At 35.9% G+C, this 115,343-nt stretch carries 105 protein-coding genes, 5 pseudogenes and 1 other annotated feature (1 of these 111 cut by a window edge); of the genes and pseudogenes, 84 read left to right on the top strand and 26 right to left on the bottom strand.

What is annotated here, in order from left to right; all coding sequences use genetic code 11:
• The 3 genes from RK02_RS08605 to RK02_RS08595 all read right to left on the bottom strand — a co-directional run.
• Window positions 1-1,031, bottom strand: partial view of an MFS transporter gene (locus RK02_RS08605; protein WP_016183846.1) — the 5' portion only. Its footprint begins 205 nt before the window's first position; only the first 1,031 of its 1,236 coding nucleotides appear in the window; it begins with the start codon at window positions 1,029-1,031; its stop codon lies beyond the left edge, outside the window.
• A gap of 8 nt (window positions 1,032-1,039) precedes the next feature.
• Window positions 1,040-1,843 carry a zinc dependent phospholipase C family protein gene (locus RK02_RS08600; RefSeq protein ID WP_016183845.1) on the bottom strand — a complete coding sequence of 268 codons (804 nt, stop codon included), beginning with the start codon at window positions 1,841-1,843 and terminating at the stop codon, window positions 1,040-1,042.
• 301 nt (window positions 1,844-2,144) lie between these two features.
• Entirely contained in the window at window positions 2,145-3,149 is a 1,005-nt protein-coding gene (locus tag RK02_RS08595) for a YeiH family protein (RefSeq protein ID WP_016183844.1), read from the bottom strand.
• 116 nt (window positions 3,150-3,265) lie between these two features.
• On the opposite strand from RK02_RS08595, the gene RK02_RS08590 reads away from it, so the two are divergent.
• The gene (locus RK02_RS08590) at window positions 3,266-4,087 is read left to right on the top strand and encodes a LysR family transcriptional regulator (RefSeq protein WP_016183843.1); all 822 of its coding nucleotides are present in this window, start codon (window positions 3,266-3,268) and stop codon (window positions 4,085-4,087) included.
• 151 nt (window positions 4,088-4,238) lie between these two features.
• Window positions 4,239-5,513, top strand: coding sequence for a D-alanyl-lipoteichoic acid biosynthesis protein DltD (gene dltD, locus RK02_RS08585; protein WP_016183842.1), 1,275 nt, complete (start codon window positions 4,239-4,241; stop codon window positions 5,511-5,513).
• Window positions 5,514-5,612: 99 nt separating this feature from the next.
• Here the strand turns inward: dltD and RK02_RS08580 are convergent, their stop codons facing one another.
• Window positions 5,613-6,056, bottom strand: a complete 444-nt coding sequence (locus RK02_RS08580) for an Lrp/AsnC family transcriptional regulator (protein ID WP_016183841.1) — start codon at window positions 6,054-6,056, stop codon at window positions 5,613-5,615.
• 717 nt (window positions 6,057-6,773) lie between these two features.
• Here RK02_RS08580 and RK02_RS08575 point away from each other — a divergent pair.
• The 15 genes from RK02_RS08575 (at window position 6,774) to RK02_RS08505 (ending at window position 22,671) form a co-directional block, all read left to right on the top strand.
• A complete protein-coding gene (locus RK02_RS08575; protein WP_016183840.1) occupies window positions 6,774-7,097 on the top strand; it encodes a hypothetical protein in 324 nt (107 codons plus the stop codon).
• Window positions 7,084-9,075: a V-type ATP synthase subunit I gene (locus tag RK02_RS08570; RefSeq protein WP_016183839.1), complete on the top strand. Its 1,992-nt coding sequence runs from the start codon at window positions 7,084-7,086 to the stop codon at window positions 9,073-9,075. The genes RK02_RS08575 and RK02_RS08570 overlap by 14 nt, the downstream gene beginning before the upstream one ends.
• Entirely contained in the window at window positions 9,072-9,539 is a 468-nt protein-coding gene (locus RK02_RS08565; protein WP_016183838.1) for a V-type ATP synthase subunit K, read from the top strand. Before RK02_RS08570 ends, RK02_RS08565 begins: the two co-directional genes overlap by 4 nt.
• Window positions 9,540-9,561: 22 nt before the next feature.
• Window positions 9,562-10,146 carry a hypothetical protein gene (locus RK02_RS08560; RefSeq protein WP_016183837.1) on the top strand — a complete coding sequence of 195 codons (585 nt, stop codon included), beginning with the start codon at window positions 9,562-9,564 and terminating at the stop codon, window positions 10,144-10,146.
• Between the two features lie 9 nt (window positions 10,147-10,155).
• Entirely contained in the window at window positions 10,156-11,148 is a 993-nt protein-coding gene (locus RK02_RS08555; protein WP_016183836.1) for a V-type ATPase subunit, read from the top strand.
• Window positions 11,138-11,449: a V-type ATP synthase subunit F gene (locus tag RK02_RS08550; RefSeq protein ID WP_016183835.1), complete on the top strand. Its 312-nt coding sequence runs from the start codon at window positions 11,138-11,140 to the stop codon at window positions 11,447-11,449. The genes RK02_RS08555 and RK02_RS08550 overlap by 11 nt, the downstream gene beginning before the upstream one ends.
• Window positions 11,450-11,880: 431 nt before the next feature.
• The gene (locus RK02_RS08545) at window positions 11,881-13,662 is read left to right on the top strand and encodes a V-type ATP synthase subunit A (protein WP_016183834.1); all 1,782 of its coding nucleotides are present in this window, start codon (window positions 11,881-11,883) and stop codon (window positions 13,660-13,662) included.
• Entirely contained in the window at window positions 13,655-15,031 is a 1,377-nt protein-coding gene (locus RK02_RS08540; protein WP_016183833.1) for a V-type ATP synthase subunit B, read from the top strand. The genes RK02_RS08545 and RK02_RS08540 overlap by 8 nt, the downstream gene beginning before the upstream one ends.
• Before the next feature lie 5 nt (window positions 15,032-15,036).
• A complete protein-coding gene (locus tag RK02_RS08535) occupies window positions 15,037-15,669 on the top strand; it encodes a V-type ATP synthase subunit D (protein WP_016183832.1) in 633 nt (210 codons plus the stop codon).
• Window positions 15,670-16,030: 361 nt separating this feature from the next.
• Window positions 16,031-16,447, top strand: a complete 417-nt coding sequence (locus tag RK02_RS08530; RefSeq protein ID WP_016183831.1) for a PTS sugar transporter subunit IIA domain-containing protein — start codon at window positions 16,031-16,033, stop codon at window positions 16,445-16,447.
• A 12-nt stretch (window positions 16,448-16,459) separates the two neighbouring features.
• A complete protein-coding gene (locus tag RK02_RS08525; protein WP_016183830.1) occupies window positions 16,460-16,951 on the top strand; it encodes a PTS sugar transporter subunit IIB in 492 nt (163 codons plus the stop codon).
• A 13-nt stretch (window positions 16,952-16,964) separates the two neighbouring features.
• A complete protein-coding gene (locus tag RK02_RS08520) occupies window positions 16,965-17,780 on the top strand; it encodes a PTS mannose/fructose/sorbose/N-acetylgalactosamine transporter subunit IIC (protein WP_016183829.1) in 816 nt (271 codons plus the stop codon).
• Window positions 17,777-18,604 carry a PTS system mannose/fructose/sorbose family transporter subunit IID gene (locus RK02_RS08515; RefSeq protein ID WP_016183828.1) on the top strand — a complete coding sequence of 276 codons (828 nt, stop codon included), beginning with the start codon at window positions 17,777-17,779 and terminating at the stop codon, window positions 18,602-18,604. The genes RK02_RS08520 and RK02_RS08515 overlap by 4 nt, the downstream gene beginning before the upstream one ends.
• Window positions 18,605-18,659: 55 nt before the next feature.
• Window positions 18,660-21,164 carry a sigma 54-interacting transcriptional regulator gene (locus RK02_RS08510; RefSeq protein ID WP_016183827.1) on the top strand — a complete coding sequence of 835 codons (2,505 nt, stop codon included), beginning with the start codon at window positions 18,660-18,662 and terminating at the stop codon, window positions 21,162-21,164.
• Between the two features lie 124 nt (window positions 21,165-21,288).
• Window positions 21,289-22,671: a TrkH family potassium uptake protein gene (locus RK02_RS08505; RefSeq protein ID WP_016183826.1), complete on the top strand. Its 1,383-nt coding sequence runs from the start codon at window positions 21,289-21,291 to the stop codon at window positions 22,669-22,671.
• Window positions 22,672-22,761: 90 nt separating this feature from the next.
• Here RK02_RS08505 and RK02_RS08500 read toward each other — a convergent pair whose 3' ends face one another.
• Window positions 22,762-23,943 carry an ROK family transcriptional regulator gene (locus RK02_RS08500; RefSeq protein ID WP_016183825.1) on the bottom strand — a complete coding sequence of 394 codons (1,182 nt, stop codon included), beginning with the start codon at window positions 23,941-23,943 and terminating at the stop codon, window positions 22,762-22,764.
• A 266-nt stretch (window positions 23,944-24,209) separates the two neighbouring features.
• On the opposite strand from RK02_RS08500, the gene RK02_RS08495 reads away from it, so the two are divergent.
• From RK02_RS08495 to RK02_RS08480, 4 genes are read left to right on the top strand one after another with little or no spacing between them, the layout of a single operon-like run.
• Entirely contained in the window at window positions 24,210-25,484 is a 1,275-nt protein-coding gene (locus tag RK02_RS08495) for a PTS sugar transporter subunit IIC (RefSeq protein ID WP_016183824.1), read from the top strand.
• A gap of 18 nt (window positions 25,485-25,502) precedes the next feature.
• Window positions 25,503-26,402, top strand: coding sequence for a DUF7916 family protein (locus tag RK02_RS08490; protein WP_016183823.1), 900 nt, complete (start codon window positions 25,503-25,505; stop codon window positions 26,400-26,402).
• A 51-nt stretch (window positions 26,403-26,453) separates the two neighbouring features.
• Window positions 26,454-26,786: a PTS sugar transporter subunit IIB gene (locus tag RK02_RS08485; protein ID WP_016183822.1), complete on the top strand. Its 333-nt coding sequence runs from the start codon at window positions 26,454-26,456 to the stop codon at window positions 26,784-26,786.
• A gap of 11 nt (window positions 26,787-26,797) precedes the next feature.
• On the top strand, window positions 26,798-27,166 hold the full coding sequence (locus RK02_RS08480) for a PTS sugar transporter subunit IIA (RefSeq protein ID WP_016183821.1): 369 nt from the start codon (window positions 26,798-26,800) through the stop codon (window positions 27,164-27,166).
• Between the two features lie 143 nt (window positions 27,167-27,309).
• Here the strand turns inward: RK02_RS08480 and treR are convergent, their stop codons facing one another.
• Window positions 27,310-28,026, bottom strand: coding sequence for a trehalose operon repressor (gene treR, locus RK02_RS08475; protein WP_016183820.1), 717 nt, complete (start codon window positions 28,024-28,026; stop codon window positions 27,310-27,312).
• Between the two features lie 334 nt (window positions 28,027-28,360).
• Here treR and treP point away from each other — a divergent pair, with 334 nt between their 5' ends.
• The 4 genes from treP to tnpB (RK02_RS08455) all read left to right on the top strand — a co-directional run bounded on the left by treP (window position 28,361) and on the right by tnpB (RK02_RS08455) (window position 33,668).
• On the top strand, window positions 28,361-30,370 hold the full coding sequence (gene treP / locus RK02_RS08470) for a PTS system trehalose-specific EIIBC component (protein WP_016183819.1): 2,010 nt from the start codon (window positions 28,361-28,363) through the stop codon (window positions 30,368-30,370).
• Between the two features lie 255 nt (window positions 30,371-30,625).
• Window positions 30,626-31,807 carry a NupC/NupG family nucleoside CNT transporter gene (locus tag RK02_RS08465; RefSeq protein ID WP_016183818.1) on the top strand — a complete coding sequence of 394 codons (1,182 nt, stop codon included), beginning with the start codon at window positions 30,626-30,628 and terminating at the stop codon, window positions 31,805-31,807.
• A 297-nt stretch (window positions 31,808-32,104) separates the two neighbouring features.
• Window positions 32,105-32,509, top strand: coding sequence for an IS200/IS605 family transposase (tnpA, locus tag RK02_RS08460; protein ID WP_016183817.1), 405 nt, complete (start codon window positions 32,105-32,107; stop codon window positions 32,507-32,509).
• 16 nt (window positions 32,510-32,525) lie between these two features.
• Window positions 32,526-33,668 (top strand): IS200/IS605 family element RNA-guided endonuclease TnpB, encoded by a 1,143-nt coding sequence (gene tnpB / locus RK02_RS08455; RefSeq protein WP_016183816.1) that lies wholly within the window; start codon window positions 32,526-32,528, stop codon window positions 33,666-33,668.
• Window positions 33,669-34,000: 332 nt separating this feature from the next.
• Here tnpB (RK02_RS08455) and RK02_RS08450 read toward each other — a convergent pair whose 3' ends face one another.
• Window positions 34,001-35,377: an amino acid permease gene (locus tag RK02_RS08450; RefSeq protein ID WP_016183815.1), complete on the bottom strand. Its 1,377-nt coding sequence runs from the start codon at window positions 35,375-35,377 to the stop codon at window positions 34,001-34,003.
• Window positions 35,378-35,713: 336 nt separating this feature from the next.
• On the opposite strand from RK02_RS08450, the gene RK02_RS08445 reads away from it, so the two are divergent.
• Window positions 35,714-37,093 carry an amino acid permease gene (locus RK02_RS08445; protein ID WP_016183814.1) on the top strand — a complete coding sequence of 460 codons (1,380 nt, stop codon included), beginning with the start codon at window positions 35,714-35,716 and terminating at the stop codon, window positions 37,091-37,093.
• A 100-nt stretch (window positions 37,094-37,193) separates the two neighbouring features.
• Here RK02_RS08445 and RK02_RS08440 read toward each other — a convergent pair whose 3' ends face one another.
• The 3 genes from RK02_RS08440 to RK02_RS08430 all read right to left on the bottom strand — a co-directional run bounded on the left by RK02_RS08440 (window position 37,194) and on the right by RK02_RS08430 (window position 39,873).
• Entirely contained in the window at window positions 37,194-37,706 is a 513-nt protein-coding gene (locus RK02_RS08440; protein WP_016183813.1) for a dihydrofolate reductase family protein, read from the bottom strand.
• 98 nt (window positions 37,707-37,804) lie between these two features.
• The gene (locus tag RK02_RS08435; protein WP_016183812.1) at window positions 37,805-38,983 is read right to left on the bottom strand and encodes a toxic anion resistance protein; all 1,179 of its coding nucleotides are present in this window, start codon (window positions 38,981-38,983) and stop codon (window positions 37,805-37,807) included.
• Between the two features lie 29 nt (window positions 38,984-39,012).
• Window positions 39,013-39,873, bottom strand: a complete 861-nt coding sequence (locus tag RK02_RS08430; protein ID WP_016183811.1) for a 5-bromo-4-chloroindolyl phosphate hydrolysis family protein — start codon at window positions 39,871-39,873, stop codon at window positions 39,013-39,015.
• Between the two features lie 211 nt (window positions 39,874-40,084).
• On the opposite strand from RK02_RS08430, the gene RK02_RS08425 reads away from it, so the two are divergent.
• The 8 genes from RK02_RS08425 (at window position 40,085) to RK02_RS08390 (ending at window position 45,534) form a co-directional block, all read left to right on the top strand.
• Window positions 40,085-40,657, top strand: a complete 573-nt coding sequence (locus RK02_RS08425; RefSeq protein WP_016183810.1) for an NUDIX hydrolase — start codon at window positions 40,085-40,087, stop codon at window positions 40,655-40,657.
• 2 nt (window positions 40,658-40,659) lie between these two features.
• The gene (macP, locus tag RK02_RS08420) at window positions 40,660-40,956 is read left to right on the top strand and encodes a cell wall synthase accessory phosphoprotein MacP (RefSeq protein WP_016183809.1); all 297 of its coding nucleotides are present in this window, start codon (window positions 40,660-40,662) and stop codon (window positions 40,954-40,956) included.
• Between the two features lie 39 nt (window positions 40,957-40,995).
• The gene (locus RK02_RS08415; RefSeq protein ID WP_016183808.1) at window positions 40,996-41,691 is read left to right on the top strand and encodes a 5'-methylthioadenosine/adenosylhomocysteine nucleosidase; all 696 of its coding nucleotides are present in this window, start codon (window positions 40,996-40,998) and stop codon (window positions 41,689-41,691) included.
• A 29-nt stretch (window positions 41,692-41,720) separates the two neighbouring features.
• Entirely contained in the window at window positions 41,721-42,266 is a 546-nt protein-coding gene (locus tag RK02_RS08410; RefSeq protein WP_016183807.1) for a cysteine hydrolase family protein, read from the top strand.
• 11 nt (window positions 42,267-42,277) lie between these two features.
• Entirely contained in the window at window positions 42,278-42,820 is a 543-nt protein-coding gene (locus RK02_RS08405) for a hypothetical protein (protein ID WP_016183806.1), read from the top strand.
• 79 nt (window positions 42,821-42,899) lie between these two features.
• Entirely contained in the window at window positions 42,900-43,868 is a 969-nt protein-coding gene (locus RK02_RS08400; RefSeq protein ID WP_016183805.1) for a ribose-phosphate diphosphokinase, read from the top strand.
• A 113-nt stretch (window positions 43,869-43,981) separates the two neighbouring features.
• The gene (locus tag RK02_RS08395) at window positions 43,982-45,118 is read left to right on the top strand and encodes a cysteine desulfurase family protein (RefSeq protein WP_016183804.1); all 1,137 of its coding nucleotides are present in this window, start codon (window positions 43,982-43,984) and stop codon (window positions 45,116-45,118) included.
• A gap of 71 nt (window positions 45,119-45,189) precedes the next feature.
• A complete protein-coding gene (locus tag RK02_RS08390; protein WP_016183803.1) occupies window positions 45,190-45,534 on the top strand; it encodes a DUF1831 domain-containing protein in 345 nt (114 codons plus the stop codon).
• A 167-nt stretch (window positions 45,535-45,701) separates the two neighbouring features.
• Here RK02_RS08390 and RK02_RS08385 read toward each other — a convergent pair.
• Window positions 45,702-46,996: pseudogene (locus RK02_RS08385) on the bottom strand (ISL3 family transposase).
• Window positions 46,997-47,130: 134 nt separating this feature from the next.
• On the opposite strand from RK02_RS08385, the pseudogene RK02_RS08380 reads away from it, so the two are divergent.
• From RK02_RS08380 to RK02_RS08330, 11 genes and pseudogenes are all read left to right on the top strand, one after another.
• Window positions 47,131-47,553 (top strand): annotated as a pseudogene (locus RK02_RS08380) (topoisomerase C-terminal repeat-containing protein); the annotation flags it as partial.
• A gap of 119 nt (window positions 47,554-47,672) precedes the next feature.
• Window positions 47,673-47,873 (top strand): annotated as a pseudogene (locus RK02_RS08375) (peptide-binding protein); the annotation flags it as partial.
• 89 nt (window positions 47,874-47,962) lie between these two features.
• Window positions 47,963-48,046 (top strand): 23S rRNA methyltransferase attenuation leader peptide, encoded by an 84-nt coding sequence (locus RK02_RS08370; protein ID WP_018451764.1) that lies wholly within the window; start codon window positions 47,963-47,965, stop codon window positions 48,044-48,046.
• 124 nt (window positions 48,047-48,170) lie between these two features.
• Window positions 48,171-48,908, top strand: a complete 738-nt coding sequence (gene erm(B), locus RK02_RS08365; protein WP_002292226.1) for a 23S rRNA (adenine(2058)-N(6))-methyltransferase Erm(B) — start codon at window positions 48,171-48,173, stop codon at window positions 48,906-48,908.
• Between the two features lie 169 nt (window positions 48,909-49,077).
• Window positions 49,078-49,338: pseudogene (locus tag RK02_RS08360) on the top strand (topoisomerase DNA-binding C4 zinc finger domain-containing protein); the annotation flags it as partial.
• A gap of 88 nt (window positions 49,339-49,426) precedes the next feature.
• On the top strand, window positions 49,427-49,675 hold the full coding sequence (locus RK02_RS08355) for a hypothetical protein (RefSeq protein WP_016183799.1): 249 nt from the start codon (window positions 49,427-49,429) through the stop codon (window positions 49,673-49,675).
• A gap of 107 nt (window positions 49,676-49,782) precedes the next feature.
• Window positions 49,783-50,004 (top strand): DUF6075 family protein, encoded by a 222-nt coding sequence (locus tag RK02_RS08350; RefSeq protein WP_018451762.1) that lies wholly within the window; start codon window positions 49,783-49,785, stop codon window positions 50,002-50,004.
• Entirely contained in the window at window positions 49,974-50,183 is a 210-nt protein-coding gene (locus tag RK02_RS12250) for a DUF6075 family protein (RefSeq protein ID WP_425387166.1), read from the top strand. Before RK02_RS08350 ends, RK02_RS12250 begins: the two co-directional genes overlap by 31 nt.
• Before the next feature lie 251 nt (window positions 50,184-50,434).
• Window positions 50,435-50,710, top strand: a complete 276-nt coding sequence (locus RK02_RS08345) for a hypothetical protein (RefSeq protein ID WP_016183798.1) — start codon at window positions 50,435-50,437, stop codon at window positions 50,708-50,710.
• Window positions 50,711-51,297: 587 nt separating this feature from the next.
• Window positions 51,298-51,906, top strand: a complete 609-nt coding sequence (locus RK02_RS08340) for a hypothetical protein (RefSeq protein WP_016183797.1) — start codon at window positions 51,298-51,300, stop codon at window positions 51,904-51,906.
• 619 nt (window positions 51,907-52,525) lie between these two features.
• On the top strand, window positions 52,526-52,957 hold the full coding sequence (locus tag RK02_RS08330; protein WP_016183795.1) for a hypothetical protein: 432 nt from the start codon (window positions 52,526-52,528) through the stop codon (window positions 52,955-52,957).
• 246 nt (window positions 52,958-53,203) lie between these two features.
• On the opposite strand, the gene tnpB (RK02_RS08325) is transcribed toward RK02_RS08330, so the two are convergent.
• Together tnpB (RK02_RS08325) and tnpA (RK02_RS08320) are read right to left on the bottom strand one after the other, a co-directional pair.
• Window positions 53,204-54,346, bottom strand: coding sequence for an IS200/IS605 family element RNA-guided endonuclease TnpB (tnpB, locus tag RK02_RS08325; protein ID WP_016183794.1), 1,143 nt, complete (start codon window positions 54,344-54,346; stop codon window positions 53,204-53,206).
• A gap of 16 nt (window positions 54,347-54,362) precedes the next feature.
• A complete protein-coding gene (gene tnpA / locus RK02_RS08320) occupies window positions 54,363-54,767 on the bottom strand; it encodes an IS200/IS605 family transposase (protein WP_016183100.1) in 405 nt (134 codons plus the stop codon).
• Window positions 54,768-55,061: 294 nt separating this feature from the next.
• On the opposite strand from tnpA (RK02_RS08320), the gene mnmA reads away from it, so the two are divergent.
• The 3 genes from mnmA to RK02_RS08305 all read left to right on the top strand — a co-directional run bounded on the left by mnmA (window position 55,062) and on the right by RK02_RS08305 (window position 58,804).
• On the top strand, window positions 55,062-56,183 hold the full coding sequence (mnmA, locus tag RK02_RS08315) for a tRNA 2-thiouridine(34) synthase MnmA (protein ID WP_016183793.1): 1,122 nt from the start codon (window positions 55,062-55,064) through the stop codon (window positions 56,181-56,183).
• Window positions 56,184-56,406: 223 nt separating this feature from the next.
• Window positions 56,407-56,784, top strand: a complete 378-nt coding sequence (locus tag RK02_RS08310; protein ID WP_018451792.1) for a DUF1033 family protein — start codon at window positions 56,407-56,409, stop codon at window positions 56,782-56,784.
• Window positions 56,717-58,804 (top strand): DNA topoisomerase 3, encoded by a 2,088-nt coding sequence (locus RK02_RS08305; protein ID WP_016183792.1) that lies wholly within the window; start codon window positions 56,717-56,719, stop codon window positions 58,802-58,804. The genes RK02_RS08310 and RK02_RS08305 overlap by 68 nt, the downstream gene beginning before the upstream one ends.
• A 96-nt stretch (window positions 58,805-58,900) precedes the next feature.
• On the opposite strand, the gene RK02_RS08300 is transcribed toward RK02_RS08305, so the two are convergent.
• The gene (locus tag RK02_RS08300) at window positions 58,901-60,004 is read right to left on the bottom strand and encodes an ABC transporter ATP-binding protein (RefSeq protein ID WP_016183791.1); all 1,104 of its coding nucleotides are present in this window, start codon (window positions 60,002-60,004) and stop codon (window positions 58,901-58,903) included.
• 193 nt (window positions 60,005-60,197) lie between these two features.
• On the opposite strand from RK02_RS08300, the gene RK02_RS08295 reads away from it, so the two are divergent.
• The 14 genes from RK02_RS08295 (at window position 60,198) to RK02_RS08230 (ending at window position 76,633) form a co-directional block, all read left to right on the top strand.
• A complete protein-coding gene (locus tag RK02_RS08295) occupies window positions 60,198-61,079 on the top strand; it encodes a helix-turn-helix domain-containing protein (RefSeq protein WP_016183790.1) in 882 nt (293 codons plus the stop codon).
• Between the two features lie 50 nt (window positions 61,080-61,129).
• Window positions 61,130-61,358: a binding site (T-box leader), on the top strand.
• A 165-nt stretch (window positions 61,359-61,523) separates the two neighbouring features.
• Window positions 61,524-62,168 (top strand): amino acid ABC transporter permease, encoded by a 645-nt coding sequence (locus RK02_RS08290; protein WP_425387165.1) that lies wholly within the window; start codon window positions 61,524-61,526, stop codon window positions 62,166-62,168.
• A gap of 10 nt (window positions 62,169-62,178) precedes the next feature.
• On the top strand, window positions 62,179-62,814 hold the full coding sequence (locus RK02_RS08285) for an amino acid ABC transporter ATP-binding protein (protein ID WP_016183788.1): 636 nt from the start codon (window positions 62,179-62,181) through the stop codon (window positions 62,812-62,814).
• 25 nt (window positions 62,815-62,839) lie between these two features.
• The gene (locus RK02_RS08280; protein ID WP_016183787.1) at window positions 62,840-63,649 is read left to right on the top strand and encodes an amino acid ABC transporter substrate-binding protein; all 810 of its coding nucleotides are present in this window, start codon (window positions 62,840-62,842) and stop codon (window positions 63,647-63,649) included.
• 149 nt (window positions 63,650-63,798) lie between these two features.
• A complete protein-coding gene (locus RK02_RS08275) occupies window positions 63,799-64,518 on the top strand; it encodes a LytR/AlgR family response regulator transcription factor (protein ID WP_016183786.1) in 720 nt (239 codons plus the stop codon).
• Window positions 64,519-64,523: 5 nt separating this feature from the next.
• Complete coding sequence (locus tag RK02_RS08270; protein ID WP_016183785.1) at window positions 64,524-65,816, top strand: sensor histidine kinase; 1,293 nt, start codon at window positions 64,524-64,526, stop codon at window positions 65,814-65,816.
• 603 nt (window positions 65,817-66,419) lie between these two features.
• Window positions 66,420-66,743, top strand: coding sequence for a hypothetical protein (locus tag RK02_RS08265; protein ID WP_245555707.1), 324 nt, complete (start codon window positions 66,420-66,422; stop codon window positions 66,741-66,743).
• A gap of 100 nt (window positions 66,744-66,843) precedes the next feature.
• Window positions 66,844-67,005 carry a hypothetical protein gene (locus RK02_RS12375; protein ID WP_016183783.1) on the top strand — a complete coding sequence of 54 codons (162 nt, stop codon included), beginning with the start codon at window positions 66,844-66,846 and terminating at the stop codon, window positions 67,003-67,005.
• 273 nt (window positions 67,006-67,278) lie between these two features.
• Window positions 67,279-67,539, top strand: coding sequence for a hypothetical protein (locus RK02_RS08255; protein ID WP_016183781.1), 261 nt, complete (start codon window positions 67,279-67,281; stop codon window positions 67,537-67,539).
• Window positions 67,540-67,807: 268 nt separating this feature from the next.
• Window positions 67,808-70,225, top strand: coding sequence for a DNA translocase FtsK (locus tag RK02_RS08250; protein ID WP_016183780.1), 2,418 nt, complete (start codon window positions 67,808-67,810; stop codon window positions 70,223-70,225).
• Between the two features lie 115 nt (window positions 70,226-70,340).
• The gene (locus tag RK02_RS08245; protein WP_016183779.1) at window positions 70,341-71,600 is read left to right on the top strand and encodes an MATE family efflux transporter; all 1,260 of its coding nucleotides are present in this window, start codon (window positions 70,341-70,343) and stop codon (window positions 71,598-71,600) included.
• 68 nt (window positions 71,601-71,668) lie between these two features.
• On the top strand, window positions 71,669-72,736 hold the full coding sequence (rlmN, locus tag RK02_RS08240) for a dual-specificity RNA methyltransferase RlmN (RefSeq protein WP_016183778.1): 1,068 nt from the start codon (window positions 71,669-71,671) through the stop codon (window positions 72,734-72,736).
• 266 nt (window positions 72,737-73,002) lie between these two features.
• Window positions 73,003-74,655, top strand: a complete 1,653-nt coding sequence (locus tag RK02_RS08235) for a peptide ABC transporter substrate-binding protein (RefSeq protein ID WP_016183777.1) — start codon at window positions 73,003-73,005, stop codon at window positions 74,653-74,655.
• A gap of 313 nt (window positions 74,656-74,968) precedes the next feature.
• Window positions 74,969-76,633, top strand: a complete 1,665-nt coding sequence (locus RK02_RS08230) for a peptide ABC transporter substrate-binding protein (RefSeq protein WP_018451793.1) — start codon at window positions 74,969-74,971, stop codon at window positions 76,631-76,633.
• 53 nt (window positions 76,634-76,686) lie between these two features.
• Here the strand turns inward: RK02_RS08230 and RK02_RS08225 are convergent, their stop codons facing one another.
• Window positions 76,687-77,025 carry a DUF3899 domain-containing protein gene (locus tag RK02_RS08225; protein WP_016183775.1) on the bottom strand — a complete coding sequence of 113 codons (339 nt, stop codon included), beginning with the start codon at window positions 77,023-77,025 and terminating at the stop codon, window positions 76,687-76,689.
• 87 nt (window positions 77,026-77,112) lie between these two features.
• Between RK02_RS08225 and opp3b the strand changes: the two genes are divergently transcribed.
• Genes opp3b through RK02_RS08200 form a run of 5 tightly spaced genes read left to right on the top strand, consistent with a single transcriptional unit; the run spans window position 77,113 to window position 82,084 of the window.
• A complete protein-coding gene (gene opp3b / locus RK02_RS08220) occupies window positions 77,113-78,054 on the top strand; it encodes an oligopeptide ABC transporter permease (protein ID WP_016183774.1) in 942 nt (313 codons plus the stop codon).
• 2 nt (window positions 78,055-78,056) lie between these two features.
• Entirely contained in the window at window positions 78,057-79,097 is a 1,041-nt protein-coding gene (locus tag RK02_RS08215; protein WP_016183773.1) for an ABC transporter permease, read from the top strand.
• A gap of 7 nt (window positions 79,098-79,104) precedes the next feature.
• Window positions 79,105-80,151, top strand: a complete 1,047-nt coding sequence (locus RK02_RS08210) for an ABC transporter ATP-binding protein (protein ID WP_016183772.1) — start codon at window positions 79,105-79,107, stop codon at window positions 80,149-80,151.
• A 14-nt stretch (window positions 80,152-80,165) separates the two neighbouring features.
• Window positions 80,166-81,113, top strand: a complete 948-nt coding sequence (locus RK02_RS08205; protein WP_016183771.1) for an ABC transporter ATP-binding protein — start codon at window positions 80,166-80,168, stop codon at window positions 81,111-81,113.
• An 8-nt stretch (window positions 81,114-81,121) separates the two neighbouring features.
• A complete protein-coding gene (locus RK02_RS08200; protein ID WP_016183770.1) occupies window positions 81,122-82,084 on the top strand; it encodes an RNA-guided endonuclease TnpB family protein in 963 nt (320 codons plus the stop codon).
• Window positions 82,085-82,297: 213 nt separating this feature from the next.
• Here the strand turns inward: RK02_RS08200 and RK02_RS08195 are convergent, their stop codons facing one another.
• Together RK02_RS08195 and RK02_RS08190 are read right to left on the bottom strand one after the other, a co-directional pair.
• Window positions 82,298-83,116, bottom strand: coding sequence for an NUDIX domain-containing protein (locus RK02_RS08195; RefSeq protein WP_033415411.1), 819 nt, complete (start codon window positions 83,114-83,116; stop codon window positions 82,298-82,300).
• A 17-nt stretch (window positions 83,117-83,133) separates the two neighbouring features.
• Complete coding sequence (locus RK02_RS08190) at window positions 83,134-83,406, bottom strand: hypothetical protein (RefSeq protein ID WP_016183768.1); 273 nt, start codon at window positions 83,404-83,406, stop codon at window positions 83,134-83,136.
• A gap of 241 nt (window positions 83,407-83,647) precedes the next feature.
• On the opposite strand from RK02_RS08190, the gene metG reads away from it, so the two are divergent.
• Both metG and RK02_RS08180 read left to right on the top strand, forming a co-directional pair.
• Window positions 83,648-85,657 carry a methionine--tRNA ligase gene (gene metG / locus RK02_RS08185; protein WP_016183767.1) on the top strand — a complete coding sequence of 670 codons (2,010 nt, stop codon included), beginning with the start codon at window positions 83,648-83,650 and terminating at the stop codon, window positions 85,655-85,657.
• An 838-nt stretch (window positions 85,658-86,495) separates the two neighbouring features.
• Window positions 86,496-89,201 carry a cation-translocating P-type ATPase gene (locus RK02_RS08180; protein ID WP_016183766.1) on the top strand — a complete coding sequence of 902 codons (2,706 nt, stop codon included), beginning with the start codon at window positions 86,496-86,498 and terminating at the stop codon, window positions 89,199-89,201.
• A gap of 131 nt (window positions 89,202-89,332) precedes the next feature.
• On the opposite strand, the gene RK02_RS08175 is transcribed toward RK02_RS08180, so the two are convergent.
• Together RK02_RS08175 and RK02_RS08170 are read right to left on the bottom strand one after the other, a co-directional pair.
• On the bottom strand, window positions 89,333-90,301 hold the full coding sequence (locus RK02_RS08175) for a sugar ABC transporter substrate-binding protein (protein WP_016183765.1): 969 nt from the start codon (window positions 90,299-90,301) through the stop codon (window positions 89,333-89,335).
• 16 nt (window positions 90,302-90,317) lie between these two features.
• Entirely contained in the window at window positions 90,318-92,309 is a 1,992-nt protein-coding gene (locus tag RK02_RS08170; protein WP_016183764.1) for a methyl-accepting chemotaxis protein, read from the bottom strand.
• 280 nt (window positions 92,310-92,589) lie between these two features.
• Here RK02_RS08170 and RK02_RS08165 point away from each other — a divergent pair, with 280 nt between their 5' ends.
• A complete protein-coding gene (locus RK02_RS08165; protein ID WP_016183763.1) occupies window positions 92,590-93,021 on the top strand; it encodes a hypothetical protein in 432 nt (143 codons plus the stop codon).
• Between the two features lie 245 nt (window positions 93,022-93,266).
• Here RK02_RS08165 and sstT read toward each other — a convergent pair whose 3' ends face one another.
• The 4 genes from sstT to RK02_RS08150 all read right to left on the bottom strand — a co-directional run bounded on the left by sstT (window position 93,267) and on the right by RK02_RS08150 (window position 96,457).
• The gene (sstT, locus tag RK02_RS08160) at window positions 93,267-94,499 is read right to left on the bottom strand and encodes a serine/threonine transporter SstT (protein ID WP_016183762.1); all 1,233 of its coding nucleotides are present in this window, start codon (window positions 94,497-94,499) and stop codon (window positions 93,267-93,269) included.
• Between the two features lie 321 nt (window positions 94,500-94,820).
• Entirely contained in the window at window positions 94,821-94,982 is a 162-nt protein-coding gene (locus RK02_RS12370; RefSeq protein WP_016183761.1) for a hypothetical protein, read from the bottom strand.
• Window positions 94,983-94,995: 13 nt separating this feature from the next.
• Complete coding sequence (locus RK02_RS08155) at window positions 94,996-95,346, bottom strand: hypothetical protein (RefSeq protein ID WP_016183760.1); 351 nt, start codon at window positions 95,344-95,346, stop codon at window positions 94,996-94,998.
• Window positions 95,347-95,437: 91 nt separating this feature from the next.
• Window positions 95,438-96,457, bottom strand: coding sequence for a lactonase family protein (locus RK02_RS08150; protein WP_016183759.1), 1,020 nt, complete (start codon window positions 96,455-96,457; stop codon window positions 95,438-95,440).
• A 193-nt stretch (window positions 96,458-96,650) separates the two neighbouring features.
• On the opposite strand from RK02_RS08150, the gene RK02_RS08145 reads away from it, so the two are divergent.
• Both RK02_RS08145 and RK02_RS08140 read left to right on the top strand, forming a co-directional pair.
• Window positions 96,651-97,004: a PTS glucitol/sorbitol transporter subunit IIA gene (locus tag RK02_RS08145; RefSeq protein WP_016183758.1), complete on the top strand. Its 354-nt coding sequence runs from the start codon at window positions 96,651-96,653 to the stop codon at window positions 97,002-97,004.
• 12 nt (window positions 97,005-97,016) lie between these two features.
• Window positions 97,017-98,195 carry an AI-2E family transporter gene (locus tag RK02_RS08140; protein ID WP_016183757.1) on the top strand — a complete coding sequence of 393 codons (1,179 nt, stop codon included), beginning with the start codon at window positions 97,017-97,019 and terminating at the stop codon, window positions 98,193-98,195.
• 42 nt (window positions 98,196-98,237) lie between these two features.
• Here the strand turns inward: RK02_RS08140 and RK02_RS08135 are convergent, their stop codons facing one another.
• Window positions 98,238-98,531: a rhodanese-like domain-containing protein gene (locus RK02_RS08135; protein ID WP_016183756.1), complete on the bottom strand. Its 294-nt coding sequence runs from the start codon at window positions 98,529-98,531 to the stop codon at window positions 98,238-98,240.
• Window positions 98,532-98,914: 383 nt separating this feature from the next.
• On the opposite strand from RK02_RS08135, the gene rpsO reads away from it, so the two are divergent.
• The 7 genes from rpsO (at window position 98,915) to sufB (ending at window position 107,290) form a co-directional block, all read left to right on the top strand.
• Window positions 98,915-99,184 carry a 30S ribosomal protein S15 gene (gene rpsO / locus RK02_RS08130; protein WP_016183755.1) on the top strand — a complete coding sequence of 90 codons (270 nt, stop codon included), beginning with the start codon at window positions 98,915-98,917 and terminating at the stop codon, window positions 99,182-99,184.
• A 452-nt stretch (window positions 99,185-99,636) separates the two neighbouring features.
• Window positions 99,637-101,748 (top strand): polyribonucleotide nucleotidyltransferase, encoded by a 2,112-nt coding sequence (gene pnp / locus RK02_RS08125; protein ID WP_016183754.1) that lies wholly within the window; start codon window positions 99,637-99,639, stop codon window positions 101,746-101,748.
• A gap of 347 nt (window positions 101,749-102,095) precedes the next feature.
• Complete coding sequence (gene sufC, locus RK02_RS08120) at window positions 102,096-102,869, top strand: Fe-S cluster assembly ATPase SufC (protein WP_016183753.1); 774 nt, start codon at window positions 102,096-102,098, stop codon at window positions 102,867-102,869.
• Window positions 102,870-102,881: 12 nt separating this feature from the next.
• The gene (sufD, locus tag RK02_RS08115; RefSeq protein WP_016183752.1) at window positions 102,882-104,174 is read left to right on the top strand and encodes a Fe-S cluster assembly protein SufD; all 1,293 of its coding nucleotides are present in this window, start codon (window positions 102,882-102,884) and stop codon (window positions 104,172-104,174) included.
• Window positions 104,174-105,433 carry a cysteine desulfurase gene (locus RK02_RS08110; protein ID WP_016183751.1) on the top strand — a complete coding sequence of 420 codons (1,260 nt, stop codon included), beginning with the start codon at window positions 104,174-104,176 and terminating at the stop codon, window positions 105,431-105,433. The genes sufD and RK02_RS08110 overlap by 1 nt, the downstream gene beginning before the upstream one ends.
• Window positions 105,420-105,893, top strand: a complete 474-nt coding sequence (gene sufU / locus RK02_RS08105) for a Fe-S cluster assembly sulfur transfer protein SufU (RefSeq protein WP_016183750.1) — start codon at window positions 105,420-105,422, stop codon at window positions 105,891-105,893. The genes RK02_RS08110 and sufU overlap by 14 nt, the downstream gene beginning before the upstream one ends.
• A gap of 5 nt (window positions 105,894-105,898) precedes the next feature.
• Window positions 105,899-107,290: a Fe-S cluster assembly protein SufB gene (gene sufB / locus RK02_RS08100; RefSeq protein WP_016183749.1), complete on the top strand. Its 1,392-nt coding sequence runs from the start codon at window positions 105,899-105,901 to the stop codon at window positions 107,288-107,290.
• A gap of 190 nt (window positions 107,291-107,480) precedes the next feature.
• Here sufB and RK02_RS08095 read toward each other — a convergent pair whose 3' ends face one another.
• Window positions 107,481-107,816: a type II toxin-antitoxin system HicB family antitoxin gene (locus RK02_RS08095; RefSeq protein ID WP_071856405.1), complete on the bottom strand. Its 336-nt coding sequence runs from the start codon at window positions 107,814-107,816 to the stop codon at window positions 107,481-107,483.
• 163 nt (window positions 107,817-107,979) lie between these two features.
• Window positions 107,980-108,426, bottom strand: a pseudogene (locus RK02_RS12600) (IS1634 family transposase); the annotation flags it as partial.
• A gap of 404 nt (window positions 108,427-108,830) precedes the next feature.
• Between RK02_RS12600 and RK02_RS08090 the strand changes: the two are divergent.
• The 5 genes from RK02_RS08090 to csn2 all read left to right on the top strand — a co-directional run bounded on the left by RK02_RS08090 (window position 108,831) and on the right by csn2 (window position 115,245).
• Window positions 108,831-109,037 carry a CPCC family cysteine-rich protein gene (locus RK02_RS08090; RefSeq protein ID WP_016183747.1) on the top strand — a complete coding sequence of 69 codons (207 nt, stop codon included), beginning with the start codon at window positions 108,831-108,833 and terminating at the stop codon, window positions 109,035-109,037.
• Between the two features lie 302 nt (window positions 109,038-109,339).
• Window positions 109,340-113,392 (top strand): type II CRISPR RNA-guided endonuclease Cas9, encoded by a 4,053-nt coding sequence (cas9, locus tag RK02_RS08085; RefSeq protein WP_016183746.1) that lies wholly within the window; start codon window positions 109,340-109,342, stop codon window positions 113,390-113,392.
• Window positions 113,389-114,264 (top strand): type II CRISPR-associated endonuclease Cas1, encoded by an 876-nt coding sequence (cas1, locus tag RK02_RS08080; RefSeq protein ID WP_016183745.1) that lies wholly within the window; start codon window positions 113,389-113,391, stop codon window positions 114,262-114,264. Before cas9 ends, cas1 begins: the two co-directional genes overlap by 4 nt.
• Window positions 114,265-114,268: 4 nt before the next feature.
• Window positions 114,269-114,574: a CRISPR-associated endonuclease Cas2 gene (cas2, locus tag RK02_RS08075; RefSeq protein WP_016183744.1), complete on the top strand. Its 306-nt coding sequence runs from the start codon at window positions 114,269-114,271 to the stop codon at window positions 114,572-114,574.
• Window positions 114,571-115,245 (top strand): type II-A CRISPR-associated protein Csn2, encoded by a 675-nt coding sequence (gene csn2 / locus RK02_RS08070; protein ID WP_016183743.1) that lies wholly within the window; start codon window positions 114,571-114,573, stop codon window positions 115,243-115,245. The genes cas2 and csn2 overlap by 4 nt, the downstream gene beginning before the upstream one ends.
• The last annotated feature ends 98 nt before the right edge of the window (window positions 115,246-115,343 follow it).

Here is a 115,343-nt window from a genome sequence, read left to right as displayed (position 1 = left end):
AAATAAGAACGGGATAAACCTTGAATACCACCTTGAAATAGTCCTACTAAAATAGCTAAAATCCAAAATTGAATGGCATAAACCAAGCTCACCGCAAATAAAGTAATACCGATATAAGCAAAAATACATAGGCGAATCACTTTTTCCGTCGCAAAACGCTTAGAAAAATGCGCAAAGGCAATCGTTGCTGGAAATGCGACAAACTGGGTAACCAAAAGGGCTAAAAGTAAGTCATTATTGTCTAAACCCAGTGCCTTACCATAAGCAGTGGCCATACCAATAATGGTATTCACCCCATCGATATATAGACAGTAAGCGATTAAATAATAAAAAATTTGCTTTTGATGATAGATTTTCCCTAGCGTTTGCTGTAAGCGTTGAAAGGTTGTTTGGATAATTTTTTCTTGTTTAGGAATAAAATATTTTTGCTGATAGGTTTTTAATAAAGGCAGGCTTGATAACAACCACCAGCTAGCGGTAATGATAAAAGCACCAATCATCGCTTGATTAAGACTTAAATGCAAAGAATCTTTAAATAAAATCAAGGCAATACTTAATACAAAAGGAATCACACTACCGATATAACCATAAGCATAGCCTAAAGCAGAGACGCGATCATAACGTTCTTTAGTAGTAATATCGGTAAGCATGGCATCATAAAACACTAGACTAGATGAATAACCGACTTTAGCGATAATGTAAATGACTAGCAGCCATAACCAATGATTGGCTAAGCTTAAGGCATAACAGCCTAAAACACCCATCAATAAAAAAAGGATAAAGAGCTTCTTTTTCATCCCCTTAAAGTCAGCAATACTACCAAAAATTGGCCCAATCACGCCTACTATTAAAGTGATGAAGGAAGTAGCATAGCCCCAGTAAGCCAGATATTGTGCCGAAGAGAGCTGCGCATTTTGGGCCAAATGATTAAAATACAAAGGCAAGATGGCGGCTAGCATCAAGCTAAAACCGGAATTACCAATATCATAAAAAATCCAATACCACTCGAAACGATTCAGTTTTTCTTTCATCTGCTCACCTAATCTCTTTCAAAGGTTGGATAATAGTCATCAGAAAAGGTCATATTTTCTTCTTTCAGCTGTTGGTTAAAATCATTAATCATCCAAACCGCATTATGAATCGCCATTTTATATCGACGGTAAAGCTCTTCGTTGACTGGCTGACAAGTAGGATTGGCTTGACGATTAATCACGAGCTTATTTAAAGAAGGATAGTTTCCGCTTAGTAAAAACATCCCCTTAACTAAGCTACGTTTCATTTTACCTGGTGCAACTAGCAAATCGAGAAAATGTCGCATCGTAACCAAAGCTTCCTTTATCTGACTCACCTTAAATTGTGGGAAACATTTTTGGATGACACCTGCTTCAAAATCAGTGGTGCAGATATGGCTACTGATATGATGACGCAATGGATCAAAGCCGTCTTTGATCAAAAGCATCCGATCAAATTCCGCTTCGATTTCTGAATGGGAAAGCCCCGTTTCATCTTGAATTTGATAGACATAAGGATGACAATACTTATCCAAAGCATAGTGGCACAAAAAGCCTAAAATATACACTTTCAGAGCGGTCTGGTCCACTTTTTCTAGCTTTAGATATTGACGAAAGCGCCGAAAAACTTGCCGTCCACGTTCATTATGTAACTCACTACCATAGAGTGTTAAGGCATTTTTGTGATAGGGACGATAATAAAATAAGATATCCGGACCGTGCTGTCCTGTTTGATAAAGTCGAATATACGACTTTATTTCTTTTTGTAAGTCAGCGGGCAATTGGCGCAACACTTCTTGCCCAAAGCGAAGATGTGCATAGGTTGTTGGCATGAGACAAGCCTCCTTTAATGTTTATTTCATCAGTTCACAGCAAAACTGGATGGTCTAATAGTTAAGAATAAATCTGATTAAAGTATATGCTTAAAAAATGAATTTTTCAAACGTTCTAGTTATCAAATGTAAAGGAAAAATAATGCTTCGTGTCCTTTTTAGGTATACAAGCGGATAGATTCTGGCTGTGTTTTATAAAAAAATGACAGTTTTTTATATTTAAATCGAGAAAATAGCGAGGAATAGTTTGTAAATTGTCATAAAAAAACTCCGCAAAGGTTGCGGAGTAATCAAGTAGTTGTTAAAATTTGAGTAGATAAATTAGGCCAACTGCAAATACGGTTTGGATGGCGCCAACGCCTAATCCATATAGTAAAAAGCGTGGCCCTTCTTTTAAGAATTTTTTGAAATCTAAACGCAAACCAATCGCGGCTAGAGCGGTCGTTTCAAACCAAGTGCTGAAAAAATGCGCCCCTTGATCGAAAATAGCTGGTAGCTGGATAAAACTATTTAAAATACAGGCAATCAAAAAGCCTAAAACATACCAAGGAATAGGTAATTTTTTCTTTTTGGAAGCTACTAGCATTTGGCTATTTTGACGTTTGTTGGCGATGATTTTTTCAAAAATAATCACAACTAAAACTAATAAGACGATACGCAAAATTTTAAAAAGCATGGCAAATTGAACGACATCTGGATTGTCTAAAGAAGCGCCGGCGACTACTTGGCCGACAGATTGCAAGGTACCACCGATTAAGGCACTTTTGGCTAATAAATGATCCCCAAATAAAGCCATCCCTAAAAATGGTAAGGTGAGCATCATAACGGTACCTAGTAAGTTAACTAAGGTGATAATTTGTCCTTTTTCCTCGTCTTTTGCCCCGATGGCTGGCGCAATCGCCCCAATAGCAGATGAACCACACACTGCATTACCACCACTCATCATCAACGACATTTCATCATTAAAACCTAATTTTTTTCCTAAAAAATAGGTGCCAACAATAGTAATTGTCATGATACATACAATGTAAAGCATTCCTTTTAGGCCCATTTGTCCAATCGTTTGAAAGGTCACCGTAAAACCTAAAAGTACGACAGAGTATTCTAAAAGGCGACTTTCTGAAAATTTAGTCCCTTGTGATAAAGATTTTTGACGAAAAACGGTATTTCCTAGTACAATACCTAATAGAATTGCAATGGTTGCCCCACCTATCTCTGGGAAGAAGATAGCCAACCCCTTACTCACGGCTGCAACGATTACGGATAATATTAATCCTGGTAGGATAGGTTTAATCTTTGTATACATTTTATTCCTTCTTTCTATTTAAATTCCTCTTACCTATTTATTATAAATGATTTTTATGTATAAAGATAAACAACGTTATTATAGTTACAATAAGAAAAATTTATGGAAGTGATTGCATGTTTAAATTATTAGAAACCTTTAAAACCGTCTATGAAACAAGAAATTTTTCCAAAGCAAGTGAACGGCTGTTTATCTCACAGCCTGCTGTGTCCAATCAAATTAAACAACTTGAGGCTGATTTAAAAGTAAAACTGTTTGTAAGAAATGGTCGTCAAGAGATTTATGCGACTGCACAAGCGGATATTTTATATCACAATGTGCTTATTTTATTAGAAGATTGGGAGTCAATCAAGCATAAAATGTTAACCTTAGAAACACGAAAAATCAAATGTCGTCTGGCGGCCTCGCATACATTTGCTATTTATATTTTACCTAATCTATTGGAGGATTTATTCCGGACTTTTCCAACGATTGATTTTTCGATTCAAATGTTGAATTCTTATGAAGTATTTAGTGCGATTCAAAGCCATGAATTGGAGTTTGGTTTTATTGAAAAACCATTGGCTACTGGCTCTGTGCAACGTACGCCATTGATGGATGATCAGCTTGTACATGTCGGGTATAAAAGCCAACCCTGGCTGATTCGAGAGGCGACTTCTGGAGTTTATTATTATCAAAAACGTTATATGGAAGAGCACAATGTTAATCTACCAACCATTGAAGTACAAAATAATGAGTTAATTGTGGCACTATTAAAACGCGGCATTGGCCAAACCGTCATCTCTAAAAGAGCAGCTAAAGATTTGCCTTATGAATTACTTACCGAGGAATATTTGCGCCAATTTTATCTGATTCAGCGGGATCATCTGGTTCATCCTTTATTAAACGAGTGTGTTACGTATATTCAAGAGTGGGCCAAATCTCAACCTTTAGACTGATTTTTCTGTAAATTGTTTTAAAAATGCAAAAAAGACTTGCTATTTTTAGGTATTTCAAGGTATGTTTTGAGTAAGAAGGGAGGCTAACTGGTGATATTGAACCTTTGACAACAATGATAAGTAAATAGGTTGAGGTTCAGTACTTAGTCATATGTTAAAAAAGAAATTATTTACAATTTTCGGTCCACTAGTTGCTGCCGTTATTTTAGTTAGTGCCTTATTTATTTTGCCGATTCAAACGAACCACGTCCGCCCTGAAGTTTGGAAAAAAGCCTCAACTGCGATGTCAGGTAATATTTTGGGTGGGAATATGATTAAAAATCAGGCAATCGCCTCAGGAGAATATGTACCGTTTTTTGGTTCATCAGAATTGAGCCGATTCAGTCCATTTCATCCAAGCGTATTAGCAACCAAATACCATCGCAATTATCGTCCATTTTTATTAGGGGCACCTGGTACGCAATCCTTAAATCAATTTGCTGTTGCGCAGTCTTTAAGAAATGAAATAACGAATGGCAAAGCCATTTTTGTTATCTCTCCTCAATGGTTTGTCGAAAAAGGGGTCTCTGATTTAGAATTTAATGCTTATTTTTCAGAATTGCAATTATACGATTGGCTTTTATCACTGCATAAGACGGACCAAGCCACGCAATTTTATGCCCAACGCTTATTACACTTTTCAAGAATCAATCAGAATAAAAAAATGAGTACGATTTTAACTGCAATTGCCAATGGAAAAACGATTGATGAGCTACCCATGGCACAATTGGCGACACTAAAAAGCAATTATCAACTCTTACAGCGCGAAGATCAATTATTCAGTCAAATTGGAATGTTTACGAAGAATAAAAAGGTGAATAAGTTTGAAAAGCAATTGCCAGAAATTTATAATTACCAACAATTAGATGCGCTGGCATATAAAATTGGGGAGCATCGTACCAAGAACAATCAATTTTTAATTGATAATCAATTCTATCAAACACGCCTGCAATTTGGCTTGAAGGATTTAAAAAATTCCCAAACCACTTGGAGTTATTGTCAATCGCCAGAGTTTGCGGATTTTCAACTTGTATTGAATCAGTTTGCTAAATCACATACGGATGTCTTGTTTATCATTCCACCGGTGAATAAGCGATGGAGTGACTATACCGGTTTATCACAAGAAATGCTGCAAAACTTTGCCGCTAAAATCAAATATCAGTTGACTAGTCAAGGCTTTAATCAAGTAGTGGATTTTTCAAAAGAAGATACTGTACCATATTTTATGGCAGATACCATTCATTTAGGCTGGCGAGGCTGGTTAAAAGCAGATGCCTATATCGCCCCGTTTTTAGTCAATCCACAGCCGAAAGTAAACTATCAATTAAACAACGAACGCTTTTTCTCAAAGCAATGGCAAGAACAAGTAAGTGAAGTTTACCATTAATATTTTTAACAACTAAAAAAGAGGGAGTAGCTATTAAAATAGCTGCTTCCTCTTTTTAGTTGGCGGTAAAAAATTACCGAACCTGTTGTTTACTGTTTTTTAAGCATTTGTTTCAAATTGAACACCGCGCGGACCAACATTGGTTGAAAAGACAATATGGGTTTTGGTGTCGCCAAATCGTTGTAAGGCATTGATGAATTCATCCAAATCAACGGTATTTGGGAAATAGACCTTTAAAAGCATTGAGTAATCACCGGTGATGCAATCACATTCAACGACATTTGGAATTGCATCAATGTATTGATAAAATGCTTCCTTATCTTTGGCATTGACCGCACAATTAATATAGGCCTTTATTGAAAAGCCTAATTTTTGATAGTTGACCATTGCTTGGTAATTCTGAATATATCCTTGATTTTCTAGGTTTTGTAGCCGAACAGATACCGATGGAGAGGAAATAAAGCACTCTTCAGCGATTTGTTTCACTGTGATACGACCATTTCTTTGAAGGATATTCAGAATCTTGTAATCTAGATCATCCATGTAATCCCCTCCTTCTAATTCATATTGTAGCGATAGCACTAAAAACTTGCAAGCGTTATTCAAGTGTAAACAGGATTAGTAAACAAAAAAATAAATTAGTTTAAAAGCTTTTAAATTAAACTAAATAAAAACTAAATAAAGTAAAGATAATTTTAAAAAATAGTGTGAATTTTTATTAAATACAAAGATAATTCTTTTTTACAGGAGATTTCATAACAAAAAATTACAAAATATAATAAAGTTAACATCGAGTTGTTTACCCGTGAATAAATTTTCTTTTATCAGCGTATTTAAAAGCAAAGATTCTTAGTTTATAGGTGTTTTATCATCGATTAAAACGAAACGATTTATAAATAAATAAAAAAACTGTATATTTTATCTATTTAATAAAAATTTAATATAAATCCATCTTTTATAAATAACGATAGTTTCTAAAAATGGTTGAATAGATTTTATAGATAAGTAGAAAGTAAAAAAACAATGGTGATTATTTGACATTTTTTGTACAAATAAATCGCATACATTAAAAAAAGGCAAGTTTTTCAGCAAGGATTTACCTTTTCAATTTTCTAAATTTTTGCTATACTAACGATTGTAAAATTTGAATAGAGAAAAATGGTTGAGCATGTGCTTCAAGGATTGCGTTCTTCAAGGGGTGAGAAGGACTTGTTTCTTGTTAGTCATGTTCATTTTTTTTTACGGAAGGATGTGAGTCAGATGCAAGAGGCACTTGAGAAAATTCAGCAGGCTGAAAATCATAATCAAGAATTACTCGCTTTAGCTAAGCAGAAGGTTCATGATTACCATCAGCAACAGCAAGCGACATTAGCACGTTTGCAAAAGGAATATAAAGCTGAAGTCGCTCGTTTTATTCAGGAAAAAGAAGCTGAAGAAACAAACAAATTAGCCGCTCGTAAAGAATCCTTAGCTAGCGAGGTTGCTACCATGAAAAAGCATCTTGCGGATAGCTATGAAAAGAATGCTCAAGCAGCGATTGCACAAGTGATTGAGAAGGTGTTGAAGACCTATGGCAGTCACTAAAATGAAAAAATTAACGGTAATCGCACCGAAAAATCATCAAGCGAGTCTACTGAAAACCATTCAGGGATTGCAACAATTACAAATTAGAGATGTATTTGTTCAAAATGTTTCTAATCAATGGGTTAAAACTTACTTTAAAGAAGTACAGCCAGTTGATTATCAAAACGAAATTGCCAACAATCAACAAATGGTTAGCAAAATCAATGAGGCGATTCAATTCATTTTACATTATGGTAATTTAAAGCAACCTAAAAATGTCTTGAAACGTCAAAATCTATCCCTAGCTGAATTAGAGGGGCTACATGAGCATTTTGATTTAGAAGCTGAATTAGCAAATATCCAACAATTGCAAGAAAAGTGGCAAAGCATTGAACAAAATTTACGCAAGCTCAATGAAAAAGAACAGGACTTATTCGCTTGGCAAAAGCTGGATATTATCCCAAACCAGTTTGCCTCTAAACAGGTTCGATTGCAATTAGCTACGGTGGCTAGTGAGAATTGGTTAGCTTTCGAGCAAGCAAGTCAACAATTGCCAGAATTATATCTTGAGCTGATTTATGATGATACCAAAGAAGCCCACTTTGCAATGGTTTATTTAGAAAGTCTAGCTGAACAAGTGAAACATTTCGCTAGTCAGTTTAGCGCAGTGGAAGTGCATTTAGCAATTGAGCAAACACCAAGCCAGGCAATCAAGCAAATTGACCAGCAAGTGAAGGCTTTGGTTCAACAGCAAAAGGAACTGGCACTTGAAATTGGTCAAAAGCGTCAGTTAATCGCTCAATTACAGCTTTCTGAAGAATACTTATTGGCCAAAATTGAACGCTATCAAGCGCTTAGTCAATTTGTTCAAACAGAGCATTTATTTGTTTTACAAGGCTGGGTTGGGCAGACGGATTGTCAAGAGCTCACCCAAGCGCTACAAAACAGTGTCCCTTATGAAGAAGTGTATCTTTCTTTTGAAGAGCCAACTGCTGCAGAAATTCAAGAAGAAGTACCGACGAAATTAAACAATCATCCAATCGTTCGTCCATTTGAAATGTTAATTGAAATGTATAGCTTACCAAAATATGACGAAATTGATCCAACCCCTTGGATGTTTCCGTTTTTCTTGGTCTTTTTCGGCATGATGGTAGCAGATATCGGTTATGGCGTATTGATGTTAGTGGCCACCACGGTTGCTTTACATACGCAGGTCTTTAAAAAAGGGACGGAGCGCTTCTTACGCTTTTTCCAAGTGGTGAGTATTCCAACGATTCTTTGGGGCTTTATCTATAATTCTTGCTTTGGAGAAAGCCTACCTTATAAACCGTTGCTATCCACCCAAGAGGATGTAATCCAAATTCTCTTATTAACCGTTAGCTTTGGTTTTATCCAAATCATGGTTGGTCTTGCTTTAGCCGGCTATCAAAATGTCAAACGCAACGATTATCTAGGCGCTATTACCAATGGCTTTGCTTGGCAAGCGATTTTGGTTGGTTTAGCAATATACGCTGCAGGAACCTTTTTAAATCTAGGGACTTTAGTCGGACAATTAGGCATTGTCATTGCTTTAATTGGCGTGGCTTCAATTATCTTTATTCCGACCTTTACGAATAAATCAAAGGTATTAGGCTTTGTCGGTGGTCTATATCAGCTTTATGGTATCAGTAGTTACATCGGTGATTTGGTCAGCTATACCCGTTTAATGGCCTTAGGAATTTCCGGTGGGGCGATTGCGGCGGCTTTTAACTTAATTGTTGGTTTTATGCCACCTGTTTTCCGCTTTACCATTGGTTTAGTTTTATTGGTTGCCTTACATGCATTAAATATTTTCCTATCTTTATTAGGCGCTTATGTGCATGGGGCACGTTTACAATATGTTGAATTTTTCGGTAAATTCTACGAAGGCGGCGGAAAAGTCTTTCAACCGCTAAAATCTGCTGAAAAGCATGTAAATATTCGTTGGAAAAAACAAAATAATGGAGGAAATGAATCATGAAAGAATTCTTTATGACAAACGGAGGATTAATTTGCGCTGTGTTCGGCATGGCCATTGCAACAATTTTTTCAGGAATTGGGTCAGCTAAAGGGGTTGGCTTCACTGGTGAGGCAGCCGCTGCTTTAACCACTTCACAACCAGAAAAATTCGGTCAATCTTTAGTGCTACAATTATTACCAGGTACCCAAGGGTTATATGGTTTCGTTATTGCAGTAATGATTTTCTTACAAGTGAGTGCGGACATGCCTTTAGCTAAAGGAATTGCTTTACTAGCAGCTTCATTACCAGTGGCTTTTGCTGGTCTAGGATCAGGGATTGCTCAAGGGAAAGTAGCTGCCGCAAGTATTCAAATCTTAGCGAAAAAACCTGAACATATGATTAAAGGGGTTATCTATGCCGCAATGGTTGAAACCTATGCCATTTTAGGTTTCGTTATCTCAATTATGATTTTAACTAAGAGCTAATCGTCAATAAGGGGGCAATGGCATGAGTGCTATCGATAAGATTATTGCCAAAATTGACGAACAAGCAGCCTTAGAGCTTCAAAATTATGAAAATACTGAATTGGCCCAAATCAATCAGTCTTATGAGCAACAGCTTGCCCAATTAGAGCAAGATAAGGCCCGTCAATTGGCAAAACAAACGGAAACAATCGAAAAAAAATATAAACAATTGCATAATCGCCAAGAAGTTGAAGCGCGCCAAGCAGTTCTAAATGAAAAGCAATACTATCTTGAAAAGCTTTTCGTTGCCGCCAGCAATCAGATGAGTCAATGGTCTAAAGCAGAGATGACTCAATTTGCAAGTGATGCCTTAGCGACACTTTCTCTAAGTGGCAAGGTGCAATTCATTCCTGGTGAATTATCTAAAGCGGCCTTAGATCAAGAGTGGCTAGCAAAAATGAATCAACAATTACCTTTTGAATTAGTTTATAGTTCTACGACAATTGCTAATCAAGCTGGTTTTATTGTTGATGATCAAGGGGTCCAATATAATTTTATTTTTGAAAACTTAATTAAAGATATACAAGCGAGCATGAGTTTTGAATTAGCGAATCGTTTGTTTGGATAGGAGGATACAATGCAAAAACCAACCTATCATGAAGTGAATCCACTCGTACGGATACGCGAATTAAGCTTACTTTCATCAGAAACCTTTCAACGTTTAATTCAAGCGAGTGATTTAGAGCAAGTCGCGCAAATCTTACAAAACACGGTCTATCAAAATTATCTAGAAGAAGATTTTGCCTATCATTTTGAGCAAAATTTAAATCATGAATTAGAAGAGACGATACGAGATTTGATTGACTTGGCACCTGAAAAAGAAGTGATTTGGATATATACTATGCGTTACACCTTTCATAATTTAAAGGTACTGACCAAAGCCGAAGTACTCGGTAAGGATTATGACTATCTTTGCATTAATGATGGCTTTTTTGAAATAGATACCCTAAAAAGTGCGATTCGTACAGGCATCTCTCAATTGCCTGAAACACTCATGGCAAGCATTAATGAAGCCAGAGAATATCTCAACGAATCGAAAGTCATTCAAGGAATTGACGTAATCTATGACCGTGCCTTTTTACGAATGCAACGGGAAATTGGTGAACGTTTAGGCTATCCGGAATTACTAGATGAAATCATCGGTTTTATTGATTTAACCAATATCGTTACAGCCGGTAGAGGAATTATTCAAAAACGTAGCCAAGCCTTTATGACCGGGGTATTGTCCAGTGCAGGTAGTCTGGACAAACATGAGCTATTACGCTTTTGTAAAGAAGACGAAGCGACCTATGTCCAATATCTACTCTCTTCGCCTTATGGAGAATTACTCCAACCAGCTTTGGTGAATCAAACGATTAATTTCCATCTACTAGAAAAGATTAAAGACAACTATTTAACAGAGCACTTTGTTCGGGCAAATAGCTTAGCCTTTGGTCCAATCCCGCTTTTAGCTTATCTAAATGCCAAAGAAGTGGAAATTAAGAACTTACGTACAATTATTGTAGGCAAACGCAGTGGCTTTACAATAGAAGAAATTCAAGAAAGGATGCGATTAACTTATGACCTATAAAATTGGTGTTGTAGGCGATAAGGATTCCGTCCTACCTTTTAAATTATTTGGTTTTGACGTACGCTTTGCCACCCATGCCATTGAAATTCGCCAAGCGATTGAAGAAATGGCCAAAGCATCATATGGCGTCATCTATGTCACTGAAGAATGTGCCAAAGAAGTACCCGAAACCATCCATCGCTACGATGACCAAATGACACCGGCAATCGTCTTAATTCCAAGCCATGCCGGCAGCCTTGGCATCGGTCAAAAAAACATCCAAGAACGTGTCGAAAAAGCTGTCGGCCAAAATATATTATAACAAGGATGTGAGATGGATTGCTCAACTACAAGCAGCTAAGTTTTCCGTCTTGGCGAAAAAGTCCAAGAAGGAAAAAGACTTTCCGCCAAGACGGCTTAGATGCGCAGTAGTTATCCATCGAACACAGATTAAACAAGGATGTGAAGCGACTCGTTTAGCTTCGAGTGGATAAGTTTACCAGCCTGACAAGGAAGTCAAATAGATTCAAAGACTTACTTGTCAGACTGGCTTATCCACCGAGAAGCTAGTCGCTGAACACAGATTAGTAAGGATGCTTACAAACTGGTTAGATACGAGTAAATTCGAGTTTACCTACCAACTTGTAAAATGGGTAAGGAAAGCATTTTGTAATTGGTAGGGCGAATGGATGAAGTAGTAAAGATTTAGAAGAACTATCAAAAATAATGAATGAGAAAAAGGAGGTAGCGACTTTGCAAGAAGGAAAAATCATCAAAGTTTCAGGTCCGCTAGTAATGGCTGAAAATATGGCTCATGCCAGTATCCAAGACATCTGTTATGTAGGGGATTTAGGAGTTATTGGCGAGATTATTGAAATGCGTGGCGATGTCGCTTCTATTCAAGTATATGAAGAAACTTCAGGAATTGGTCCTGGAGAAGTAGTAAAAAGTACCGGAGAGGCGCTTTCCGTTGAATTAGCGCCAGGGATCGTTTCTCAAATGTTTGATGGCATTCAACGTCCATTAGATACCTTTATGGAAGTAACTAAGAGTAATTTCTTAGGTCGTGGGGTGCAACTCCCTGCTTTGGACCATGAGAAAAAATGGTTATTTGAACCAACTGTTGCAGTAGGGGATACCGTCGTTGAAGGCGATGTCGTTGGAACTGTTGCCGAAACAAAAATTGTCGTGCATAAAATCATGGTACCTAAAGGTGTTAAAGGAACGATTACCGAAATCAAGTCTGGTGAATTTACCATTGATGAAGTCGTCTATGTAGTAGAAACGGAGCAAGGTGCTCGTGAATTAACCATGCTTCAAAAATGGCCGGTTCGTCGTGCACGCCCAGTTAAAGAAAAATTGAATCCAGATGCACCAATGATTACCGGTCAACGCGTCATTGATACGTTCTTCCCAGTAACCAAAGGAGGAGCGGCCGCTGTTCCGGGACCTTTTGGCGCAGGGAAAACCGTCGTTCAACACCAAATTGCTAAATGGGCTGATGTAGATATCGTAGTCTATGTTGGTTGTGGTGAACGTGGAAATGAAATGACTGACGTATTAAATGAATTTCCGGAATTGATTGACCCAAATACGGGCGAATCCTTGATGGAACGAACCATCTTAATTGCGAATACTTCCAATATGCCGGTAGCTGCTCGGGAAGCCTCTATTTATACCGGAATTACGATTGCGGAATATTTCCGTGACATGGGCTATAATGTAGCGATTATGGCTGACTCCACTTCACGTTGGGCCGAAGCGCTGCGTGAAATGAGTGGTCGTTTAGAAGAAATGCCTGGGGATGAAGGCTATCCAGCTTATCTTGGTTCACGTTTGGCTGAATATTACGAAAGAGCTGGTCGAGTGATTGCTTTAGGTAGTGACCAACGTGAAGGCAGTATCACCGCCATTTCTGCCGTATCGCCATCTGGTGGGGATATCTCTGAGCCAGTTACTCAAAATACTTTGCGTGTAGTAAAAGTGTTCTGGGGCTTGGATTCGCAATTAGCGCAACAACGTCATTTCCCATCGATTAACTGGCTACAAAGTTACTCACTGTATTCAAGTGAAGTTGGCAAATATTTAGATAATCAACTCCAAGAAGACTGGTCACAATTAGTCACAGATGGCATGCGCTTATTACAAGAAGAATCACAACTTCAAGAAATTGTTCGCTTAGTCGGAATTGATTCTCTTTCTGACAAAGACCGGCTTACTTTACAAGTAGCCAAATCGATTCGTGAAGACTATCTACAACAAAATGCGTTTGATGGCGTAGATACCTTTACCTCTAGAGAAAAACAATTCAAGATGTTAAATAATATTTTAACCTTTAATCATGAAGGGCAGCGTGCGTTAGAGCTAGGCGCTTACCTAAGTGAAATTATGGACGGCACGGTTGAATTGCGAGATCGAATCGCTCGGAGTAAATATGTGCCGGAAGATGAATTGGCAAAACTAGATGTCATTCATGCAGAGATTCAAACCACCATGAAAGCTATCGTGGCTAAAGGAGGCATGACCCATGATTAAAGAATATCGTACCATTGGCGAGGTTGTCGGTCCTTTGATGGCTGTCGATCGCGTTGAAGGGGTAAAATACGAAGAACTAATCGAAGTTCGATTGCAAAATGGTGAATTACGTCGAGGCCAAGTCCTTGAGGTGCAGCAAGATAAGGCTTTAGTCCAAATCTTTGAAGGAACCAGTGGGATTAACTTACGTGATTCAGCCGTGCGCTTTTTAGGCCATCCCTTAGAATTAGGGGTTTCTGAAGATATGATTGGCCGGGTTTTTGATGGCTTAGGTCGTCCAAAAGACAATGGTCCAGCCATCTTGCCAGAAAAAATGATGGATATTAATGGAGAAGTGATTAATCCGGTTGCCCGTGATTATCCTGATGAATTTATTCAAACGGGAATTTCTGCTATCGACCATTTAAACACACTGGTTCGTGGCCAAAAATTACCTGTATTCTCTGCTTCTGGGCTACCTCATAAAGAATTAGCGGCTCAAATTGCACGCCAAGCCAATGTATTAAATACTGATGATGATTTTGCGGTCGTCTTTGCAGGAATTGGGATTACCTTTGAAGAAGCGGAGTTTTTCATGGAAGACTTCCGTCAAACTGGCGCGATTGATCGTTCAGTGATCTTTATGAATTTGGCTAATGATCCAGCGATTGAACGGATTGCGACCCCACGCATGGCTTTAACAGCAGCTGAATACCTAGCTTATGAAAAAGGTATGCACGTTTTAGTCATTATGACCGATATGACAAACTACTGTGAAGCGCTGCGTGAAATCTCAGCAGCCCGCCGAGAAGTTCCAGGTCGTCGGGGTTATCCAGGGTACCTATACACAAACTTAGCTACCCTATACGAACGCGCTGGCCGGATTCGTGGCTTAAAAGGCTCGGTTACCCAAATTCCAATCTTAACCATGCCTGAAGAAGATAAGACCCATCCAATTCCTGACTTAACAGGTTATATCACAGAAGGTCAAATTATTCTTTCTCGTGATTTATACAAACGTGGAATCCAACCACCGATTGATGTTTTACCGTCCCTTTCTCGTCTAAAAGATAAGGGTACCGGTGAAGGCAAAACGCGTAAAGACCATGCGGCAACGATGAACCAATTATTCTCCGCTTATGCGCAAGGAAAACAAGCCAAAGAACTAGCGGTGGTGTTAGGGGATTCTGCTTTATCAGATGTAGATAAGATTTATGCGAAATTTGCCGATCGTTTTGAACGAGAATATGTCAACCAAGGCTTTGACACTAACCGTTCGATTATTGAAACGTTAGAATTAGGCTGGGAATTACTCGCTATGTTACCAAGAACCGAATTAAAACGAATCAAAGACGATATGTTAGATGAGTACTTGCCTGAAAGGGTGTGACCTAAATGCCTGAGTTAAATGTCAATCCAACTCGTATGGAGCTGACACGTTTGAAAAAACAACTAGCTACGGCCACTAGAGGACATAAACTATTAAAAGATAAGCAAGATGAATTGATGAGACAGTTTATCCTGTTGATTCGCAAAAATAACCGTTTGCGCCAAGAGGTCGAGGAATTGATGCAAAATGCCATGCATCAATTTATGTTAGCCGATGCTGCCATCAATGAAAACTTTATCGAAGAATTATTTATGTTACCGGCAAGTGAGGTCAGCTTAGATGTAGTTGAAAAAAATATTATGAGCGTGAAGGTTCCGGTCATGAATTTTAATTATGACTCTGACTTATTAGCCGCCCCATTAGAATATGGCTATCTAAATTCTAATGCGGAGCTTGATACAACGATTGATCAATTCACTCAAGTCTTGCCAAAGCTACTCGAATTAACCGAAATTGAAAAGACTTGCCAACTCATGTCTAGTGAAATTGAAAAAACGCGTCGTCGTGTAAATGCGTTGGAATACATGACGATTCCTCAACTAGAACAAACGATTTATCGTATTCGCATGAAGCTTGAAGAAAACGAACGTGCCGAAATCACTCGTTTAATCAAGATTAAGAATATGAATCAAAAATAAAAAGCAAACAAGCGCACGATCCTAAGAGAAAGGAAATCGTGCGCTTGTTTTACGCATGCAAGCTGTTTTTTCAAAAATTTAAGCTTTTCACGCAAAACCACTGCATAAATTTAAAAATTTGTGCAGTGGTTACACATAAAGTTGCTAAAATTTGTAAAAAGCCTTCTCTACTACCGCAATCATCGAAAAATGAATCGTCCATAAGATGATTCATACCGGCTCTCTCCTAGCAATAGGAGAGAGTTTTTTTCTGTTTAAGGATAAACTAAAGTGTTTAAACAGATAAATTAGCGGTAATTAGCTGTTTTAGATATCTTTTTTTGGCATGATACTTGCTTTTAATATAGTGAGGTGAACATTTATGGAAAGAAAATATTTAATCGCAACACATGGCTATTTTGCTAATGGACTACAGAGCTCGTTAGATATTTTAGCTGACAAAGGAAAAGAAGTAACAGTAATTAATGCATATGTTGATGATCAGGACTATCTTCCACAAATAGAGCGTTTTTTTGACACTGTTGCAGAAAATCAGCAGGCATTCATTTTTACTGATTTATTTGGTGGAAGTGTAAATCAAAATATTGTTCGTTTACTTGCAGAGCGGCAACAAGCAAATATCACACTTATTTCTAATGTTAATTTAGCTATTATATTATCTATTATGTTTAGCTCTCAGGATTATCTCGATAAGGATTGTATTCAAGCAATGATTAATGAATCAGCGGTGAATATGGTGAATTTAGCAGCAAATAATCAAGAAGAAGATTTTTTTTAGGAGGTATATAAAATGATAACACAAATTAGAGTAGATGATCGTTTAATTCACGGACAAGTAGCAGTAGTTTGGACCAAAGAGCTTAATTCTCCTTTATTGGTGGTGGCAAATGATGAGGCTGCTAAGAATGATATTATGCAAATGACCTTAAAAATGGCCGTACCAAACGGAATGAAATTATTAATTCGTAGTGTAGAGGATGCTATTAAAGTATTTAACGATCCTCGAGGAAAAGATAAACGAATTTTTGTGATCGTAAATAGTGTAAGTGATGCGACGAAGATTGCTGAAAACGTTCAAGATATTGAGTCAGTTAATGTAGCCAATGTTGGTCGTTTTGATAAGTCAGATCCAAAATCGAAGAAAATGATTTTTCCAAGTGTACAGTTAAATCCATCTGAATTAGAAGCAGCACATCGTCTAGCCAATTTAACACATGTAAAAAGTTATAATCAGGTTTTACCAACAAATGCCAAATTAGATTTAAAACAAGCAATTCAGTAAAGGGGGAGTTTACATGATAGGATACGCATTATTAGCTGCCTTAGCAGTATTTATCTGCTTTGGAGGGAATTATTTAACAGGACAAAGTATGATGGAGCGCCCATTAGTAGTGGGACTAGTTACCGGTTTATTAATGGGGGATTTGAAGGTTGGCGTATTAATGGGTGCTTCTTTAGAGGCAATCTTCTTAGGTAATGTAAATATTGGAGGGGTAATTGCAGCGGAACCAGTTACAGCGACAACCTTGGCTACTACATTTGCAATTATTTCAAATATTGAACAAAAAGCTGCCTTAACTTTAGCAGTGCCAATTGGTATGCTAGCTGCTTTTGTAGTGATGTTTTTAAAAAATGTATTTATGAATATTTTTGCGCCTATGTTAGACAAGGCTGCTAGAGATAATAATCAAAAGATGATTGTAACTTTGCATTATGGTACTTGGGTTATTTACTATTTGATTATTGCATCAATTTCTTTTGTAGGGATTTTAGTTGGAAGTGGACCAGTAAAGCTTTTTGTAGAAAATATTCCGCAAAATGTAATGAATGGGCTGAGCGCAGCAGGAGGTTTGCTACCAGCAGTCGGTTTTGCGATGCTGATGAAATTATTGTGGGATAATAAACTAGCAGTATTTTATCTACTAGGCTTTATTCTAACTGCTTATTTACAATTACCAGCAGTCGCCGTTGCAGTGCTTGGTGTTGTTATTTGCGTAATTAGTGCTCAAAGAGATTTAGAATTTAAAAATTTAATGGTGGTTCGTTCTAATGTATCACAATCAAATGATTTGACTACAAAAGAAGCAGAAGAGGAGGACTTTTTCGCATGAAATTACAAGAAAATTTAACCAAAGAAGATAAAAAGATGCTACGCTCAGTTTTTTGGCGCTCTTGGACGATGAATGCAAGTAGAACGGGTGCAACCCAATATCATGCAGTAGGGGTTATTTATACTTTACTTCCAGTAATTAATCGTTTTTATAAAACAAAATCAGAACAAGCGGAAGCTGTGGTAAGACATACTACTTGGTTTAATGCAACTATGCATATTAATAACTTTATTATGGGCTTGGTTGCTTCAATGGAAAAACGTAATAGTGAAGATGATACATTTGATGCTAGCTCAATCACAGCTGTTAAAGCATCCTTAATGGGGCCTATTTCTGGTATTGGTGATTCCTTCTTTTGGGGAATTTTACGAGTCATTGCGGCAGGTATTGGTATTTCTATTGCAAACACAGGCTCGATAATGGGCGCAATCGTTTTTCTATTATTGTATAATATTCCGGCATTTTTAATTCATTATTATGCACTTTACAGTGGTTATTCAGTGGGGGCTAATTTTATTCAACGGATGTATGAATCTGGAGGAATGAAGATACTAACCAAATCCTCTAGCATGCTAGGTTTAATGATGATGGGAAGTATGACAGCATCTAATGTTAAATTTAAAACAATACTTGAAGTTTCAGTTAAAGGTAGCGATCAAGTAATGAAAATCCAAGATTATTTAAATCAATTATTTATTGGAATTGTGCCTTTAACAGTAACCTTTTTAGCATTTTGGTTACTTAGAAAGAAAGTAAATGTAAATATCGTGATGTTAGGTATCATGGTTTTGGGTATCTTGCTTGGTCTGCTAGGTATCTGTTAGAATATAGTTAGAAAGCGTGGATAGTTGTTCACGCTTTTTTAGAATAGGAGAAAAAATGAGACAAGAAACCTATTATCAGCTAATTGATGTGTTAAAGAAATGTGCTAATCCAGTAACGACGATAGAGGTAGCTAAAGCAGTAAATCTTAGTCGTTCAGTGACTAGTTTATATTTAAATGAATTGTTAGAACGTGGAGATGTAGTACAAACAGGAAGTAAACCAGTGTATTGGCAACTAGCTAAACAAGATGAGCCTACTGAAATTTTTGATCAGTATATTGGTTATCGAGGAAGTGCTAGAAGTGCGATTGAGCGCTGTGTGTCTGCAGTCATGTATCCACCTAATGGACTACCAATTTTACTTAATGGTGAAAGTGGAGTAGGAAAAAGCTATTTAGCACGATTGATTTATGATTTTTTAAAACAAAAGAGATTACCTGGAGCTAATCAATTTTTTACATTTAACTGTGCAGATTATGCCAATAACCCAGAGCTGTTGTCCTCTATTTTATTTGGTTATACTAAAGGTGCTTTCACAGGTGCTGAGCATGATAAGAAAGGTTTGTTAGAACAGGCCAACCACTCTGTTTTATTTTTAGATGAGGTTCATCGTCTATCCTATGAAAATCAGGAGAAATTGTTTCAATTTATGGATACGGGTTATTTCAGACCGATGGGAGAAGAAAAGCAAATTCATTCACAAGTACGATTATTGTTTGCAACAACGGAAAAACCGGATAAGGTTCTATTACCTACATTTTATCGAAGGATTGCAGCAATCGTAGAATTACCGTCTTATAAAACACGTCCAATTGGTGAACGGATTGAATTAGTTGCACATTTATTAGCTAAAGAATCAGCTAAAATTCAACACCCAATAAAAATAAATAAGGTAGTTTATGATGAATTGATTAATTTGGACGAAGAAGGCAATGTAGGTAGCCTGTCTAACCGTATTTTACTATTGTGCGCTGATGCATTGCGAGAAAATTTGATAGAAGATACTTTATGGATTGGTCAGCCCTCAACTAGTGCAATCACTATTACTGGTGATAATCAACAGATTTTTAAGCAAAGATCAGATGAGTTAACTCAAAATTTTCAGCAAATTCTTGAAGTTAGCGATGATGTACCAAGCATGAAAGAAAATTTATTACAATATTGTTATCATTTTCTACCAGAGCTTGATATACAGTACTCTTTTGTGTACCAAGATATTGTTAATCAACTAAAATCTAAGAGAAAAAGATACCTAAATCATCATAAAATACAGGATGATATTTTGGAGTATGTTGCCCACTTAACTGATTTGTTTGCTGATAGCTATAGTAATAGATTAAATGAACTGATACTAACTATTAAACAAAAATATCCACGAACTTATTTATTTTCTAAAAAATTATCAGAAGATATTAACTACGAGTACCGTGAATTTAGTGAAAGTATGTTGTCAATCTTTTTAGTTGATATTATTTCGGAAAATATTTCTTACCAAGCTTTACTAGTGGCACATGGTGAAAACACAGCTTCTAGTATTCAATCAGTGGTCAATGAACTATGTGGCGAGTATGTTTTTGATGCTATTAATATGCCTTTAACTGCTTCGATTAAAGATATTATTAATAAGGTTAAAGAATGGTTGGCAGAACGTGATACTTCGCAAGGTGTAATAATGCTTGTAGATATGGGGTCCTTAACTCAGTTATATAAAAATCTTAAGCCGCAGATTTTAGGAAAATTATTAGTTATCAATAATTTGACAACATCTTATGCATTAGAAATTGGTCAGCAAATTCTCAATAATCAATTATTCAATAATATTGTAAAAATATCAGAAAAAAATTTTAAAACGCAAATTCAGTATTTTGAAGGGTTTGCAGTTGAAAAAAATATTATTATATCGAGTATTTCTGGTACAGACGTTGCTAATGAGATTAAGCAAATTTTACAAAAATATGTTTTTAGTGATATCAAGCTTATTGTTTTAAAATATACTGATTTATTAGAAACACTAAATCGGTCTAAAGAGGAAGATGGATATTTAAAGGAAACTTCATTAATTATTACTACTTCTTATATTGATAACTCATTTGCTATTCCTTATATTAATCTATTGGATGCTTTGGGGGACACAAGTGGATGGGCAAATTCGTTGACGAATCTTATTCATAAAAACTCTTTGGAAAAAATGATTAATGAGTACATTCATTTCTTTTCAAGAGAAGGGTTATCTGAAAAATTAGAATTTTTGAATCCAAGTGTAATAATTAAGCAGATTGACTTGATTTTAGAACAAATTGAACGTCGTTTTGATATTAAGTTAGAGATAAAGATGAAGTTCAATTTAATGATGCACATGGCGTTATTAATCGAAAGGACGATATTAGGTGCAGAAGATTACGAAGTGCCTACTAGTTTGAATGAATTAAAAATTAATGATAAGCTTTATTACCCTAATATTAAGGTAATATTGTCAAATATTGAACAATTTTACAGGATTGAAATTTCTAATTGGGAATTATATGTTGTTTATGAGATACTAAGTACAGTAAGTAAATAATGTAAGTAGTAAATTAATATTCATTTTATGAATATACTTATCATTTTTAATTTGATTTTTGAATAAAATAGTAAGGGTCTTGCTTTTAATAGCTATGTCGGTTATCCTAGTACGGAGTAGAACAATGAAAGATGAAGGAGTAAAAATGTTAAAAAAAGAAAAGAAAAGTAATCTTCAAAAACTTGGTCCGGTGAAGTTTTTATCGTTAGGTTTCTTAGGGATTATTTTGTTTGGTGGCTTTTTACTATCGCTGCCGATAAGTTCGCAATCAGGTAAATTTACGAACTTTTTAGATGCTGTTTTTACTGCTACTTCGGCGACTTGTGTGACTGGTTTGACGACACTCAATACGGCTGAGCATTGGAGTCTATTTGGTCAAATAGTCATTATGGTTTTAATCGAGCTTGGCGGTTTAGGCTTTATGATGCTACCGATTATTTTTTTCACACTGGCAAAGAAAAAGGTCAATTTAAGTACACGAATTGTGTTAAAAGAAGCGTTGAACCTTGAGGAAATGTCGGGGGTTATGAAATTAACCTTATATGTTTTAAAGTTATCCATTGCGATTCAAGGAGTGGGCATGTTATTGCTATCTTTTGATTTAGTTCCTCGATATGGTGTGATTAAGGGCTTATGGTATGCTTTATTTCATGCAATTTCTAGTTTTTGTAATGCTGGTTTTGATTTGTTTGGTGATAGTTTGGTTCCTTTCCAAAACGATCCATACATGCTATTAGTGATTTCTTGTTTGATTGTTTCTGGAGGACTTGGCTTTTTGGTATGGCGTGATTTGTTAAATTATCGGCAAACCAAGCGGATGACGATTCATAGTAAGCTAGCATTATCAATGACGGCTTGTTTGTTAATCGGTGGGTTGGTTTTATTTTTCTTATCCGAGAGGAATGGTCGTTATCTTGTGCAAAGTGATAATTTCTTTACACGCTTGGTAAATACCTTGTTCATGTCAGTAACCCCAAGAACAGCCGGTTTTTATTCGGTAGATTATGCAGCCATGTCTAATCCAGGGCTGATTGTTACGATGTTTTTAATGTATATCGGTGGTACATCTGGTTCGACTGCTGGTGGATTAAAAACCACGACTTTTGGGGTATTGCTAGTCCAGATTATCTCTTTATTAAAAGGGCGTACGCGAGCTGAATTTGCTGGACGTTCGATTAAAGAAACGGCGGTTTTTCGGGCGATGACGCTGTTTTTCATCACTTTGAGTTTGTGTGTAGTTTCAGTAATGATCCTTTCTGCTACCGAACATCTTCCACGAACCGATGGGATTGAATATGTGGCTTTTGAAGTATTCTCTGCTTTTGGGACAGTCGGCTTAACGATGGGCTTAACACCCGATTTAACTGAGTTTGGGAAGTTATTGATTATCGCCTTGATGTATATTGGTCGAGTGGGCATTATGACAGTATTGTTCGCATTAATGTCAAATAATCAAAAACAAGAGGCACGTTTCCAATATCCATATGAAAGTGTCTTAGTCGGTTAGTAAAATCAATTCAACGGTCATAAAGAGCAAAAGTGTCTTTATGACCGTTTTTTTTTAATGAAAAATAGTTGATAATTCGCTGCTTTGTTGTTAATTGAAATGTAGATAGTGTTGTTTGACTGCTAAAGCGATAGCGGCGACTGCACCATCAAATGGAGTATAATTTTCAAAATGGATTGCTGGTGCTTTAGGGAGAGTTAATAACTTGGGCTCTATGGTCAATTTATTCAGTAATAGACTTTGTAAATCTTGATTCATAAACAGCTCGCTATGAAGATATAATGATTGAATATCAATGACCAAATTCAAATTTAAAATGACCTGTCCAAGTGCTTGAATGGCTTGATCAAATAAAATCTGAACACTTTTATCTCCAAGCTCAAAAGCGGTTAGTAATGTTTGAATAGTGATTTTTTCAGGTGCATCAACTAGGTGCTTGAGAAAGCTTTCCTGATGGGTATGAAAAAGTAACTGAGCTCTTTTAATTAACCAATTCTCACTAATGAAGGTTTGTAAGCATCCTTTTTTTCCGCATTCGCATAAACTCCCATCCTTATCTACCACAATATGTCCTAATTCACCGAGTAAAAAATTATTCTTATTAAATAAAGCATGTTCATACATATACGAGCATTTAATCCCTCGACCGATGTGAAAATAAACAAAGTTGTCATTTTTCTTTTCTTTGTCAAAAATTCTTTTTTTAATTGCCATACACTCTACATTATTAGCAAAGTAAATCGGTAGTGGACATAAGGCTTGAATTGCGGTTAAATCAAATGTTTGCCAAAGCGGATTATTGGTAATAATTTTTTTATCATGATTATAATGTCCAGGAACAGCAATCCCCACAGCTTGTAAAGGAAGCATAGCGCATTTTTCTAATAATTGTTGGAAGACTGTTTTAAACTTTGTAAAGCCACAGCTTTGGATTTCTTCTTTGGTTAAGCTGTATTTTTGTTGTTCCTTAATGTTCCCCAAATTATCAGCTAGGACAAAGGTGAAATACTTTTCAGATAATTCAATACCTAAAAAGTAAGCTACATCTGCAGCCACTTCTAGAAAGATTTTTTTTCGTCCAGCTTTGATGGAATCTTCTTCGCCACTTTCTTTTACTAACCCTTCTTTAATCAATTCATTTGTTATTGCACTTGTAGTAGCTGGTGTGATACCAGTCAGGTTTGCAATGTCGATTCTTGAAATAGGATGATGAGAATAAATGAGATCTAAAATCAGCGCACGATTTTGGTTTTGTTTTTTTGATCCGTTCATTTTCTCTTCCTTTCTCTGATATTTATTTTTTATTATTATTATAAAGCGTTTTCTGAACGATTGCAAGATGGAGTGGTGTTGCTTGAATAAGTTGATGTTGCTGATTTTATCAAAATTTCCATTACAATAAAAAAGAAAACGCTTGCAAAAAAGAAGAAACTGTGTTAGAGTGATTTTAGTAACAAAAAATAATTAATTATCGCGATAAAAGGTTTTGTTTTGGAATTATTATTAATTTTTTATAATTAAAGATTGGAGAAAAGATTATGGAAAAAGTGAATCATTTTTTACAAAACAAGATGATGCCCGTAGCTGCTAAACTTGGAGCGAATCGCTTTTTAATTGCGATTCGTGATGGGATTACTTTGGCGATGCCGTTGATTATAATTGGTTCGGTTTTTATGATTTTAGCTAGTTTTCCAGTTCCTGGTTGGGAAAAATTCATGGGTGATATTGGGGTTGCAAATTATCTATGGAAAGGTGTGGATAGTAGCTTTGGTTTAATCGGTTTGGTGGCTAGTTTTGGGATTGCTTATAGTCTAGCTAAGCAATATGGAGTCGATGGTGTACCTGCTGGAATTGTTTCACTTTCTGCATTTATTACGGTAACACCATTTGTGACTGGCGATGCTGGTGCGGGGATGCCTACTGCTTTTATGGCTTCAAAAGGGTTATTTGTTGCTTTAATTCTAGGATTAATGAATGGATATGTTTATCAATGGTTTATAAATCATCATATTTCAATCAAAATGCCAGATACGGTTCCACCAGCTGTGGCTAAAAGTTTTAGTGCTATTATTCCTGGTTTAGTGATTGTGAGTTTTTGGTTAATCATTTTTGGCGTATTAGATCATTTACATTTGCCAAATATGCATGAAATTGCAGCGGTTGTTTTGGGCAAACCACTTGGCTTATTAGGCAATAATACATTTGGTGTGCTGATTTTAGTTGGATTAAATAGCCTATTTTGGTTTGTAGGCATTCATGGTGGAAACTTGGTCAACAAAATTATGGAGCCATTATGGTTAGCTAATCTTGATGAAAATCGGATGGCTCATCAAGCTGGTGAGCAGTTGCACCATATCTTTACCACTGTATTTATGGATAATTTTGTCTACTTAGGTGGTGGAGGCGCAACAATTGGGTTGGTGATTGCCTTAGCTTATCTTGCTCGCAAGAAAAAAGCAAGTCAACAAGCAAAAGCCTTAACCCCAATTACGTTAACCCCAGGCTTGTTTAATATTAATGAACCTGCGATGTTTGGGATTCCAATTGTTTTGAATATTCTATTATTGGTACCATTTATTTTAGCACCGATGATTAATCTGCTTGTTTCATATTTTGCAATGGCTTCTGGTTTAGTTGCATTAACCTACACCTCTCCAGGCTGGACAGTGCCACCAATCATTAGTGGAGTTTTGGCAACTGGTGATATTAAGGCTTCTGTTTTACAGTTCGTTTGCGTAATCATCGATATTTTAATCTATTTACCATTTATTACAATGATTGAAAAGAATTTCCAAAAAGAAGAGGGACTATAGAAAGGTGTCGATCGACTTATGGTCAAAAGATTAATTAGCGCAGATGCGTCTGAAATTTTACGAATGAATGCTTTGGAGTTAAAGAAGAGTATTCAAGCAAGCGAAGGTAGAGTGGTCTTATCGGAAAATGTGGCCGGCAGAGAATCCTTCATTGGTGATATTACAAATGCTGAAATTGCCAAAGCTTTTGGGGCTGATTTGATTTTACTTAATGGGCTAGACGTGTTTGTGCCAGATATATTTGGTTTAGATGTTCAAGGAGAAAAAGTTGTCCAACGTTTACATGAGTTAGTTGGTAGTCCTATTGGTGTTAATTTGGAGCCAGTTGATTTAGAATTAGATATGTTAGAAGAACGCTTGGAAATTTCGTCAGGTCGGCAAGCAAATCAAGCAAGCTTTGAGAGAATTAATCAATTGCAATTTGACTTTGTTTGCTTGACTGGTAATCCAGGAACCGGGGTCTCTAATCGCTCGATTGTTCAAGCAATTCAGTTAGCTAAGCAGCATTTTACCGGTTTGATTATCGCGGGGAAAATGCATGGTGCTGGGTCAAATGAAGCCGTAGTCGATTTATCTAGTGTGGCGGCCTTTATTCAAGCTGGTGCTGATGTCATTTTGGTTCCGGCTGTTGGGACGGTACCGGGATTTGATCTGTCTGATTTAAAAGAGGTGGTTAAACTAGCCCATCAAAATGATGTATTAGTCATGTCAACAATTGGTACTAGCCAAGAAAGTTCAGCCATTACTACCATTCAACAAATTGCCTTACAAAATAAAATCGCAGGTGTAGATATTCAGCATATCGGTGATGCAGGCTATGGTGGAGTGGCACCAGTTGAAAATATCTATGAAATGAGTAAGGTTTTACGTGGTATGCGCCATACCGTTTCAAGAATGGCTCGCTCAGTGAACCGCTAATTGATTAATTAGTGTGAAAGCTAATGAATAACTCATTTAGGAGGAAAAATGATGGCAAAAGATACAATTATGTTATGTTGTGCGGCAGGTATGAGTACTAGTCTGTTGGTCACAAAAATGCAAGAAGCAGCTAGAAATCAGGGAAAGGATGTAGAAATTTTCGCAGTTTCAGCCAGTGAAGTAGATCATGAATTAGCCAATAAGTCCATTGATGTGGTATTATTAGGTCCACAAGTAAGATATATGCAAAACGATTTCAAGAAAAAATTGGCGGGACGTAACAATGGTGCGGACATTCCTTTGGCTATTATTGATATGCGTGCTTATGGGATGATGGATGGTGCTGCTGTAGTCCAACAAGCCTATCATTTGATTGGAAAATAAGGTGGGATAAGATGGCTGAAGAAAAAAGCAAAGAACAACGTAATCAAGAGCAAATGATGGCGACAATGGGATTAATTATTAATGGAGGAAATGCGAAAAGTTCAGCATTTGAAGCAATTTATGCAGCTAAGGAAGGTAATTTTGCGCAAGCACAGGAAAAACTTAAGGAGGCTGATCAGTCCTTATTAGAAGCGCATCATGCCCAAACAGAGATGCTTAGTCAGGAAGCTGCAGGTCAACCTATTGAAGTTCATTTATTAACTGTTCATGCGCAAGATCATTTAATGAATGCAATTACTTTTAGAGATTTAGCGAATGAAGTGGTAGCAATTCACCAAGAATTAGCTGACATCAAGAAAAAATTAACATCAATGGAATAATTTTAGTGTCTACATTGATTCAAAAACAAAAACTAGCCAGCAGATGTTTTGTATCCTCCTTAACCAGTCTACTATGAACAAAGGTAGCTGATTAAGGTTGGATTTACAGTAAATCTTATGCTGGCTAGTTTTGTAATGTAAAACTATAATTGATGCCTTCGAGCAAAATCATGAAACTTAAATTTATCTAGTCGATGATGACTTTCTGTATATTGGAATTGACGTAAGTTTTTTAAGAACACGCGACTATTTACCGCCACGACATAGGTATCCTGAACATTTAAATCCAGGTAATGGCGATCTGCAATATCAATAGGATCAACAGTAATTTCTTTTTCGGCAAAGGCAATTTCTAAGCCTAGTGTTTGTTCGAAATATTCATATAGTGAGTCTTTGGCAATTTCAGTATCTAATTCTGGAACAAATTCAAGAGCAATCAAATCCCAATCTAGGATGATTTTTTGCCCATCGATTTTCCGGCTTCTGAGGATGGACCAGACTTCTTCGTTTTCTTCAAAGCCAGTTTTTAATGCTAACTGGGCATCAATTTTTAATTTAGTTAATTGCTCAACAATTGTGTCACTAGGATAGCCATATGCAATTTTTAATTCTTTGTAGCTAGTCAAGCCAGAAACTGGAAAGCGCAGCTGCTCTTTTTTTAGGACGAAAGACCCTTTCCCTTGCACCTTCTTGATATAACCATGGTCGGTTAAGCGAGCAAGTGCTTTGCGAATGGTATCACGTGAAGCTTCAAATTGTTTACATAATTGGTTTTCACTGGGTAAATAGGTTTCTGCTGGATAGTGGCCCATTAAAATTCTATTTTCAATTTCTTGATAGACTAATTCGTATATTTTCATTTTCTCACCTTTTAACTTGTATGTACATCATAAAAGTAATAACTACTATATCATAAGTGGCAAGTGCTTCATATAGATAGTTTATTAAAAAAAATTAATTTAAGCAAGAAAGATTCGGGAACATGTTGGTTTATTAGCAGACAGGTATGAGAAATAGCGACATATTTAGTACGTGGTTATTTGGATATAACTATTTGAAATGAGAAAATTATCATTTTAGAAAATTTTCAACACTGTTTTCATTTTTGAAAACGGTTTACAAACAGGTGTAAATACAGTATATTAAGACTGTAACCAACATAGTTATACAAGTTAAGATTAGGAGGAAAAAAGCATGGGAAAATATGAAAAAGATGCAAGAGACTTGCTAGCTGCCATTGGGGGCAAAGAAAATGTTTCTGCAGTAACCCATTGTGCAACAAGAATGCGTTTCGTTTTGGTTGATCCTAAAAAAGCTGATCAGTCAAAAATCGAAAACATTCCAGTCGTTAAAGGAATGTTCACAAATGCTGGACAATTCCAAGTAATTATTGGGAATGATGTACCTGTATTTTATGCAGATTTTACTGCAATCTCAGGTATTTCAGGAGTATCAAAAGAAGACGCTAAATCTGTAGCGAAACAAAATCAAAATCCAGTACAACGTGTGATTACTTTATTAGCTGAAATCTTCACGCCATTATTACCAGCAATTATCGTCGGCGGTTTGATTTTAGGATTTCGTAATATTTTAGAAGGCGTACAATTCGGTTTTTTAGGTAATCAAACAATTGTAGCTGTATCACCATTTTGGAATGGGGTAAATGGCTTCCTGTGGTTACCAGGTGAAGCGATTTTCCACTTCTTACCTGTTGGGATTACATGGAGTATTACGCGTAAGATGGGAGCGACTGAAATCCTTGGTATTGTTTTAGGGATTACTTTAGTTTCTCCACAATTGCTAAATGCTTATGCTGTAAATGGAACTTCAGCTGCCGATATCGCGAAAAACTGGTCTTGGGACTTTGGTTTCTTCCAAGTAGCGAAAATCGGTTACCAAGCGCAAGTTATTCCTGCGATGATGGCCGGATTTTTACTAGTTTATTTAGAACGTTTCTTTAGAAAACGTATCCCAGAAGCTGTTTCAATGATTTTTGTACCGTTCTTCTCATTATTACCAACCATTATTGCTGCACATACAGTATTAGGACCAATTGGTTGGAAGATCGGTTCAGGTATTTCTTGGATTGTAAATGCTGGTTTAGAATCACCACTTAACTGGTTATTTGGTGGGGTATTCGGTGCAGTTTACGCGCCATTAGTAATCACAGGTTTACATCACACGACTTTAGCCATTGACTCTCAATTAATTGCTGACTTTGGTTCTACTAACCTTTGGCCAATGATTTGTTTATCAAATATCGCGCAAGGGGCTGCGGTATTAGCAATTGTGATTGCTCACCGTGGAAACAAAAAAGAAGAACAAATTTCTGTACCATCAGTGATTTCTGCTTGGTTAGGTGTTACTGAGCCTGCGATGTTTGGGATTAACTTAAAATATGTTTATCCATTTGTAGCAGCAATGATTGGTTCAGGTTTAGCAGGTATGTTTATCACAATCATGAAGGTACGTGCGAACGCAATCGGTGTCGGTGGTTTGCCAGGTATTTTAGCTATTAAGAATAATTTAGGTGTGGGTAAAGGAACGGGTGCACAAGGTTATGTCATTTTCTTAATTGCAATGGGGATTGCCATTGTGGTACCAATCGTTTTAACTTTATTCTTCCGTAAAGCTGGTATCTTCAATAAGATTGATCGTGCGGAACAAGCCATTCCAGTAACTTTAGATGAAATTGATGCACAAGTATCCACTGAAGCAGTGGTAAATGCTACCGTTGCTGCAGGTACTAAAACAGCAATCGTTGCTCCTTTAACCGGTGAATTACTCCCATTAGCTCAAGCCAAAGATCCAGTTTTTGCTCAAGGAACAATGGGACAAGGGGTAGTGATCGAACCTTCAGAAGGTAAGTTGGTTGCACCATTTGACGGACAAGTAACTTTATTATTCCCAACCAAACATGCGATTGGTTTAGTCAGTGATACAGGGGTTGAAGTATTAATCCACGTTGGTTTAGATACTGTTGAATTAGATGGTAAAGGCTTTATGACACATGTGGCTCAAGGCGACCGTGTTAAACAAGGACAATTGCTATTAGAAGTAGATTTAAATGTGATTAAAGAAGCTGGCTATGCAACGCAAACACCAGTGATTGTAACTAACTCTGCTGATTTCCAAGTTGATCCAAAAGCTGAAAAACAAGCAATTAAAGCTGGCGATAAAGTCATTACAGTGACTCATCGTTAAACAACAACAAAATAAATAGGATATTAAACGGCTAGTTCATATGACTAGCCGTTTTTTTACGTGTATCAAACAGTCTATCTTTCATTTGTCTAACTAAAATGATTGTAGTAAATCATTAAAATGTTAGCGTCACCGTTTTTAGAATTTCATGAAAAAAAGTTCGTTTACCTTGTTTTATCAGTAAAAAATACTTAATCTAGAAAAGATGGTTTTTTACTAATAAAAAAATCAAGTGGAAAATAAGGAGGACGAAACGTGCAAATTTTAATTGGAATGATTGGTATCGTACTAGTTTTAGGTGTTTGCTATCTAGTAAGTAGCAGTCGTCAACAAATCAAATGGAAAAATATCGGCCTATTACTGATTTTGCAATTTCTTTTTGGCTTTGTACTATTAAAAACCAGTGTGGGTACGGCAGTAGTTGGCGTATTTGCTAAAGGCTTTGAGCAGTTATTGATGTTTGCTGGTGAAGGAGTGAATTTCGTCTTTGCTGGAATAGCCAATAAAGGGCAAGCACCTTTCTTTTTAAATGTGTTAATGCCGATTGTCTTTATTTCAGCGATTATCGGTATTTTACGTTATATCAAAATTCTACCATTTTTTATGAAATGGGTTGGTTTAGGCCTAAGCTATCTCAATGGCATGGGAAAATTAGAATCCTATAATGGTGTCGCTTCAGGAATTTTAGGGCAATCAGAGGTCTTTATTTCTTTTAAAAAGGAACTAGCTTTATTAAGTGAAAAGCGCCTATTATCGATGTCGATTTCAGCAATGTCGACGGTTTCGATGTCGATTGTTGGTTCATATATGGCCTTGATTGAGCCAAGATATGTGATTAGTGCTTTAGTGTTAAATTTATTTGGAGGGTTTATCATTAGCTCGTTAATCAATCCTTATGAATTAACTAGTGAAGAAGATCAGTTTTCGGTTGCTGATGATAAAGAGCAGACCTTTTTTCAAATGTTAGGTGAATACATTCTAGATGGCTTTCATGTAGCAGTTACAGTTGCTGCCATGTTAATTGGTTTTGTGGCGGCCATTGCAATGATTAATGCGATTTTTAAAGGGATTACGGGTTTGACTTTCCAAGAAATATTGGGCTATATTTTTGCGCCATTAGCATTCTTAAGTGGTATTCCTTGGCATGAAGCTGTTGATGCAGGTAGCTTGATGGCAACGAAATTAGTTACCAATGAATTTGTGGCCATGACGGAATTAGCCAATGGACAGTGGAATTTTAGCCAACATACAACCGCGATTCTTTCAGTATTCATGGTATCCTTTGCCAATTTTTCATCAATTGGGATTATTAGTGGTGCGATGAAAGGCTTAAATGAAGAAAAAGGGAACTTGGTAGCAAAACATGGACTAAAGATTTTATTTGGGGCAACCCTAGTCAGCTTTTTAAGTGCGATGATTGCCGGCATTTTAGTATAAACAAGTGATTACCACTAACGGTAGTGATTGAGACCTAAAAAAGAGCTATGAGCAACTCTCATGGCTCTTTTTTTTGAAATATATTTTCAATTTAAAGCGATATTGTCAAAAGTTTTTGAACAAATTGTTCAATTTAATGTAATTCAGGCATTCATCACCCATCCTCTATAGGTGGGTGATGAATGCCATTTGGTATGAGGGTTACTGTTGGTAACTCGAAGACCGACAATACATTACATGGTCTTTTTATTTCGTTCTATGTTATAATCAGTCTATATTAGAAATGAGTGATATAAAATGGAATTAGATACAAATAACCATTCAGTCTTCCTTCTTTATTACCATCTTATTTTAGTAACTAAATATCGCAGACAAGTGATAGATGATGACATGTCTGATTATGCTAAAGCTACTTTTGAAAGAATTTCAGAATCGTATCACATTACTTTAGTGGAGTGGAATCATGATAAAGACCACGTTCATATTATGTTCAAAGCTCATCCTAAAACAGAATTGACAAAATTCATCAACGCCTATAAAAGCGCTAGTTCAAGATTGATAAAACGTGATTTTCCAAGAGTCAAACAGTTTCTTTGGAAAGAAATGTTTTGGTCTAAAAGTTTTTGTCTGTTGACGACTGGTGGAGCACCAATTGATGTGATAAAGAAATACATCCAAAATCAAGGAAACAATCATAAATAGAAAGCAGGTGAACTTTGTGGAACGACTAAAAGCGTACAAATTCAGAATCTATCCAACAGAGGAACAAGAAATCTTCTTTGCCAAAACTTTCGGCTGCGTTCGTAAGGTCTACAATCTAATGCTTAATGACCGAAAAAAAGCATATGAAGAAGTTAAAAATGATCCTTCTAAAAAAATGACTTTTCCAACACCGGCTAAATATAAGAAAGAATTTCCATTTCTGAAAGAAGTCGATAGCCTCGCTTTGGCCAATGCCCAACTTCATTTAGATAAAGCATACAAGAATTTTTTTCGGGATAAATCTGTTGGCTTTCCACGTTTCAAAAGTAAGAAAAATCCTGTTCAGAGTTATACAACGAATAATCAAAATGGTACAGTTGCTTTGATTGATAGTAAATTCATAAAAGTTCCTAAATTGAAATCATTAGTAAGAATTAAGCTTCATAGACAACCAAAAGGGATGATTAAATCTGCTACAATATCACGCCATTCTAGCGGTAAATACTATATTTCTTTGTTATGTAAAGAAGAAATTAGCGAGTTACCTAAAACCAATTCTGCCATTGGTATTGACTTAGGTATTACAGACTTTGCGATTCTTTCAGATGGACAAAAAATCGATAATAATAAATTCACTTCAAAAATGGAGAAAAAGCTTAAACGTGAACAACGTAAGTTGTCTAGGCGTGCATTATTAGCTAAAAAACGAGGTGTTAAACTCTATGAGGCTCGAAACTATCAGAAACAAAGACAAAAAGTGGCACGTCTCTACGAAAAAGTAAAAAATCAACGTACTGATTTTCTGAATAAGTTAAGTACAGAAATTATCAAAAATCACGATATTATCTGTATTGAAGACTTAAACGTAAAAGGTATGTTGCGTAATCATAAATTAGCAAGAAGTATTTCTGATGTATCTTGGTCTAGCTTTGTGGCTAAGTTGCAATACAAAGCGGACTGGTATGGACGTGAAATAATCAAAGTGGATACGTGGTTTCCGTCTAGTCAGATTTGTTCAGAGTGCGGACATAAAGATGTCAAGAAATCGCTCGATATTCGAGAATGGACTTGCCCTATTTGTCATACTCATCATGACCGTGATATCAACGCTAGTATCAATATATTGATTGAAGGTCTAAGAATACAAACTTCAGCTTAGGCACAATCAAAAAAACCGTAGGAACTACGGGGATAGCTTGGTAAATAAGAGAAACCGCTGTTAGTGAAGAAATAAGCTATCAAGTACGCTCTATTCCCAAGAAGCTCCCACTTCAAGCGTTAAGAACCGTTAGGTTTAGCTAAGTGGAGAGTAGTTCACCGAGATAATTACACAAAATGATTTAGCCTTTGCTTTTGATAAATTAGCGCATAGTTTAACAGTAATGGAAATTGTAGAGCAAGCGTTAGCAAGTGCAGCGATTAAATTAGGTTAACTTCATTTAAAAAAGCACGTAGCAAGAATCAGCTACGTGCTTTTTGAGTAAAAATACATTATTTTTCAGTTTGTTTAATAGTAACGACATTTTTAGCGAATTTAAAGCGATAAACTAACAATAAGAAAATGAACCAAACTGGTGCAAATAATAGTGCTTCACGGGTTTCCTTTTGTAATAGTAAAACAAAGGCGATAAATGCCATAAACGCTAATACTAGATAGTTAGCTAAAGGATATAAGGGCATCTTAAATGCATGGGCTTGTTTTCCTTGGATGGTTTTTTTGTAACGTAGATGGGCAAGTACAATCATACTCCAAATGAATAAGAAACAAGTCGTTGCTACACTAGTTACTAGCACAAAAACACCAGATGGCATGAAATAATTTAAGACAACAGCTAATAAAATGACGGTCGCTGAAAAGAAGATTGAGCGAGCCGGTACTTTATGACTCGTTAATTTTTCAAAAAAGCTTGACGCATTCCCTTCAAGTGATAACGAACGTAACATTCGACCAGTTGAATAGATTGCTGAATTACAAGCTGAAGCTGCCGAGCTTAAGACTACTAGATTAATGATAGTGGCAGCAGCTGTGATGCCAATTTCAGAAAATACTTGTACAAATGGACTTTGGGCAGCATCCATTGAATTCCAAGGATAGATGGACATAATGACTGCTAATGCGCCGATATAAAATAAAATGATGCGAATCGGGATATTGTTAATCGCTTTGGGTAAAACATGCTCGGGATCTTTCGTTTCACCAGCGACTAGACCGACCAATTCCACACCAGCAAAAGCAAAGGTCACCATTTGAAAGGATAGGATAAAGCCTTTAGGACCAGCTGCAAAAAATCCACCATGGGTCCACAGATTGCTTAGAGAAACAACCCCTTGACTCGTCTGAAAACGTGTCACAATCATAAAGATACCTACCGCGATTAAAGCAATAATTGCAATCACTTTAATTAAGGCAAACCAAAACTCCAATTCACCGAATAATGATACAGCAATCAGATTGAAGGCAACTAGTAAGGCTAAAGCAATTAATTCAGGTAACCATGTAGGAACAGTTGGAAACCAATAGCGCATATAAGTACCAATGGCTGTAAGGTCAGCCATCGCAATGGCAATCCAGCAAAACCAATACGTCCAACCAGTAATAAAAGCGGCTTTTACACCGAGGTATTCGGCAATAAAATCAATAAATGAATGGTGCTTGGTATTAGAAAGTAATAACTCTCCCAAGGCACGCATGATTAAAAAGCAAATGCCTCCCATAATCGCGTAGGCCAACAAGATGGATGGTCCAGCTAATTGAATGGATTTACCAGAACCTAAAAATAGACCCGTTCCAATTGCTCCACCGATGGAGATTAATTGGACATGGCGATTTTTTAAGCCTCGTGCTAAATCCTGTTTTTCCTTTTTCATAAGTAAACATCCTTTTTCTTTGTGATAATTATAATTTATTCTAGTACATTTTCAGAAAATTTCAAATATCTACGAAATAAAAATGTGAATAGAAACAAATATTCTTAATTAAAATTTAATAAATTAAGAAATTTCAGAAAATATCGATTATTCTAATGGAAGATACCTAATTTTTTATCGAAATTAAAATGTTATTAATGAGTAGGATAGTATTCTCGATTAAAGCATAGTATAATGTTATGGTGTTGTAAAAATTTAAAAAAGATAAAAAATAAAAGTTCGTTATTTTGTTGGTTGGGAAAAAAGATAGACTAAAGGAGATAATAATAGTAGGAAATGGATTTATTTAGAAAAAAGAGTATGCAATCCCAAACAACTAGTCGATTAAAGAAAAACTTACATTTAAAGGATTTAATCCTGCTGGGGATTGGAGCGGTGATTGGTACAGGGATTTTTGTTGTAACGGGTCAAGCGGCAGCAACATTGGCTGGTCCTGCGCTAACCTTATCATTTGTAGTTGCTGCATTTGTGGTTATTTTATCTGGTTTTAGCTTTGCCGAATTTGCTTCTAGAATTCCAGTTTTAGGTGGCGCATATAGCTATATGTATGTGGTTTTTGGTGAATTGATTGCTTGGTTAACTGGCTGGTTTTTGATTTGCGAATATTTATTAGCGGTGGCTTCGGTAGCCTCTGGTTGGTCAGCTTATTTTCAAGGTTTTTTAAGCTATTTAGGCTTTCATTTGCCAAAAGCCTTGACAGCTGGCTTTAATCTAGCGAATGGCACCTATTTTGATTTAATCGCCGGCATTGTAGTGATATTAGTTACTTTATGGGTTACTCAAGAAGCCAAAAAAGCTTTAAGTCTGAATAATTTTATGGTTTGGGTGAAATTTGGGATTATCGCTTTGTTTATTATAGTGGGCGCTTTTTTTGTTAAGCCAGCCAATTGGCAGCCATATATTCCTTTTGGTGCTAAGGGAGTTATTGATGGGGCAGCCTTAGTCTTTTTTGCCTTTTTAGGTTTTGATGCAATTGCAATGGCGGCAGAGGAGGTTCACGAGCCACAGAAAAATATTCCTCGTGGGATGATTGGCGCAATTGCCATTTCAACGGTATTATATATTGTTGTAACAGCTATTTTAACTGGCTTAGTTCCTTATAAACAATTAGGTGTGAATGATCCAGTGGCCTTTGCCATGCGTTTTTTACATCTAGATTTGGTGGGCTCTATCATTTCAATTGGGGCGATTTTAACCTTATTAACAGTAACGATTTCGATGATGTACTCTTTAGCACGTTTGGTTTATGCGATTAGTAAAGATGGCTTATTGCCGAAAGCGTTAAAACAAGTGGATGAGAGACATCATACACCTAAAAATGCGACTTATGTTTCTGGAATCGTCGTCTTTTTCTTTGCGACCGTTTTTCCGTTAAATATTTTAGCAGAATTAACCAATATTGTTGCCTTAGCTTATTTAATTTTGATGGCCTATGGGATTATCCATTATCGTAAAGTGGCTGGCTTGCCAAAGCCTGGTGAATTTAAGGTGCCATTTGTCCCGTTTTTACCGCTATTATCCATTCTATTTTGTCTAGCATTAATGATTCAATTATCGCTAGCTACCTGGGTGGTCTTTGTGATTAGTCTGGTGATAGGCTTGGGAATCTATTTTGGTTATGGCTATAAGCATAGTCAGCTAAATCAACGTTCATAAGTGTTAGCTAGATGTTTTACGCAACAAAATAAGCGCTGCTTTCGTTCAATCAAGGAAGCAGCGCTTATTTTATAATCATAGTTAGAGCTAAGGGAGAGGACTATGGTCGTCTGTAGATTAATTCGGCAAATGGACCAAACTGTTTCACCTCTATTAGCTGGAAACGATGCAGCTGCTCGTTTTGTGTAAATAAAGGGATGCCTTTTCCTAATAGAACTGGCGCGATTTGTAGAATCATATAATCCACTAGATTGTTATCAAGTAAGGGAGATAAAAGGGTATTTCCCCCAACAATCCAGATATTTTTTTCGTTATCTAAACGTTTGACAAAACGACAAACTTCTTCATTGACAGCAAGAAAGCCTGGCTGAGCAAAGTCTGCTTGGTGTGTAAAAACGTAATTGGTAGTCGTTGGGTAAAAGGAAGCTGGGTTGTCAAACTGGGCAATTTCCTGAAAGGTTTTTCGTCCCATGATGGTAATATCCATTTTTTGATAAAACTCAGCGTAGTCAGTCTCTTCAGGCGTGCCTGTTTCATGGAGCCATTGTAAGCTGTGATTTTTGTCAGCTAGATAACCATCCATTGTCACACAGCCATAAAAGTAAATACTCATCTTTTTTCCTCCGTTCCATCGTTTGTTTCAATATTTGCGTAAAAAATCCCCTAGCTATCGTAGGCTGACTAATCTAGCTAGGGGTATTTTTTGTAAGGCTATCTCGTTAATTCGAGTAATTTTTGTTTTAGATTTTCTTCCATGACACTCAATTCTACTTCGGCAGCTTGTCGTTTTTCTTTACCTTCTTTTTGAATGCGCAAGGTTTCTTGGATGGTTTCAATTAAATCATCTTGTGTTTTTTGCAACGTTTCAATATCAACAATCCCACGTTCGTTTTCTTTGGCTGTTTCTATTGCCGAAACCTTTAATAACTCGGCATTTTTTCTAAGCAAGTCATTGGTCGTTTCAGAAACTTGGCGTTGAGCAGTAACGGCATCTTTTTGTCTTAATAAGGTTAAGGCGATGACGACCTGATTTTTCCATAAAGGAATCGCTGTATGGATAGAAGATTGAATCTTTTCAGCTAAAACCTGATTGGTATTTTGAATCAAGCGAATTTGTGGCGCTTGTTGAATTGTCACTTGCCGAGTAAGGCGTAAGTCATGCGTGCGTTTTTCCAAACGATCTAGAAATTGCGTATAATCATTTACTAGCTGCACATCCATCTGATCCCCAGTCGCTTGGGCTTTTTGCATGGCTTGGGGAATAATCTCGTTTTGCAATTCTTCAATTTTTAATTCCCCAGCTGCGATGTAGATGTTTAAAGCGTCGAAATAGTCTTTATTTTTTTGATAAAGCTGTTCGAGCATTTGATTATCCTTGAGTAATCCATCTTTTTCACGCTCTAATTTCACTGCTACCTTATCAATTTGCGCACCGATTTTTTGATATTTGGCGGTAATTTCATAAATAGATTGTTTTACCTTGCCAAACATACGTTGGAAGAAGTTACCTTCACCGGTTCGTAATTCATCTGGATTGGCTTCTTGTAGGCGATACATCAGTTCAGTTAAGGAATCACCAATTGGACCAATATCAGCCGCTTGAACGTGGCTTAACATATTTTGGGAGAATTCACTCAGCTTACTTTGAGCGGCAGCTCCATAGACGATTACTCCTTGACTATCGGTAACATCGATTTGTTTAGCTAAGGCTTTGGCTTGCTCTTGATAGTTCTCGCTTAAGCGATCGATTAAGCGCGGTGCTTGCTGTTTTTCTTGTAGTTGTTGAATCTCATTTTTTTGGGCGACTGTTAAATCGTTGGTTTCTAGAGAAAACGGATTATTGAGTAAATCTTCTAGTGATTTGTTTTCAGTAGTCACTTCTTCGTTCATACACACACTCCTCCAAACCGTATAAAAAATTAGAATTGTAAGTTTTGATCATCTGCATTTCGATCGATATGCTTACGGGCTACGTTGATTTCTAAGTCTAAATCTTCTAAATCATCGGCCACAAAATCTTGATAATCCTTACCGATTAAGACTGCTAACTGATCGATCACTTGGATTCCTTCTTCTAGTTTATCATAAGCTTCCTTATTTTTAATCTCATGTTGATTAATTTCAATATATTTATTGGTTAGATCAACGAGATTTGGTAGATGCGTATATAAAAAATGGCTGGCATCGGCTAAGCGTTTAGGATTTTTTACGATTTCTTTAAATAAGGCTTTGCTGATTTTAAGGCAATCTCGGCGTAAATCTAAGGCCTTTAATTTAGAATTACTTAAGATATTGGCTTGTAATTGCTCGATTTGCATCTTAGCTTGATACATGGTATCTCTAAATAGCTCAATCTCGCTATCAGTCATCCCTAGTGCATAATAGTTTTGTTGCTTAACCTTAGAGAGCTTTGGATAATTGGTCTTTTTAGGCTGTGAGCGCCATTGATTCCAAGAAAAATATACAGCAAAAACAGCTGTTAGCAATAGAGAAGCTAGAAATAAATCCAACAAGACCTCATGAAAATCATCAGTTAATTCTTCTAAAAATTCGCTATTGAACAGTAAAGAGAAAAAGACACTGGTCGCCAAGGCATAGACAAATGATTTAGGTAATAAAGCATCATTTAGAAAATGCTTGACTGCCATTGCCGCACCAATAAAAAATAGGCAGCAAAAAATAAAAAAAATTGTGTACTGAATTGATTCCAAAACTGTTAACCCAAAAATCAACATACCAAAGACAAGTAGGCCAATTGGTAAATATATATTTTTTTTCATATTAACCTCCACCATTTTATTGAATGTGATCATTTATTGTCTTTATTTTATCATTTTATCAATCAGAAAAATATCCATCTACAGGTTGATTTTGCAGAATTTAGAAAAAAATAAGAATTGTCTGTTATAGTTTTACCTGTAAATCAGCAAGTGTAGCTAAAATATGGTAAACTATGAATAAAAAGAAATTGCCAAGAAAGTAGGCGAAAAAATGTTAAGCTATCATGATTTTGAAGAAAAAACTTTAGCACGTAAAGAAATTTTTCATGGAAAAATTATCGATGTATATGTTGATGAGGTCCAATTACCTGATGGAAGTCAGGGAAAACGGGAATTAGTCTTTCATCCAGGTGGGGTAGCGGTGATTGCCATCACTGAGGAAGGAAAAATGCTATTTGTTAAGCAATTCCGTAAACCATTGGAGGCCGTAGTGTTAGAAATCCCAGCTGGTAAAATTGATCCAGGTGAAGGTACCACTCCTTTAGTAACTGGTCAACGTGAATTAGAAGAAGAAACCGGCTATCAAGCAAAGGAATGGACGCTAGCTACCCAGATGTATCTATCCCCGGGATTTGCTAATGAGCAATTATATATTTATCATGCTAAGGATCTATATAAAGTGCCTAATCCTAAACCACAAGATGAAGATGAGGTCTTAGAGGTTTATGAACTAACCCTGGAAGAGGCTAAGGCGGCTTTGGCCAGTCGTGAAATTTGTGATGCCAAAACTATTTTTGCCATTCAGTACTGGGAATTATTATTAGCTAATGAGAAAGGACGGTAAATATGTCAAACAAGCCCTTACTCACTCGTTCTGAAATGCGTAGACGGCGTGAACAAGAGCAAAAGGCGTTAGAGCGTAATCAAGCGATTGTAAACAAACAAGCCCAGCGAGAATATGAAAAAGAAGAAAAAGAGATTGCGCGTCATTATCGTAAAGAATTAAAAAAGCAGGCGGCAGTTAGTAAATCTCGCATTGCAGAAAAACAAACTTCCAAGGCTGTTAATCAGTTTTTATGGAAGGCAATTATTATTGTTAGTTTATTATTAATTTTAGTTTTCATGATGATCTTTTTCTTGTGATAATTGAAAACGATTTTGAATTTTGGAGGGAATTTTTTAATGAAAATTGGTATTATCGGTGCAATGGAACAGGAAATTCAACTATTGCGGCAAGCAATTGAAGGGGCAATGTCTTGGGAACGAGCAGGCGTGCTTTTTATTTCCGGAACCATAGGTAAACATGAAGTCATCGTCGTTCGCAGTGGGATTGGTAAAGTTGCGGCCAGTGTAACTACGAGCTTGCTAATTCAACAGTATGGAGTGAATATGGTGATTAATACTGGTTCTGCTGGGGGGATTGGGGCTAATCTTGCAGTCGGCGATGTCGTATTTTCTGAAAAATTAGCCTACTTTGATGTTGATGTCACTGGCTTTGGCTATGAGTATGGGCAATTACCAGCGGGCATGCCATTATACTTTGAAGCAAGTAGCTATCTGTTATCAGCAATGAAAAAGGCCGCCGAAAATACCGGACAAAACGTTAAGACGGGATTAATCGTAACTGGAGATAGTTTCGTTAATGATGAAGCTAAGGTGGCACAAATCAAAGCGCATTTTCCAGAGGCCTTAGCTTGTGAAATGGAAGGCGCGGCGATTGCCCAAACAGCCCGTCAATTTAATATTCCATTTTTAGTCGTGCGGGCAATTAGTGATACGGCTGATCATCAAGCAACGATGAGCTTTGATGAATTTATTGAAGAAGCTGGTAAACGCTCAGCAGCAATGGTTATTGAATTTGCGAAAACGTTGGTTTAGGATTCATTGTAGAAAAAGGAGACGAAAAGATGAAGGCGTTAATTTCAATTGATTATACCTATGATTTTGTAGCGACAGATGGTAAGTTGACCACTGGACAAGCGGGCCAAGAAATTGAAGCAGCTTTAGTTGCGGTCACTAAGGAATTTATTGAACAGCAGGATTTTGTGGTTTTTGCTATCGATGGACACGATCCAAATGATCAGTATCATCCGGAAAATCGTTTATTTCCCCCACACAATTTACTAGGAACTGAAGGCCGTGCGCTTTATGGTCAGCTCGCGCCACTTTATCAAGCCAATCAAGACAAAGAGAATGTCTATTGGCTAGATAAACGGCATTATTCAGCCTTTTGTGGGACGGATTTAGATTTACGGTTGCGTGAGCGCAAGATTACCCAGCTTTATCTCACTGGGGTTTGTACCGATATTTGTGTCTTGCATACGGCAGTAGATGCCTATAATTTAGGATATGAAGTCTTTATCGTAAAAGATGCCGTCGCTAGCTTTGATCCAGTTGGGCATCAATGGGCTTTACAGCATTTTAAAAATACGCTAGGCGCGACGATGGTTTGAGAGGAAATTAGATGAACTGGCAAGGTATCGATGAAAAAGAGTTTACTCGCTATCAGACGTGGGTGAATCGACAAGGCAATTATTGTGGGAGCTATGCAGCAGCGGTCTTATTAGCCTATTATCAAGACCAGCATGATCCTGCAATCATTCCTAGCTATTTACGATCGGTAGGTAGCCAACAAGAGCAAGCGCTAGTCGCACTGCTTAAATTAATTATTCAACCATTTGGCTTCCCGACGCTACCGATTGAATTGAGCATGGGCTTAAATCGTTATTTCCGTCGTTTTGCGCCTGGATTTCGTGTTCGACAAACCTCAATTGGTGCTTGGCAACGGGTGAAAAAACGGTTAGCTACCAAACAGCCCTTAATTGTCGGATTATCTAAGAAAAAAGGGAGCACCTATGGCAATCATTGGGTAGTTGCCTATGCCTATGCGATGGATGAGAAAGGCGAATATTACATTAAGGCGCATGATCTATGGGGCAACTCAGCAGCAATCATTCCGGTTAAATGGCTAAGTGGGACGGTTTCATTTCCACCGATTGCTCAATGATTTGTAGGAATTTAAGCGTAGCAATGAAAATTTTCAAAAAATATGTTAAAATGAAGAAAATAAGTAAGTGGAGGCTTCTATGGTGGCGAAACAAGCAACAAATAATTTGAAGATTTTTAGTTTGAATGGGAATCAACCCTTGGCAGAAAAAATTGCCAAAGCTTTCGGGCAAGAGCTTGGTAAATGTGTGGTTAGACAATTTAGCGACGGTGAGATTGCGATTAACATTGAAGAAAGTGTGCGTGGTGTGGATACTTTTATCATTCAATCAACCAACCAACCCGTTAATGACTATTACTGGGAGCTTTTAATTATGATTGATGCGATGAAACGGGCAAGTGCGAAAACCATTAATGTGGTTTTACCTTACTATGCGTATGCTCGCCAAGATCGTACAGCAAAACCACATGAACCAATTACTGCGAAATTGATTGCCAATATGCTAACCAAAGCAGGTGCAACTCGTGTGTTAACGCTTGATTTACATACAGTACAAGTACAAGGTTTCTTTGATATTCCAGTAGATAATTTATTTACCATTCCTTTGTTTGCCAAGCATTACCTTTCATTGGAAATGAGTGGCGATGATTATGTTGTGGTTTCACCTAAAAATAGCGGTGTGCAACGTGCGCGTAGCTTAGCTGAATATCTTGGTTCTACTTTGGCAATTGTGGATCAGTCTAGTGAGTATGAAGCAGGTGGCTATGTTATCGGTGATGTTAAAGGAAAGAAATGTATCATGGTCGATGATATTTTAAATACCGGGCAAACCTTTGTTAAAGCAAGTGAGCTGTTATTAGCTGAAGGGGCTGTAGAAATCTATGCTTGTGCCTCTCATGCACTATTATCGCAAGGAGCAAGCGATTGTCTAAGCCAGTCTGCGATTAAAGACATTTGCGTGACGGATTCTTGTTATGTGGATGAAAGTCGCCAACCAAAACAATTAACCTATATCACCTGTGCGGATTTGATGGGTGAAGCACTACGAAGAATTCACGAAAATACCCCAATGAGTCCATTATTCCGTCTAGCTTTAGAAGATGCCTAGAGAGCGCTGAATGATAGTTGTGATTGAGGAGGGAAGCAAAGAATCAGGATTTTTTGCTTCCCTTCTTATTTGTTGTAGAATAAGTTCAAATTAAAGTAAAGGAAGTTTTGTACATGTATTTTGATCATGCAGCAACGACACCGATGCATCCATTAGCAATCGAGGAAATGGCGAAAGTGATGGCGAATAATTTTGGGAATCCTTCCAGTATTCATAGCTATGGTCGTCATGCTCATGCTAAATTAAGTGAGGCACGCCAAAAAATTGCCCAAACCTTAGGCGTAGCTGCTAGTGAAATCATTTTTACCAGTGGAGGAACAGAAGGCGATAATACAGCGATTATCGGTTGTGCTTGGGCGAATCAAGACAAGGGAAAGCATATTATTACGACTGCTATTGAGCATCCAGCTGTTTTAGAAAGTATGCATTTTTTAGAAGCACAAGGCTTTGAGGTGACTTATTTACCTGTAGATCATGAGGGGATGCTTGATGTCGAGGATGTCAAGTCCGCCTTACGTGAAGATACGATTTTAGTTTCTATTATGTTTGCGAATAATGAAACAGGCAATCTATTGCCAATTGCCGAAATTGGCGCATTATTGGCAGATCATCCGGCTGTTTTTCATACCGATGCAGTACAAGCCTATGGGAAGGTGTTCATTGAACCGAAAGCTCTAGGGGTAGATTTATTGAGTATTTCTGCACATAAAATCAATGGGCCAAAAGGGGTAGGATTTTTATATAAAGATACCAAGGTGAAGCTGGCGTCTTATCTACACGGTGGTGAACAAGAAGAAAAAAGACGAGCAGGGACTGAAAATTTGCCGGCGATTTGTGCGATGGCTAAAATGGCAACTTATCACCATCAGGCCTTATTACAAGCAGAACAGCTTCCTTATCATGAGTGGACGGAGTATTTAGTTGCTAAGCTTGAACAGGAAAAGGTCGATTTTAAAATCAATGGTCAGCTAACTAGCAAGTTGCCACACGTATTGAATCTGTCTTTTCCAGGTGTAGATAATCAGTTGCTCTTAATGCGCCTTGATTTAAAACACATGGCGATTTCTACGGGTTCAGCTTGTACAGCGGGAAATGTCCATCCTTCGCATGTTTTAACGGCTATGTATGGGGAGGATAGTGCGTATATTCGCTCAGGTATTCGTTTAAGCTTTGGCTATGGCAATACCTTTGAGCAAATTCAAGCATTTACCGAAGAATTGCTGGCTATCTTGCACCAATTACAAGCATGAATATTTTTAGACTAGTAATTCTCTTACGGTATGGTAAAATAAAAGAAAACAATTGAAGCGGAGTGATTAAGATGGCTTTTAGTCAAACTGCATCGGTCTTAGGCTCACCTGTTCAGTATCGTTTAAGTCCGTCTGCTAAGCGTTATACTTTACGAGACAATGGGTTTGTTGAAACCAATGGAGGAAATTTCCAGTTATTGCGTGCTTTAGAGGCGACTCCTCAAAGTAAAGAAGGCTTTAAGTTAAAAATAACTGTTTCTAAAGATATTAAAACCTTAAAAATGTCGATTACCAATGCCAATGGGTTAAAAGCAGTTGATATTTTTAAAAATGAGCAGCATCAAATGCTCCAAGAAAAATTCTATTTTTTAATGGACGGTTTTATTGATCGTGGGCTATTTGAAAAAGTAGAGTAATTTTGACTGTGGCATATTTTTTAGTATCAACCATAAGTTAACTATCGCAAAACGATCAAAAAGCAAGCATTAAAGCTATTTAATGGCTCTTTGTCAAATTGGACTGATGAGTTTTACAAAAGGAATAGGCAGAGATAGACAGCTATTTGCTATCTCTGCTCTTTTTGTTATTTCGATTCAATTAAACCATTCATCAGAAATAGTCTTAATTTCATGTTCACAAATGATCGAAAACCATAACTAACCCGTTTTAAAGTTTTAATATGTGTATTCTTGGCTTCTATTTTGCCGTTAGAATAAGTATAAATCAGTGCATTTCTTATTCCTTCTTCATAGTTTATTAAGTTTTGTAACTTCTCTTTCAGTACTTCATCTAGTGTATCTGGTAACGTTTTTAATATCTCAAAAAATGTATCTGGATCTTTATTATCAAAAGCTTCTAATAAATCATGGACATACTGATAGCCTAATTTGAGTTTAGGAGAAAAAGCCAATAACCGGTCAACCATCATTTCTTCTGTTAAAAGTGGAAATTTAGGTTGGCGAAAACTGCGCCAGGATTTATATTCTGTAACATCTAGGCTCGCTCTTTTCTTTAAGATATAGCGCCAATTACTTTTTAATTTTGCAGCTTGGCTTCTTTTTTCTCTTTGATTAATCCTTTCATTTCGCGTACGCGACAGTCATTGAGTGCCTGATTGATATGTTTGACAATATGAAAGCGATCAATGATTAATTGGGCATTAGGAAAGTGACTCGCAATCAATTGCATATAACTCGCGTTCATATCTGAAACTAAAAATTGTACGTCTTCCTTATTTTTGGCGTTTTGAAAATAGTTTTTCAAATAAGGTAATTTACGAGTGGGTAAAACATCCAACAATTTCCCTGTTTCACCATCTACACAAATAAAACTCATTTTATCTTCTAAAGAAGTATGTGAGCGGAATTCATCTACTAGTAAAACTTTCGGTAAGTACAACTGTTTTGCTTTAGGCAACTGAGGTTTAAATGAGCGCAAGACACGAATAACCGTAGAAATAGAAACCTGACATTGTTTAGCGATAAAAGTAAGCGACACTTTTTCTTTTAATAAATCCATCATTTTAAATCGTACCTGCTCAGAAATAGCATGATGGGGGCGAATAAAATAGCTTTGGGCAGTCCAATAGTGTCTGCACTTTTTACATACATAGCGTTGCTTATTTAAATGCATGACCATTGGTAAATGGTTGAAAGCTTCTAAGCGTACAGTGACTGTTTTTTTGCCGTTTTTGACTACAGCGAACTTTCCATCCTCATCTATCACATTGGCACCACAACATTTACAAGGTGAAGGTTGAGGGGAAAGATTCGCTTTAATGACAAGAGTCATCTGATGGTTGATTTTCTCCTGAGTAATTTCAAGAATCGTTAAATTAGGGTCTATTAATCGTAACATTTTTTTGATAGAATGATTCATATAGCATACCGTCCTCTCTTGGGTTATTTGTGGTGATTTAATCATATCAGAGAACGGTATGTTTTTTATACCTAAAATGAAAAATTGGACTGAAGAATCGATTTTGATTCATCAGTCCAATTTATTATGGAGCCAGTTATTTGAAGAAAATAGGCAAGAAAGAAGGTACACAAGAGGTTTTTCTTAATAATATAAAGAAATTTATTTATCATTTGATAGAAAATGTACCTGGAAAAATAGCTAGTCTGAATTTTTCTGAATATCAAAAAAATAAGCAAAAAGAGGAAGAAAAAAATATTGTAGGAAAATGTCCTAAGTGTGGCAACAATATTGTATTAAAAAAATCGTTTTATGGTTGTTCAAATTATCCTGAATGTAAGTTTACTTTAGCTGAACATTTTAGAAAGAAAAAACTAACCAAAACGAATGTAAAAGAATTACTGGAGGGAAAAGAAACCCTGGTAAAAGGAATCAAAAACAAAGAGAAAAAGCCCTACAATGCCGTTGTAAAAATTGGGGAAAAGGGATATATTGATTTTATATCTTTCTCAAAATAAACATAAAAGCCCTTTAAAGAGGGCTTTTATATATTAATCACAAATCACTTATCACAAATCACAAGTGATTTGTGATTGTTGATGATAAAATAAGAATAAGAAGAAATAGAAAGAAGTGAGTGATTGTGGGAAATTTAGGCGCACAAAAAGAAAAACGAAATGATACACCAATCAGTGCAAAAAAAGATATAATGGGAGATAAGACGGTTCGTGTTCGTGCTGACTTGCACCATATCATAAAAATCGAAACAGCAAAGAATGGCGGAAACGTAAAAGAAGTTATGGAAATAAGACTTAGAAGCAAACTTAAGAGTGTGTTGATAGTGCAGTATCTTAAAATTTTGTGTATAATAGGAATTGAAGTTAAATTAGATGCTAAAAATTTGTAATTAAGAAGGAGGGATTCGTCATGTTGGTATTCCAAATACGTAATGTAGATAAAACATCTACTGTTTTGAAACAGACTAAAAACAGTGATTACGCAGATAAATAAATACGTTAGATTAATTCCTACCAGTGACTAATCTTATGACTTTTTAAACAGATAACTAAAATTACAAACAAATCGTTTAACTTCTGTATTTATTTACAGATGTAATCACTTCAGGAGTGATTACATGAACAAAAATATAAAATATTCTCAAAACTTTTTAACGAGTGAAAAAGTACTCAACCAAATAATAAAACAATTGAATTTAAAAGAAACCGATACCGTTTACGAAATTGGAACAGGTAAAGGGCATTTAACGACGAAACTGGCTAAAATAAGTAAACAGGTAACGTCTATTGAATTAGACAGTCATCTATTCAACTTATCGTCAGAAAAATTAAAACTGAATACTCGTGTCACTTTAATTCACCAAGATATTCTACAGTTTCAATTCCCTAACAAACAGAGGTATAAAATTGTTGGGAGTATTCCTTACCATTTAAGCACACAAATTATTAAAAAAGTGGTTTTTGAAAGCCATGCGTCTGACATCTATCTGATTGTTGAAGAAGGATTCTACAAGCGTACCTTGGATATTCACCGAACACTAGGGTTGCTCTTGCACACTCAAGTCTCGATTCAGCAATTGCTTAAGCTGCCAGCGGAATGCTTTCATCCTAAACCAAAAGTAAACAGTGTCTTAATAAAACTTACCCGCCATACCACAGATGTTCCAGATAAATATTGGAAGCTATATACGTACTTTGTTTCAAAATGGGTCAATCGAGAATATCGTCAACTGTTTACTAAAAATCAGTTTCATCAAGCAATGAAACACGCCAAAGTAAACAATTTAAGTACCGTTACTTATGAGCAAGTATTGTCTATTTTTAATAGTTATCTATTATTTAACGGGAGGAAATAATTCTATGAGTCGCTTTTTTAAATTTGGAAAGTTACACGTTACTAAAGGGAATGGAGATAAATTATTAGATATACTACTGACAGCTTCCAAGAAGCTAAAGAGGTCCCTAGCGCCTACGGGGAATTTGTATCGATAAGGGGTACAAATTCCCACTAAGCGCTCGGGACCCCTTGTAGGAAAATGTCCTAAATGTGGCCATAACATTGTATTGAAAAAATCATTTTATGGCTGTTCCAATTATCCTGAATGTAAATTCACACTAGCAGATAATTTTAGAAAGAAAAAATTATCAAAAACAAATGTAGCAGAATTATTGTCTGGTAAAGAAACCTTGATTAAAGGAATTAAGTCGAAGGATAAAACGAAGAGCTATAATGCGTTAGTAAAAATAGGGGAAAAAGGATATTTAGATTTTTTGGCTTTTAAATAGAAAGAAGGATTAGGAAATTATTTGACTTATATATATATTTTATATATAATATATATATAAAATATATATGAGGTTTGGAGTGATTACGATGTCAGACAAATATCAATTAATCAGTATGAGGATACCTAAAGATTTGTATCTCAAGTACAAGCAAATACTGAAAAGTGAAGGAAAAATTGTCACTTACGAGTATAGAAACTTTGTCAGAAAATACGTTGAAAATTTTGAAAAAAATAAGTATTCAGAGCAAAAAGAAGTGATTATTTCAAGGGATAAAGAGCAGCAATATCAAAAAGAAAATAATAGTGTAATCTATCAAGAAAAAGAAGAAGATTAGTTTTATTAAAAGACTGTATAATTTTTGAAAGTATTTTGATAAATAAAAAATATTGGAATGCTTTAAACTGAATAATAGCGTATTTAACGATTGAAGAAGTGAAACGCATGAAAGTAACATTTGCAGACCAGCAACATAGGGATTTTTTCTTTGAAAAAATCCAACAGGCAAGACAAGATGATATCTATCATCAAAGTTTGATTTACTTATTGTCATTTAGCGAAACTACACGTACTAATTTTGATAGGATTTACAATATTGAAACTGGGCTAATCAATCCAATTTGCGTGTCTGAAGGCTGGAATACAAGCTCAACATTAAGAGTATAATAAGCCTAGCGTTTAACTTAAACACTAACGTAACTCCAGTGCCAGAAGATATTGCTGAAGATGCGAATAAAGAGCTAGCTTATCTTAAACGAAATTATACACCTATAGAAATATTTGATGATTATGAATATTTCCCTTATTTTACACAAGCTCTAAAAATTCGATTTGGACAGGAATAAGACTAGAAAATGAATGATTTGCTAGTCCTAAAAATTTTGATATAATGTAAATTGCTTAAAACGGTTACAGGATAAAAATTAGAGATTAGTTAAAATTATCCGAATTGCTTTAAAGAGTAAATGGATGTTAAGAGGTATTGCCAGTGAACTTTTAATGTTAAGTTATTTTCGAGTTTGTAAAAAAAGAAAAAGTAAGAAAAATGTATATAAGGGTGATGTTCAAAACAACTAGATATAGGAGGTATGATATAGTGAGAATTCGCCATCTTTTTTTGTGTATGGCACTTATTATGGGCTTGATCGGAACACTTTTATCTGTTAATTTCCTTCCCGTACCCATAAACCCCGAAGATTTAACACAGCAACAAATAGACTATTTCATTCAAGAAGGAACTATTAACTACGAATTTGGAAAAAAACTTCAATTTTTTGCACTAGTTTTTTTTGTAGTTTATATGTATTTTCTTGTTAAAAATTTATACACTTTTATCAAAAATAGAATAAAACAAAATGCCAACAAGGACTAAATATTGTCCTTGTTGGCATTTTGTTTTTATTTTGGGCTACGTTGCATACCTTAGTTAGTCATCACGATGATGTAGCAAGTCATGTATCAGCATTGCCACCAAGCTGGCAATTACTGGCAAGATGACGCAGTAAATGAAGTCACGCATGCTTGAAAATACCCTTTCGATATGGGAATTGGTGCCAGGTAGCGAAACACCAGTTTTGATTATAGCAAAGTTTGACAAGCTTTTATATAATCACTAAGCATAGATCTCTATGCGATTGTCAAGTGGTATGAGTCTCGTAACTAAAAAAATGACGAAGATATACCCATTCCATTGTGCGTCCGTCTGTCTACGAACGCATTATTATTACTGTTTTTACAACATAAATTCATCAATAGTAATTTTGAATATAAACTTCATAAGATGTTTAATAAAAAACTATTTTTGTTTTATGTTATCGTTTACACGATTTGTTTTATATGATATTATTCGATTATAGAATAACTGATTGTAAGCAGAAAGGAGTTATTATTTCGGAAAAAATATGCTTATTTTATGGTTTCTTACAAAAAATATCAGAATAATATTGGGAAAAGAGGCGAATGAAACTGTCAAAGAAATTTTTAAAGTTCGGGGTTGCTATTTTTTTAATTTTTACATTATTTAGTCAAGTATGTACTCCTTTTATTTATGCAGACGAAGTAGGAAAGCAAATTGTTCAATTCGAAAAAGAAAAGAAAGAACTAGATAGGATAGATAATTTACTAAGTGAACCTATACAATTACCAAAAGACCAAATTGATAAACTTGTCAATGAATATCAGAGTTTATATCCAAATTTAACGACAGAACGTCTTTATGAAATAGTTTATCAATCTCTTTCACCATATAGATCAAAGGCTGGTTTTTGGGATGGCAAAGTGATAACTGTTGATGAATTCGCCGTAGCTTTTTCTACAATTGTTCAAACTTTAATTGGTGGTTATGCAACATTAGGTGCGTATGCAGCTAAACATGGTCAAAAATTAGCAAGAGAAATGATGAGCCGAGCTGCTAAAAGATTTGGCATATTAACAGGAATGTTTTCTGGAATTTTAGAAACTGCTTTTAACGTTTTAGATTTCTATGAAAATGTAGGGTTGTCCTTAGCAAAATTTATTGATGCCAGAGATTATTATCCAAAGAATGGAAGGATTAATATGTGGAAATAATGAAAAATAGAGCATTATACTATTTAAAAACTGTACTATGGATAACTTTTATTCAAATAATCTTTTTTCTGTTGGCATTAACATTAATTGTTGGAGTAGAGAAGACTATATATATATTAAATTATAGATTATTTGATTTAATACTTTATACCTTACCATATAGTCTAATAGTGGCCATAACTCGTTTTAAGAAGAATTGAACAGACCGGATTATGGGCGAGATGTATGACTAAATGTTGTTTATCGAGAAGCCTATGACGCAATGTACAATGATTCAGTTCCTGAAATTCAGCAAGCGCATGAGCGCAAGTATTACCAAAAGCTTTTGATAATACAGAACGTGAAGAGCGAAAACGTAAGAGAATTTACAATGATTTTGAATGATTGCTAGTTCAAGAAGGGAATAAAATTACTTGATAATTTTATTCCCTAATTTAATTATTATTAACTATACATCCTACAAACTGAAATGTTTTTTATAATCGTTGATATTTTTTTGTTACAATGGTATTTTATAGTTGGTTATATGGGCAGAAAGGAATTTAAATACGGAAAAAATGAGTCCATAATTAGAAATCAATATAGAAAAACAAAACATTGAACAGAAGAAGGGATTTTTATGATAAAGAAGGTACCTGTTCTATTAAATATATTTTTCTTATTTTTTCTTTTGCTAAGTTCATGTAAAAAAAATAATATAGATATTGTTTCTCCGGATAATGTAGATGAAATAAAAGTTACAGTCACAAATACTATGGGTGATGTAAAAATGTTTACAGTTACTGATAAAAAAGAAATAGAAAGATTATCTATAAAAATACACATGGTTTTTGGAGAAACAAAAAAAACATCTTGGTTTGTTGCTAAAGAATTAACAGAAAATGAAAAGAACTTCAAGTATCAACTAAAATTTTACAAATCAACTAAAATGATTCAAGAAATAATTATTTCGCAAAATAATAAACTGTCTGTAGATAGTGAAAAAATAATCGTTGATAGAGAGAGAGAGTTAAACAATCTAAAAAAACACTTATTAGCTATAACAACTTAGATTTTCGTTAAAAAATACAAAAATAAATATCCGAATGTTCAATAAAAAAAAATCTAGCTGTAGTGCTTGCTTTTTTATCTTGGAAAAGTGAACTACTCTCCACTTAGCTAAACCTAACGGTTCTTAACGCTTGAAGTGGGAGCTTCTTGGGAATAGAGCACACTTGATAGCTTATTTCTTCACTAACAGCGGTTTCTCTTATTTACCAAGCTATCCCCGTAGTTCCTACGGTTTTTTTAATTGTGCCTAAGCTGAAGTTTGTATTCTTAGACCTTCAATCAATATATTGATACTAGCATTGATATCACGGTCATGATGAGTATGACAAATAGGGCAAGTCCATTCTCGAATATCGAGCGATTTCTTGCCATCTTTATGTCCGCACTCTGAACAAATCTGACTAGACGGAAACCACGTATCCACTTTGATGATTTCACGTCCATACCAGTCCGCTTTGTATTGCAACTTAGCCACAAAGCTAGACCAAGATACATCAGAAATACTTCTTGCTAATTTATGATTACGCAACATACCTTTTACGTTTAAGTCTTCAATACAGATAATATCGTGATTTTTGATAATTTCTGTACTCAGTTTATTCAGAAAATCAGTACGTTGATTTTTTACTTTTTCGTAGAGACGTGCCACTTTTTGTCTTTGTTTCTGATAGTTTCGAGCCTCATAGAGTTTAACACCTCGTTTTTTAGCTAATAATGCACGCCTAGACAGTTTACGTTGTTCACGTTTAAGCTTTTTCTCCATTTTTGAAGTGAATTTATTATTATCAATTTTTTGTCCATCTGAAAGAATCGCAAAGTCTGTAATACCTAAGTCAATACCAATGGCAGAATTGGTTTTAGGTAACTCGCTAATTTCTTCTTTACATAACAAAGAAATATAGTATTTACCGCTAGAATGGCGTGATATTGTAGCAGATTTAATCATCCCTTTTGGTTGTCTATGAAGCTTAATCCTTACTAATGATTTCAATTTAGGAACTTTTATGAATTTACTATCAATCAAAGCAACTGTACCATTTTGATTATTCGTTGTATAACTCTGAACAGGATTTTTCTTACTTTTGAAACGTGGAAAGCCAACAGATTTATCCCGAAAAAAATTCTTGTATGCTTTATCTAAATGAAGTTGGGCATTGGCCAAAGCGAGGCTATCGACTTCTTTCAGAAATGGAAATTCTTTCTTATATTTAGCCGGTGTTGGAAAAGTCATTTTTTTAGAAGGATCATTTTTAACTTCTTCATATGCTTTTTTTCGGTCATTAAGCATTAGATTGTAGACCTTACGAACGCAGCCGAAAGTTTTGGCAAAGAAGATTTCTTGTTCCTCTGTTGGATAGATTCTGAATTTGTACGCTTTTAGTCGTTCCACAAAGTTCACCTGCTTTCTATTTATGATTGTTTCCTTGATTTTGGATGTATTTCTTTATCACATCAATTGGTGCTCCACCAGTCGTCAACAGACAAAAACTTTTAGACCAAAACATTTCTTTCCAAAGAAACTGTTTGACTCTTGGAAAATCACGTTTTATCAATCTTGAACTAGCGCTTTTATAGGCGTTGATGAATTTTGTCAATTCTGTTTTAGGATGAGCTTTGAACATAATATGAACGTGGTCTTTATCATGATTCCACTCCACTAAAGTAATGTGATACGATTCTGAAATTCTTTCAAAAGTAGCTTTAGCATAATCAGATATGTCATCATCAATCACTTGTCTACGGTATTTCGTTACTAAAATAAGATGGTAATAAAGAAGGAAGACTGAATGGTTATTTGTATCTAATTCCATTTTATATCAACTCATTTCTAATATATACTGATTATAACATAGAACAAAATAAAAAGACAATATACTGTATTGTCGGTCTTCGAGTTACCAACAGTAACCCTCATACCGAATGGCATTCATCACCCACCTATAGAGGATGGTCGACTTCTGCCTGAATTATGTTAAAATTTTCAGTAGTTTTAACAAAAATTCATGCAAAAAAAGCCATTCTAATGTAAAATAGAACGTACTGAAAATAATGCGACCTTCAATCGTAGTAGATTTCAGAATCTATAAAGAAATGATGGTGATCATATGCAAGACAACAGCAAAATTCGGGTTGTTGTAGGTATGAGTGGCGGGGTAGACTCGTCAGTAACAGCTTTGCTTTTAAAAGAGCAGGGTTATGATGTCATTGGTATTTTTATGAAAAACTGGGATGATACCGATGAAAATGGCGTTTGTACGGCGACCGAGGATTACAAGGATGTAGCCGCAGTTGCTTCACAAATTGGCATTCCTTATTATTCAGTGAACTTTGAAAAAGAATATTGGGATCGAGTTTTTGAATATTTCTTAGCTGAATATCGTGCAGGACGTACGCCTAATCCAGATGTTATGTGTAATAAAGAAATCAAATTTAAGGCGTTCTTAGACTATGCCTTACAGCTCGGAGCCGATTATGTGGCAACGGGGCATTATGCACAGGTAAGTCGTGACGAAAATGGTGTGATCCATATGCTGCGTGGTGCGGATAATAACAAAGACCAAACCTATTTTTTAAGTCAGCTTTCCCAAGAGCAATTACAAAAAACGATGTTCCCACTAGGCCATCTCCAAAAGCCTCAGGTGCGTGAAATCGCTGAAAAAGCTGGTTTAGCAACGGCGAAAAAGAAAGATTCTACCGGTGTTTGCTTTATCGGTGAAAAGAATTTCAAGCAATTTTTAAGCCAATATCTACCAGCTCAACCAGGTAAAATGGTGACACCAGATGGGATTGAAAAAGGAACGCATGATGGTTTGATGTATTATACGATTGGTCAACGTCAAGGACTGGGTATCGGTGGCGGCGGTAAATCTCAAGAACCATGGTTTGTGGTTGGAAAAGATTTAGCTAGCAATACCTTGTATGTCGACCAAGGCTTCCATCATCCATTACTTTATGCTGATTGGTTGATGGCTAGTCAAATTCATTTTACTACCAATGAAGAGCAGCCACAAAAATTTACCTGTACAGCCAAATTCCGTTATCGTCAACAGGATGTACCAGTGACCGTAGAATTATTACCAAATAATCAAGCGAAAGTAACCTTTGCTCAACCGGTTCGAGCTATTACGCCAGGTCAGGCAGTGGTCTTTTATCAAGATCAGGAATGTCTGGGTGGTGGCTTAATTGATCAAGCTTATAAAGGTGAAAAACAGCTGCAATATATCTAAATAAATAGAAAAAGTGATTGGTTTTAAAACAAAGCCTTTAAGCGAATATTGTTGATAAAAAAACACTCACCAATAACCAAAAAGTCTGATGGTTGGGTAAAGTCTTTACCCAACCGTTTTTCATTTCCTTAATTAGATAAGATAACTTTTCACAAGTAAATTATTTGCAAGATTTTTTAAAAGTCAATAGTATAGAGTTATCAAAAAAAGGTCGGTGAAAACAATGTATCAGGTTATCGTGATGTATGGAGATAATGAGCCATGGTGGTTTTTTGAAGATTGGCAAGCTGATATTGAAAAGGAGCAGCTATTTGCCACTTTTAATGAAGCCAAGCTAGCTTATGAACAATTATGGTTTCAATTCCATGCAGAATATCCATGTTTTAAAGGATATGCGAATTATCTTTGTGCTTTTTGGGATGAAGAAGATCTGCGCTTTTGTGAGGAATGTGATGAAGATTTACAGCAATATAAAGGCCTCGCTATTTTAAAAGATTATCAACCAATCACTGAAAAAAGTGAAAGGACATTTTATGAAACAACTAATCATTGCGGAAAAGCCAAGTGTTGCCAAAGATCTCAGTCGCGTACTAAAGGCTAATCAAAAACATAAAACTTATTATGAAGGTAGCCAAGTAGTTATTACTTGGGCTTTAGGCCATCTACTTTCATTGAAAATGCCAGAAGATTTAAATAAAGATTGGCAAAAATGGCAAATGGAAACATTGCCGATGATTCCTAAAAAAATGGGGATTAAACCCTTACCTAAAACTACTCATCAATTAAAAGCTATCGCACAGTTAGCGAAACGTAAAGATATTAAAGAAGCCGTAATCGCAACTGACGCTGGACGTGAAGGCGAATTAGTGGCTCGTTGGATTTTACAATGGATTCAATTTGATAAACCAGTCAAACGGCTTTGGATTTCTTCACAAACCGATCGTGCGATTAAAGAAGGCTTTTTACATCTAAAACCATCTAGTCAATATGATTCCCTATATTATTCCGCTCTAGCTAGAGCTCAAGCTGATTGGTTAATTGGCTTAAATGTAACGCGAGCGCTTACCGTTAAATATCAAGATAATCTTAGTGCTGGTCGGGTTCAAACACCTACTTTGGCCTTAGTTCGTAAGCAAGAGCAGGCGATTGAGTGCTTTGTAGCAAAACATTATTATCAAGTGAATTTCGTTACCCAACAAGCTAGCTTCCAGTTTGTCACCAAACAAGTACAGGCCTTAGATAGTTTAGAAAAGGCTCAAGACTTTATCGAACAATTAACCAAGCATACAGCGGTGGTTAGTAAGGTCGAAGAAACCATCAAACAACAAGCAGCGCCTTTCCCTTATGATTTGACCGAATTACAGCGCGAGGCCAATCATCTGTTTGGTTACTCAGCTAAAAAGACGCTATCACTCGTTCAAAGCTTATATGAAACACATAAAATTGTGACTTATCCGCGAACAGATAGTAAATATCTAACGACCGATATGCAACAAACCATGTTTGAACGCTTGCAAGCACTTAGAGATTTTGCTCCTGAGGTCAAGAACTATCTGAAATCTGGCGGCAAGGTGGTGCAAACCAAGGTCTTTAATAATGCCAAGGTGTCAGATCACCACGCATTAATCCCAACAGAGCAGCAGCCAAATTATGCGAAACTATCCAGCGACGAAGCAAGAATTTATCAATTAATTGCTAAACGTTTCTTGATGCTGTTTGCTCCTAATTACAAAGAGAAAGTACAAACGATTCACTTGCAGATTGCTGATAGTGAGTTTCGCTATCAAAATAAACAAATATTGGAAGTAGGCTTCAAACATTTTAATGAAGAAATAAAGACAACGAGTCAGCCTTTAACGCTAGCTCAAGGCCAAAAATTAAAAGGTCGTTTTGAATTAGTTAAACAGCTAACTACCCCACCAAGACCTTTAAATGAGGGGAGCTTACTGGCCAAAATGGAAAAACATAGCCTAGGAACTCCAGCAACGCGAGCAGAAATTATCGAAAAATTAGTGCATAGTGACTTGATGGAAAGAAAAGGCAATACTTTAGTGGTTACGCCTAAAGGTCGCCAATTATTATCCTTAGTAACCCCTTCTTTAGTTAGTCCAGAGTTAACTGAAAAATGGGAAAGGGAATTAGAAAAAATTGCGCAGGCGAAAGCGAAGATGCAGCCTTTTATTCAACAAATTGAAAAGGATACTAGACGCTTAGTTGAAGAAATCAAACAAAGTGAACAAAAGTACCAAGACTTTGCCCTCACTCAAAAACGGTGTCCAGAATGTGGTTCACTTTTAAAAGAAAAAAATGGGCGAGATGGCAAGCGCTTAGTCTGCACTGGTGAAAATTGTCATTATTCACGGCGAAAAGAGCCCAAGCTTTCCAATCATCGTTGCCCACAATGTCATAAAAAAATGGAAATTATTGAAGGTCAAAACGGCGCTTATTATCGCTGTAAATATGATGGCACGACTGAAAAAATGCCTACCAAGACTGAACGAAAGCAAAAAATGACCAAACATGAAGAAAAACGGTTATTAAAAAAATATAGTCAAGAAAATAGCGAAATGGAAAGTCCATTAGCTCTAGCCTTAAAGGCAATGATGGATTCTCAAGAGTAAAAAAAGTCTCTTACTAGTCAATCGAGATTAGTAAGAGACTTTTCTTTGGCTAAGCCAAAAAGTTAATTAAAAAGGGGGGAACCTTGAGCAAACGAATTAATGGATGACTTCTTCAGTGGTGGTATCAAAGAAGTGGGCTTTATTTAGGTTAAAGGCTAATTCAACCTCTTCACCTGGTTTATGATAATCGCGAGCATCTACACGTGAAACGAATTCTGTATCACCAATTTTAGTATAAAGCATGGTTTCTGCACCTAATAATTCAGATACGACAACCGTTGATTTAATGCAAGCATCAGGGGTAGCTTCTAAAACCACACGTTCGCTGTGAATGTCTTCTGGACGAATACCGAAAATAACCTCTTTACCTTCATAGCCTTTTTCCACTAAGATTTTGTTGCGACCTTCTGGTAATTTAACTTTAAGTCCAGCTGAATTAGTAATATAACCATTATTTAACACTACTTTAAAGAAGTTCATGGCTGGTGAACCAATAAAGCCGGCTACGAAAACATTGTTTGGTGTGTCATACACTTCTTTTGGTGAACCAATTTGTTGGATAATTCCATCCTTCATAATTACGATACGATCGGCCATTGTCATCGCTTCTGTTTGGTCGTGGGTAACGTAAATCGTTGTGGTATTTAAACGTTGGTGTAATTTCGCAATTTCTGCACGCATGGCAACCCGTAATTTCGCATCTAAGTTTGATAAAGGTTCGTCCATTAAGAAGACTTTTGCGTCACGGACAATCGCACGACCTAAGGCAACCCGTTGTCTTTGACCACCAGAAAGAGCGGCTGGCTTACGATCAAGATATTCACTTAAGCCTAGAATTTTAGCTGCGTTTTCTACACGCTCTTTGATTTCGGCTTTGTCGTATTTTCTTAATTTTAATCCAAAGGCCATATTATCAAATACGGTCATATGTGGATATAATGCGTAGTTTTGGAATACCATGGCGATATCACGATCTTTTGGTGCAACATCATTCATTACTTTATCGCCAATAATCAATTCACCTTCTGAAATATCTTCAAGTCCGGCAATCATTCGTAAAGTTGTTGATTTACCACAACCAGAAGGACCAACGAAAACGATAAACTCACGATCAGCAATCTCTAAATTAAAGTCAGTTACTGAATATTTTTCTGAGTTATCATATTTTTTATATACATGTCTTAAAGCCATTTCTACCATAATTTGTAACCTCTTTTCATTTATTTGACATCTACAGTATAGTTGAAAGCGATTTACAAAGACAATGGAAGATTGTACAAAGAATGAAGCGCTTTATTGTGCAAGTTGTCTAAACTAACATTCGTTTTAAGCTAAGACTTGGTAATCTGTCTGATTTTTTGTAAAATAATTGTATCAAAAGGAAATGAGGCTGATGATTTTGCCAGAACCACTTGATTTAGCGAAAATCTATCCGAATGGCTATTTTAGTCCAGATTATCTTGAACAAAAAGGTATGCTGTGCTTACCTTATCAACAGCAGTATTTTTGCATTGCCGAAAAAGAGTTGAGTCCCTCTGAAATACAACTGCTACAATCCATTTTTCAATTGGATTCATTTTTTATAGAAAATCAAAAGAAACCTTGGTATTTTACCTTGTTTCAAGGCAAGGTGCTTGCACCAACGTTAAAAGAACGTCATTTTCGTTTAATCCAAGTTGATTTTCGGCAAATCCAGCAGTTGAATTATCGACAATGGCAAGAAGCCATTCAAGCCATTTGGCCTTCGATTGTGGAGGTACTCTTTTTAAATCCGCATCAGGCGATTTTAGTAGAACAGCAGGAGGAATTGTGTTTTACGCTAGATGAAATTGAGGGGATTTTCAACGCTTTGGATGATGATTTTTCCATTTATACGCAGCTATATGTAGGCACCTTCTGTATAGGTGAAGCGGATTTTCAACAGATTTTTTCTCAAGAACAGCAATTATTTTCAGGACTAAAGAAAGAACAAAAGCAGAAAAAATGCTATGATTTGAGCATGGCTGCTATCTATGTTGCCTGTTATCAAAATTTGAGTAATAGCTATTTATTTGAATTGTTAGCTGCTACTTGGTTTGATAATCAAGAATGGGAATTATTGATTTTAACTCTTTGGAACAATCAAGGCAATATTTCTTCAACGGCAAAGGAATTATTCATGCATCGCAATACTTTGTTATATAAGTTGGAAAAATTTCAACAAAAAAATAATTTGAATTTGAAAGAATTAGATAGCTTATTGCTCGCTTACTTAGTTTTACAATTAAAAAAGTGAATTTTTCTTATTGACAAGCGAAAATAATTCTGATAAATTTAGACCAACATTAAAAAACGCTGAAAAGAAAAGTAGCTTTACTCATTTTTTAAGAGAGTCTCTGGTTGGTGTGAAGAGATAAAAGGATAAGGTGAAACACATCTTGGAGTTGATTTTCTGAAGTGATTAGTAGGAAAATCCGGGTATGCCCGTTATCGCTTTAGTCAAGTTGACTAGCTAAGATAATTACTGTGAGGTAATTATGAATAAAAGGTGGAACCACGTTGATACGTCCTTTAATCCTGAGTGATTAGAGGGCTTTTTTATTGGTTTTTTCTAGGCTGAGTTCTTGACTAATTGAGGTTTTTCTTGTGAGAGAAAGATGAACTTGAGGTGGAACCACGTAGCTACGTCCTCTAAAGCCAAGTGCTTTAGGGGCTTTTTTAATAGAAAAAAGGAGGATTTATTTTGCAAGTAATTATTGATACATTTCCACAGATTTTAGCCGGTGCACAAACAACCTTGTCATTATTTGGTTTAACTATTTTAGGCTCAATTCCTTTAGGGATCATTCTCGCTTTTATCCTAATGAGTCGTATCGCTCCATTAAAATTGATAGTCCAATTTTATGTTTGGTTAATGCGGGGAACACCTTTATTATTACAATTAATCTTGGTCTTTTATGGCTTACCTTATATTGGGATTGTCTTTGATCGTTTTGAAGCAGCTTTAATCGCCTTTATTTTGAACTATGCGGCTTATTATGCTGAAATTTTCCGAGGAGGGATTCAATCCATTCCTAAGGGCCAATATGAAGCAGCTCAAGTGTTACATTTAAGCCCTTGGCAAACGATTAGTAAAATCATTATTCCACAGGTGACCAAGATTACCTTACCATCTGTTGGTAATGAAATTATTAATTTGGTTAAGGATACTTCCTTAGTCTATATTCTAGGATTGTCTGATGTTATGCGGATTGGTAAGATTGCTATGGAAAGAGAATCGACGCTACTACCCTTAGTTGGCGTGGCGATTATCTATTTGGCAATGACCGCTATTGTGACCTTGCTATTGAAATTCTTTGAGGGTCGTTTGAATTACTATCGTTAGGAGGAAAAACATGTTAGAGCTACGAAAAATCAACAAATCATTTGGTTCACGTAAGATTATCACTGATTTAGATTTACAGATTGAACAAGGAAGTATTCTTTGTATTGTTGGTCCTTCTGGTGGGGGAAAAACGACGATTTTAAGAATGCTTGCTGGCTTAGAAAGCATTGATAGTGGAGAGGTTTTATTATCAGGACAGCCCTTTGATCCTACGAACTTGAAAGAACAGGAGCAAGTCGTGGGTGTGGTGTTTCAGGATTTTCAGTTATTTCCACATTTAAATGTTTTTGAAAATATTACCTTAGCGCCTAAATTATCCTTAAAACAGGACAAAGCAGTCTATACTAAGAATGCTGAGGAGCTAGCGCAACGGTTAGGTTTAGCGAATTTGTTAAATCATTATCCTTATCAATTATCTGGTGGGCAAAAACAACGGGTAGCGATTGCTCGAGCGATGGCGATGAATCCAAAGGTTTTGGCCTATGACGAGCCAACCAGTGCGCTTGATCCAGGGTTAAGCCAACAGGTAGCTGATTTAATTTTAGAAATGAAACAAGCGGGCATGACCCAGATAGTGGTGACGCATGATTTAGATTTTGCTAAAAGAATTGCCGATCAACTCTATCAGGTTACCCCGGTAGAATAAAATAAAACAATAAAGGAGAAAACATATGAAAAAATTATTTGGTTTATTAACAGTGGTTGCTTTAGGTTTAGTATTAGGCGCTTGTTCTAATCAACAAAAAGAAAATAGTACCAAATCAGGTGCAGATAAAAAAGAAGTCGTTGTCGGTTTAGATGATACCTTTGTACCGATGGGCTTTAAAGATGATGATGGCAAGATTGTCGGCTTTGACGTTGACTTAGCGAAGGCTGTTTTTAAGTTAACCAATCAAAAAGTAAAATTCCAACCAATTGATTGGTCAATGAAGGAAACAGAATTAAAAAATGGCACAATTGATATGATTTGGAATGGGTATAGTATCACTCCCCAACGTCAAAAGAAGGTTACTTTTACTGATACTTATATGAAAAACACGCAAGTATTGGTTGTGCCAAAAAGTAGCGGGATTGAAAAAGCTAGCCAAATGAAAGGCAAGGTTTTAGGTGCACAAGAAGGTTCCTCTGGTTATGATACTTTTACTAAGCAGCCAGAGGTGTTAAAGGATATTGTTAAAGATGGCGATGCAACCCTTTATGCTAGCTTTAATGAAGCCTTTATCGACCTTGAAAGCAAACGGATTGATGGCTTATTGATTGATAAAGTGTATGCGGAATACTATTTAACTAAAGCAGATAAGTTAGCTGATTATACGATCATTGAATTACCATTTGATAGCGAAGATTTCTCAGTAGGTGTGCGCAAGGATGATGAAAAATTAGCAAAACAAATCAATGCTGGGTTTAAAAAATTACAAGAAAATGGTCAATTCAAAGAAATCTCAGAAAAATGGTTTGGCCAAGATGTCACACCAAAATAAGCTCATTTTCTTTTGATAACTAGAGTCACTTCTAATAAAAAGGAGTGGCTCTTTTTTTGATCAATAGGAATTGCTAAATAAGCAAACGCTTTATTATTTATATATTCAATTAGAAAAAAGTGTTATAATTATAACGTGAGGTGAGAAATATGAATGTAGCAATTTGTGATGATAATACTGATATTCATGTACAATTACATAACCTATTATCAGAATTTTCTCATCAATATGAACAAGAAATCAAAGTACTCGATTTTATGAATGCGCAAGAAGTATTGGACTATATTAAGACTGAAAAAACAGCAAAGATTGATCTTTTGCTTTTAGATATTGAAATGGATGGACTAGATGGTATTACTTTAAATCAATATTTACTAAAGAATAATAAGATTTCATGGATAGTGTATATCTCTAATTTTGTTGAACGAATGAGTGAAGCTTTTAGTGAAAAGACACTTGGTTTTATCAGTAAGCCCATCGATAAAGAAAAGTTATTCATCAAAGTGCTAGAGGTAAGTAAAAAGTTTACACAGAGTAATTTGAAAATAACAATAAAAGATATTCATGATACGGTGCATACCCTCTATCTAGAAAATATCGAGTATTTTGAAGCGCTAAGAGGTTATACGAAAATTCATCTGTTCCCACAAGCAGAGATGATTATTCATCAATCTTTTACAGAGACAATAGGGCAATTTCAGCAACTACCGATTTATATTTGTCACCGTTCTTATGCCATTGTGCTATCAAAAGTTAAAAAGATGACTTGGAAAGATGTGACGCTCCTCTCAAATACGAAAATTCCTCTGGCTCGAAAAAAATATCAAGAATTACAACGAGTATACTTGGATTATATGGAAAATGGGTGATAAAAATGGTTGCGTTAATCAATGCTGTGATGTATGAATTGCTGTTTTTCCTAGCGATATTATTAGGATATGCCTTTTTTGGTGGAATAAACTTTGTTTCTTCAAAAATGTTATGGGGAACATTAATCAGTTTGTTAATACTTATTCCTATATATACTAATAGAGCGTTAAATATTTTTAATCCCACACAAACAGCCTTTTTTTCAATCTTGCTACTCATATTATTAGTAAAAAAGGAAAGTGCTAAGAAACTAGTATCATTATATCCCTTTCTTTTTGTGATGACTGATCTGTTGAATTTGAATGTGATGTACATTTTTCGATTTTTATTTCATATTGAAGTAATCAATTTCTTCTCTTTATCTCCATATTCTTCTTTTACAATGGGAGTTTCTGTACTAGTTCTGTTGCTATTATTTTTATTCAGAAAAAAATGGCTGGATGATGAAATTGTTCTCAGTAACAAGCAGATTGTCTCTCTTTATATCATTTTAGCATTGACTTGTATGATGATATTTTATGTGAATCATTATCAACGTTTGATTCATCCATTAAAAGATGCAGCGTTATTTGGATTTTTTTCAGTATTTTCTGCTACAATTTTAAATTCTTTAGGTGTTTATCAAGCGATTCTAGCCAAAAATTATAGCCTATTAGAAGAAAATTTTCGACTTCAACAACAATTCCATTCTATGCAAGAGGTTTATTTTGAGAATATTTTGCATCAGAGTAAGCAGACCAGAAATTTCCGTCATGATATGAAAGCTCATTTTCAAACAATTGCCCAAATCGCTCAAGAGCACAATGATCAAGCAGTGATGAATTATATTGATGAAATCGCACATCTTTTTCATTTTGATAAGCAATATTTTTATACAGGGAATCAGATAATCGATATCTTGTTGACGAATTTAACCGAAAAAGCACGCGAAAATAATATCACAATGAGTATAGAAGGAATCATTCCAAAAGACTTAAATGTGGATTCCGTTGATTTAACGATTATTTGCTATAACTTATTACAAAATGCGCTAGAGGCAACAATCCGAGAAAAAAATGATTTCTTTAGTGTGTCATTTTCGATTAAGAATCAGCAATTTATTTTTGTTGTAAAAAATTATGTATCAAATGAAATAAGTATTGAAAATGGACTGATTCAATCGCGCAAAGCAGATAAAAAAAATCATGGGCTAGGTTTGAAAAATGTTAGAGATGCTGTTGAAAGAAGTAAGGGGATTTTTGATATCAATGTTAAAAATCAACAGTTTATAGCTAGGGTCATTTTACCCTTGGATTAGTTGAAAATATTTGGTTGTAATTGAAATCAAATCTTTTTAGTATAGACTGCATTTCGTTGATAAAACCTGCATTTCGTTAATGTTTTATTATATTTTTATTTAAATGGATTACAATTAAGTTGACGAAAGGAAAGTGGGGTTATAAGGTTTCCTGGTAAAAATCAGCATAGATAAAATCTTAAATGTATTTCGTGAGGGAGGGGAGTTGTAAGCTGATTTTTTGAGTTGGGGTAATGAATTTTATATTTTTGATACTGAAATGGCAAAATTTAGATAAGTAAGCATGACTTCTAATACTTACAACTTTTGGCTGAGGGGATAATTGATGTTAAAGAAGTTTATAGTTTTTTGAATGTAATTATTTGGTGGTATGTTTATCATTTTAGATTAAACGATTAATGCTGAGGACAACAATTTACATCTAATGGATATGTTAATATAATTGGTGGAACGATACAATTATCAGATGAGGATTATCGAAAAATATAAGTGATTAAGAATTTGGATTTTATACTTGAATTATACTAAAGTAAACTGAATTACCTTAATCAAACTGATGGGTATATTCAAGATACTTTCAATATAATGTCCGAAGATTTAGCAATGGTAAAGGATGCGCTTAATTTTTATAACGCATCTATTTGGGCATACTATTCTTCGTATAAAGATAGAAATTCTGTGAAAGATTGGCACATTTATCTTACCCATGATGATGTAATGCAACTAGTTAATCTCTTGTTAGGTGTTGGTCCAGCTACAGTTGCTACGACATTAGCTACATTTATGTCGGTAGTTCCAGGGGCTGGAACAATTATTGGTGCAGTTATAGGATTTTTTGGCGCAGCATCGATTGTTGGAAATGTTACTTATGCATCCGCAACAGGTAAAGGATTAAAAATTGGATTAACAGGTATTTCAGCGATATAGTAGCTGAGTTTTAATTTCTAAAAAGTGATTGTTGATATACTCTGATAAGTAAATTAAGCGAATTATTGAAAATGCTTTTTATAATGTGGAGGGGGAAGCGATGAAAAAAGACCATTTACTAATATTTAGTTTTGTATTAGCTTTTTTACTAACTATTCTTTTCAATGCTTATCTTCCATCAATTGCTAAAATATATAATTTTATTACTTTTTGGATTTTGGTTTTTGTAATAGTATACGGTATTTTAAAAAATAAAAAATAGAAGTGTAGGAACTATCATGAAGAGCAAAATAGTTAAATTGCTACTATTGTCTTTTTCTATTATTTTTATTACTTGTATTAATTCTAGCAAGGTGGATGCAGAGGAAGTTAGTGAAGAGTACTATAATTATATTGTTCAGCAATCAGAAATTGTTATGGAGTATGTAGTAAATTATGGAAATCGAGTGTATTTTGACTTAGAATGAGCAGGGGCTATAGGTTGTTAATAATGTAGTAAGTATGATTTGATGATTGTACAAGGAGGATGGTGCATATGTTAATTAAGAAGTATTATCCAGCTCTACTTGTGATAGGCTTGTTGTTTTGGTTGAGTGTGTTTATCCTTCCCATTGACTTTTTGAGCGGTGTACTGGGGAATTTCCGTTGGGGTGGTGTCGTTGGCTTGATTATTAATCCTATAATCGGAGTAATTAGCTTACTTTTATCTTTACGGTATAAGAATTATTGGTTAGCTGGTTTAAGCATCATTTTAGCCGGACTGCTTCCACTTGCGATTACGTTATTTGGGTTTTAACATGAATTATGTCTATATAATTGTGCAGTATGAGGATTTCTTGCTGTTGATTTATATTATTTTCATAATTGATAGGTATATTAATTTGTATTTTCAAAAAAAGTATCCGATGTGAGCTTTCTTTTTGAGAGTGAATGCTCTTTGAAAATGATGAAGGGACATGGATATCTAAGGTTAAATAAGAAACGATGTGATGAATTTGATTCAGGCATCGTTTTTTTGTCTTTTTTTTAGTATAATAGAAAGGATGAAGGGATTGAAATGATACATGGCGCAAAGAAAGAAAAGAAAAACAACCAAGAAAACCAAAAAGCAGCAAGCGAATAATCAAACCTTAAGTATGATTATTGCAGGCTTTTTGCTTATTTTTTTGAGTCTATTAAGTATATTTAAATTAGGATTTTTAGGAATATTATTTGCTAATATTCTTCGTTTTTTTGTAGGTAGCACTTATCCGATTTTGGCAATTTTATTGATTTTTTATGGTGGCTGGTTACTATTGAAACATCAATTGCGAGTATTTGCTTCGCCTAAGCGTTCGCTTGGCTTAGCTTTCATCTATGCTGGGGTGTTAATTATTGTTTCAGCCTTGTTGTTTGCTAAAGTGCATACTAAAAATCCGAATATTTTAGGGACGATTCTCAATTTATGGCTAAGTGATTTTAAACATAGCAAGCTCATTCAGCATCTCGGTGGGGGTATGCTTGGCGGAGCCATGTACCAATTCACTTATTTTTTAGTTTCTCAATTTGGTAGTTATGTTTTGGGAGCCATTAGTATTTTAGGCGGAATCTTTTTATTTACGCAAAAATCGGCACAGGATTTAATTGATTTCTTACAGGATTCCGGGGATGTTATCAGTGGTCGCTTAAAGCAAAGCGAAGAGAAAAGACAGCTACGTGAACAAAAGAAAAAAGAAAAGCAAGCGCAAAAGGCGGCTGCTAAAGAAGCGCTGAGAAAGCAAATGCTTGCTGAACAGAAAAATCAGGTGCGACCATTCACCGAAGAAGAAAATCTACAAAGAGAACAAAAAGCACCGGAAATGATTATCGAGCCTCATCAAATGAGCTTAATTGAACCTACCGATGCTGAAAAATTAATGCAAGAGCAAATGGCTGCCTCACAAGCTACGCCCAAACGTTCGCGTAAAGCTAAGGCGACACCAGATGAAGAAATAGACAGTGAGGATCTATTGGAATTTAGTATGGAAAATGAAGAAGCCGACGAATTTTATGAATTGCCACCAAGTAGTTTGCTTGATCCAGCTAAGTTACAGGACCAAAGCGATGAATACGAAAAAATTAAACAAAATGGTGAAATTTTAAATCAAACCTTCCAAAGCTTTGGTGTTGATGCCACCGTAGTCAAGGCAAGCTTAGGACCATCTGTTACCAAGTTTGAAATTCAGCCTGCTGTTGGGGTAAAAGTGAGCAAAATTGTTAGTTTAACCGATGATATTGCTTTAGCTTTAGCAGCCAAAGATATTCGGATGGAAGCGCCCATTCCTGGTAAGTCATTGATTGGGATTGAAGTGCCAAACCAAAATATTTCGATGGTCTCATTTAGAGAAGTGATTGAAGCGAGTCCTGCTCATGATGATAAGATTTTAGAGGTACCCTTAGGACGGGATATTTCAGGGAAGGTGCAGACCTGTGATTTAACCAAAATGCCGCATTTATTAATTGCTGGTTCAACCGGTAGTGGGAAATCAGTGGCAATTAATGGGATTATCACCAGCATCTTGATGCAAGCCAAGCCACATCAAGTGAAATTGATGATGGTCGATCCAAAAATGGTTGAGTTAAATGTGTATAACGGCATTCCACATCTACTAACACCGGTGGTTACTAATCCACGCAAAGCTGCTCAAGCGCTCCAAAAAGTCGTGAAAGAAATGGAAGAACGCTATGAAAAATTTGCGGCTACTGGGGTTAGAAATATTGCCGGTTATAATGAATTGATTGAAGCCAAAAATCAAGAGGATGGACAAAAACGGCCAATTTTACCATTTATTGTGGTGATTGTTGATGAATTAGCTGATTTGATGATGGTGGCAAGTAATGAAGTAGAAGATGCGATTATTCGTTTGGCGCAAATGGCGCGTGCAGCTGGAATTCATATGATTTTAGCGACGCAACGGCCAAGTGTCGATGTCATTACCGGGATTATCAAAGCCAATGTACCGTCACGAATTGCCTTTGCGGTCTCTTCAGGAACGGATTCACGGACCATTATTGATAGTCATGGGGCGGAAAAACTATTGGGACGTGGCGATATGCTTTACCTACCAATGGGCGAGAATAAACCAATCCGTGTACAAGGGGCCTTTATTTCAGATGGAGAAGTCGAGCGGATTGTCAAATTTGTGACCGATCAAATGGGGGCAAATTATGACGAGAAGATGATGAATCTGGAAGAAGAAGCACCAAGTGAAAGCAATAGCGATTATCCTCAAGATGAGCTATATGAAGAAGCCAAAGCTTTAGTGGTTGAAATGCAAACAGCCAGTGTTTCGCTATTACAACGTCGCTTTAGAATTGGTTATAATCGAGCTGCCCGTCTGGTGGATGAGTTAGAAGCCAATGGGGTAGTTGGCCCTTCTGAGGGGAGTAAACCACGGAAAGTTTATCTGGAATCCCTAGATACACCTGCGGAGTATGATGAGCTGCCTCAAGATTATGAATAACAAATTAGCCTTGCTAGGTCGAGAGGATCGACTCTGATAGCAAGGCTTTCGTTGTATTGTGTATTTTTTTATTTGTGATAAAATGTACAAGTATATTAAATATAAAGGAATTAAGATGAAAACACTTAAACAACAAATCAATCATTATGTATTTCCCTTAATCGCCAGTCAGTTGCTACAGATGGTAATCGGCATTGCAGCACTACACTTTGCGACAGCCGGTTCTACGCATTCACTCTCCGCTATTACGATTATCCAAAATTTTTTATATGCCTTTGGTGGAATATTAGGGGCATTTAGTCTGAGTTTTAATATTTTGGCGGCGCGGAGTTTTTATCAAGAGAAGCAACAGTTCCAGCAATATGTGCATTCAGCCTTGCGCTTGTGTTTATTGTTTGGCGGAGGCTTCTTAGCTCTTTGCTTGCTTTTTGGCAAACTGTTTTTGCGATATTTTTATGGCTTTCAAGGGGAACTATTACTAAAAGCGAGTCAGTATCTCTATATCATGTCGGGCTATATCTTACTATTATTGCTTTCGTTTCTCTTTAGCAATCTGCTCAAATTCGCCCAAAAGACAACAGTGATTTTTCGTATCGGCGTAATCAGTGCTTTACTCGAATGTGGCTTGAATATCATTTTAGTGCCACTGTGGGAGATTCAAGGGGCGGCCTTAGCGAATATGGCGGGTGTCTTGTACCTCGTATTGGCCTATTTATGGCATATTCTCCCCATCCTCAAGCAAAGTCTCTTGCAATCAGCTAATCAAATGCTAGCTATCACACGCTTAGGTATTCCGTTAGCCATCCAGGAAATATTTGAAAGTGTCTTATTTATCCTAGTTTTTGAAAGTTTTATGGGACATTTGGGGAATACTACGCTAGGTGCTTATGCTGTCATTTCTCAAATGTTTGCGATAATTAAATTACCAAGTCTAATGTATGCCAATAGTTTGCCAGTCTTTTTACCCGAAGTCACTCAAAAACAAAAGTCGCAACTGTTAAAATGGTTATTGCAAATCAATTTTCTATTGTTTATTGGGCTATCCATTGTAGGAATTTTGACTATCCCAGCTTTTGCGCAACTTTTTACCCAGCAAATGTTTAGTCACTTAACATTCATGGCGGGATTTACTTTTAGTGTGATGTTAGCTGTCCCATTTTATGAAATCATTAAGGTCTACTTACAAGCACAAAATCAAGAAAAAATGGTTGTTACGCAAACGATTATTGTCAATCTACTTGGGTTGCTCGTGATGTTTGTTTGTCAGATGATACATATTCAAACTTACTATAGTCTATATGTTGTCTTTGGTTTGACGCAAGTGGTGCTCGCGCTTAGATTTTCTCAGGCCAGTTTTCAGCAAAATTTAAAGTAGATTTCATTGCATTTCCCTAAATTTTTCGCTATAGTGGATACGATACTGATAAAGTGAGGGAAAAACGATTGAAACCATCTATTTATGGATTAGAAAAAGCTGAATTAATTGCCTGGTTTGAAGCAAATGGCGAAAAGAAATTCCGTGCGACTCAAGTTTGGGAATGGTTATATGAAAAGCGAGTGATGACTTTTGCAGAAATGACCAACCTATCCAAAGCCTTGATTGCTAAATTAGAAGAGAACTTTGAGATTTGTCCGTTAAATCAAATTGTCGTGCAAGAATCAAGTGACGGTACAGTAAAATATTTATTTGAATTACCTGACAAGCATATGATTGAAACAGTTTTAATGCGTCAAGATTATGGGATGAGTGTCTGTGTGACGACGCAGGTGGGCTGTAATATTGGTTGTACCTTCTGTGCGAGTGGCTTATTGAAAAAACAGCGTGACCTAACAGCTGGGGAAATCATGGCCCAAATTATGCTTGTGCAACACTATTTTGATGAGCGTGACTTAGGTGAACGTGTTTCTCATATCGTGGTGATGGGAATTGGTGAACCTTTTGATAATTATGATAATGTAACGAAATTTTTACGCATCGTAAATGATCCTAAGGGAATGGCCATTGGTGCCCGTCATATTACGGTCTCAACTAGTGGGATTGTACCGAAGATTAAAGAATTTGCCGATAATGGCTTACAAGTAAATCTTGCCATCTCTTTACATGCGCCAAATGATGAATTACGTACATCCATTATGCGGATTAACCGTAGCTTCCCATTGGCAAAATTAATGGAGGCTGTGGATTTTTATCTTGAAAAGACCAACCGCCGTATTACCTTTGAATATATTATGTTAGCTGGGGTGAATGACCGTGTGCACCATGCGCAAGAGCTGGCTAACTTATTAAAGGATAAAAAGAAATTAGCTTATGTCAATCTAATTCCTTATAATCCAGTTAGTGAACATGACCAGTATTCAAGAAGTAGCAAAGAAGATGTCTTACGCTTTTATGATACTTTGAAGAAAAACGGGGTGAACTGTGTCATCCGTAAAGAGCATGGAACGGATATCGATGCCGCTTGCGGACAGCTACGTAGTAAACAAATGAAAAAAGAAAAAGTTCAAGCTTAAAATTTAACGAAAAAATAATAGGGAACTACTTCCAGTTTGTGAAGTAGTTCTTTTTGTGTTAGAAAAACTTACATGAAACGCTAAAATTTTTTTCTTTTTAATACAGTCTAAAAAAGCTGATTTTTCTGATAATTCAGAAGTTTTCGTTAAAATATTTGTTATATTATTAAAAATAAATAAAAATTCTATTGATTTTTTAATAATTAATCTATATGATTATCTTAGCTCTCATAAATAAACAGAGATTTGAAAAAGGGTGGTTAAAAATGAAGAAAAAATACGCTTTAGGTTTATTAACTGTATGCGGCGTAGTTTTAGCGGGTTGTTCTACTGGCGGAAATTCATCTAAAAGTAGCGACAGTTCAAAAGAAGCTAGTGCCAAACAAGAAATTAGTGTAGTTGTACAACAAGAAATGCCATCAGGCGATTTGTCTTTAGCGACAGATACAATCAGTTTTACAGCTTTAAACAATGTCTATGAAGGATTGTATCGTCTAGATAAAGATAATCAACCTCAGCCAGCTGGTGCTAGCGAAAAAGCTAAAGTCAGTGATGATGGTCTAACTTATACGGTTAAATTACGAAAAGAAGCAAAATGGTCTAATGGCGATCCAGTTACAGCTAAAGACTATGTATTTGGCTGGCAACGTACTGCTGATCCTAAGACCGCTGCTGAATACGCATATCTTTTTGCCCTAGTTAAAAATGGTGAAGCGATTATTAATGGTGAAAAACCAGTAACGGATTTAGGAATTAAGGCGGTGGATGACTATACATTAGAAATCCAATTAGAAAAGGCAACCCCTTATTTCCCATACTTGATGGCCTTCCCATCATTCTTCCCACAACATGAAGCAACCGTTAAGGAATTTGGCGATGCTTATGCAACGAAGTCAGATAAATCCGTTTATAATGGACCGTTTACTTTAGAAGGCTTTGATGGACCTGGTACGGATACTGAGTGGGCTTATAAGAAAAATGATACTTATTGGGATGCAAAAAATGTGAAGCTTGATCAGGTGAATGTCAATGTGGTTAAAGAATCTTCAACTGCTTTGAACTTATTTAAAGATGGCCAAGCTGATGATGTCATTTTAACTGGTGAATTAGCGAAACAAATGAAAGGTGATGCAGCTTACTTAACACAACCAGATGCTCGTACCACTTATTTAGAAGTAAATCAACGAGAAGCAAATTCACCATATAAAAACGCCAACCTACGTCGTGCGATTTCTTATGCAATCAATCGTAAAGCCTTAGTAAATAATATCTTAGGTGATGGCTCTAAGGTTGCTACTGGTTTAATTCCAACGGGGAACATGACGGGTCCTGATGGCCAAGACTTTACCAAAGCATCTAAAGGTAAAGTTGAATTCGACAAGAAAAAAGCCAAAGAATATTGGGAAAAAGCCAAATCTGAATTAGGCATTAACAGTTTAACGATTGAGTTGGTTGCTGATGATACAGATGCGACGAAAAAAGTAAGTGAATATCTACAAAATTCATTACAAGATACTTTGGATGGTGTGAAGGTGAACGTTACCCCAGTTCCATTCTCTGTTCGATTAGATCGCGGGAATAAAGGCCAATTCGATATGATCGTCAGCGGTTGGGGTGCTGATTACCTTGATGCAAGTAGCTTTACTGATCTTTTTGTCACTGGTAATAGCTACAACCGTGGAAAATGGAGTAATGCTGAATATGATAAATTAGTGGATGCTTCAGGTAATGCTGATGCAACAGATGAGGAAAAACGTTGGGATGATTTATTAAATGCTGAAAAAGTTTTATTAGATGAAAGTGGTGTAATTCCAGTTTACTATAAATCTGAAGCACACCTACGTAATCCTAAAGTTACAGGTGTCGTAGCTCACCCAGCCGGTGCACAATATGACTATAAATGGGTGGTCGTAAAATAATAAAAGTTTGTAAAAAACTGAGCAATAAAATGATTATTGCTCAGTTTTTTTCTAGCTGGCACAAGCATTTAACAAAATGAAAAAATTTTTTTAAAATAATAAAAAAATTATCGCTCTTATCGTTAATTCGTAAAAATAAAAGAAAATAAAGCTTTGTATTGAACTAATAAAAACAAAAAACAGTTGTCTTTTTTCTAATTTTCAAAAAAATTAGAAAGAATTGAGAATAATTTGTTGCAATTTTAATAATTATTATTTAAAATTGCAATTAGCTAAATATTTTTAAGATTAATTTAAGTTAGGGGACATGATGATGAACAAGAAATGGGCAATTGCAACATTAGCTGTTTGTGGTTTAGTTTTAGCTGGCTGTTCAACTGGTGGTAGCTCATCAGAAAAATCAGACAGCGCGAAAAAAGAAACCGCAGCTAAAGAACAAGTATTTAACATGGTTGAAGCTGCAGAAATGCCTTCAGCAGATATTTCTTTAGCGACTGATGAAGTTAGTTTTTCAGCATTAAACAATGTATATGAAGGCTTATATCGTCTAGATAAAGACAACAAGCCAGTTCCAGCTGGTGCAAGTGAAGAAGCCAAGGTTAGCGAGGATGGTTTGACTTACACCTTCAAACTACGTAAAGATGCAAAATGGTCAAATGGTGATCCAGTAACCGCTAAAGACTATGTATATAGCTGGCAACGTACGGTAGATCCTAAGACTGCTTCTGAGTATTCATACCTTTTTGAACCAATCGCTAATGCAGCTGACATTACTGCTGGTAAAAAAGCAGCTAGTGAATTAGGCGTAAAAGCGGTTGATGACTATACTTTAGAAGTGAAATTAGACAAAGTAACACCTTACTTTGAACAAATGTTAGCATTACCAACCTTCTTCCCACAAAATCAAAAAGTGGTAGAACAATATGGTGCTGACTACGCAACGAAATCAGATAAATCTGTTTATAACGGACCATTTACTTTAGTTGATTTTGATGGACCTGGTACAGATACTGATTGGGGCTATAAGAAAAATGATACTTATTGGGATGCCAAAAACGTTAAGCTAGATAAAATTAACGTTAACGTTATTAAAGATTCTTCTACAGCGTTGAATCTATTCAAAGATGATCAAGCAGACTTAATCACTTTATCTGGTGAATTAGCACAACAAATGGCTAATGATGAAGCCTTCATCACTATTCCAGAAGCTTCAACCTTCTACCTAGAATTTAACCAAGGAAAAGCAAACTCACCATATAAAAATGAAAACTTACGTAAGGCAATTTCTTACGCAATCAACCGTGATGCTTTAGCTAAACAAATCTTAGCCAATGGTTCAATCGGTACAACCAACTTAGTACCAGAAAAATTTGTTTATAATCCAGATACGAAGAAAGATTTAACTAAAGAAGCGAAATCAAGTGTTAAATATGATAAGAAGAAAGCTAAAGAATACTGGGAAAAAGCAAAATCTGAATTAGGTGTAGATTCATTAAACATCGATATTCTTTCATCTGACTCTGATGTAGCGAAGAAAATGTTAGAGTACCTACAAAGTGCTTTACAAGAAAATCTTCCTGGTGTGAAGGTATCTGTTAGTCCTGTACCATTCTCTGTACGTCTAGATCGCTCAAATAAAGGTGATTTTGATATCGTAATGAGTGGATGGGGTGCTGACTACGCTGATGCAAGTAGCTTCTTAGATTTATTCACAATTGGCAACAGCTACAACCGTGGTCAATGGAACAATGAAGAATATACTAAGTTAGTTAAAGCTGCTGGTACAACTGATGCTAACGATCCTCAAAAACGTTATGAAGATTTTGTGAAAGCAGAAAAAATCATCATGGACGAACAAGGTGTCGTGCCAATTTACCAAAAAGCGGTAGCTTACCTACGTAATCCTAAAGTGAAAGATATTGTGAACCACCCAGCTGGTGCTAAATATGACTTCAAGGATGCTTATATCGCTAAATAATTAGACAATTAAATAAGCTGATGCATAGTTCAGCTATGCATCAGCTTTAAGATTTATAGTAGGCGATCGATTAGTAGTAAAACAACACTACAAATAAATAATAATATGGCTGGTTCGAGAAATTGTTGACTGGTACCCTTGGTTGCTTCAGATAATTGCTGATCATCTTCTTTTGATCGGTGAAAAGCCTTTTTCATTGATCGATGGAATAAATCAAAGCTACCGGATGCAAAGACGAATAAAAAGCCGCCGATAATGAGTAAAGGAAGCATCGTTAGAAATAAGGTATCTGATAGATGGATGATTGAAAATTCTTGTTTTATGACAAGATATAAGATATTCGCTATGAGTAGACCTAAAAAAATCAATAAGGATTTTTGATTCAGACGCATGTTCACATTCCTTTCAATACATAACTGATAAGCATAATGTACACAATTATTGTTTAGAAGTCAAAAAGAAATGAGGAGGAAATTCATTTGAATAGCTTTATTAAATATATCCTTAAACGGCTATTTTATATGGTGATTACTTTATGGTTGATTGCTTCAATCACCTTCTTTTTAATGAAGTTATTACCAGGTACACCATATACAAATGCAGAAAAATTATCTGCTGAGCAAATTGCGCTTTTAAATAAGCAAATGGGCTTAGATCAACCTGTGTTGGTTCAATATGGTAAATACTTATGGAATGCTTTACACTTTGATTTTGGTACGAGCTTCCAATTTAAAAACCAACCAGTAGCAGCTCTTTTAGGTGGACGAATCGGACCATCTCTACAATTAGGTTTCCAAGCGATTGTAGTCGGAACTGTTTTCGGAACGATTTTAGGGGCGATTTCAGCGATGAAACAAAATACTTGGATCGATACTTTAGCAACTTTAGTAGCCATTATCGGTCGTTCAATCCCTAACTTCGTGTTTGCGGTATTATTACAATATTTCTTTGCAATGAAATTACACATTTTACCAATTGCTAAATGGGAAGGTTTTGCTTATACCATCTTGCCAACAATTGCTCTAGCAATGAGTCCGTTAGCCGATTCTGCTCGTTTTATCCGAACAGAAATGGTTGAGGTTTTACACAGTGATTACATTGAATTAGCGCGTGCTAAAGGGTTAAGTCGTTGGCAAATTGTTTTTAGACATGGTTTACGTAACAGTTTAATTCCATTATTAACGTTATTAGGACCATTGGCAGTCGGCTTGATGACTGGTTCATTGGTTATCGAAAATATTTTTGCTATTCCAGGTATCGGGGAACAGTTCGTAAAATCAATTACCACAAATGACTATCCAACCATTATGGCAGTAACCATTCTTTACTCTACTATGTTGGTTGTTGTCATCTTAGTGGTTGATATTCTTTACGGTATTGTTGACCCTCGTATCAGAGTTTCAGAAGGGAGTCGTGGCTAATCATGGAAGCAAATCAAATGCATGATGAAATTGCAAAAATTCCAGCATCGGAATTTGAATTTCTAAAACGTGATACAGTTGAAGAACGTGAAGCCATTGCAGCACCTTCTTTGACCTTTTTACAAGATTCATGGCGTCGATTAAAAAAGAATAAGGCCGCTGTATTCTCAATCACTTTATTAGGGATTATTTTAGTCTTATCAGTGGGCTCAATCTTCTTTTCACCACATGATCCAGCGAAGCAAAATATCGATTATATTAACTTACCACCAAAAATTCCGGGAATTGATATTAACGGTTTAAATGGTAAAGCCATGGTCGGTGGCGAATTAGTCGATAAGTATAAAGAAGCCGGTGTACCAAAGGATGTTTACTTTATCTTCGGTACTGATAGTTTAGGTCGTGACCTATTAAGTCGTCTTTTAATGGGAACACGTATCTCATTATTAATTGCCTTTATTGCCGCAGTCTTAGATATTTCCATCGGGGTTGTCTTTGGTTTGACCTCTGGCTTACTTGGTGGGAAAATTGATACCTTTATGCAACGGATTATTGAAATCTTGTCAGGTATCCCAACTTTGGTTGTAATGATCTTGATGTTAGTGGTATTTAAACCAGGGATTCCATCAATTATTGCTGCGATGGCAATTACCAACTGGATTCCAATGGCGCGGATTGTTCGGGCCCAAACCTTGAAATTAAAAGATCAAGAGTTTGTGTTAGCAGCGACTACGTTAGGTGAATCTAAAATGAAAATTGCCTTCAAGCATATTTTACCGAATATTTCTAGCGTGATTATCGTGCAAATGATGTTTAGTATTCCATCAGCAATCTTTTTCGAAGCCTTCTTGAGCTTTATCGGTTTAGGTTTAAAACCACCGGCAGCTTCTCTAGGTATGCTTTTAAGTGATGGGTACAAAACATTCTTGTTCTTACCATATCAAATGTGGATTCCAGCAATCATGCTATCTGTAATTATGATTGGATTTAACCTTTTAGCAGACGGTTTACGTGATGCTTTTGACCCTAAGATGAAGGAGTAGGAATTACATGAAAAAAGTTTTAGAAGTAAAAGACTTAGAAATTTCATTTGATACCTTCGCCGGCAAAGTCCAAGCAATCCGTAATGTAAGCTTTGATTTGTATGAAGGAGAAACATTAGCGATTGTTGGTGAATCCGGTAGTGGTAAATCTGTAACCACGCGAAGTGTCATGGGCTTGCTTGCAAGTAATGCCAATATCGAAAATGGTCAAATCTTATTCAATGGCCAAGACATCGTTAAAAAGACAGAAAAAGAAATGCAATCGATTCGTGGAAAAGAGATTGCAATGATTTTCCAAGATCCAATGACTTCGCTTGACCCTACCATGCCAATTGGTAAGCAAGTAGCTGAATCTTTATTGAAACATACGAAGGTTTCTAAAAAAGAAGCGATGGATCAAGCATTAGAATTATTAAAATTGGTTGGGATTCCAAATGCTGAAAAACGTTTGAAAAACTACCCACACCAATTTTCAGGTGGACAACGTCAACGGATTGTTATCGCTATTTCCTTGATTTGTTACCCACAAATCTTGATTGCTGACGAACCAACGACAGCCTTGGATGTGACCATTCAAGCACAAATTCTTGAATTATTGAAAGACATTCAAGAAAAAATTAAAACCTCAATTATTTTCATCACTCACGATTTAGGGGTAGTAGCGAATGTCGCAGATCGTGTTGCCGTAATGTACGGTGGGAAAATTGTTGAAATTGGAACTGCAGAAGAAATCTTCTATAACCCACAGCATCCATATACTTGGGGCTTGTTAGGCTCAATGCCTTCACTAGATGGTTCAGAAGATCGTTTATATGCCATTCCTGGTTCACCACCAGATTTATTACAACCACCAAAAGGGGATGCTTTCTATCCTCGTAATGAATATGCGTTGAAGATTGATGCTGAAAAGCAACCACCATTCTTTGAAGTTTCACCAACGCACAAAGCAGCAACTTGGCTGCTTGCACCACAAGCACCAAAGGTTACGCCTCCGAAAGAAATCCAAATTCGTTGGGCGAAGTTTGCTGAAAAAAATCGTAAAGGTCAAGCCTAGAAAGGAGAAAGTACGTGAAAAAAGTTTTATTAGACGTTAAAGGTTTAAAACAATATTTTAACGTAGGACGTAAAGATGAAGTCAAAGCGGTTGACGACATTACTTTCCACATTTATGAAGGCGAAACTTTCGGTTTAGTAGGAGAGTCAGGTAGTGGGAAATCGACTACTGGTCGGACAATTATTCGCCTAAACACGCCAAGTGGTGGCGAAATTACTTTTGATGGAAAAGATGTCATGAAATTAAAAGGACGCGATGCTTTGAAGCAATTCCGTCGTGAAGTACAAATGATTTATCAAGATCCATATGCATCATTAAATCCAAGAATGAAAGTTCGCGATATCATTGCAGAAGGAATAGATATTAACAATTTAGCAGCTAGTGTAGAAGAACGAAATAAAATGGTTGATGACCTACTACGCACAGTTGGTTTAAATCCAAGCCATGGGACACGTTATCCACATGAATTTTCAGGTGGACAACGTCAACGGATTGGGATTGCGCGTGCTTTAGCTGTTAATCCTAAGTTTATTATCTGTGATGAGCCTATTTCAGCGCTTGACGTATCCATTCAAGCACAGGTAGTTAACCTATTACAAGATTTACAAAAAGAGAAAAATCTAACTTATCTTTTCATTGCCCATGATTTATCTATGGTAAAACATATTAGTGATCGAATCGGGGTAATGCATCACGGTAAATTACTAGAAATGGGTACAAGTGATGAGATTTATCATTTTGGTGTTCATCCATATACTGAAAGTTTGTTATCAGCGATTCCGTTACCTGATCCAGATTATGAACGTACACGTAAACGAATTAAGTATCAGCCAGAACCTGAAGACGGGAAAGAACGCAAGATGCATGAAATTGCAGAAGGACACTTTGTCTATGCAAGCGAGGATGAAGCTAAAATTTTTGCTGAAAAATTGGCTAAAAAGAAGCAAGACGCGAATAAATAGGTACGCCTATGAAAATATTAAAAGGTTATCGGTTTAAAATTTATCCGAATGAAGAGCAGAAACGTTTCTTTATTCAAACATTTGGTTGTGTGCGATTTACGTATAATTATTTGCTTAAAGCGGCCAAAAAACCCGATAATCGCTCTGAAGGTAAGGTAATCACGCCTGCAATGCTCAAGCGTGATTACCCCTTTTTAAAAGCGACAGATAGCTTAGCTTTAGCAAATGCTGCTAGAAATTTAAATCGCGCATTTAAAAACTATTTTAGTGGACGTAGTGGTTACCCTAAGCTCAAAAATAAAAAGAGCGCATGGCAATCTTATACGACTAATAACCAAAATGGCACAGTAGCCATTGAAGGAAATCAATTAAAATTACCTAAATTAAAAGAGCGGGTAATGATTTGTTGCCATCGACCTGTTTTAGGAACCATCAAATCGGTCACGATTTCTGCTAAAAATAATCAAGAATTTTATGTATCTTTACTTTGTGTTGAAGAAGTTGACCCATTACCAAAGACCAATCGTGAGATACAAATCTATTTTCATCCAGAGAAATTAATTGCTGATGATCTAGGGCAATTATCCATTCAACATCTTGAACAGACACAACAAAAAATTAATAAATTAACGCAAAGACTAGAGTTAAAAGCGCGGTGTGCACGTAAGCGCAAGGTACGTCTATCGCAAGCTAAAAATTATCAAAAGCTAAAAATGCGCCTAGCTAAACATCAGAGCTTACAACATAATCAGCTGCAAGATTATTTGAATCAGCTGTCAACGCTATTAATTAGAAAGTATGATGTCATTAATTTCGTTGAACCTTCAGTAAGGGATCAACAAAGTGCTGCCAATGTTCAAGAAGCGCACTTATTTAGCCTGAATGAGTGGCATCAATTGATGAGAATGCTCAAATACAAAGCGAGTTGGTATGGTAAAGAATTTAAAGTGGTTTTTTCAACACAAGCGTAAAAGTCTTAATTTTCGCAAAATTAATAAAATTCAACAACTGGTTGGGGCACCAGGGTTCGCCTAGGTTATATAAAAACGTTTGTTTTGTTTCTAGGAAGTTCGCTCACTAATTATGAAAAACCAATCAAAAGGCGTAGTCGTGCGACTACGCCTATTTTAAGTGGCTCAAACAAGTGGCTTAACAATGGAAAATAAGTAGCTAGTAATGTCTAGCTATTTGGTTTTTAATTGATAGATTTTTGAAGGTCGGCCAATGCCAATTGCTCGTTCACCGATTTCAACAATTTGATCATTCAAGGCTTTTTTCAAGTTGGAATGATCAATATTGCGGTAATCAATCCCTAAGAATTTTGCAAAGACTTTTCTAGCATCAGTAATGGTAAAGCCATCACCTAAAACTAAAAGCACACGTGGATCGTGCATCATCGTATCGACTACATGTTGGAATGCCTTTAAGATAATTTGGCTATGATCAAAGGCTAAGCGGTCTTTACCGACAGATTCGCCAGTTTTTAAATCTAAAATAATTTCTACGTCTTGGTGGCTAAGCATCAATTGATCCCCTTGACGATTTAAATTAAACCAACGAACTTCTTTTGCATCATCGCCAGCATCAATGGGTTCCTCCCCAATAAAAGCCAGATAGCTAACGGTAACGACCCATCCTCTTGGGTCACGATTTGGTGTACTAAAAGTATAAAGCTGTTCAATCTGTAGTTGATTAATTTGTACACCCGTTTCTTCAAAGGTTTCTCGAATCACACTATCATCCGTTGATTCACTTTTAGTGACAAATCCACCAGGTAAAGCCCATGAATGTTGATAGGGATGACTTTTACGCTGGATGAGTAATACTTTTAGCTGTTCTTCGATACGATTATAGCATAGTAGGACCATATCGACGGTTAATGAAGGTGATTCATAGGTCGGATGATCCTGTTGATGGTACCAATCCAAAAATTCAGCTTCGCTAGCCAGTTGTTCATAATATTTTTTTTCTTCTTCTTTTGAATTGAAAGACTTCACTGCCATACCCTCCAATAAACAAACTAATATACTGATAGTGAAAGAATGAGATTAATGAAAAAAAGACCTAAATAAATCCAAGCAATTTTATTTTTAGCAAGTGCTGCTTTTCCCAAAAAAATAGCCAGTAAAAACAGACATAGTAATTGTATCATAAATTGCCCTACAAAAAAGGCAGCCAATAGCTGATTCATACTAAGAAAAGCTTGGATGTATTCGCGAAAAACATGCCATATGATATGGATAAAAGTTACTAAACAAGCAAGGAAAAATTGTCGTTTACTTTTAGTATTCATGGTTTTCCCCCTCATCACTTGATTACCATTTATTATAGCATAATTTACTAAAAGTTATCGAATAAAAATCTTGAAAATAAGCTAGGTCAATTGGATTTATTTAAGTCGCGAGCTGGTGCGTTGGATAAAGTAAAACATTGATATATCAATACTTTTTCTAAGTTTGACTAGCTATTTCAGCTTAGCTTTGCTATAATGATTTGGTATAAACATGTTTTTCGATTGGAGGATGTAAGAATCAATGGCAGAAAAACCTACATATTATATTACCACGCCAATTTATTATCCAAGCGGTAAATTGCATATTGGTAATTCTTATACAACGATTGCCTGTGATGCGTTGGCACGCTACAAACGTTTAATGAATTTTGATGTTTTTTATTTAACGGGTGTGGATGAACACGGACAAAAAATTGAGAAAAAAGCAGAAGAGTTAGGCCTTGAGCCACAAGCCTATGTTGATCAAATGGCTGCTGATGTAAAAAAACTATGGAAAACCTTGGATATTAGCTACGATAAATTTATTCGTACAACCGATGATTATCATGAACAAGCAGTGCGGAAGATTTTCCAACAATTATTAGATCAAGGGGATATCTACTTGGGCGAATACGAGGGCTGGTATTCTGTATCTGATGAGGAATTTTTCACAGAAACGCAATTAGCCGAAGTTTATCGTGATGAAAATGGTAAGATGATTGGTGGGAAAGCGCCAAGTGGTCATGAGGTAGAACTCGTTAAGGAAGAATCCTATTTCTTTAAGATGAGCAAATACGCAGATCGCTTATTAGCTTATTATGAAGAACATCCTGATTTTATTCAGCCTGAATCACGTAAAAATGAAATGATTAATAATTTTATTAAACCAGGCTTGGAAGACTTAGCTGTTTCTAGAACAACCTTTAAATGGGGCATCCCAGTTGATGCTAATCCTAAGCATGTGGTTTATGTATGGATTGATGCATTAGCTAACTATATTACGGCATTAGGTTATGGATCTGAGGATGAAACCCTATTTAACAAATTCTGGCCAGCTGATGTACATATGGTTGGCAAGGAAATTGTCCGTTTCCATACCATTTATTGGCCAATTATGTTGATGGCATTAGATATCCCGTTACCTAAGAAGGTCTTTGGTCATGGCTGGTTATTGATGAAAGACGGTAAAATGTCTAAGTCTAAAGGAAATGTCGTTTATCCAGAAATGATTGTTGAACGTTATGGCTTGGATGCGTTACGCTATTATTTATTACGTTCTGTACCTTTTGGCTCAGATGGGGTATTCACTCCAGAAGATTTTGTTTCACGCGTGAATTATGATCTGGCCAATGATTTAGGAAATTTATTGAATCGTACGATTGCTATGATTAATAAATATTGTGGTGGTTTTGTCCCAGCCTATGCTTCAAGAGTAACCCCATTTGATGCGGAATTATCAACCACTGCGGCTAATGTGATTGGCAAATTCCATGAAGCGATGGACAATATGGAATTTAATGTCGCTTTAGCTGAAGTTTGGAACTTGATTTCTCGTGCGAATAAATATATCGATGAAACAACTCCTTGGCTTTTAGCCAAAGATGAAACACGTAAGGCTGAGTTAGACTCTGTAATGGTGCACTTAGCTGAAACTTTACGTATCGTTGCGATTTTATTACAACCTGTGATGACGAATGTACCAAATCAGATTTTTGAACAGCTTGGTATCAGCAATGCAAGTAAGGATCTAACCAACTTACGCTTTGGTGAATTCCCGGCAGATACAAAAGTGGTGGAAAAAGGCATGCCAATCTTCCCACGTCTTGATTTAGAGCAAGAAGTAGCCTACATCCAAGAAAAAATGTCTGCGGGCGTACCGACTGTTGAAGAAAAAGTGAATTGGAACCCAGAAGAAACCACTTTAGTTTCAACGAAAGAAAAACAAATTAAATTTGAAGACTTCGATAAGGTCGAGTTAAAAGTTGCTGAAGTAATCGATTGTCAACGGGTGAAAGATGCAGATAAATTATTACAATTCCGTTTAGATGCTGGTGATGGTCAAGACCGTCAAATTTTATCAGGAATTGCCGCTTATTATCCTGATCCAAGTTCTTTAATTGGTAAAAAAGTTGTCATCGTTGCTAACCTAAAACCAAGAAAAATGCGCGGACAAATCAGCCAAGGAATGATTTTATCTGCCGAAGATGCCACTGGACGCTTACAAGTCGTTGAAGCCCCAGCAAACATGCCAAACGGCTCAATCATCGCTTAATAAAAGGATGTTTTGTAAGTCGGTCAGCTACGAGCAAATAAGCTCCGGTCTGGCAGGAAAATCCTCAGCATTAAAGATTTTCCTAGCCAGACCGGATTATTTGCCGAAGTAGCTACTTACAAAACACTGATTATCTAAGGTTGTGAAGCAGCTTGCTTAGACACGAGCGGATAAGTTTTCCAGTCTGACAGAAAAGTCTGCTAAGGTGTAAAGACTTTCCTAGCCAGACTGGCTTATCCGCCGAAGTGTCTAGCTGTTAAACACTGATTATCTAAGGATGTGAAGGAGCTTGCTTAGACACGAGCGGATAAGTTTTCCAGTCTGACAGAAAAGTCTGCTAAGGTATAAAGACTTTTCTAGCCAGACTGGCTTATCCGCCGAAGTGTCTAGCTGCTAAACACTGATTAATAAAAAATGTGAAGTGACTTGAACAGTTACGAGAAAATTTGAGTATTACTCGCCGTTTGAAAAATAAATGGGTTTAAATTTTTTCAAACGACGAGGCAAATTTTCCGAGTAACTAGCTATTGAACATCTATTTTTATTGTTATTTTGAAAAAAGCTTTTGAGTAAATCGCTTTACTTTTAAATTGTCTAGACAAAAACATTGTCAATTACTAAATGATTAGGTATAATGTTTTTTGTAATTATTATTTTATTCATGAGGGAGTAACTGGCAGCGAAATGCTGTGGCAACATCACCAACAAGAAAGCAATTTCTGGTGTTGCCTTAATTAGTGAGACTTGTGTATGTGAGGCACATACAGAGTCTATTTTTTTTATTTTTTTTTAGAAAAAAGGTAAAATAGACTTGTGCAAAAATTAAAGGAGGAAGATCATGTCAGAGGAAAAGAAAGACCAATTACATGAAAAGTTCTATGCGCAAAGTGTAGAGCAAGTTGTCAAGGAGCTAAATACTAGTGAAAATGGCTTATCAAGTGCAGAAGCCAAGCAACGTTTAGCTGTTTATGGTCCAAATGAGTTGGAGGAAGGCAAGAAAAAGAGCATGCTACAAAAATTCATCGAGCAATTTAAGGACTTGATGATTGCTGTATTATTAGTAGCTGCAATTATTTCAGCCGTCGTTTCGCATGAAGTAGTTGACTCATTGATTATCTTAGCAGTAGTGATTATCAATGCCATTATGGGTGTGGTGCAAGAGGCTAAAGCAGAACAAGCAATCGAGGCTTTGAAACAAATGTCTACCCCAAATGCGAATATTATTCGTGATGGCCATCCAATGACAGTTAAAAGTGACGAATTAGTTCCAGGGGATTTAGTATTATTAGAAGCTGGGGATATCGTTCCTGCTGATTTACGTTTAACTGAAGTAAGTTCTTTAAAAATTGAAGAAGCAGCCTTAACCGGTGAGTCAGTACCTGTTGATAAAGAATTGGTAGTGCTAGAAGATGGTGAAGTCGGTATTGGTGACCGTGTGAATATGGCTTACTCAAATAGTAATGTTACTTATGGTCGTGGTAAAGGGATTGTTGTTAACACAGGTATGAATACTGAAGTAGGTAAGATTGCCGGTATGTTAGCCAATGCGGACGAAACTGAAACACCATTGAAACGTAACTTAAATGAATTAGGTAAGTTCTTAACAGCAGCAATTGTGGTGATTGCGGTAATTATGTTCTTTGTAGGTATCTTCTTTAATGATACGTCTTGGGCAGATATGTTATTAACTTCTATTTCATTAGCCGTTGCGGCAATTCCAGAAGGGTTACCAGCGATTGTTACGATTATTTTAGCACTTGGTACACAGGTGATGGCAAAACGTAATGCGATGATTCGTAAATTACCAGCTGTAGAAACTTTGGGAGCAACAGATATTATTGCTTCTGATAAGACTGGTACCTTAACTTTAAACCAAATGACCGTTGAAAAATTATATGTTGATAACAAACAATATAGTGTCCATGATGATTTTGCCAATGACCATATGGCGATTAAGGTAATGAATTTTGCGAACGATACAAAATTCTCTCAAGAAGGTAACCTAATTGGGGACCCAACGGAAACAGCTTTAATCCAATTCGGGTTAGATCAAGGTTTTGATTTAAAAGCAGCTTTAGTAGCAGCGCCTCGGGTGGCTGATTTACCATTTGATTCTGACCGTAAATTGATGTCAACGGTTCATCAATTAGCTGATGGTAAATTTTTAGTCGCTGTTAAAGGGGCACCTGATGTTTTATTAACACGTGCGAATCAAATTTTAATGGCTGGCGAAGTTCGACCATTACAACAAGCGGACAAAGACAATATTTTAGCAAACAATAAAGATATGGCGCAACAAGCATTACGTGTCTTGGCGATGGCTTATAAGATTGTCGATAGCATGCCTGAATTAGTTAGTAAAACCCTTGAAAATGAATTAGTGTTTGCTGGTTTGGTAGGGATGATTGATCCAGAACGTGCTGAAGCAGCGCAAGCAGTTAAGGTTGCTAAAGAAGCGGGTATTCGTCCAATTATGATTACAGGTGACCACCGTGACACAGCTGAAGCGATTGCTGCACGTCTTGGCATTATCAAAGAAAAAGACGATGCTGCTGTGTTAACTGGTGCAGAATTAAATCAAATGTCTGATGAAGAGTTTGCGCAAAAGGTTACCCAATATTCCGTTTATGCTCGTGTTTCACCAGAGCATAAGGTACGTATTGTTAAAGCTTGGCAAAAAGCAGGTAAGGTTGTTGCGATGACTGGTGATGGCGTTAACGATGCTCCTGCATTGAAACAAGCTGATATTGGTGTAGGTATGGGGATTACCGGTACTGAAGTTTCTAAAGGCGCTTCTGATATGGTTCTTGCTGATGATAACTTTGCAACGATTGTGGTGGCTGTTGAAGAAGGCCGTAAAGTCTTCTCCAATATCCAAAAAGCAATTCAATATCTATTGGCGGCTAACTTGGGTGAAGTATTAACCTTATTCTTGGCTACACTTTGGGGCTGGGATACCTTATTACCAATCCATCTATTATGGATTAACCTAGTGACGGATACTTTCCCAGCGATTGCTTTGGGAATGGAACCGGCTGAATTAGGCTTGATGAAGAATAAACCTCGTGGTAAAAATTCTAACTTCTTCTCTGGTGGAGTATTAAGTAGTATTATCTATCAAGGTATTTTAGAAGCGGCCTCTGTCTTGTTTGTCTATTGGGCAGCGATTAAGTGGCCAGATCACACAGCAGCAAATATGCCAAATCTATCCGCTGAAGCTCTGACACAATTACAACATGCGGATGCGTTAACGATGGCTTTTGCAACATTAGGATTAATGCAGCTATTCCATGCATTTAACGTGAAATCAGTGCATCAATCATTATTCAAAATTGGAGCCTTTAAAAACCGTGTCTTTAACTGGGCGATTTTATTATCATTTGCTTTAATGATGGTTATTATCATTGTTCCTGGTTTAAATGATATCTTTAGAGTGTCACATCTTGATTTATATCAATGGGCAATTGTAATTGGTACATCCTTTGCAATTATTCCTATTGTGGAAATCGTGAAGTTCTTCCAACGTTTAGCTGGTAAAAAATAGATTTAAAAAAGATGGTTACTAGTCATTTGACTAGAACCATCTTTTTTCGTTTTAATGCCTTAATTGATTATTGAAAATGCGCAAACTGAGCTGACGTTCAGTTTGCGCATTTTTATTCCATCATCGCTAAATTATTTGGCGTTACTTTTATCGACTTTAGCTAGTGGTACCCAAATAGCAGTCTCTTGTTTATTGCTATATTTAATTTCTTTTAAGGATTTCTTATTGGCTAATTGAGCTGCTGCCATGGTCATGTATTTGCCTTGCTCACTACCAGATTGTAAAACTGAAAATTGCATTTCGCCGGCTTTAATAGCATTTTGCGCTTCAGTTGTTGCGTCAATACCGACAATCATTGGTAAACTTACGCCAGCTTCTTTAAAGCCTTGTACTGCGCCTAATGCCATGCCGTCATTATTCGCAGCTAATACATCATAAGGTTGTCCTGTTCGCAAAAAGATTTTGACTAATTTTTTGGCTTGTTCACCATCCCAGTTAGCGGTGTCGTTAAAGACGAAATTTACTTTTTTATCTGAAGCTTCTAAGGTATCAACTAAAGCTGAGGTTCGTTGGGAAGCTGCTGAGTTGGCATCTTCTCCACGTAGTACCATCACATTAATTTCATTTTTATTGGCAAATTGCTCTAAAATATATTCTGCTTGATACTTACCGGCAGTTAATTCACTAGAGCCTACATAGATAAATTGATTTGAACGCAATAAGTCGGTTGAAGGACTACTGTTGAAAAAGACAATCGGTGTTTCGTTAGCGATTGCTTCCATTTCTTGAGCAGTATCAGGGTCAACCGGTCGGCATAAAATCGCATCATATTTTGCTTTGATGCCTGCTTTTAATTGGGCCAATTGCGTTTCACTGGAACCATCTGCACTTTTAATGGTTAATTCTGCTCCTTGATTAGTCGCTTGCTGTTTCGCTGCTTGCATGATTTGCTTGATAAAGCCATCTTCGTCGTTTTGAACTAACATTAAATATTTTTGTCCGTCAGCATTGAGGGATTGTTGGCTTTCTTTTTTACAACCACCTAAAGCAAACAAACTAATACTTAAAACAAAGCTAAGTTGTAATAATTTTTTAATCATATATTTGCTCCTTTGCTTAAATCCGGAAACGTTTCACTTGGCTAGCTAGTTGTTGTGAGCTATCAGATAGCTTGCGTGCTTCGGTAGCTACATTTTTACTGTGGCCAGAAATATGTTTCGCTTGTGTTAGCGTAGTTTCTGAAGTTGCGTGAATTTCATCTGAACTTGCTGCTTGTTCCTCAGAAATAGCGGCTGCATTGGTTGCTACTTGGTCAACTAAGTCAATTTTATCCACTACATCTTGAATTAAGCTGCTTGTTTGTTGAATGTTTTGGAAAATAGAATCAAAACTATCCACCGCTGTTTGAATTAATTGTGAGCTATCTAAAATATTATCAGAGCTATGTCCTGCTTGTTGAACAGCAGCCTCAACCAATTCATTCACTTCAGAAATTAAGTTGGTAATTTGTGAAACCGATTCGGCACTGTTTTTAGCTAACTTATTGATTTCAGTAGCAACTACAGCAAAACCTTTCCCAGCTTCACCTGCACGTGCAGCCTCTAAAGAAGCGTTGATTGACAATAAGTTTGTTTGATGAGCAATCTCACCAATGATTTGGATGATTTGAACGATTTGGCTAGATGCTGTACCTACACGACCAATGGAAGCTTCTAGCTCGTTGATTGAACGTTGAATATTTTGCATTGCGTGAACGACTTGTTGCATTTCTGAGCGTCCTTTTTCAGAAATTTCAACGGTTTGATTCATTTTTTCTTCAACAAGTGTACTATTTTGTTTGGTATCATTGGCAATTTGCGCTAACTGCATCGCATTTTCAGCAATATCATTGACAGATAAGGATAGTTGGTCAACAGTATTATTTAATTCATCCATAGAAAGTGATTGACTTTCAGAAGCGTCATACATATCTTTAGAAATTTTTTCACTAGTTTTTGCCTGATCTTGTAGGCCACTTGAGATATGGGTAATAGATTGAATCATGTTTCGCATGTAATCAATGAAGCCTTCAATACTGCGCCCCATTTCTGCAATTTCATCATTGCCTTTACCATTGACTGAAACAGTAAAATCACCATCAGCCATTGTCTTAATTACTGAAGTCATCTTCTTCACTGGTTTCACTACTCGGTTGGTCATTCGTTCAATGATAAAGCCTAAAATTAAGATTGAAAGAATACTAATCACAATCATAATTGTTCTTAAATGAGCTAGATCGGCCAAAATAATTTTTTCAGGAATATAGCTCACTAAAATCCAATCGGTCCCTTTGACTTCTTTAGCGACGGTTAGATTTTTCGCAAGTCTTAGATTAATTTCATTTGTCTTCTTTAATTCTTTAGCAACAGCTTGGTAAATCGCTGGTTGACTGCCTTCACCTAAGTCTTGTGATACAAAAGATTTTTCACGATCGGCAATAATTTTATGTGTATTTTTATCTACTAAAAAGGCATTGGCGCCTTCCATACTAATGAATGAATTAACAATGGTTGCAACGCGATCTAAAGTTAAATTAGCCGCGATAACACGAACCGTTCCATCGGTATTGATGATTCCTGAAGCACTAATTACTTCTTCATTTCCTTGCGTATGTGGGGTACCAAAAGCCATATTTACACGGCTTAAACCTTCTTTAAACCAAATTTCTTCTTTTGGATTAGTTACGCTTAGCTCTGATTGACTGGCTTTATAAAAGTTACCATCAGTATCTGCAATAAATAAGCCATCAGGAAAGTCAGAATCGAATTTATAATAGCCTTCTAGTACTTGTTGTAGCTGGTCTGCTGCAGGGTTTGTCGTTTCGATTGAACGCTTTGCACTTTGAAAGGCCGATAGATTTTCATTTAGCCAAGATTCAATTCGGGTAGCTTGACTTTTAACCGATGATTCTAATAAATCGGTTGCGTTTCTTTGCATAATCTTTGCAGATAAAGTATAAGAAACGATTACTAAAATTAATAGTAAAATGGTTACAATTGGGATAATGGTTAATGTTAATTTCGTTTTAATTGAACGCATTTTTCCCATAGGTTGCTTCGTTTTATCCATAGTCACTTTTTCCTCCATATAAACATCTCAAATTACCACTTTTTCATTGCCGATAGATAAAGATGATAAAATTACCTAAAATGGACATTATTATAATCGACTGATTAAAAAATTTTTTAAAGGGTTTTCTAGGTTGTTTTGTGAAAAAAAGTTTTTAGTATTAAGTAGGTTAAAGTAGGAATTGAAGCAAATACAGCTAGGCTAAAAATAATTGCAAAAGATGAAAAAAATAAGATTATATGTTAGAATAAAAGCAATTTACAAAGTAGGAGGGATCTTATTGGTACCAGATTTAGGCTTTTATGTTCAAAAAATTAATCAATTGGTGCAAGATACCGAGGCTGTCGGTGAAAAAATGCATCCTAAATATATGATTGTACGAGAAGCGATTGATGGAAATAAGGTGAGCGACTTGTCAGCCGAGGTGCTTGCTGATATTATTCAGACCTTTGAGTCAGGGACAAAAGAATATGAGCAAATGTTAAATAAGCTAAATGGCTTACGACCACCAGCACGTATTTTAGGGTTGCATAAACGGTTGCATGCAGCTTATCGAAATTATGTGACGGGTTGTCAAGCGATGATTGCAAGCCTGCAAGCTGAAACAATTGATGTTGCGGCTTTTAATGCTGCCGAAAAACAGCAGGATGAAGCAACGGATACGATTGGTTCAGCGATTCAACGAATGACGATGCTCTTATTAAAAAGATAAATGATAAAAATCAGTTAAAAAAGGAGAATAATCTAATCTAAATATTAGCTTATTTTTATGATAAAATGGTTTACTTGATATATACTTAGTTCATAACCAACAATAACCTTTTTATTTTTCATTTTACTCCTTAGTTGAGTAATTACTCCTTTTTCCGCTAGGCCTAACCAACCTAGTGGTTTTTTTATTTAAAAGCCCAAGTAGATAAAGTCTTTTCTTTATCACTTGGGCTTTTGCTTTTAATATTAGTCTTTCAAACGTTCTTTAAGATTTACTTCTTGACCAGCTTTGCGTAAGGCTGCAAATTCAGCGCTGGCTGTAAAGAGTATGTCACTAGAAGAATTAATTGCTGTTTCAACCGCATCTTGAATAACCCCGATAATAAAGCCTACACCGACAACTTGAATGGCGATATCATTACTGATACCAAATAAGCTACAAGCTAAAGGAATCAATAATAGTGATCCACCTGCAATTCCAGAAGCACCACAGGCAGATAAAGCTGATAATACACATAATATTAAAGTTAAAACAGGTGATACCTGAATGCCTAACGTATGAACAGCTGCTAGTGTCATTGTAGAAATTGTTACTGCTGCGCCACCCATGTTAATGGTAGCACCTAATGGTAAGGAGATTGAATAAGAAGATTCATTCAATTGCATATTTTTAGCTAACAACATATTAATTGGAATATTAGCGGCTGAACTGCGTGTAAAGAAGGCAGGAATCGCACTACCTTTTAAGCAGTAAAAGACCAACGGATAAGGATTTTGACGAATTAATAGATAGACCATTAATGGATAGATGATTAATGCTACCACAAGCATTGAACCAACTAATAGTATAAGTAATTGTCCGTATTGGAGTAGACCCTTTAAGCCAGTTGTTGCCACTGATTGAAAGACTAGACCAAAAATACCGATTGGTGCAAAGGCGATGATAATTTGCACAACATGCGTAATTGCTTGGGCAATCTCATGAGTTGCTTGCTTAATTGAGTTACTGGCATGACGTAAGGCAAAACCAATCAATGCAGACCAGAATAAAACAGATAAATAATTGCCATCAATCATTGCTTGAAGTGGATTTTGAACAATATTATTTAAAATAGTTGTCAACACTTCAACCACTGATTGCGGTGCCTGTTGTTGTGATTTAATCGCATGCAGGGTAATCTCAACCGGAAAAATAAAGCTAGCGACAACTGCTACAACTGAAGCTAATAGGGTAGCTATAAGATATAAGGTTAAGATAGGTTTAATATAGGTTTTATTATTTACATCATGCTGAGCAACTGAAGCTAGAATCAAAACAAAAACTAAAATAGGGGCAATGGCTTTCAATGCACCAACAAATAACGTACCGAAGATGGTCAAGAAGGTCCACTTTGGTAAGAATATTCCGAAAATTATACCAATAACAATTCCTAGCGCAATTCGCTTAATCAATGATAAATCCTTTAAAAACTCTAACACACTTAAACGCTCCTTTTGTATATTTACTGAAATATATCACGAAAAATGAAAAATAAGAACGGAAAACCAATAATTCTCATTTAATTTTAATGTTTCGTTAGCTGAAAATGGTTTCTAATCATGATGAAACATAGGTTGGATGAACATATAAATTAAATAACCGGAGATATTGATGGTTGAAAAATGAGAAGAAAAAAATAAGACTAACTAGAAAAAAACTGATCGTGTCATCTTCCCATCAGAGTTGCTAGCAACGGCTGAATGGCTAGCTTTAATTGATTGAAATAACGATAGCGATGATTTTTCTAGTTAGTCATTGCATTAATTTTCAAAATGATCGACGTAATCACGATAATAAGCGATTAGGTCTTCCTTTAATTGTAGATACTCTTCTTCAGTATAGTCTTTTTCTTTGATTGGCAATTTTAATTGAGGCATAGCCAATTCTTCTCTTAGACGCTCAAGTACTTGTTCGACAGTCATTTTTTTCTCCTCATTAAAATAATTGATAGTGATTATATAATGCCTCAAAGCAATCATTCATTCGTTTTAGATGCTCGTTGAGTAAGGCATAATCATCTTGATCATGGAAAAGAATTTCTTTTAATTGAAAATAAAAGTCATCAAACGCATTGATAAAATCAATAATTTGGACAGTTTGTAATTCTTTAAAGGTATCACAACGTAGGTATAATTTTTCAGCAATCGCATAGACCTCAGCGGTAGTTAGTAAAACGAGTGATTCATCATAACGACGATTAGTGACTAATTCACCAATGGCTTGACATTTGTTGTAGATATTTGAAGCATCTTTTACCAATAATTCGACAGGTGTTTTTGAAAACATGTTCTTTTCCTTTGCAAAAGCTCTATTTCAGGCTACGAACTTTTACAATTTTCCTTTCGTTAAAATCTAGAGGTAGCCGTGAATGAAAAATCTAGATAAATTTTACACAGACACATTCTGGTGCATAAATATCTTTTTTCAGTAAGGATAAAATACCCGTTTGTTTATCGCGATAAAATAAGGTTAGATTATCCGAATTTTGATGGGCACAAACTAGGTATTCTTCACTAGGATCAATGGCAAAATCTCTTGGAAAATCACCTTCAGATTGGATGCGTTGATTGAAGGTTAGCTGTTGTCCATCTTGTGAGATTTCAAAGCAAACAATGGAATTATGTCCACGATTGGAGCCGTATAAAAAGCGACCATCGCTCGTGATATGGACAGCAGAGCCGCTATTAAAGCCTACGAAATCATTGGGTAGGGTAGAATAGCTTGCCCCGATGGAGAATTCTCCGGTCTTTCGATGATAAGTTAAGATAGTAATCGTACTATTTAATTCACCAAATAAGTAAGCAATATCTAATTGTGGATGGAAGGCAAGGTGTCTAGGTCCCGTGCCAGCAGGTAATTTTAGGCTAGCAACCTTGGTTAATTTGCCTTGTGCAGAGACATCATAAGTATAGACATAATCCGTTCCTAAATCACAGGCCACTAAACGATTATCTGGTGTTAAATCTGCATAATGAGCATGTGGTTTGTCTTGATTTTCATGCGGACCGACTGGATCATGATGGAATACTTCATCAACTAAGGCGATTTGCCCATCTGCTAAAATTTGATAAACGGCAACCTGACCTTTATGATAATTTGCACTATAAACTAATTGACGATTTTCATCGATGGCAACATAGCAAGGAGAAGCGCCTTCTTGGGTTACGGTATTGACTAAGTGATAGTTGGCATCATAGCTAGCAATGCCCCCTTTGCCCTCAACGGAAGTAACATTGAATAATTGCCCCGCTTTGGATTGTGCCAAATAGGTTGGACCAACTTCTTTGGCAATCAACGTTAAATCACGCAAATCTTCCTGTTGCGTATCCAAAGTAATGGAATAAATTCCTTGGCTTTTATTTTTTGTATAAGTTCCCAATAGAATTTTTGTTAACATAGTACACCTCCAACAATAAACTATGCCTATAGTTTACCATAAAATAGTCAAAAAAAGCACGCCTATATGAAAAGGCTTTAAGTTTTTCTCTAGATCACTTGCTATTCAATAAATTTGATGTTGTTATGTTTTGCTGTAGGTTGGGGCTATGCTATAATGTAGCTAACATTATGAAATGAAAAGGAAGAGATCAATGGCAACGTCAAAAATTTTATCAATTGGCCAAGAAGTAAATCATTCTAAGGAAAATTTGTTAATTCTTTTTGGAACTAAAATTACTGAGGGATTGAGTCGGTATGCGGTAGTACAAGAATTTTTACAAGACAAAGCAAAAATCCGACCAGGGATGGAGTTAATCTTTGGCAATCAAGTGTATCATGTAGAAAAAGTTGGTCGAGCAGTTCAGCATAATATGCAAGAGTTAGACCATGTAAATATTAGCTTTAATCCATATGACGATGAAAATATCATTGAAAGTATGATTTATGTAACACCTTATCAATTTCCGACATTAACTGAAGGAATGCTTATTTCATATAATGATTAGGGAGTGGTGACGATGGAAGAGCCGAAAAAATCCGCGCGTTTTTCTTGGTTCTGGCGCTGGGTACTAAATAATCAGATGACGGCTATTTTAGCCAATCTACTTTTATTTTTATTGGTCGTTTTCACTTTTACGAAGGTTTCCTATCTATTTGAGCCGCTTTGGCAATTTTTGGCTGTCGTGGGCTTACCAATTATTATGGCAGGGATTCTTTTTTATTTAATGAATCCGATTGTTGATAGACTAGAAAAAAAAGGTGTTAAACGACTTTATAGTATTATTGGTCTGTTTATTCTAGTGATTGCCTTAATCGTATGGGGGATGGTCGTGATTATCCCGAGTATTCAAAGCCAAACCATGAGTTTTATTAACCATTTACCGGGTTATGTATCAGTTATTCAGGAAGAGGGCAAACGATTCTTTACCGATCCTACCTTGAATAAATTGTTTACTGAATTTCAAACTAATGGTCAAAAAATGATTGATTCATTGACTGACGTGGCCAAAAACCTATCCACAATGACGATTAAGAATATCGGTAGCTTTTTCGGTACGGTGGCAACCATTGTTATTTCGTTAATTACGATGCCGTTTATTCTTTTTTATCTATTGAGAGATGGAAAAAATCTTGGCCCTTATTTTGTAAAATTTTTACCGACTAAAATGCGACAACCAACACTAAATGTGCTAAAAGAAGCCAATGATCAAATTGCATCATATATTCGTGGTCAGTTAACCGTGGCCTTTGCCGTAGCGGTGATGTTTATTGTCGGTTTTTCTATTATTGGTTTAGATTATGCCATTACTATAGGTGTGGTGGCTGGATTTTTAAATTTGATTCCTTATCTAGGCTCATTCTTAGCGATGATTCCGGCAATTATTTTAGGGATTGTTGGGGGGCCTATTCTACTGATTAAAGTCTTAATTGTGTTTGTTATCGAGCAAACCATCGAAGGACGCTTTATTTCCCCACTTGTTTTAGGGAGTCAATTAGCTATTCATCCGATTACTATTTTATTTGTTTTGCTAACCTCTGGAAAAGTTTTTGGATTAGTAGGCGTGGTTTTAGGGATTCCTACCTATGCTGTAATTAAAGTGATCATTAGTCATATTTTTGCTTGGTACCGTGTAAAATCAGGCTTATACGAAGAAGAAAAAATTGAGACAAGTGTAAATGAAAAAAACTTGGGATAACCCCAAGTTTTTTTCATTAGCTAAATATTTTTAAATTTAAGCTTAGGCAGCTAACTGTCTAAAAGCTTTCATCCCACCGATAATATGGTAGGCGTTAAATCCTTCATTGTTTAAAAACTGTGCAATAATATCAGAACGACGACCAGAGTGACTTAATACATAATACGTTGTTTCTTTATCTAGTTCATGTAAACGATTTGGTAGGCTAGTTGTAGGCATAGAAATTGCATTTGGCAAATGAAATTCTTCAAAAGCGCCTTTATCGCGAATATCTAGAATCACTACCTCTTTTTGACCAACAATCGCTTGAAAATCTTGTACATTCATTGAACGCATAAAGTTTCCCCCTCCTTAAATTTTCCCGATGCCTTATTCTAGTAGCATTCACTAAAATTTGCAAGTTGTTTTCAGAAAATGAAACATTTTTTCAATATTTTTAAACAAACTTAAACAATTTTGTCTGTTTTTGATAGACAAATAGGCTTAGTCCGAAGCAATTTGGCTGATTTTGACCGCTTTTTATCATTAGCTGTCAATAGATCAACTGAAGCAAGTGTGATTCTGATTGGCTTTTAGCAAATAATGCTTGCTTTTTTGCTTTAAATCAAGTAAAGTAAATTTGTGTGCTTTAGCACGCTACCAAAACTTGGTTTAGCGAATCACCAACGTTTTACTCAGTTTTCGGTAAGAAAGATTAAAAGAAAGATAGGTGTATTGAAATGGCAATTTCAAAAGAATTAAAAAATGAAATCATGAACAAATTTGCACGTCATGAAGGTGACACTGGTTCTCCAGAAGTACAAATCGCTGTATTAACTGAAGAAATCAACCAATTAAACGAACACGCTCGTGTACACAAAAAAGACCACCATTCATATCGTGGACTAATGAAAAAAGTTGGTCACCGTCGTAACTTATTAGCATACTTACGTAAAAAAGATGTGCAACGTTACCGCGAATTAATCCAAGCTTTAGGATTACGTCGCTAATCGATTGGTTAGAAGAAAAAGTGAGGTTCACACTGAATCTCACTTTTTTTGTAAAAGGTTGTAAATCAATTTGATCAGCTACGAAAAAATTCGGGTAACCCACCGATGAGAAAATCAACAAAAGGAAAAGATTTTCGCAAGTGTGGGGCGAATTTTTTAAGTAGCTAGTTGATATTACACCGTCAAAAAGGTTGTAAATCAATTTGATCAGCTACGAAAAAATTCGAGTGTACCACCGATAAGAAAATCAATAAGTGGTAAAGATTTTCGAAATCGGGGGGCGAATTTTTAAAGTAGCTAATTGATTTCCACCGTCAAAAAGGTTGCAAGACCAAAAAATATCATCACTGTGGATACATTCGCTTACTACTAACCAAAGGAAAGGCTAGGAAGTATGCTAATTTTTCCTTTGTTTAGTAGCAAGTAATCCCCAGTGAGAAAGGAAATGGAAAATGACAAAACAAGTATTTTCAACCACTTGGGGTGGCCGCCCATTATCTATCGAAGTTGGCCAATTAGCCAAACAAGCCAATGGAGCTGTTTTGGTACGCTATGGCGATACCGTTGTTTTAAGTGCAGCTGTTGCCTCCAAAGAAGCGAAGGATACTGATTTCTTCCCATTAACAATTAATTATGAAGAAAAAATGTATGCTGTAGGTAAAATGCCTGGCGGTTTTATTAAACGCGAAGGCCGCCCTTCAACTGAAGCAACTTTGATTGCTCGTTTGATTGACCGTCCAATCCGTCCAATGTTTGCAGAAGGCTTCCGTAATGAAGTTCAAGTAACTAATATTGTAATGAGTGTGGAACAAGATTGCTCACCAGCGATGGCTGCAATGCTTGGCTCATCATTGGCCTTATCAATTTCAGATATTCCATTTGATGGTCCGATTGCAGGTGTTGAAGTTGGTCGTGTCAATGGCGAATATATTTTAAATCCAACGATTGAACAACAAGCGCAATCAGATATTGATTTATCAGTAGCTGGAACGAAAAAAGCGATTAACATGGTAGAATCAGGAGCTAAAGAAGTTTCTGAAGAGGATATGTTAGGGGCTTTATTATTTGGTTTTGAAGCAATTAAAGAATTAGTTGCTTTCCAAGAAGAAATCGTTGCTGCTGTTGGTAAAGAAAAAATGGAAGTTGTGCTTTTACAGCTAGATCCTGAATTGAAAAAAGCGATTTATGACGTAAATTACCAAACAATGAAACAAGCGGTTTTAACCGAAGAAAAATTAGCTCGTGAAGAAGAAATTGACAATGTTAAGGCGATGATTATTGCTGAATACGAAGCAATTGCAGCTGATTTAGAAGATGCAGATGAAGCTGCTCAACTATTAAAAGAAGTCAAACAAATTGCTGAAGACTTAGAAAAAGATGTGGTACGCGAATTAATCACTATTGATAAAATTCGTCCAGATGGTCGTAAATTAGATGAAATTCGTCCATTAGCCTCAGAGGTTGCTTTATTACCTCGTGTGCATGGTTCAGGTTTGTTTACTCGTGGCCAAACACAGGCTTTATCAGCTTGTACATTAGCTCCACTTGGTGAACACCAAGTAATTGATGGCTTAGGCGTACAAGAATCTAAACGTTTTATCCATCATTATAATTTCCCACAATTTTCAGTAGGGTCAGTTGGTCGTGCAGGTTCTCCTGGACGTCGTGAAATTGGTCATGGAGCCCTAGGTGAACGCGCCTTAGCACAGGTGATTCCAAGCGAAACAGAATTTCCTTACACCATTCGTTTAGTTGCTGAAGTTTTAGAATCAAATGGTTCTTCTTCTCAAGCAAGTATTTGTGCAGGTACCTTAGCCTTGATGGATGCTGGTGTACCAATTAAAGCACCAGTTGCTGGTATTGCGATGGGCTTGGTATCTGATGGTGAAAACTACACTATTTTAACTGATATTCAAGGTTTAGAAGACCATCTGGGTGATATGGACTTTAAAGTTGCCGGTACAAAAGATGGTATCACTGCTTTACAAATGGATATTAAAATTCAAGGAATCACTGAACAAATCTTGACTGAAGCTTTAGCTCAAGCCAAAAAAGCCCGTATGGAAATCTTGGCTGAATTAACTTCAACCATTAGTGAACCACGTAAAGAGTTAAGCCCATATGCACCGAAGATTGAAATGATTCAAATTGATCCAGCGAAAATCAAAGATGTCATCGGTAAAGGTGGCGAAACCATCAACGGCATCATTGATGAAACTGGGGTAAAAATTGATATCGATCAAGATGGTAAAGTATCTATCGCTTCTGCTGATGCTGAAATGATTAAAAAAGCAATCAAAATTATTGAAGATTTAACCAAAGAAGTAGAAGTGGGTCAAGTTTACTTAGGTAAGGTTGTCCGCATTGAAAAATTTGGTGCCTTTGTTAACTTAATCAAAGGAAAAGATGGCTTAGTTCACATCTCACAATTAGCTAACGAACGCGTCAATAATGTAGAAGACGTGGTTAAACTTGGCGATGAAATCTTAGTGAAGGTCACTGAAATCGATAAACAAGGTCGTGTAAATTTATCACGCAAAGCGCTTTTAAATAGCGAAGAATAATGAAAACAAAAAAGTCTCGTGGAAATAATCTACGAGACTTTTTTTACGGATGGCTAACGACTTGCTTAGCTACGAGCAAATAAGCAAAGTCTAGCAGGAAAATCCGTTAGAAAATAGGCGAGGATCTGATGTGGATTGAAAAAAGCTGGAATCATTTCTAAAAGATAACAAAGAAATACATAAAATAAGTAAAAATACTTGGCAAAAGCCTTAATGTAAATTATAATCATTCTAAATTGTTGAAAATTTTTTGATTCTTTTTGATGAAATCTAGGCAATTGATTTGAATATCATTCTCAATTATTTTAAAATAATAAAGAATATAAATACCTTGAGGAGGCAAAGCAATGTCAGTTTTAGAGATTAAAAATTTACATGTGTCGATTGAAGATAAAGAAATTTTAAAGGGAGTGAATCTGACCTTAAAAACAGGTGAAATTCACGCGATTATGGGACCTAACGGAACAGGGAAATCAACTCTTTCAGCTGCGATTATGGGCAATCCTAATTATGAAGTAACTGAAGGTGAAATTTTATTTGATGGTAAAAATATTTTGGAATTAGAAGTTGATGAGCGTGCACGTTTAGGCTTATTCCTAGCAATGCAATATCCTAGTGAAATTCCAGGAATTACCAATGCAGAGTTCATGCGTGCGGCGATTAACGCTCGTCGTGAGGAAGATAACAAAATTTCTGTTCGTGAATTTATCAAAAAATTAGACGAAAAAATGGCTGTATTAAATATGCCAGAAGAAATGGCTGAGCGTTATCTAAATGAAGGCTTTTCTGGTGGGGAAAAGAAACGTAACGAAATCTTACAATTAATGATGCTAGAGCCAAGCTTTGCTATTTTAGACGAAATTGACTCTGGACTAGATATTGATGCCTTAAAAGTTGTAGCAAAAGGTGTCAATGAAATGCGCGGTGAGAACTTTGGTGCTTTAATCATTACACACTATCAACGTCTATTAAACTATATTACGCCAGATGTTGTGCATATCATGATGGACGGTCGCGTTGTGTTAACAGGAGATGCTGAATTAGCCAAACGTCTTGAAGCAGAAGGTTATGCTGGCATCAGTAAAGAATTAGGTATTGAATACCGTGAAGAAGAAGCTTAAGGAGGAAATTCGATGAAAACAAATCCAGTCGAATATCTTGAAGCGGTCAAAATGTTCTCTGCCTTAAAAGCAGAACCCGCTTTTATGACCGCCTTAAGAGAACAAGCACTTGCTAAAATTGCAGTATTAGACTTACCAAAAATTGAACGAGCAAAATTTCACCGTTGGCCACTTTTAGCCATTGATGAAGCAAATTTACAAGGGGAAATGAGTGAATTTGCGAATGTAGCCGCCTTTGATCAAATGGCAGATCATCCAATGTTTGTTCAACAAGATGACCAAACAGTCTTTGAACAACTACCTCAAAATTTGATTGATCAAGGAGTTATTTTTACTGATTTATTTACAGCTTTACAAGAGTATCCTGAATTAGTGGAAGAATACTTTATGACTAAAGCTGTACCGATGGATGAAAATAAATTAACAGCCGCTCATTTAGCCTTTTTAAATAGTGGAATGTTTTTATATGTGCCTAAAAATGTGGTGGTTGAAGAACCATTTGAAGCCATTTTTTATCATAATGCGAATAGTCAAACTCACTTTTACAAGCATATTTTGATTGTAGCGGATACCAATAGTGAATTTAGCTACCTTGAACGTTTTATCTCTCAGGGCAATGAAGCAAAGGAAATCGCCGCAAACATCGTTGTCGAAGTTATCGCTAAAGATGGCGCAAAAATCAAATATTCAGCAATTGATCAATTGGCGGATAATGTGTATGCTTATATGAATCGCCGCGGCTATCTGTTACGTGATGCTTCAATCGATTGGGCGTTAGGTGTAATGAATGATGGGAATATTGTTGCTGATTTTGATTCTGATTTAGTTGGTAATGCTGCTCACGCAGAAGTAAAAATTGTTGCTATCAGTGCCGGCAAACAAGTCCAAGCCATCGATACTCGTGTAACTAATAAGGCTCCTTATTCCGTGGGCCATATTTTACAGCATGGGGTTATTCGTGAACGCGGTACCTTAACCTTTAATGGAATTGGTCATATTCTAAAAGGGGCCAAACAAGCGGATGCCCAGCAAGAAAGTCGTGTTCTAATGCTTTCAGATCAAGCAAGAGGCGATGCTAATCCAATTCTTTTAATTGATGAAAATGAAGTGACTGCTGGTCACGCTGCGAGTGTTGGTCGCGTAGATCCAGAAGAAATGTATTACTTGATGAGTCGTGGTTTACGCAAAGAAGAAGCTGAACGCTTAGTTATTCGTGGTTTCTTAGGAGGTGTCTTAACGGCGATTCCAATTAAAGAGGTTCAACAAGAATTAGTGAACGTTATTGAAGGGAAGTTAGATGCCTAATGACAAATCAAGCGAATGAAGCTATCTTGGATGTCGCTACCCTTCGTAAAGATTTTCCAATTTTAGATCAAGTGGTTAATGACGAAGCCTTAGTCTATTTGGATAATGCAGCGACAACCCAAAAGCCACAAGCGGTGTTAGATGTATTAAATCACTATTATCATCATGACAATGCCAACGTTCATCGCGGCGTGCATACTTTAGCTGAACGCGCTACTCAGGCTTATGAAGCAGCCAGAGAAAAGGTTCGTCGTTTTATCCAGGCCAAAGAAACAGCAGAAGTCATCTTCACTAGAGGAACAACCACTAGCTTGAATTGGATTGCTCAAAGCTATGGAGAGGCCTTTATCAAAGAAGGCGATGAAATAGTGATTTCTTACATGGAGCATCATGCCAATGTAATTCCTTGGCAGCAATTAGCCAAGCGTAAAAAGGCGGTTTTAAAATATATTCCTTTAACCGAAGAAGGCTTTTTAGATATGCAGGCGGCACAAGCGATGATTACCGATAAAACAGCAATTGTGGCTATTGCCCACGTTTCTAATGTCTTAGGGGTAATCAATCCAGTTGCAGAACTAGCCAAGCTGGCTCATGCGCATCAAGCAATCATGGTTGTAGATGGTGCGCAATCAGTTCCACATATGAAAATTGATGTGCAAGCGTTGGACTGTGATTTTTACGCTTTTAGTGGTCATAAGATGTGTGGACCAACTGGTATCGGGGTATTGTATGGTAAAAGAAAATATCTAGAACAAATGGAGCCAGTTGAATTTGGTGGCGAAATGATTGATTTTGTCCATCTATACGATAGCACATGGAAAGAATTACCTTGGAAGTTTGAAGCAGGAACGCCCAATATTGCTGGTGCGATTGCTTTAGGGGCGGCGATTGATTATCTAGAGACCATTGGAATGGAAAAAATTCATCAGTATGAACAATCCTTAGTGGCCTATGTTTTACCACAGCTCCAAGCAATTGAAGGCTTAACCATCTATGGGCCAAAAGATCCTAAAGAGCATACAGGTGTGATTGCCTTTAACTTTGAAGGCATTCACCCTCATGATGTGGCAACAGCCTTAGACATGGAAGGGGTAGCTGTTCGTGCTGGTCACCACTGTGCGCAACCCCTTATTCAGTATTTAGATGTTCAAGCAACTGCAAGAGCAAGTTTTTATTTTTACAATACCAAAGCAGAAGCTGATCGATTTATCGCAGCATTACATGCAACAAAGGAGTTTTTCCAAAATGGCACTATCTAAATTAGACAATCTCTATCGACAAGTCATTCTTGATCATTCAAGCTATCCTCATCATCATGGAAAATTGTCCACTTCGAATCAACAGATTGAATTGAATAATCCAACCTGTGGCGATGTCATTCAGCTACAATTAGCCATTGATGAAGAAGGAATTATTCAAGATATTGCATTTGAAGGTCATGGTTGTTCGATTTCAACTGCTAGTGCTTCTATGATGACTGATGCCGTTATTGGTAAAACTTTAGCACAAGCACAAGAGCTTTCTGAGGCTTTTTCACAATTAGTTCAAGGCAAGACTATTACGCTAGAAGATGAATTAGGCGATGCCAGTATGCTATCTGGTGTAGCTAAATTTCCAGCTAGAATTAAATGTGCAACGCTTGCTTGGAAGGCTTTGGACAAAGCAATTGAAAATCCGAATCAAACCACAATTACCGAAGAAATTAAGCACGAGGAGTGAAAAAAATGGGCGTACCTGAATTAGAAGAATATAAATTTGGTTTCCATGATGACGTAGAACCCATCTATAGTACTGGTAAAGGCTTAACTGAAGACATCGTTCGCGAAATTTCTCGCGTAAAAGGTGAGCCTGAATGGATGTTGGAATTTCGTTTAAAATCATTGGAAACTTTCCACAAAATGAAAATGCAAGACTGGGGTCCAGATTTATCGGATATTGATTTTGATGCGATTAAATACTATCAAAAGCCAAGTGATAAACCAGCCAGATCTTGGGAAGATGTACCGGATAAAATCAAAGAAACCTTTGAAAAAATTGGGATTCCAGAAGCTGAACGAGCTTATTTAGCCGGTGCTTCAGCGCAATATGAATCAGAAGTGGTTTATCACAATATGAAAGAAGAATTTGAAAAGCTAGGGATTATCTTTACGGATACTGATTCAGCTTTAAGAGAATACCCTGAACTTTTCAAACAATACTTTGCTAAATTAGTTCCACCAACGGATAATAAATTAGCAGCCTTAAATTCAGCCGTATGGTCAGGTGGTACTTTTATCTATGTACCAAAGGGCGTGCGCTGTGAAATTCCATTACAAACCTATTTCAGAATTAACGCAGAAAATACCGGACAATTTGAACGGACGTTAATTATTGTCGATGAAGGTGCGAGTGTGCATTATGTTGAAGGCTGTACAGCGCCAACTTATTCAAGCAATAGCTTGCATGCGGCGATTGTAGAAATCTTTACACTAAAAGATGCATACTGCCGTTATACAACTATCCAAAACTGGTCAGATAACGTGTATAACTTGGTAACCAAACGTGCACGTGCTGAAGAAAATGCGACAGTAGAATGGATTGATGGAAACCTTGGAGCTAAAACAACCATGAAATACCCAAGTGTCTTTTTAGAAGGTGAAGGCGCTCGTGGGACAATGTTATCCATTGCCTTTGCTGGAGCCAACCAAATCCAAGATACTGGTGCGAAAATGATTCACAATGCACCGAATACTTCAAGCTCTATCGTTTCAAAATCTATTGCTAAAGATGGTGGTGAAGTAAACTACCGTGGTCAGGTTGCCTTTAGTAAAAAGAGTAAAGGTTCTATTTCGCATATTGAATGTGACACGATTATCATGGATGAATTATCTAAATCTGATACGATTCCATTCAATGAAATTCACAATAGCCAAGTTTCATTAGAACACGAAGCTAAGGTTTCTAAAATCTCAGAAGAACAATTATATTATTTAATGAGCCGAGGTTTATCTGAATCTGAAGCTACTGAAATGATTGTTATGGGCTTTGTGGAACCATTTACGAAAGAACTACCAATGGAATATGCTGTAGAGTTAAACCGTCTAATCAGTTATGAAATGGAAGGTTCTGTCGGATAAGCCCTTATTTAGCCATAAGAATGTTGATTTATCGATGTTCTTATGGCTATTTTTTAGTTCCAACGCTTTCGTTGGCCCCAATGTTGGAACTCCAGCAGAAAATTCGGTCAATTTTCCAATTTTTTGCTTATTCATATTTTCGGAAATATGCGTATAAAAAAGCCACAGCCTTCATAGCCGTGGCTTTTAATTATACATTTAGTTTTAATTCAAGTGCTTCGGTCAGTATTTGAGAAAAGTTTAAATCACTTTCTTCAGCAAGCCCATTTAACCATTCTGGAATTGTAACATTTTTTCTTATTTTTTTAGAATGGTATTTTTTCTTATAAGCGAGCATGTCAATCGCAACTAGTGCTAATGTACTTTCTGGATATTGTTGCTTTAACAAAGAGATATCGCTAGGGTTTGGATATTCGCTATAATCTTCAAGCGCTAATCCTAAAACTTCTTGTGCCATTTCAAAAGCTTCAGTTTGCGTTTCGCCTTGCGTGATAGCTTCTGGCACATCAGGAAAGGTGACTGTAATATAATGTTCCCGTGATTGATGTAGAGAGTGCCGTAGAAAAGTTAAAGCAGGCTAGAGATGAATTGAATTCCTTCAGGGAAAGAAGTACTCGAGTTTTACAGTTAAAAGACGATAAAACTCCCCTAATGCTTGATATTACAGCGTTTAGGGGAGTTTGTTTATGTTATTTCATTTTCGTACTTTTTTCTGATTGAACGACTCGAGAAAATTTTTTCAAATATTTTTGAGTAATTATTTTTCTCGCTACAGCAAGTCTAAAAGTATCCATCCAGTCATCAATTAAACTTGTTCGCTTAAAAGTTGGCGTATCATTCGTTCTACCAAGATAAACAAGATTCATTTTTCGTAAAGTTTCAATGATTTCACCAGTAGTATATTTCTCTGATCAATCATGTTTTTCAAGAATTCTAAACGAAAGCAGTGCGATAAAACAAGTCAATAAATGACCGTTTATCGTTTCTTCTTTTCTAACATACATAGGTCGCGTTCTTCATTCACTTTTCATGATTCTGAAGCTTTCTTCAATTTCTCCTCTTTGGCGATTTGCTTGAATAATCCCAGCAATATTACGATCTTCTAAATCAGTAGTAACCACATAAAATCCAGCTAATGTAAAACTTTACTAGAGTTAGCTATCAATCAATTGTTAGCCAATATGCGCCGAAATCGTTTATGTGATTCGTTGAGATGAAGTATAATGATGTTGAGGGATATAAGATATTAAAAGAGAGATCTGTTTGGATTTAGTCAAGTTTTCTTAGTGAAAAATCTTTCTGTGGGCACTGTAAATCCCATAGAAAAGAACTTGGTAATATAACAAAGGGAAATATCAAAAATTAGCTAGTGAATTATTATTTGAACCTATATATGAAAATATTTTAGTATGTGCCTCTGAATTCATACGTGTTCGCTATGATCGTGAAAACACTATAATTACTATTGGGAAAATCGGAAAAAATAAAAGTGTAAAAATTACAACTGTGTTTAAATCAGACGAAAAAGAGGAGTGTTATTATGACGACTACGAATGAGAACATAATCATGATTGATGGCTGGGAACATATGCACTGTCCAGTTTGCGGTGCACTTGTTGAAACATACGATATTTGTGATAAATGTGGTTGGCAAAACACCGGAGAAACCAATATTGATGGTGGACCAAATAAGATGACGCTAGAAGAAGCAAAGGAAGCTTATAGAAAAGGTTTGCCGATAGAATAATTTAATTGAAAATCATCATAGAAAAAAGTATCTAGCTTAACTAGGTACTTTTTTATAGAAAGTAATTGACTATTTTTAAAATCAGCTGTAAAATAAAGTCAAGTTAAGACTTATATAATTTACATCATAAGTTCAAATAACGATTTATCGTAAATACCGTTTATACGGACTGCATTGTGCAGATTGTTAGCTTGCTAATTTTAGTAAGCTTTTTTTGTTTTTTGGATAAAAAAATTTAGTTTTAAAATAATAAAAACTAGGTTATAATGATAAAAATGAAATCGTTTTATTGAGGTGAGATTATGCAACAGTATTATTTAGGCGTGGACATGGGGAGTGCTTCTGTCGGATGGGCTGTGACTGATGAAAAATATCAATTAGTAAGAAAAAAAGGGAAAGATTTATGGGGAGTGCGAACTTTTGATATTGCACAAACAGCTGAAGTAAGAAGAGTAAGTAGAACCAATCGTAGAAGACAAAATCGACGGAAACAAAGAATTCAAATTTTACAAGAATTACTTGGTGAAGAAGTCTTAAAAATTGATGCTGGATTTTTCCATCGAATGAAAGAAAGCCGATATGTTGCTGAAGATAAGCGTACGCTTGACGGAAAACAAGTTGAGTTACCCTATGCTTTATTTGTGGACCAAGGTTTTACCGATAAAGATTTTTATAAACAATTTCCTACTATCAATCATCTGATTGTCTATCTAATGACTACTTCAGATACACCCGACATTCGATTAGTTTATTTGGCTTTACATTATTATATGAAGAATCGAGGAAATTTTTTACATAGTGGAGATATCAATGATGTAAAAGATATTCAATCCATACTTGAACAATTGGAAAATGTCTTAAAGGAATACGTTGATGATTGGGAGTTAAGCTTAAAAGATAAAGTTGATGCGATTAAAGAAATCTATAATAAAGATTTAGGCCGAGGTGAACGTAAAAAGGCTTTCATTAATACTTTAGGTGTTAAAACGAAATCTGCAAAAGCATTTTGTTCATTAATTTCTGGCGGTAGTACCAATTTGGCTGAATTGTTTGATGATAGTGGTTTGAAAGAGAGTGAGTATGCCAAAATTGAATTTGCTAATGCTAATTTTGAAGATAGCGTTGAGGGCATTCAAGCATTATTAGAAGATAGATTTGCGGTGATCGAAGCAGCTAAGAGATTGTATGATTGGAAAATCTTAACTGATATTTTAGGGGATAATGCTTCACTAGCCGAAGCACGAGTGAAAAGTTATGAAACCCATCATGAGCAATTAGTTGAACTAAAATCATTCATCAAAAAATACTTAGATCGTAAAATTTATCAAGATATTTTTATTAATCCAAATATTGCAAACAATTATCCCGCTTATGTAGGTCATACCAAGATTAATGGTAAAAAGCAAGAACTTGAAGTTAAGCGTGCAAAGCGAAATGATTTTTATGCTTATATTAAAAAACAAGTAATTGATCCAATTAAAAAGAAGGTTTCGGATAAGGCAGTTTTGGCTAGATTAGCTGAAATTGAATCTTTGATTGAAGTGAATAAATATTTACCGTTGCAAGTGAATTCTGATAATGGCGTAATCCCTTATCAAATTAAGCTAAATGAGCTGAGACGAATTTTCAATAATTTAGAAAATCGTCTCCCTGTACTAAAAGAAAACCGGGATAAAATCATTAAAACCTTTAGTTACAGAATTCCTTATTATGTTGGCCCATTAAATGGGGTAAATAGAAATGGTAAGAGCACAAATTGGATGGTACGTAAAGAAGGAGAAGAAGGCAAGATTTATCCTTGGAACTTTGAGGAAAAGGTCGATTTAGAAGCCAGTGCAGAAAAGTTCATCCGTCGCATGACTAACAAATGTACTTATTTAGTGAATGAAGATGTCTTGCCAAAATATTCTCTATTATATAGTAAATATTTAGTCTTAAGTGAATTAAACAATCTTCGTTTAGATGGCCGTCCACTTGAAGTGAGCGTTAAACAAGAGATTTATGAAAATGTATTTAAACGTAATCGTAAAGTAACATTGAAAAAAATTAAAAATTATTTACTTAAAGAAGGAGTCATCTCTGAAAAAGACGAATTATCAGGTTTAGCCGATGATGTAAAATCTAGTTTAACTGCGTACCATGATTTTAAAGAGAAATTAGGCCATTTGACATTAACCGAAGACCAAATGGAAAAAATTATCTTGAACGTTACCTTGTTTGGCGATGATAAGAAACTACTGAAAAAACGATTGGCTGCATTATACCCTAACATTGATGAAAAATCATTATCTAGAATGGCTACATTCAATTATAGAGATTGGGGTAGACTATCTAAAAAATTCTTATCTGAAATAACCTCTGTTGATCAAGAAACAGGAGAGCTACGTACTATTATTCAGTGTATGTACGAAACACAGAATAACTTAATGCAATTATTGTCAGAACCTTATCATTTTGTAGAGGCAATTGAAAAAGAAAATCCTAAAGTAGATTTGGAATCCATCTCATATCGTATTGTCAATGATTTGTATGTTTCTCCAGCTGTAAAACGCCAAATTTGGCAAACCTTACTTGTTATAAAAGATATCAAACAAGTGATGAAACACGATCCAAAACGAATTTTTATCGAAATGGCACGTGAAAAACAAGAAAGTAAAACAACCAAATCAAGAAAACAAGTACTATCTGAAGTATATAAAAATGCGGAAAAATACAAAAATTTATTTGAAAAACTAAATTCACTAACAGAGGAGCAACTTAGGAGTAAGAAAGTATATTTATACTTTACACAACTTGGAAAATGTATGTATACAAACGATGCAATTGATTTTGAAAATTTAGTATCTGCTAATAGTAATTATGATATTGATCATATTTATCCACAATCAAAAACAATAGATGATAGTTTTAATAATCTTGTTTTAGTTAAAAAAGGTATTAATAATGACAAATCAGATCGCTATCCTATAGATAAAAATATTCGCGATGATGAAAAAGTGAAAACATTATGGAATACTTTATTAAGTAAAGGGCTTATTACAAAAGAAAAATTTGAAAGACTCATTCGTTCTACACCTTTTAGTGATGAAGAATTAGCTGGGTTTATCGCTCGTCAGTTAGTTGAAACTCGCCAAAGTACCAAAGCAGTCGCAGAAATTTTAAGCAATTGGTTCCCAGAAAGCGAAATTGTATATTCTAAAGCAAAACATATTACTAATTTCCGCCAAGATTTTGAAATTCTTAAAGTACGTGAATTAAATGATTGCCACCATGCGCACGATGCATATTTGAACATTGTAGTGGGGAATGCTTATCATACTAAATTTACCAATAGTCCCTATCGATTCATTCAAAATAAAGCAAATCAAGAATATAATTTGCGAAAATTACTGCAGAAAGCTAAGAAAATTGAATCTAATGGTGTCATAGCTTGGATTGGTCAAAGTGAAAATAATCCTGGAACAATAGCAACTGTTAAAAAGGTAATCAGTCGTAATACTGTCTTAATCAGTCGAATGGTTAAAGAAGTAGATGGCCAACTATTTGATCAACAACTGATGAAAAAGGGAAAAGGTCAAGTTCCTATTAAATCAAGTGATGATCGCTTAATTGATATTTCTAAATATGGTGGATACAACAAGGCAAAAGGAGCATACTTTGTATTTATTAAATCAGTTCGAAGGGGAAAAACTATAAAATCTTTTGAGTATATTCCTGTACACCTAGCTAAGAAATTTGATTGTAATTTGGAATTGTTGAAAGAGTATCTGGAAAGTGAAAAAGATTTAAATAATGTAGAGATATTAATGCCTAAAGTTATGATTAATTCTTTATTCAATTATAATGGTTCATTAATACGGATTCCTGGTAGATATGATAAGAAAAGCTTATTAATAAATGTAGATGTGCCATTATTGCTTGAGAGTCAGCATATTAAGCAGTTAAAAGTAATTGAAAAATATATGTATAAAAAAAGAGTCTCCAAAAATTCTAACATATTATTGACTAAATTTGCTTCAGATCAGTTAAAAGATTTAGATGCCCTTTTTGATGTGTTATCATATAAATTGAATGAAAATATATACAACGTAATTAATGATAAATATGATAAATTGGTGATTTGTAGAGATAAATTCATTAGTTTGGATACGGAAGTCAAATGTGAGATGATTTTTGAATTGTTGCATCTTTTTCAATGTAATTCACAACTTGCTAATATTACAAAAATTGGTGCAACGAGTAAATTTGGTAGTATTAGCATGTCAAAAAATCTGAAGGAAAATGATAAAATGAGTATTATTCATCAATCACCTAGTGGTATTTTTGAACATGAAATTGAGTTGACAGCGTTATGAGTTGGCGAGTGGTTGTTATTTCTCAATCTGCGAAATTAGATTATCGCTTAGGACGAATGGTAGTCAGACAAAAGGAAAAAATAGAGATTAATATTAGTGAAATCAGCACGTTGATCATCGCATCAACGGCTGTTTCACTAACTGTGTGCTTACTAGCTGAATTGACTAAGAAAAAGATTAAGGTAATATTTTGTGATGAAAAATGGAATCCATCTTCTGAATTAGTAGCCTATTATGGTAGTCATGATACAAGTAACAAGATTCGTCAACAAATTCAATGGAAAAAAGAAATTAAAGAAGCAGTTTGGACAGAAATTGTTACAGAAAAAATTAGGAAACAAAAAGAACTCTTACAAATGCTAGGAAAGGATGAAGCCTCACTTTTAAATCAGTATATTCGCGAAATGACTTGGAATGACGAAAGCAATCGAGAAGGACATGCCGCCAAAGTATATTTTAATGCTTTGTTTGGAATGGATTTTACTAGAACGAGTGATAGTGCCATTAATGCAGCTTTGAATTATGGTTACTCCATACTCTTGTCATCAATTAATAGAGAAATTGTTGCCTGTGGTTATTTGACACAAGTGGGAATATTTCATGATAACATGTTCAATCAGTTTAACTTATCCAGTGATTTGATGGAGCCTTTTCGCCCAATTGTCGATCAACAAGTTCTAAGCTTTTTACCATTTAATGAGTTTACTAAGGATCATAAAACTACTTTAATAGATTTATTAAATAAAGAACTCTATATTGATGGCCGAAAGCAATATCTAAATAATGCAATTAAAATATATTGTAAGAGTGTTTTAGATGCATTAAGTGATAATAATGTGAGCGCTATAAAATTTTATCAATTTGAGTTATAGATTTATGAGAATACTTGTATTTTTTGACCTTCCTGTACTAAGTCTAGATCAACGGAGAGATTATCGAAATTTTAGGAAATTTTTGATTAAAGACGGATTTATCATGTTGCAGGAATCTGTCTATTGTAAAATGGTTTTAAATGAAAGTGCTGCAAAGGCTGTTGTAGAACAAGTCAAAAAGAATCGACCTGAAGATGGATTGGTTCAATTGTTGACAGTGACTGAGAAACAGTTTTCAAAAATGGAATATATTGTTGGTGAATATAGCACTGAAGTTCTAGATACAGATCAAAGGTTGGTAATATTATGAAATTAGTACATCCAGACATCAACATGCAATTAGATTTTGAAGATAAAGCTGTTTGTATTTGGACAATCGAATCTCCAAGTCTATTTTTGTATTATTTAACCGAGTTACAAGGTCAAATAATCGAAGGAAACGATGGAAATTTTGTATTATCGAATGATGACAAAATTATCTCGCTGAAAAAAGAAGCTAGCCTTATCTTATCTCCATTGGAAATAGATTATAACGATAAAAAATTTATCAGTGAACTATTCAAAGAAATAAAAGATATTGTACAATTTGGTGAATTGTATGAGAAGTATGTATCTGTGAAATCAGAGTTAGTACAGTTGATGGAGAGAATCTCTGAATGCAATGATTATCCCCTTCAATATAGTGAAGAATTTGAGCTAACCAGTTTATTAAAATTAATGAAAGTTGAGTTTGATTTTCAAGATACAGATTATTTTGAAAGGTTACTTACATTTATACAATTGTCTCAGAGATTACTTCAAAAAAAATTATTGATATTTGTCAATTTATCGAGTATTTTATCTGAAAGCCAATTGGTAGAACTTGAAAAAATTGCAAAATATGAGGAAATAAAAATTTTGATGGTGAATAGTTATCAGATAAACTATTCATTTCCGTATAAATGGTATATTATGGATGTAGATGGCTCTGAAATTTTTTAGAGCCATCTGGTTAAGATTTATGTTGATCGATGTGTGATGGCATCTTCATTTTTGAATTTGAGGTTTGAGAATGATGTAAATCAATATAGGTCTTAATC

Source organism: Enterococcus columbae DSM 7374 = ATCC 51263 (assembly GCF_000406925.1).
Taxonomy (GTDB): Bacteria; Bacillota; Bacilli; order Lactobacillales; family Enterococcaceae; genus Enterococcus_E; species Enterococcus_E columbae.
The sequence above is the reverse complement of the archived record's forward strand: the minus strand, read 5'-3'. Positions and strand labels throughout refer to the sequence as shown.

Bases quoted from the DNA above. Each gene is read 5' to 3' on its own strand.
- RK02_RS08600 (WP_016183845.1), bottom strand. From the start codon at position 1,843: ATGCCAACAACCTATGCACATCTTCGCTTTGGGCAAGAAGTGTTGCGC.
- RK02_RS08595 (WP_016183844.1), bottom strand. From the start codon at position 3,149: ATGTATACAAAGATTAAACCTATCCTACCAGGATTAATATTATCCGTA.
- RK02_RS08590 (WP_016183843.1), top strand. From the start codon at position 3,266: ATGTTTAAATTATTAGAAACCTTTAAAACCGTCTATGAAACAAGAAAT.
- dltD (WP_016183842.1), top strand. From the start codon at position 4,239: ATGTTAAAAAAGAAATTATTTACAATTTTCGGTCCACTAGTTGCTGCC.
- RK02_RS08580 (WP_016183841.1), bottom strand. From the start codon at position 6,056: ATGGATGATCTAGATTACAAGATTCTGAATATCCTTCAAAGAAATGGT.
- RK02_RS08575 (WP_016183840.1), top strand. From the start codon at position 6,774: ATGCAAGAGGCACTTGAGAAAATTCAGCAGGCTGAAAATCATAATCAA.
- RK02_RS08570 (WP_016183839.1), top strand. From the start codon at position 7,084: ATGGCAGTCACTAAAATGAAAAAATTAACGGTAATCGCACCGAAAAAT.
- RK02_RS08565 (WP_016183838.1), top strand. From the start codon at position 9,072: ATGAAAGAATTCTTTATGACAAACGGAGGATTAATTTGCGCTGTGTTC.
- RK02_RS08560 (WP_016183837.1), top strand. From the start codon at position 9,562: ATGAGTGCTATCGATAAGATTATTGCCAAAATTGACGAACAAGCAGCC.
- RK02_RS08555 (WP_016183836.1), top strand. From the start codon at position 10,156: ATGCAAAAACCAACCTATCATGAAGTGAATCCACTCGTACGGATACGC.
- RK02_RS08550 (WP_016183835.1), top strand. From the start codon at position 11,138: ATGACCTATAAAATTGGTGTTGTAGGCGATAAGGATTCCGTCCTACCT.
- RK02_RS08540 (WP_016183833.1), top strand. From the start codon at position 13,655: ATGATTAAAGAATATCGTACCATTGGCGAGGTTGTCGGTCCTTTGATG.
- RK02_RS08535 (WP_016183832.1), top strand. From the start codon at position 15,037: ATGCCTGAGTTAAATGTCAATCCAACTCGTATGGAGCTGACACGTTTG.
- RK02_RS08530 (WP_016183831.1), top strand. From the start codon at position 16,031: ATGGAAAGAAAATATTTAATCGCAACACATGGCTATTTTGCTAATGGA.
- RK02_RS08525 (WP_016183830.1), top strand. From the start codon at position 16,460: ATGATAACACAAATTAGAGTAGATGATCGTTTAATTCACGGACAAGTA.
- RK02_RS08520 (WP_016183829.1), top strand. From the start codon at position 16,965: ATGATAGGATACGCATTATTAGCTGCCTTAGCAGTATTTATCTGCTTT.
- RK02_RS08515 (WP_016183828.1), top strand. From the start codon at position 17,777: ATGAAATTACAAGAAAATTTAACCAAAGAAGATAAAAAGATGCTACGC.
- RK02_RS08510 (WP_016183827.1), top strand. From the start codon at position 18,660: ATGAGACAAGAAACCTATTATCAGCTAATTGATGTGTTAAAGAAATGT.
- RK02_RS08505 (WP_016183826.1), top strand. From the start codon at position 21,289: ATGAAAGATGAAGGAGTAAAAATGTTAAAAAAAGAAAAGAAAAGTAAT.
- RK02_RS08500 (WP_016183825.1), bottom strand. From the start codon at position 23,943: ATGAACGGATCAAAAAAACAAAACCAAAATCGTGCGCTGATTTTAGAT.
- RK02_RS08495 (WP_016183824.1), top strand. From the start codon at position 24,210: ATGGAAAAAGTGAATCATTTTTTACAAAACAAGATGATGCCCGTAGCT.
- RK02_RS08490 (WP_016183823.1), top strand. From the start codon at position 25,503: ATGGTCAAAAGATTAATTAGCGCAGATGCGTCTGAAATTTTACGAATG.
- RK02_RS08485 (WP_016183822.1), top strand. From the start codon at position 26,454: ATGGCAAAAGATACAATTATGTTATGTTGTGCGGCAGGTATGAGTACT.
- RK02_RS08480 (WP_016183821.1), top strand. From the start codon at position 26,798: ATGGCTGAAGAAAAAAGCAAAGAACAACGTAATCAAGAGCAAATGATG.
- treR (WP_016183820.1), bottom strand. From the start codon at position 28,026: ATGAAAATATACGAATTAGTCTATCAAGAAATTGAAAATAGAATTTTA.
- treP (WP_016183819.1), top strand. From the start codon at position 28,361: ATGGGAAAATATGAAAAAGATGCAAGAGACTTGCTAGCTGCCATTGGG.
- tnpA (WP_016183817.1), top strand. From the start codon at position 32,105: ATGGAATTAGATACAAATAACCATTCAGTCTTCCTTCTTTATTACCAT.
- RK02_RS08450 (WP_016183815.1), bottom strand. From the start codon at position 35,377: ATGAAAAAGGAAAAACAGGATTTAGCACGAGGCTTAAAAAATCGCCAT.
- RK02_RS08445 (WP_016183814.1), top strand. From the start codon at position 35,714: ATGGATTTATTTAGAAAAAAGAGTATGCAATCCCAAACAACTAGTCGA.
- RK02_RS08440 (WP_016183813.1), bottom strand. From the start codon at position 37,706: ATGAGTATTTACTTTTATGGCTGTGTGACAATGGATGGTTATCTAGCT.
- RK02_RS08435 (WP_016183812.1), bottom strand. From the start codon at position 38,983: ATGAACGAAGAAGTGACTACTGAAAACAAATCACTAGAAGATTTACTC.
- RK02_RS08430 (WP_016183811.1), bottom strand. From the start codon at position 39,873: ATGAAAAAAAATATATATTTACCAATTGGCCTACTTGTCTTTGGTATG.
- RK02_RS08425 (WP_016183810.1), top strand. From the start codon at position 40,085: ATGTTAAGCTATCATGATTTTGAAGAAAAAACTTTAGCACGTAAAGAA.
- macP (WP_016183809.1), top strand. From the start codon at position 40,660: ATGTCAAACAAGCCCTTACTCACTCGTTCTGAAATGCGTAGACGGCGT.
- RK02_RS08415 (WP_016183808.1), top strand. From the start codon at position 40,996: ATGAAAATTGGTATTATCGGTGCAATGGAACAGGAAATTCAACTATTG.
- RK02_RS08410 (WP_016183807.1), top strand. From the start codon at position 41,721: ATGAAGGCGTTAATTTCAATTGATTATACCTATGATTTTGTAGCGACA.
- RK02_RS08405 (WP_016183806.1), top strand. From the start codon at position 42,278: ATGAACTGGCAAGGTATCGATGAAAAAGAGTTTACTCGCTATCAGACG.
- RK02_RS08400 (WP_016183805.1), top strand. From the start codon at position 42,900: ATGGTGGCGAAACAAGCAACAAATAATTTGAAGATTTTTAGTTTGAAT.
- RK02_RS08395 (WP_016183804.1), top strand. From the start codon at position 43,982: ATGTATTTTGATCATGCAGCAACGACACCGATGCATCCATTAGCAATC.
- RK02_RS08390 (WP_016183803.1), top strand. From the start codon at position 45,190: ATGGCTTTTAGTCAAACTGCATCGGTCTTAGGCTCACCTGTTCAGTAT.
- RK02_RS08370 (WP_018451764.1), top strand. From the start codon at position 47,963: ATGTTGGTATTCCAAATACGTAATGTAGATAAAACATCTACTGTTTTG.
- RK02_RS08355 (WP_016183799.1), top strand. From the start codon at position 49,427: ATGTCAGACAAATATCAATTAATCAGTATGAGGATACCTAAAGATTTG.
- RK02_RS08350 (WP_018451762.1), top strand. From the start codon at position 49,783: ATGAAAGTAACATTTGCAGACCAGCAACATAGGGATTTTTTCTTTGAA.
- RK02_RS08340 (WP_016183797.1), top strand. From the start codon at position 51,298: ATGAAACTGTCAAAGAAATTTTTAAAGTTCGGGGTTGCTATTTTTTTA.
- RK02_RS08330 (WP_016183795.1), top strand. From the start codon at position 52,526: ATGATAAAGAAGGTACCTGTTCTATTAAATATATTTTTCTTATTTTTT.
- tnpA (WP_016183100.1), bottom strand. From the start codon at position 54,767: ATGGAATTAGATACAAATAACCATTCAGTCTTCCTTCTTTATTACCAT.
- mnmA (WP_016183793.1), top strand. From the start codon at position 55,062: ATGCAAGACAACAGCAAAATTCGGGTTGTTGTAGGTATGAGTGGCGGG.
- RK02_RS08310 (WP_018451792.1), top strand. From the start codon at position 56,407: ATGTATCAGGTTATCGTGATGTATGGAGATAATGAGCCATGGTGGTTT.
- RK02_RS08305 (WP_016183792.1), top strand. From the start codon at position 56,717: ATGAAACAACTAATCATTGCGGAAAAGCCAAGTGTTGCCAAAGATCTC.
- RK02_RS08300 (WP_016183791.1), bottom strand. From the start codon at position 60,004: ATGGTAGAAATGGCTTTAAGACATGTATATAAAAAATATGATAACTCA.
- RK02_RS08295 (WP_016183790.1), top strand. From the start codon at position 60,198: ATGATTTTGCCAGAACCACTTGATTTAGCGAAAATCTATCCGAATGGC.
- RK02_RS08285 (WP_016183788.1), top strand. From the start codon at position 62,179: ATGTTAGAGCTACGAAAAATCAACAAATCATTTGGTTCACGTAAGATT.
- RK02_RS08280 (WP_016183787.1), top strand. From the start codon at position 62,840: ATGAAAAAATTATTTGGTTTATTAACAGTGGTTGCTTTAGGTTTAGTA.
- RK02_RS08275 (WP_016183786.1), top strand. From the start codon at position 63,799: ATGAATGTAGCAATTTGTGATGATAATACTGATATTCATGTACAATTA.
- RK02_RS08270 (WP_016183785.1), top strand. From the start codon at position 64,524: ATGGTTGCGTTAATCAATGCTGTGATGTATGAATTGCTGTTTTTCCTA.
- RK02_RS08265 (WP_245555707.1), top strand. From the start codon at position 66,420: ATGGTAAAGGATGCGCTTAATTTTTATAACGCATCTATTTGGGCATAC.
- RK02_RS12375 (WP_016183783.1), top strand. From the start codon at position 66,844: ATGAAAAAAGACCATTTACTAATATTTAGTTTTGTATTAGCTTTTTTA.
- RK02_RS08255 (WP_016183781.1), top strand. From the start codon at position 67,279: ATGTTAATTAAGAAGTATTATCCAGCTCTACTTGTGATAGGCTTGTTG.
- RK02_RS08250 (WP_016183780.1), top strand. From the start codon at position 67,808: ATGGCGCAAAGAAAGAAAAGAAAAACAACCAAGAAAACCAAAAAGCAG.
- RK02_RS08245 (WP_016183779.1), top strand. From the start codon at position 70,341: ATGAAAACACTTAAACAACAAATCAATCATTATGTATTTCCCTTAATC.
- RK02_RS08235 (WP_016183777.1), top strand. From the start codon at position 73,003: ATGAAGAAAAAATACGCTTTAGGTTTATTAACTGTATGCGGCGTAGTT.
- RK02_RS08230 (WP_018451793.1), top strand. From the start codon at position 74,969: ATGAACAAGAAATGGGCAATTGCAACATTAGCTGTTTGTGGTTTAGTT.
- RK02_RS08225 (WP_016183775.1), bottom strand. From the start codon at position 77,025: ATGCGTCTGAATCAAAAATCCTTATTGATTTTTTTAGGTCTACTCATA.
- RK02_RS08215 (WP_016183773.1), top strand. From the start codon at position 78,057: ATGGAAGCAAATCAAATGCATGATGAAATTGCAAAAATTCCAGCATCG.
- RK02_RS08210 (WP_016183772.1), top strand. From the start codon at position 79,105: ATGAAAAAAGTTTTAGAAGTAAAAGACTTAGAAATTTCATTTGATACC.
- RK02_RS08200 (WP_016183770.1), top strand. From the start codon at position 81,122: ATGAAAATATTAAAAGGTTATCGGTTTAAAATTTATCCGAATGAAGAG.
- RK02_RS08195 (WP_033415411.1), bottom strand. From the start codon at position 83,116: ATGGCAGTGAAGTCTTTCAATTCAAAAGAAGAAGAAAAAAAATATTAT.
- RK02_RS08190 (WP_016183768.1), bottom strand. From the start codon at position 83,406: ATGAATACTAAAAGTAAACGACAATTTTTCCTTGCTTGTTTAGTAACT.
- metG (WP_016183767.1), top strand. From the start codon at position 83,648: ATGGCAGAAAAACCTACATATTATATTACCACGCCAATTTATTATCCA.
- RK02_RS08180 (WP_016183766.1), top strand. From the start codon at position 86,496: ATGTCAGAGGAAAAGAAAGACCAATTACATGAAAAGTTCTATGCGCAA.
- RK02_RS08175 (WP_016183765.1), bottom strand. From the start codon at position 90,301: ATGATTAAAAAATTATTACAACTTAGCTTTGTTTTAAGTATTAGTTTG.
- RK02_RS08170 (WP_016183764.1), bottom strand. From the start codon at position 92,309: ATGGATAAAACGAAGCAACCTATGGGAAAAATGCGTTCAATTAAAACG.
- RK02_RS12370 (WP_016183761.1), bottom strand. From the start codon at position 94,982: ATGACTGTCGAACAAGTACTTGAGCGTCTAAGAGAAGAATTGGCTATG.
- RK02_RS08155 (WP_016183760.1), bottom strand. From the start codon at position 95,346: ATGTTTTCAAAAACACCTGTCGAATTATTGGTAAAAGATGCTTCAAAT.
- RK02_RS08150 (WP_016183759.1), bottom strand. From the start codon at position 96,457: ATGTTAACAAAAATTCTATTGGGAACTTATACAAAAAATAAAAGCCAA.
- RK02_RS08145 (WP_016183758.1), top strand. From the start codon at position 96,651: ATGGCAACGTCAAAAATTTTATCAATTGGCCAAGAAGTAAATCATTCT.
- RK02_RS08140 (WP_016183757.1), top strand. From the start codon at position 97,017: ATGGAAGAGCCGAAAAAATCCGCGCGTTTTTCTTGGTTCTGGCGCTGG.
- RK02_RS08135 (WP_016183756.1), bottom strand. From the start codon at position 98,531: ATGCGTTCAATGAATGTACAAGATTTTCAAGCGATTGTTGGTCAAAAA.
- rpsO (WP_016183755.1), top strand. From the start codon at position 98,915: ATGGCAATTTCAAAAGAATTAAAAAATGAAATCATGAACAAATTTGCA.
- pnp (WP_016183754.1), top strand. From the start codon at position 99,637: ATGACAAAACAAGTATTTTCAACCACTTGGGGTGGCCGCCCATTATCT.
- sufC (WP_016183753.1), top strand. From the start codon at position 102,096: ATGTCAGTTTTAGAGATTAAAAATTTACATGTGTCGATTGAAGATAAA.
- sufD (WP_016183752.1), top strand. From the start codon at position 102,882: ATGAAAACAAATCCAGTCGAATATCTTGAAGCGGTCAAAATGTTCTCT.
- RK02_RS08110 (WP_016183751.1), top strand. From the start codon at position 104,174: ATGACAAATCAAGCGAATGAAGCTATCTTGGATGTCGCTACCCTTCGT.
- sufU (WP_016183750.1), top strand. From the start codon at position 105,420: ATGGCACTATCTAAATTAGACAATCTCTATCGACAAGTCATTCTTGAT.
- sufB (WP_016183749.1), top strand. From the start codon at position 105,899: ATGGGCGTACCTGAATTAGAAGAATATAAATTTGGTTTCCATGATGAC.
- RK02_RS08090 (WP_016183747.1), top strand. From the start codon at position 108,831: ATGACGACTACGAATGAGAACATAATCATGATTGATGGCTGGGAACAT.
- cas9 (WP_016183746.1), top strand. From the start codon at position 109,340: ATGCAACAGTATTATTTAGGCGTGGACATGGGGAGTGCTTCTGTCGGA.
- cas1 (WP_016183745.1), top strand. From the start codon at position 113,389: ATGAGTTGGCGAGTGGTTGTTATTTCTCAATCTGCGAAATTAGATTAT.
- cas2 (WP_016183744.1), top strand. From the start codon at position 114,269: ATGAGAATACTTGTATTTTTTGACCTTCCTGTACTAAGTCTAGATCAA.
- csn2 (WP_016183743.1), top strand. From the start codon at position 114,571: ATGAAATTAGTACATCCAGACATCAACATGCAATTAGATTTTGAAGAT.